General features: G+C 37.6%; 84 protein-coding genes and 1 pseudogene (2 of these 85 only partly in view). 25 read left to right on the top strand and 60 right to left on the bottom strand.

Annotation, left to right across the window (positions count from 1 at the left end; genetic code table 11):
• Positions 1-783 carry the 3' portion of a DUF1501 domain-containing protein gene (locus tag BWI92_RS18775; protein ID WP_095165567.1) on the top strand. The gene continues 780 nt to the left of window position 1, outside the view, so 783 of the gene's 1563 nt are visible here — the last part of the coding sequence; the start codon falls outside the window, past its left edge; the stop codon is at positions 781-783.
• A 440-nt stretch (positions 784-1223) separates the two neighbouring features.
• On the opposite strand, the gene BWI92_RS18780 is transcribed toward BWI92_RS18775, so the two are convergent.
• On the bottom strand, positions 1224-1646 hold the full coding sequence (locus tag BWI92_RS18780) for a phage tail protein (RefSeq protein ID WP_095165569.1): 423 nt from the start codon (positions 1644-1646) through the stop codon (positions 1224-1226).
• A gap of 58 nt (positions 1647-1704) precedes the next feature.
• Complete coding sequence (locus tag BWI92_RS18785; RefSeq protein WP_176464480.1) at positions 1705-1953, bottom strand: phage tail protein; 249 nt, start codon at positions 1951-1953, stop codon at positions 1705-1707.
• A gap of 462 nt (positions 1954-2415) precedes the next feature.
• Here BWI92_RS18785 and BWI92_RS18790 point away from each other — a divergent pair, with 462 nt between their 5' ends.
• A complete protein-coding gene (locus BWI92_RS18790) occupies positions 2416-3960 on the top strand; it encodes a S10 family peptidase (RefSeq protein WP_095165574.1) in 1545 nt (514 codons plus the stop codon).
• A gap of 310 nt (positions 3961-4270) precedes the next feature.
• Here the strand turns inward: BWI92_RS18790 and BWI92_RS18795 are convergent, their stop codons facing one another.
• Positions 4271-4903, bottom strand: a complete 633-nt coding sequence (locus tag BWI92_RS18795; RefSeq protein WP_095165576.1) for an NAD(P)H-dependent oxidoreductase — start codon at positions 4901-4903, stop codon at positions 4271-4273.
• A gap of 107 nt (positions 4904-5010) precedes the next feature.
• Between BWI92_RS18795 and BWI92_RS18800 the strand changes: the two genes are divergently transcribed.
• Positions 5011-5376, top strand: a complete 366-nt coding sequence (locus BWI92_RS18800; protein WP_095165579.1) for a helix-turn-helix domain-containing protein — start codon at positions 5011-5013, stop codon at positions 5374-5376.
• A 63-nt stretch (positions 5377-5439) separates the two neighbouring features.
• Here the strand turns inward: BWI92_RS18800 and BWI92_RS18805 are convergent, their stop codons facing one another.
• From BWI92_RS18805 to BWI92_RS18815, 3 genes are all read right to left on the bottom strand, one after another.
• Positions 5440-6210 (bottom strand): rhamnogalacturonan acetylesterase, encoded by a 771-nt coding sequence (locus BWI92_RS18805; protein WP_095165581.1) that lies wholly within the window; start codon positions 6208-6210, stop codon positions 5440-5442.
• Between the two features lie 220 nt (positions 6211-6430).
• Entirely contained in the window at positions 6431-7555 is a 1125-nt protein-coding gene (locus BWI92_RS18810) for a glycoside hydrolase family 88 protein (protein WP_095165584.1), read from the bottom strand.
• Between the two features lie 129 nt (positions 7556-7684).
• Complete coding sequence (locus tag BWI92_RS18815; protein ID WP_095165586.1) at positions 7685-9061, bottom strand: glycoside hydrolase family 105 protein; 1377 nt, start codon at positions 9059-9061, stop codon at positions 7685-7687.
• A 503-nt stretch (positions 9062-9564) separates the two neighbouring features.
• Between BWI92_RS18815 and BWI92_RS18820 the strand changes: the two genes are divergently transcribed.
• Entirely contained in the window at positions 9565-10605 is a 1041-nt protein-coding gene (locus BWI92_RS18820) for a GntR family transcriptional regulator (protein WP_095165587.1), read from the top strand.
• A 71-nt stretch (positions 10606-10676) separates the two neighbouring features.
• Here the strand turns inward: BWI92_RS18820 and BWI92_RS18825 are convergent, their stop codons facing one another.
• The 11 genes from BWI92_RS18825 to BWI92_RS18875 all read right to left on the bottom strand — a co-directional run bounded on the left by BWI92_RS18825 (position 10677) and on the right by BWI92_RS18875 (position 22196).
• A complete protein-coding gene (locus tag BWI92_RS18825; RefSeq protein WP_176464481.1) occupies positions 10677-11618 on the bottom strand; it encodes a phosphatase PAP2 family protein in 942 nt (313 codons plus the stop codon).
• A complete protein-coding gene (locus BWI92_RS18830; protein WP_095165589.1) occupies positions 11599-12126 on the bottom strand; it encodes a DUF4833 domain-containing protein in 528 nt (175 codons plus the stop codon). Before BWI92_RS18830 ends, BWI92_RS18825 begins: the two co-directional genes overlap by 20 nt.
• Complete coding sequence (locus BWI92_RS18835) at positions 12113-12820, bottom strand: CDP-alcohol phosphatidyltransferase family protein (protein ID WP_095165591.1); 708 nt, start codon at positions 12818-12820, stop codon at positions 12113-12115. The genes BWI92_RS18830 and BWI92_RS18835 overlap by 14 nt, the downstream gene beginning before the upstream one ends.
• A 32-nt stretch (positions 12821-12852) precedes the next feature.
• On the bottom strand, positions 12853-15354 hold the full coding sequence (locus BWI92_RS18840) for a DUF5686 and carboxypeptidase-like regulatory domain-containing protein (protein ID WP_217903450.1): 2502 nt from the start codon (positions 15352-15354) through the stop codon (positions 12853-12855).
• A gap of 64 nt (positions 15355-15418) precedes the next feature.
• Complete coding sequence (locus tag BWI92_RS18845) at positions 15419-15799, bottom strand: GtrA family protein (protein ID WP_176464482.1); 381 nt, start codon at positions 15797-15799, stop codon at positions 15419-15421.
• A 25-nt stretch (positions 15800-15824) separates the two neighbouring features.
• Positions 15825-16307, bottom strand: coding sequence for a phosphatidylglycerophosphatase A (locus tag BWI92_RS18850; RefSeq protein ID WP_229363314.1), 483 nt, complete (start codon positions 16305-16307; stop codon positions 15825-15827).
• Between the two features lie 120 nt (positions 16308-16427).
• Positions 16428-17759, bottom strand: a complete 1332-nt coding sequence (locus tag BWI92_RS18855) for an inositol-3-phosphate synthase (protein WP_229363322.1) — start codon at positions 17757-17759, stop codon at positions 16428-16430.
• A gap of 357 nt (positions 17760-18116) precedes the next feature.
• Positions 18117-18734: a TetR/AcrR family transcriptional regulator gene (locus tag BWI92_RS18860; RefSeq protein ID WP_095165604.1), complete on the bottom strand. Its 618-nt coding sequence runs from the start codon at positions 18732-18734 to the stop codon at positions 18117-18119.
• A gap of 101 nt (positions 18735-18835) precedes the next feature.
• A complete protein-coding gene (locus BWI92_RS18865; protein ID WP_176464483.1) occupies positions 18836-19588 on the bottom strand; it encodes an ABC transporter ATP-binding protein in 753 nt (250 codons plus the stop codon).
• A 29-nt stretch (positions 19589-19617) separates the two neighbouring features.
• Positions 19618-21324, bottom strand: coding sequence for a hypothetical protein (locus tag BWI92_RS18870; protein WP_095165609.1), 1707 nt, complete (start codon positions 21322-21324; stop codon positions 19618-19620).
• An 83-nt stretch (positions 21325-21407) separates the two neighbouring features.
• Entirely contained in the window at positions 21408-22196 is a 789-nt protein-coding gene (locus BWI92_RS18875) for an ABC transporter ATP-binding protein (RefSeq protein WP_095165612.1), read from the bottom strand.
• Positions 22197-22420: 224 nt separating this feature from the next.
• Here BWI92_RS18875 and BWI92_RS18880 point away from each other — a divergent pair, with 224 nt between their 5' ends.
• Positions 22421-23908 carry a xylulokinase gene (locus BWI92_RS18880; protein WP_095165615.1) on the top strand — a complete coding sequence of 496 codons (1488 nt, stop codon included), beginning with the start codon at positions 22421-22423 and terminating at the stop codon, positions 23906-23908.
• A 427-nt stretch (positions 23909-24335) separates the two neighbouring features.
• Here BWI92_RS18880 and BWI92_RS18885 read toward each other — a convergent pair whose 3' ends face one another.
• Positions 24336-25631 (bottom strand): Gfo/Idh/MocA family protein, encoded by a 1296-nt coding sequence (locus BWI92_RS18885; RefSeq protein WP_095165618.1) that lies wholly within the window; start codon positions 25629-25631, stop codon positions 24336-24338.
• 218 nt (positions 25632-25849) lie between these two features.
• On the opposite strand from BWI92_RS18885, the gene BWI92_RS18890 reads away from it, so the two are divergent.
• The gene (locus BWI92_RS18890; RefSeq protein WP_095165621.1) at positions 25850-28777 is read left to right on the top strand and encodes a PAS domain S-box protein; all 2928 of its coding nucleotides are present in this window, start codon (positions 25850-25852) and stop codon (positions 28775-28777) included.
• 116 nt (positions 28778-28893) lie between these two features.
• On the opposite strand, the gene BWI92_RS18895 is transcribed toward BWI92_RS18890, so the two are convergent.
• A complete protein-coding gene (locus BWI92_RS18895; protein ID WP_095165629.1) occupies positions 28894-29466 on the bottom strand; it encodes a TetR/AcrR family transcriptional regulator in 573 nt (190 codons plus the stop codon).
• Positions 29467-29673: 207 nt separating this feature from the next.
• On the opposite strand from BWI92_RS18895, the gene BWI92_RS18900 reads away from it, so the two are divergent.
• Positions 29674-30201: a ferritin gene (locus BWI92_RS18900; protein WP_095165632.1), complete on the top strand. Its 528-nt coding sequence runs from the start codon at positions 29674-29676 to the stop codon at positions 30199-30201.
• Positions 30202-30267: 66 nt separating this feature from the next.
• Here BWI92_RS18900 and BWI92_RS18905 read toward each other — a convergent pair whose 3' ends face one another.
• The 4 genes from BWI92_RS18905 to BWI92_RS18925 all read right to left on the bottom strand — a co-directional run bounded on the left by BWI92_RS18905 (position 30268) and on the right by BWI92_RS18925 (position 36177).
• Positions 30268-32742 (bottom strand): glycoside hydrolase family 9 protein, encoded by a 2475-nt coding sequence (locus tag BWI92_RS18905; protein ID WP_095165635.1) that lies wholly within the window; start codon positions 32740-32742, stop codon positions 30268-30270.
• Positions 32743-33088: 346 nt separating this feature from the next.
• Positions 33089-33433 (bottom strand): nucleotide pyrophosphohydrolase, encoded by a 345-nt coding sequence (locus BWI92_RS18915; RefSeq protein ID WP_095165640.1) that lies wholly within the window; start codon positions 33431-33433, stop codon positions 33089-33091.
• Between the two features lie 22 nt (positions 33434-33455).
• Positions 33456-34211, bottom strand: coding sequence for a DUF6882 domain-containing protein (locus BWI92_RS18920; protein WP_095165642.1), 756 nt, complete (start codon positions 34209-34211; stop codon positions 33456-33458).
• 436 nt (positions 34212-34647) lie between these two features.
• On the bottom strand, positions 34648-36177 hold the full coding sequence (locus tag BWI92_RS18925; RefSeq protein WP_095165644.1) for a M20/M25/M40 family metallo-hydrolase: 1530 nt from the start codon (positions 36175-36177) through the stop codon (positions 34648-34650).
• Between the two features lie 220 nt (positions 36178-36397).
• Between BWI92_RS18925 and BWI92_RS18930 the strand changes: the two genes are divergently transcribed.
• From BWI92_RS18930 to BWI92_RS18955, 6 genes are all read left to right on the top strand, one after another.
• A complete protein-coding gene (locus tag BWI92_RS18930; protein WP_095165646.1) occupies positions 36398-40525 on the top strand; it encodes a two-component regulator propeller domain-containing protein in 4128 nt (1375 codons plus the stop codon).
• Between the two features lie 183 nt (positions 40526-40708).
• Positions 40709-43843, top strand: coding sequence for a TonB-dependent receptor (locus BWI92_RS18935; RefSeq protein WP_095165649.1), 3135 nt, complete (start codon positions 40709-40711; stop codon positions 43841-43843).
• 18 nt (positions 43844-43861) lie between these two features.
• Positions 43862-45547: a RagB/SusD family nutrient uptake outer membrane protein gene (locus tag BWI92_RS18940; RefSeq protein WP_095165916.1), complete on the top strand. Its 1686-nt coding sequence runs from the start codon at positions 43862-43864 to the stop codon at positions 45545-45547.
• 194 nt (positions 45548-45741) lie between these two features.
• Complete coding sequence (locus BWI92_RS18945; RefSeq protein WP_095165651.1) at positions 45742-46770, top strand: cellulase family glycosylhydrolase; 1029 nt, start codon at positions 45742-45744, stop codon at positions 46768-46770.
• 150 nt (positions 46771-46920) lie between these two features.
• Positions 46921-48465, top strand: a complete 1545-nt coding sequence (locus BWI92_RS18950) for a glycoside hydrolase (protein WP_095165653.1) — start codon at positions 46921-46923, stop codon at positions 48463-48465.
• Positions 48466-48553: 88 nt separating this feature from the next.
• Entirely contained in the window at positions 48554-51895 is a 3342-nt protein-coding gene (locus BWI92_RS18955) for a VCBS repeat-containing protein (protein WP_095165655.1), read from the top strand.
• A gap of 57 nt (positions 51896-51952) precedes the next feature.
• Here BWI92_RS18955 and BWI92_RS18960 read toward each other — a convergent pair whose 3' ends face one another.
• Positions 51953-55015: a glycoside hydrolase family 2 TIM barrel-domain containing protein gene (locus tag BWI92_RS18960; protein ID WP_095165657.1), complete on the bottom strand. Its 3063-nt coding sequence runs from the start codon at positions 55013-55015 to the stop codon at positions 51953-51955.
• A gap of 346 nt (positions 55016-55361) precedes the next feature.
• On the opposite strand from BWI92_RS18960, the gene BWI92_RS18965 reads away from it, so the two are divergent.
• Both BWI92_RS18965 and BWI92_RS18970 read left to right on the top strand, forming a co-directional pair.
• Positions 55362-55706, top strand: coding sequence for a zinc ribbon domain-containing protein YjdM (locus BWI92_RS18965; protein WP_095165659.1), 345 nt, complete (start codon positions 55362-55364; stop codon positions 55704-55706).
• Positions 55707-56079: 373 nt separating this feature from the next.
• Positions 56080-56988 carry a DUF1080 domain-containing protein gene (locus tag BWI92_RS18970; protein WP_095165662.1) on the top strand — a complete coding sequence of 303 codons (909 nt, stop codon included), beginning with the start codon at positions 56080-56082 and terminating at the stop codon, positions 56986-56988.
• 389 nt (positions 56989-57377) lie between these two features.
• On the opposite strand, the gene BWI92_RS18975 is transcribed toward BWI92_RS18970, so the two are convergent.
• The 9 genes from BWI92_RS18975 to BWI92_RS19015 form a co-directional block, all read right to left on the bottom strand.
• On the bottom strand, positions 57378-58814 hold the full coding sequence (locus tag BWI92_RS18975) for an arylsulfatase (RefSeq protein WP_095165664.1): 1437 nt from the start codon (positions 58812-58814) through the stop codon (positions 57378-57380).
• Between the two features lie 136 nt (positions 58815-58950).
• A complete protein-coding gene (locus BWI92_RS18980) occupies positions 58951-59754 on the bottom strand; it encodes a reverse transcriptase family protein (RefSeq protein ID WP_176464484.1) in 804 nt (267 codons plus the stop codon).
• A gap of 11 nt (positions 59755-59765) precedes the next feature.
• Positions 59766-60329 carry a hypothetical protein gene (locus BWI92_RS18985; protein ID WP_095165670.1) on the bottom strand — a complete coding sequence of 188 codons (564 nt, stop codon included), beginning with the start codon at positions 60327-60329 and terminating at the stop codon, positions 59766-59768.
• Between the two features lie 370 nt (positions 60330-60699).
• Positions 60700-62355: an SWIM zinc finger family protein gene (locus tag BWI92_RS18990; protein ID WP_095165672.1), complete on the bottom strand. Its 1656-nt coding sequence runs from the start codon at positions 62353-62355 to the stop codon at positions 60700-60702.
• Between the two features lie 5 nt (positions 62356-62360).
• Positions 62361-65432, bottom strand: coding sequence for a WGR domain-containing protein (locus tag BWI92_RS18995; RefSeq protein ID WP_095165675.1), 3072 nt, complete (start codon positions 65430-65432; stop codon positions 62361-62363).
• Positions 65433-65693: 261 nt separating this feature from the next.
• On the bottom strand, positions 65694-66632 hold the full coding sequence (locus tag BWI92_RS19000) for a carbon-nitrogen hydrolase family protein (RefSeq protein WP_095165678.1): 939 nt from the start codon (positions 66630-66632) through the stop codon (positions 65694-65696).
• A 102-nt stretch (positions 66633-66734) separates the two neighbouring features.
• A complete protein-coding gene (locus BWI92_RS19005; RefSeq protein ID WP_095165680.1) occupies positions 66735-67364 on the bottom strand; it encodes a response regulator transcription factor in 630 nt (209 codons plus the stop codon).
• A gap of 3 nt (positions 67365-67367) precedes the next feature.
• Positions 67368-68720, bottom strand: a complete 1353-nt coding sequence (locus tag BWI92_RS19010; RefSeq protein ID WP_141234839.1) for a hypothetical protein — start codon at positions 68718-68720, stop codon at positions 67368-67370.
• 20 nt (positions 68721-68740) lie between these two features.
• Positions 68741-69214: a hypothetical protein gene (locus BWI92_RS19015; RefSeq protein ID WP_141234840.1), complete on the bottom strand. Its 474-nt coding sequence runs from the start codon at positions 69212-69214 to the stop codon at positions 68741-68743.
• Positions 69215-69726: 512 nt separating this feature from the next.
• Between BWI92_RS19015 and BWI92_RS19020 the strand changes: the two genes are divergently transcribed.
• On the top strand, positions 69727-70503 hold the full coding sequence (locus BWI92_RS19020) for a response regulator transcription factor (protein ID WP_095165687.1): 777 nt from the start codon (positions 69727-69729) through the stop codon (positions 70501-70503).
• Positions 70504-70615: 112 nt separating this feature from the next.
• Here the strand turns inward: BWI92_RS19020 and BWI92_RS19025 are convergent, their stop codons facing one another.
• The 3 genes from BWI92_RS19025 to BWI92_RS19035 form a co-directional block, all read right to left on the bottom strand.
• Positions 70616-71176 (bottom strand): hypothetical protein, encoded by a 561-nt coding sequence (locus BWI92_RS19025; protein ID WP_141234841.1) that lies wholly within the window; start codon positions 71174-71176, stop codon positions 70616-70618.
• A gap of 187 nt (positions 71177-71363) precedes the next feature.
• Positions 71364-73946, bottom strand: coding sequence for an alpha-L-arabinofuranosidase C-terminal domain-containing protein (locus BWI92_RS19030; RefSeq protein WP_095165692.1), 2583 nt, complete (start codon positions 73944-73946; stop codon positions 71364-71366).
• Between the two features lie 33 nt (positions 73947-73979).
• Complete coding sequence (locus BWI92_RS19035; RefSeq protein WP_095165694.1) at positions 73980-74303, bottom strand: hypothetical protein; 324 nt, start codon at positions 74301-74303, stop codon at positions 73980-73982.
• A 419-nt stretch (positions 74304-74722) separates the two neighbouring features.
• Between BWI92_RS19035 and BWI92_RS19040 the strand changes: the two genes are divergently transcribed.
• From BWI92_RS19040 to BWI92_RS19065, 5 genes are all read left to right on the top strand, one after another.
• Entirely contained in the window at positions 74723-75154 is a 432-nt protein-coding gene (locus BWI92_RS19040) for a hypothetical protein (RefSeq protein WP_095165696.1), read from the top strand.
• A 798-nt stretch (positions 75155-75952) separates the two neighbouring features.
• Complete coding sequence (locus BWI92_RS19050) at positions 75953-76654, top strand: hypothetical protein (RefSeq protein WP_095165701.1); 702 nt, start codon at positions 75953-75955, stop codon at positions 76652-76654.
• 550 nt (positions 76655-77204) lie between these two features.
• Positions 77205-78149, top strand: coding sequence for a hypothetical protein (locus tag BWI92_RS19055; protein ID WP_095165704.1), 945 nt, complete (start codon positions 77205-77207; stop codon positions 78147-78149).
• 216 nt (positions 78150-78365) lie between these two features.
• Positions 78366-78920, top strand: coding sequence for a helix-turn-helix domain-containing protein (locus tag BWI92_RS19060; protein ID WP_095165706.1), 555 nt, complete (start codon positions 78366-78368; stop codon positions 78918-78920).
• A gap of 158 nt (positions 78921-79078) precedes the next feature.
• The gene (locus BWI92_RS19065) at positions 79079-80722 is read left to right on the top strand and encodes a GH39 family glycosyl hydrolase (protein WP_229363331.1); all 1644 of its coding nucleotides are present in this window, start codon (positions 79079-79081) and stop codon (positions 80720-80722) included.
• A 93-nt stretch (positions 80723-80815) separates the two neighbouring features.
• Here the strand turns inward: BWI92_RS19065 and BWI92_RS19070 are convergent, their stop codons facing one another.
• A complete protein-coding gene (locus BWI92_RS19070) occupies positions 80816-81652 on the bottom strand; it encodes a DUF6250 domain-containing protein (RefSeq protein ID WP_095165710.1) in 837 nt (278 codons plus the stop codon).
• 147 nt (positions 81653-81799) lie between these two features.
• Between BWI92_RS19070 and BWI92_RS19075 the strand changes: the two genes are divergently transcribed.
• Positions 81800-82372: a hypothetical protein gene (locus BWI92_RS19075; RefSeq protein WP_095165713.1), complete on the top strand. Its 573-nt coding sequence runs from the start codon at positions 81800-81802 to the stop codon at positions 82370-82372.
• A 197-nt stretch (positions 82373-82569) separates the two neighbouring features.
• Here BWI92_RS19075 and BWI92_RS19080 read toward each other — a convergent pair whose 3' ends face one another.
• The 23 genes and pseudogenes from BWI92_RS19080 to BWI92_RS19185 all read right to left on the bottom strand — a co-directional run bounded on the left by BWI92_RS19080 (position 82570) and on the right by BWI92_RS19185 (position 111380).
• Complete coding sequence (locus BWI92_RS19080) at positions 82570-83160, bottom strand: DUF4468 domain-containing protein (RefSeq protein WP_095165715.1); 591 nt, start codon at positions 83158-83160, stop codon at positions 82570-82572.
• 42 nt (positions 83161-83202) lie between these two features.
• The gene (locus tag BWI92_RS19085; protein ID WP_095165717.1) at positions 83203-83787 is read right to left on the bottom strand and encodes a DUF4468 domain-containing protein; all 585 of its coding nucleotides are present in this window, start codon (positions 83785-83787) and stop codon (positions 83203-83205) included.
• Positions 83788-84076: 289 nt separating this feature from the next.
• Positions 84077-86533 carry a TonB-dependent receptor gene (locus tag BWI92_RS19090; protein ID WP_095165719.1) on the bottom strand — a complete coding sequence of 819 codons (2457 nt, stop codon included), beginning with the start codon at positions 86531-86533 and terminating at the stop codon, positions 84077-84079.
• Positions 86534-86773: 240 nt separating this feature from the next.
• A complete protein-coding gene (locus BWI92_RS19095; protein ID WP_095165721.1) occupies positions 86774-89893 on the bottom strand; it encodes an efflux RND transporter permease subunit in 3120 nt (1039 codons plus the stop codon).
• A 138-nt stretch (positions 89894-90031) separates the two neighbouring features.
• The gene (locus tag BWI92_RS19100) at positions 90032-90550 is read right to left on the bottom strand and encodes a magnesium transporter (protein ID WP_095165723.1); all 519 of its coding nucleotides are present in this window, start codon (positions 90548-90550) and stop codon (positions 90032-90034) included.
• 2 nt (positions 90551-90552) lie between these two features.
• Positions 90553-91401, bottom strand: coding sequence for a magnesium transporter (locus tag BWI92_RS19105; RefSeq protein ID WP_095165725.1), 849 nt, complete (start codon positions 91399-91401; stop codon positions 90553-90555).
• 91 nt (positions 91402-91492) lie between these two features.
• On the bottom strand, positions 91493-92566 hold the full coding sequence (locus BWI92_RS19110; RefSeq protein WP_095165727.1) for an efflux RND transporter periplasmic adaptor subunit: 1074 nt from the start codon (positions 92564-92566) through the stop codon (positions 91493-91495).
• The gene (locus BWI92_RS19115) at positions 92566-93816 is read right to left on the bottom strand and encodes a TolC family protein (RefSeq protein WP_229363334.1); all 1251 of its coding nucleotides are present in this window, start codon (positions 93814-93816) and stop codon (positions 92566-92568) included. The genes BWI92_RS19110 and BWI92_RS19115 overlap by 1 nt, the downstream gene beginning before the upstream one ends.
• A 152-nt stretch (positions 93817-93968) precedes the next feature.
• Positions 93969-94838: a HAMP domain-containing sensor histidine kinase gene (locus tag BWI92_RS28320; RefSeq protein ID WP_229363336.1), complete on the bottom strand. Its 870-nt coding sequence runs from the start codon at positions 94836-94838 to the stop codon at positions 93969-93971.
• Positions 94835-95338, bottom strand: a complete 504-nt coding sequence (locus BWI92_RS28325) for a hypothetical protein (RefSeq protein ID WP_229363338.1) — start codon at positions 95336-95338, stop codon at positions 94835-94837. Before BWI92_RS28325 ends, BWI92_RS28320 begins: the two co-directional genes overlap by 4 nt.
• Positions 95335-96018, bottom strand: a complete 684-nt coding sequence (locus BWI92_RS19125; RefSeq protein WP_095165729.1) for a response regulator transcription factor — start codon at positions 96016-96018, stop codon at positions 95335-95337. The genes BWI92_RS28325 and BWI92_RS19125 overlap by 4 nt, the downstream gene beginning before the upstream one ends.
• 434 nt (positions 96019-96452) lie before the next feature.
• Positions 96453-97682 carry a hypothetical protein gene (locus BWI92_RS19130; protein WP_095165731.1) on the bottom strand — a complete coding sequence of 410 codons (1230 nt, stop codon included), beginning with the start codon at positions 97680-97682 and terminating at the stop codon, positions 96453-96455.
• A 150-nt stretch (positions 97683-97832) separates the two neighbouring features.
• Entirely contained in the window at positions 97833-98717 is an 885-nt protein-coding gene (locus BWI92_RS19135) for an alpha/beta hydrolase family protein (RefSeq protein WP_095165733.1), read from the bottom strand.
• A 103-nt stretch (positions 98718-98820) separates the two neighbouring features.
• Complete coding sequence (locus BWI92_RS19140; RefSeq protein WP_229363340.1) at positions 98821-99030, bottom strand: DUF6132 family protein; 210 nt, start codon at positions 99028-99030, stop codon at positions 98821-98823.
• A gap of 290 nt (positions 99031-99320) precedes the next feature.
• Positions 99321-100682: a hypothetical protein gene (locus tag BWI92_RS19145; protein ID WP_095165735.1), complete on the bottom strand. Its 1362-nt coding sequence runs from the start codon at positions 100680-100682 to the stop codon at positions 99321-99323.
• A 260-nt stretch (positions 100683-100942) separates the two neighbouring features.
• The gene (locus BWI92_RS19150; protein ID WP_229363342.1) at positions 100943-101371 is read right to left on the bottom strand and encodes a DsrE family protein; all 429 of its coding nucleotides are present in this window, start codon (positions 101369-101371) and stop codon (positions 100943-100945) included.
• A 66-nt stretch (positions 101372-101437) separates the two neighbouring features.
• A complete protein-coding gene (locus BWI92_RS19155; protein WP_095165737.1) occupies positions 101438-102484 on the bottom strand; it encodes a c-type cytochrome in 1047 nt (348 codons plus the stop codon).
• Between the two features lie 112 nt (positions 102485-102596).
• Positions 102597-103145, bottom strand: a complete 549-nt coding sequence (locus BWI92_RS19160; protein ID WP_095165740.1) for a hypothetical protein — start codon at positions 103143-103145, stop codon at positions 102597-102599.
• An 81-nt stretch (positions 103146-103226) separates the two neighbouring features.
• The gene (locus BWI92_RS19165) at positions 103227-104324 is read right to left on the bottom strand and encodes an efflux RND transporter periplasmic adaptor subunit (protein ID WP_095165742.1); all 1098 of its coding nucleotides are present in this window, start codon (positions 104322-104324) and stop codon (positions 103227-103229) included.
• Between the two features lie 26 nt (positions 104325-104350).
• Positions 104351-107559: pseudogene (locus tag BWI92_RS19170) on the bottom strand (efflux RND transporter permease subunit).
• A gap of 61 nt (positions 107560-107620) precedes the next feature.
• Complete coding sequence (locus BWI92_RS19175; RefSeq protein WP_095165745.1) at positions 107621-109036, bottom strand: TolC family protein; 1416 nt, start codon at positions 109034-109036, stop codon at positions 107621-107623.
• A 302-nt stretch (positions 109037-109338) separates the two neighbouring features.
• Complete coding sequence (locus BWI92_RS19180) at positions 109339-110706, bottom strand: HAMP domain-containing sensor histidine kinase (protein WP_095165749.1); 1368 nt, start codon at positions 110704-110706, stop codon at positions 109339-109341.
• Positions 110703-111380 carry a response regulator transcription factor gene (locus BWI92_RS19185; RefSeq protein ID WP_095165751.1) on the bottom strand — a complete coding sequence of 226 codons (678 nt, stop codon included), beginning with the start codon at positions 111378-111380 and terminating at the stop codon, positions 110703-110705. Before BWI92_RS19185 ends, BWI92_RS19180 begins: the two co-directional genes overlap by 4 nt.
• Positions 111381-111520: 140 nt before the next feature.
• On the opposite strand from BWI92_RS19185, the gene BWI92_RS19190 reads away from it, so the two are divergent.
• The 3 genes from BWI92_RS19190 to BWI92_RS19200 form a co-directional block, all read left to right on the top strand.
• The gene (locus tag BWI92_RS19190; RefSeq protein WP_095165753.1) at positions 111521-112174 is read left to right on the top strand and encodes a VOC family protein; all 654 of its coding nucleotides are present in this window, start codon (positions 111521-111523) and stop codon (positions 112172-112174) included.
• A gap of 51 nt (positions 112175-112225) precedes the next feature.
• Positions 112226-112663, top strand: coding sequence for an RDD family protein (locus BWI92_RS19195; protein ID WP_095165755.1), 438 nt, complete (start codon positions 112226-112228; stop codon positions 112661-112663).
• Between the two features lie 434 nt (positions 112664-113097).
• A protein-coding gene (locus BWI92_RS19200; protein ID WP_095165757.1) for a glycosyl hydrolase crosses the window boundary here: on the top strand, positions 113098-115343 show its 5' portion. The gene runs 583 nt beyond the window's last position; only the first 2246 of its 2829 coding nucleotides appear in the window; its start codon is at positions 113098-113100; the stop codon falls past the right edge of the window.

Raw genomic sequence — 115343 nt, forward strand, 5'->3', positions numbered from 1 at the left:
GCAAACCTCATTGGCGGAGGACTCAAAACGAAGGTGTATTTTGTCAATCTGGGAGGTTTTGATACCCACAGTAATCAGGTAAATACGACCGATACCACCACGGGAACACATGCTAACCTTTGGAAACAAATCTCGGATGCCATCAAGGCATTTACCGATGATTTGAAAGCTATGGGCGTATCCAAAAGAGTCGTAGGAATGACCTATTCTGAATTTGGGAGAAGAATTAAATCAAATGCCAGTGGCGGAACAGACCACGGTGCAGCCGCACCGATGTTCATGTTTGGAGATATGGTAAATCCAATTGTATTGGGCACCACGCCAGATATTGCTGCTTCGGTTCAAACAGGAGATAATGTACTCATGCAATATGATTTCCGATCGGTATATAGTTCGATTCTTGAGCAGTTTTTGTGTATGAATGCTAGTTGGAAAGACGATGTTTTATTTAAAGATAACTTTCAATCTTTACCACTCATTCGACCGCAAGCCTGCGGACTTTCGCCTGTCGTGGATTTAGAATCAACTGGTGAATATATCTACAATTACCCTAATCCTTTCCAACAAAGTACGATTTTGGTCTATACCTCAAGAGGAGGACATAACCTGATTCAAATTTTTGATAATGTAGGAAGACTAATGGACACCCCAGTAGACGGGCTATATCCTGAAGGCACTTACGATATGCCTGTAGATACTTCAAAATGGAAAAATGGCGTCTATTATGCTCGTTTTCAGAATGACTCGTACCAGCAGATTAGGAAATTAATGAAACATGGGTAAGCAGGAGTTCTGAGTTGAGAGTGCTGAATTATGAATTATTAGTATACTGAGGATTTTAAAATTGTTTATTTCGGATATTGGATTTGGGATTTCGGAAGTGTAATCTTTTACATTTCTTAAAAAATTAAAGGTATCAAATATTATTTACGAAATCTGCAATCCCAAGGCTGAAATAGTTTGGATTTTTATTTCAGATATCGGATGTGGGATTTCGGAGGTATAATCTTTTACATTTCTTGAAAAATTAAAGTTAGTTCACTTTATTTCCGAAATCAAAAATCCCCAATCTGCTATAGTTTAGATTCTTGTTGTCCAAGTTTAATAACTGGGAACAGCGAGGGTTTAGAGCGCAAAACGTGTGACATCATTAATTACGGTTAACAAAGCCACACGTTTCACTTAAAACTACTTTATATAATCTAAAAAGTATTAATCAAATGTTACATTGGAAACATTCCCCTTACACAAAATATATATCGTATAGGATTCCCTTTAGGGTCTTTAGGGTTAGGGATATTTGGAATTTTAGGTATTCCGAAAGTTCTCATTCCATCACCTCCGTAAGTGGTACCTATTAAAGCAAAAACGGCGGAATATTCGTTAATACTTAAGAGTCTTCCATCACAAAGTACCCAGTCCTGCGGAACAAAACTTCCAGCAAAGGTTAAAATTTGGCCCAAAAATGGTTCTGCGGCGTACTCGTCATCATTGATGCCGCAGTAATAATGAATAGCTGAGTAATCATCATCATAAACTTTAATGGGGTCTAATTTGGGCACACCATCTTTCCCATTACATTTTTTCCAACTTGAAGGATAGTGACCTCTTCCAGCATATAAGCAAATTTTATTGATCGTGCTCATTTTAATAAAAGTTTTTTAACTAAGTGTGATAACATTGATTATAACTACTTTACATTACCTAATCATGCGTTGGGAATTCTCCATTTACGCAGATAATGTGCATGCATGAGCCAACCTTTGGGAAAACAGGCAGATTAAATTCACGTATCTCATATTGGAGATTTGCACCAAATTGGTTTCCAATAACAGCATACAAAGCTGGGTTTTGGTCAATCTTCAGCGCTCGACCATCGCAAGGCAACCATCCTTCAGGTGCCGTTGTACCATTGTAAAGCATAATAATGCCTATACAGTTTATTTCACGCATAATAAATAATAGTGTGGTGGGGTAAATTGAATGTTGCCCTAATTTACGCATTCAGGCTTTGCGAAAAATCCGATAGGTTTTAAATTTTTACAATGTTAATCGTAGAATTTAATAGATACAAATAAAATATATGCAATTTTACAAAAATTATTTTTCGGTTAAATTTCCATAATTTATAATATCAAACAAAGGTTGACTCCCTACTTATCTGAACATACGTAAAGCGTTATGTTTGATTTCTGAATTGGAGCGAAGGAAGCATTAGAATAGATATCTCTTTCCCTATTTCAGTTTTAACTACTGGAAACAGCGAGAGAAACTTTAAATTATTAGTTATCTAATGGTAGAAAAGATTTGTTTTTTACAATCATTCTAATTCCCACAACCACAAATCCTACTTGTCATTCTGCTAATCTTTTGTATTTTTGTTAGAAACCCATTTTTTCACATTCAACAAACCTTATGAAAAAAACGCTTTACCTCCTGAGTTTTTGCTTGGGGACTTCGCTTTTTGTCCAAGCGCAACAAAAACCTGCTCCGAAAGAAAATGCACCGCTTGCCACTACGGTAGAAGACAAGCCCAACAATGGTAGTCGCACGCTCAATCCTGATTCGTATGTGGTAACTACCAACGAAGTAACTATCAAAGGTCAAAAAGTGCCTTACAAGGCTTTGGCAGGCACAATTCCTGTGTGGAATGATGACGCCAAAATACAAGCCTCTCTATTCTACACGTACTACGAAAGAACCGACGTGAAAGACAAGGCTACTCGTCCTCTGATTATCTCTTTCAATGGTGGCCCCGGCTCTGCCTCGGTTTGGATGCATATTGCGTACACAGGCCCTCGTATTTTGAAGATTGATGATGAAGGTTATCCTGTTCAACCTTATGGCATCAAAGACAACCCTTATTCTATTCTCGACGTTGCTGACATCGTTTTTGTAGACCCTGTCAATACAGGTTTTTCAAGAATTATTGATAAAGACGCTCCAAAATCAAACTTCTTTGGTATTAATGCCGACATCAAGTATTTGGCAGAATGGATTGGCACTTTTGTTAGTCGCAACAATCGTTGGGCTTCTCCAAAGTATTTGATTGGTGAAAGTTATGGTACGACTCGTGTCTCAGGTCTGGCAAACGCCCTTCAAGAATCTCAATGGATGTATTTGAATGGTGTTATTTTGGTGTCGCCAACTGACTTGGGTATCCCTCGTGAAGGGCCAGTGGAAACTAGTTTAAAACTCCCCTATTTTGCTGCTACGGCTTGGCATCATAAGGTTTTAGAACCAAGTCTTCAAAATAAAAAGCTGGAAGATATGCTTCCAGAAGTTGAAAAATTCACGGTCGAGGAATTATTGCCAGCCATTACACAAGGCGGTTTTATTGCGCCAGAAAAGCGTCAGGCAATTGCGAAAAAGTTTGCAAGATATTCAGGGCTAAAGGAAACAGTTGTACTACAAAACAACTTAGACATTTCCTTGGATTTATTCTGGAAAGAACTTCTTCGTGATAAAGGATATACCGTTGGTCGTTTGGACTCACGTTATTTGGGTGTAGACGCACGTGAAGGTGGTGAAAAAGTAGATTACAATGCCGAACTCAATTCGTGGTTGCACTCTTTTACGCCTCCAATCAATATGTATTTGAGAGAGGAACTAAAGTACAAAACAGATTTGAAATACAATATGTTTGGACCAGTTCATCCTTGGGACAGAAGCAATGACCATACGGGGTATGATTTGCGCAAAGCAATGGCAACGAACCCTTATTTGAAGGTATTGGTACAATCAGGCTATTATGATGGCGCTTGTGATTATTTTAACGCTAAATACTCGATGTGGCAAATGGATCCAAGCGGCAAATTCAAAGATCGTCTGTTCTGGGAAGGTTACAAATCGGGACACATGATGTATTTGCGTAAGGAGGATTTAGAAAAATCAAATGAAGACTTACGAATTTTCATCAAAAAATCTCTTCCAAAACCTGGCGAACCAGCCAAGTATTAATGAGTGAATGGTGATTGAGTGAATGAGTGATTATTTTTTAATGTAGAGACGTAATATTTTACGTCTAGCGAAGATTATTCACGAGTTATAGCATAAACTAATTTAGTGATTATGTTAAAATTTGTATGCTAGCAGTAGAGAGGCAATGATTGCGTCTTAAGCCGAGTAAAATCTAACATAGTAGCATCAAAAAAGGGGTCGGAAAATAATTTTCGACCCCTTTTTTGATATTTCAAATTGAGGGTTTGTTTTGACTATTTCTCAGATTTATAAACCTAATCACTCAATCACAACCCACTCATTCACTCAATTATTTAATCTCTACGACTAATTCTTCTTTCGCTTTGCGATATTTTTTCAAGTTCACGTTCCAGTCATTTGGAGCATCGCGGTAGCCTAATGGAAGCAATACAACACTTTTCAAGCCTTGTTCTGCTAAACCTAAGATTTTGTCAACTTCTGGAGGAGTAAATCCTTCGATTGGAGTAGCATCTACGCCAACCTCAGCAGCAGCTGCAATCGCCAAACCAAAAGAGATATACGCTTGTTTAGCGGCGTGTGTTGCGTGCCAGTCTTGACCAAGTGGTTCGTACATACCCCACAAAGTAGATTTGTAAGCATCCATGGTATTCAATGGCAAACCACGTACTTCCATCATTTCGTTAAATACCGCTGTGATTTTTTCCAAAGAATAACCATCCCACGCAGCAAAAACCAACAAATGTGAACATTCTGTGATTACACTTTGATTCCAAGCTACTGGTCTAATTTGTTCAAGGATTTCTTTGTTCGAAATCACAAATACTTTATATGGTTGCAAACCTGATGATGATGGTGCCAATCTTGCAGCTTCTAGGATATAATCCAACTTCTCTTGAGGTACAACCTCTCCGTTCATTTTTTTGGCAGCATAACGCCATTCCAAAGATTCTAATAATGTCATAACGAATAATATTTTCTAAATTTATGTTACAAAACTAGCAATACTTGGTGACAAAAAGTAACTTTGTGTCATAAAGTAATAGTGACATTTAGGTAACCATATGACAAATGACGGAAATTAGCCCGATACACAAATCCACAGCGTGTGGTAAATCGATTCAAGCCATTCACGATGTAATGGATATCATTGGAGGCAAATGGAAAATTTCCATCATTGCCTGCTTGTGTTATGGCAAAATGCGATATTCTGATTTATTGAGAGAAGTAAACGGTATTTCAGGGAAGGTTTTGAGTCGAGAATTGAAGGATTTGGAGGAGAATCTTCTTATTACGAGAACAGTCGTAAACACGCAGCCCATCAGTGTAGAATATGAATTAACGGAATACGGACGTTCGTTGAAAGTTATAACAAGTGTAATAGCCGAATGGGGCTTTGAACACCGAAAAAGGATTTTAGAACAAGAATTAGTATAAAATCAATGGGCTTCCTTCTAGCTAAACAGCATTGAGGAAGCCCTTGAATAAATAATAAATTGTCTATTTCAAAAGTTTTTTCAACTTACATTTTTTCAGTTGTTGTATCTGTTCGCTCACGATTTGAGCGGTTAATTTCGAACCTTCATAATTAGGATGGGTATGGTCTTTTGGAAAAAACTTATCTACCTGCTCTTTTCCTAATTCTTCGTATTTTGATGCTACAACCTCGTTGAGGTCAATAAAGTAAGCCTTATTCTCTTCTGCAATTTGTTTTGCCCAAAGGCCATAAGACTGACCCGCTCTTTCTACTTTTCCATTCTTCCAAACGTTTCTTGGTACAAGCGAACAAACAATTGGCGTGGCACCTTTTTCTTGTGTTTCTTGCACGTACTTACGCATATACCAGCCATACGAATGTACGATTTCGTGCTTTTTGGTCAAAAGGTTATCTATCTCCTCCGATTCGTTACCAATACCTTTGATAGAGCCTCTCGCACGACTTGTATCATTGATAGCACCGCCATCGTTGTGTCCAAACTGCATGATTACATAATCGCCTTTTTTCAATTTTGCCATAATTTTATCCCAACGTCCTTCGGTCAAAAATGTACGGCTACTACGACCACCAATGGCATGATTTTCAACATTTACCTTTACCGTATCAAATTGTTGATTCATAAAACTTCCCCAACCCCACAAACCATCAGAACCAGCCCCAGAGCCATTTCTAACGGTTGAATCACCGATGATATAAATAGTAGGTTTTGTTTTTAACATCGTGAATGAACATGCTAAAACAAAGGCGCAAAGTACCAAAAACTTGTTTTTCATCTGAGTAAAATTTTGAATGACAGAATAGATTTCGAGATAATGTTGATTTTTGAAGAAACCAGTCCCTCTATAAAAAAGGAAGTTCCCCATGCTACCACAAGGAACTTAACCTAAATCTCCCCTAATCAACTGTTTACTTACAAATTACTTGTGTTGTAATCTTCGAAGTAACAAGTGTTTCAATAACGAAGAGTTATCTCATTCACTTATTTACTCATTTTTATTTTTTCATTTTCACGATTTCGCTACCAGCCAATAGGAAACATCCTAAACCATAGTCTTCGAAATCAGGAATTTTATCAATAGCCAATGGTTGACCATCTTTTGGTTCTTTCCCTGTGCCTTGTACCCAACCCAAAAATCCTGAAGGTTGTACACTTTCTGTTGCCAAAGCATTCCAAGCTTTCACCAAAGCTGGTTTATATTGTTTAGCATTCAAATATCCGTGATTGATGCCCCATGCCATTCCGTAGGCAAACAATGATGTTCCTGTAGCTTCTTTACCTCCATAATTGGTTGGGTCATGCAAACTCACATTCCAGAATCCATCTTCTCTCTGAAGTGGCAACAAAGCCTTCATCATGGTTTTGTACATCTGTAAATATTCGTCGCGATGTGGTGCGTTTTTAGGCATAATTTCCAATACTCTCACCAAAGCTGCCACAATCCAACCATTGCCACGAGACCAATAACAATCCTGTCCGTTTGGCTCTTTATAGGGTGGCACAAAGTCTTTGTCTCTCCACCAAAGTCCATCTTCTGGATTAAATAAGCCCTTTCCTCCTTCTATCGTTTTTGAGTGGTTGTACATTTGGTACATTTTCTCGAAATAAGCATTGTCTTTGTACAATACACCCAATTTAGCAAATACTGGCATACCCATTTGAAGTGCATCAATCCATGTCCAATAAGTACAGTTAGGATTTTTTACCAAGCTATCCATATTGGCTTTAATATCACGGATACGCTCTGGCTTTTTATCCATCATATACAAATCAATATAGGTCTGTCCGCAACATTGGTCATCGGCATTGTGTGTCAATAAGCCCGAACGTAATCCCCATTTATGACTTTCGCCCCAAGCTACTGCATAATCGATATAGCGCTGTTGAGGGTCTACTTTATACAAATCCATCAATCCTTCGTAATACACCGCACGGGTCCAGATATTACTTGGACGGGTTTTGTTGGTTACAATAGGCTTGCCAGTATCTGGCCATTTTTGCATAAAATAGTCATTTGCTTTACGCATTGAGGCAATCACTTCGGTTTTGCTCGGTAGTTTCTGAGCCATTGCCGACATACCGCCTAACAACAAGCATAGCATTAATGGTACTTTTTTCATTCGTTCAGAATTTAATTGACAATTGAGTCCTGTTATTAGAAAATTAGAACTGTATATAACAATTTCGGATTTGGGATTTCAGATTTCGGAAATTTGAAATACTGATTTGTAATCCTGAAAAGAATTTGTTTACTTCTTTTTTATCAACAACTGTACAGAGCTATCGTTTATTTCAAACTGGTTTGACTTTAGCAAATTCAACATTTCTGCTCCTGCATAAATCACTGGTCCGTAACCGTGAGCCGCAAACGGGCTGATTGGACGATGATAGTAAAATGCTGGGTCAAATCCCATTCCTGTACCGACGCAAGTACCTTCTACTTGTCCTTGCTCGTTAACTTTGGTACTCACAGCATTCCAAGCCAACATAGTAGCAGGCGTGTAGGCCAATTTGTCTATCCAGCCTTTATTGATGGCTTTGGCGAAACAATACGCATAAATCGCCGTAGCCGATGTTTCTAAGTACGAATCGTTTCTATCTAATAATTGATGCCAAAATCCAGAACCTGACTGATATCTTGTTAAGCCTTTTACATGTGCTTTCAACAAATTCAAGACCTCTTCGCGACCTGGGTAATTTTCTGGTAAAGCTTCCAACACTTCGATTTTGGTCAAAATAGCCCAACCGTTGGCACGTGCCCAGTGGAACTGAGGATGTTCTGACATACCTTCAACCCAGCCGTGCATATAAACACCCTTCTCAGGATTAAACATTCTTTTTGAAAACTGACGAACCTGTTTGATAGCCTCATCAAAATACTTTTTATCGCCAGTCAATTTGCCCATTTGAGCAATCGCAGGAATTCCCATAAACATATCATCCAACCATAAAGTACTTGCTTGTGGGCGATTACGAGCCAAAGTTCCATCACTCAAACGAAACTCTTTATTCATAATGTAATTGATATGGCTGTCGATTAAGGGGCGATAATTATTGGGTGTCCCAGCAACAGACGATTTAATCATAGCAGCACACATGGCACCACAATCATCCAAAGCATGTGGATTTAGCAATCCCTTCAATGGCCCTTTTGTACCCCAATCTTCACTCGCTCCTGTTGACTTTTTAAAGAATGGAACAGCATCGTTGATAAATTTCAAGCGTTTCTCTGTATATTCTTTATAACGCGCATCACCTGTGTATTGCGACGCCAGCATCATAGCCTGATAAGTCACACCCCATTCGTAACTCACCAAACGAAAATCACCTTTTTGTAAAGCCGTATTTTCATCAATTTTTGACAAATCACTCACTACTTCATTTGTCTTCGTATTGATAAAATTTGTAGGAGTCGCTTTTTCTAAATACGCGTGAACTCTTTGCAAGGTTTTTTCAACCTCCTCTGCTTTCACAATTCCATAAGGAACAGGATAGTCAGGCTGAATCAAGTGCAAAGGCGTATTGGAGTCATTAGATTTTGTAACGTTTTTTTGGGCAAAACCTTCTGCACCTGAAAGCAGTAAAAAACCTAATAATGCGACTTTATCAAACGAGTACTTTTTCATAATCGGCTTTGGAAATTTTTGGATAATGTGTTTTACTCTCAGAAGTAAAAATAAAAGAAATTCTACTTGCAAAAATTGTCTTCGATTTGTACAACTTCCTCAAAGATAAATGTCATTTATGGGTTAGCCGTCCTGTGGCGTCCTTGTCGGAATCGAAATTTAATATTATTCGTCAGTAGAATATGGTAAGATATATTAAAAAAATACAAAAATCGTACAATGAAATTAGTCTACTTTGACACTACTAAAACTGGATTTTGCATAAAAAAAATAGGACAAAGGTTGGATTTTGGCAACATGGCAACGTTCCCGACATCGTTTGCATAAATTAATATTGTTGAAAAATTGAATATGAATTATTCAAATCTTAACCTTTGTTTAGAATTAAAATATAAGTTGATGAGATAGGTTTTAGCCTGTCTAAAAAAAGTATAAGTTTTAATGTTAAGTTTTTTTCTAGAATGCCTAGAAAAAACTTTTCAACCTTATTTATCCATAATATAATGATTGCGAAAAAACATAGAATCTGGGATGTAATTAGAGTCGACGATATTTCGGCAACACCGAAATATCTACAGATTGTACATTCGACACTCAAAGGCATTGAGGCAGGTCAAATTACGGTCAATGACCGCTTGCCATCCATCAATGAAGTGAGTTTCGAGTTGGATGTTTCTCGTGATACTGTCGAGAAGTCATATCGACAACTCAAAAGTATGGGTATTCTTGAATCTGTTCCTAGTAAGGGTTACTACATTAAAAACGTGGATTTTGAAAAGCCCATGAAAGTATTGTTGCTTTTCAATAAACTTTCTGCGCACAAAAAAATCATTTTTGATGCTTTTGTAAAAGAATTAGGGCAACAAGTGGCGATTGATTTTTATGTGTACAACAATGATTTTGCTCTTTTCAAAAAGCTCATTACTGCCAAAAAGGATGAAGATTATTCACACTTTGTCATTATTCCATATCTCTTAGATTTCAATGATAAAGTACAAGAGGTAGTTAACATGATCCCTAAAGAAAAATTGATTATTTTGGACAAAATGGTCGCTGGAGTCAATGGCGAATTTGGTGCAGTATACGAAAATTTTGAGAAAGATATTTATATGGCACTTTGCCAAATGCTTGAAAAATTAAGAAACTATACGAGTCTAAAATTAATTTTTCCAAAGCAAAGTTGCTATCCTCAAGAAATCCAGAAAGGATTTTTAAACTTCTGTCAGGATTTTGCTTTTGAGGCTACTATTATTGATAATATCAAAACCGAAACAGTAACAGAAGGGTCGGTTTACATAAACCTAATGGAAGATGATTTGGTAATTCTTATTAAAAAAATCATGAATGATAACCTCGTCATAGGCAAGCAAGTTGGAATTATCTCCTACAACGAAACGCCTCTAAAAGAGATTATCCTCGACGGTATTACTACTATTTCGACAAATTTTAGAGAAATGGGAAAAACCGCTGCCAGATTAGTACTTGAAAAGTCAAAGGATCATGTTGCAAATTTATTTGAGGTGAACCTTCGCAATTCATTATAAATAACGATTGGGAAATAAAAAAAGCCTGAGGTTTCTCAGGCTTTTTTTTATGGGCTATCGAAAGAGCTTGGCTATTTGGCAAACAACTCTTGTACGCGCTTATCCAAAAACTTCTCAAACAAAAATATTCCTATTGAGGCTACTGTAATACCACACAATACATCAATAACATAATGATGACTTGTGTACACGGCTGCGCCCCAGATTCCGAAACAGAATATCACAAAGAAGATATTAAACCAACCTAATCTTGCTTTTAAGCCAAAATATAGGGTCAGTAACGGAAATGCAGAGTGCAGAGAAGGCATCGCAGCAAATACGTTAGAATTACGTACATACATTCCCTTAAAAAGATTTACATCAAGAATTTGATCAAAATATCTTAGACCAGCTTCGCTACCTTGGGTGTGGAAATCGAGGGCAAAGCCATGCTCAGCAACATACCAAGGCGGAGCAGCAGGATAAGAGTAATAGATAATCCAGCCTAGAAAATTCACAAACACAAAACAGTAAGCAAAAGAATAAAATAATGGTCTTTTCTTAAGATAAAAATATAAGGACAGCGCTATAGGAATTGGAACCCAGTTGATATAAAAAATACCAGCTAAAACATCAAAAAATGGAATATGTACCTTTGCAAAATATTCACTTAGTGTGAGTAGTTGTCCTTGGTAGTTTACGCCAAATAGAGCCTTATCCAACTCATAAGGTTGTTGAATATGTACCGTGTTGAACTCATAATTTGGGAATACCCGAAAGGAATCATAAATAGCCCAATACACTACATAAATGGCAAATGATAAGATGATTTCACGACTAAACTTATTGCCAAAGTAGGTAGAAACAAACAATACATACAATATTATATGTTCTGGTAATAAGCCAATGAACTTGATATACCAAAAAAAGAATAAAGGTGTGAATACTACTAGCCCTATGATATTCTTAACTGAGAAGCGTTCAAATCCTGTATCCTCAATGTTTAGCACGCTACTACGGTTTGATTTTTTCATAAACATTTTCTCCTGAATAAAAATCTCTTCCAAATACTTCTACATACAATACTTTTGGACGTAAATTACTCCCTTCGATTTGTACATACACATGGTCGAGTTTTGCTAATTGGTTATTAATCAGTAATGAAGCATAAGGCTTTTTGTTTTTATCAAAGCCCAATCGAAGCTTACGTTTTTTATAAGAAACTACCCATGCCTGAAGTGCGTCTCCCTGTCCTTCAATGGTTTCGGTATCGACACCATAAGCTAATACTCGTTGTATCCACGAAAGTTCTTTTCTTCGCCCATCTTCTTGGTAGCGTAGCCAATACACATCGATAGGATTATCTTCATCAAATCCTCCCTTGGCATTGAGTCGTGCATCATAAACAATCGTATTAACGTTGGAGCTTCGCTGAATATAAAATAGCCTTACTTTTGAGTCAGGAACTTTGGGATAATTAGTGGGTGAAAAACTTGCCAACAGCAAGCCAACAAACAACCATAAGAACCTATTTTGTTTCATTTTTACTTAACTCCTTTTGTGTATATTCTATTCGTTGGATAGCAGTGAAGTTGGACAAGATTGCCACTATGGTTAAAGGAATAGTAAATACTGATATTGACTCAAACCATGGTATTCTTTCGCTTGGACCGTCTATTCTAAAGTCTACTCCAAATAGTGGAGACAACAAGCCACATAATAAAGCAGAGCCTCCAATAATTACAATTCGCTCTGGTCGCTGCATCCAACCAATTTCACATTTAATATTTAATCCTTCGGCTCTTGCACGCGTATAACTTACCATAGATGAACCGATAAGTGCCAAAAAGGCAAAAAAGGAACTAAACAAATAATGATGAGCCACCAAGTAGTAGCATATTCCCAAAAACATAAACATCTCACTGTAACGATCTAAAACCGAATCATAAAATGCGCCAAACTTTGAAGAAGTATTACTCACTCGTGCCAAGCGACCATCAATCATGTCGAATACGCCAGCAAAAAGAATCATGGCTCCTCCCCATCCTACAATGCTCAAATCGCCACGATGGGATGCCTCCGCTCCATAGACAAAGATTCCTGCTGCACCAATATTTAACACCAAACCAGTGGTAGTAATCATATTGGGCGTAATTTTTAAGGCAATTAATAGATTTATAAAGGGATTAATCAATTTGTATATCAATTGTTGCCCTGCTGATTTAAGTGCATACATAGTCTTAAGTGATTTATTAATACTTGTTTAGTCTAAAAATCCATTTTGAAACGACCTCTAATTCCATATTCAGACACCTGCGGATTGTCCAAATAGCTTAGCCTCTTGACTAGGTCTACTCTGAAAAACTTAAGAATATTTCCTATACCAATACTGGCTTCCATATAAGGACCATTACTAAGTGAATGAGTGAGTACTTGGCCCTCCTCATTCGTAGGAAATTTATACAAATCTGGATTGACATTCGGATTATTTTTATCACTAAGGCTACCATATAGAGCCTTGAATGTAATTATTTCACGCAATTTCAACTTCTTTACTAATGGAATTTTGTTAAAGAAAAATCCATTAAAGTAATGATCGACAAACAATCCAGCGTATTGGTCACTCACAAACTCCAAGAAATTCATCAAGTTGTAAGATTCCAATTGATATGAATACGATTGGTTGGCACGATGAATCATCAACAAAGGATATGGCACTTTTCCGAAAATCCTACCACCTTCAGCCGTAACATCCGTAAAACCAATCGGAGATATAAAGAAACGCTTGTTGGCACGCAAAGTGATATTATGAAAATTGTAACCACTGTTCAAAATATTCGCAATGCCCAAAGTATATCTTGCCTGAAAAATTGGATACTTGTTAATAATTGGGATACGATAGTTTTTACCTTGATAAAACTGCTCGTTTGGCGCAAATCTCAAGTTAAATGAGAGTTCAGTCGAAGTCACTGATTTGTCAGTAATGGGAATACCGTCTAGCTTGCCCACTTTTTCGAATGTCAAACTACCAGCAGCTTCCTGACTCAAATTTTTCAATCCTATTTCGTAGCTGATACCCGAACGAGATTCTTTACGGTAATCAACTCGAAGCACTTTATTATAGGTCATTTTGTCGTTTACTCCTCGTTTGAAGGACAACAAAAAGTTATCTTCTTGTACAAACTGTAATTCTTGCCCAGGAATACGCACTTCATCTTGGTAAGACACTCTTAAGTAATTATTAGGAAATTCGTAAATAGAATTTTTTCCTAAATTATAGGTTAGCGCGCCAAAACCTTTCCAACGTTCATCCTTGAATCCGTAAGCCATATAGGTTTCAAAATACAATCGTGGGTTTAGCTTTGCCATAGTACGCCCACCAAGGCGCAAACGTAATCCCTCAACAGGGTTAAAACTATAGAATGTGTTGACAGGACCTATTTCAAATGTTCCAAATTCAGAATAGCCGAATAAAAATAGACCTGCTATTTTCATCGCTCGCTTAAATGCTGGAACTTTCTGAATACTATCTGCCATTTGATAAATATTCGTCTCGACCTTACTAAGCTGTTGATGTCGTGCCTGATTCCAAAAAATCTCATCGCGCCCGTAGGCATTTTCTGTCAGAACATTTTTCTGGATAGGTTTAAAATATTCGTTATCAATCGGATTATTCAATTTATAATTCCGAAAAGAAACGGCTCTTTTGCCTATCACACCACGAGAATTTTCAGTCTTAAAAAGATTAAACTCAATCATGATTTCATCTTTCGCCAACATCAAAAACTTATCAGTAGTTGGTTGAAATTCCTGCTCGATTTCCATCCCCATCACAAAATTGAGGTTGATATTTTTGGGAACTCCCATTTTGATACGGCGTACAGCATAAGACGAATCCATAGCTACATACATAGTACCAACAAAAGCAAAATCAGCTTGATTTCTTGGTGAAAAACCCAAATTGATACATTTTACACCATCATGTTGAAGGGTATCCAAAATGACAAATCGGTAAAAGGTAGGAGAAAGTGGTGATATCGGACTAATAAACTGCTGGGAAAGTAAGCTGATGTTATTGTCATAAATGTTCACATCTTCATACATACGGTTGAGATAGGCACCCATACCATTATTGTCCAAAAATTGCTCTAGACCTACTTTCTTTTCTCCTTTGATATAGGACTTCTCTTCCTTCGGACTTTTTCTAAAATAGACATCCGACACTGTTTCTTTCAAATACAATGGCAACGATACTTTTCCTGTGAGTTTGGCTGTATCGAGGTTATCAAAAATAAATTGAAAGTTTTTAAAGATTTTCTTATTCTTGTAAGCGTCATCGATATTACTCAAATCTAACTGAAGCTTCTCATACTTCTCATACTGATAATACTCTAGTCCTTCTTTTCTGTTATCATCTTTATGATCAATGACCTTTCTGATAAGTGCTACAGCAGGGTTATCTTTATTACGATATTTCTCTTTTTTCCCTTTTACCACCACTTCTGATAAATTTTGTGTAGTGGATGTAAGGCGAATAGAGATTGTTTGAGTCACATCTTTTTTAAAGGGTTTTATCTCATTTCTATAGCCTACAGACGAAAACTGCACTTTACCAGAGCCGTATTCTTTTACTGTGATGGTAAAATTTCCATTTACATCAGATTGTACACCTTGTGATGTACCCAAGATGGTCACGTTGACAAATGGAATAGCTTCATTCGTTTTATTTTCAGAGATTTTACCTTTGATAATAGTCTGTGACTGTGCCATAAAAGCGTATGAGCACAGTAGAAAGAAAAATATATTTTTGAGAAATTTTATTTCTTGAGGGAGATTATAAAGATACCTTTTCATACGTTTTATTCTTAAATACAAACCACTGATTTAGACCGTAGCTGTACACCACAAATACAATTACTCCTACTATTACTCTAACGGTAAGATAATGCCAAGAACCCAATTGCGTCATCAAAGCAACACCGCCTACATTCATAGCGGAATTTCCTGCTGCAACTATAGCATATTTTATACCTTGCCATGTCAAAGATTGCGTATCTTTTGCCTGAAAAACCCATGTTCGGCTTACCCAAAAGCCAACGACAGCCCCAAGGATATTACCTACTAAGGTAGCCCATTCGTCATTAACCTGAAAACCTGAAACAAGTGAATATGAGGCACTAAAGTCAACGCTCGTCGCAATACCCGATGCTGACATAAACTTGAGAAATATCCTGAGATATTTATACATAAAAGTTAAAGAGAAGAAGTACTATTTGTAAGGTTAAATTGGCCCAAATACCAGCGGCTACATCGTCTAGCATAACTCCCCAACCTTTTTCATATTTCTCGAATGAGCGGATATTAAAAGGTTTGAAAATATCATAAATTCTAAATAGAACTAATCCTAATATCAAGTTGGTCCACGAGAAAGGTATCAGGCACAAACTAAGCCATTGTCCCACTACTTCGTCAATCACAATTTTAGAAGAATCTTCGCCCCAAATCAGTTCTGTAACCTCAGATGCTTTACGACCAATAAAGAGAAAAATAATAGTAAGTCCCATTAAAACACCTTGATAGCTCAAGGTATCCGAGGGGAATAGTGCGTTCAATCCAAGAACGCCCAAGCAAGCAAGTATGGCTCCAAACGTACCAGAACCTTTGGGTATATAACCAATCCCAAGCGCTGACGCTATGAAAATATGTAATCGTTGATGATTCATTGGAAAGAGTGCCATTTGCCTTATTACTAAGGAAGAAAGAAAATTGACAGCACTTAGTTTGTGTTTGGTTAAAAGTAAGCTTGATTAAATTAACAAGCTTACTTTTAACTTTTTAGAAAATTACAATTCTACGTCTTCCTCTACATTTTCATAGTAATCCATCCCTAGATTTGTAATCAATTCTTCACCCATTAAATAGCGAAGTGTATTTTCTAATTTTTCCAATTGCTTAAACAAATCGTGGATTGGTTCCAAGCCTGGTAATGTTTGTGGAGCTTTCCAGTAGAATGACAACCATTCTTGAATACCTGACAAGTTTGCACGTTTTGCAACATCAAGGAACAAGGCCAAATCCAATACGATTGGAGCTGCTAAAATAGAGTCACGGCACAAGAAATTGATTTTGATTTGCATCTGGTAGCCCATCCAACCAAAGATATCAATATTGTCCCAACCTTCTTTGTTGTCACCAAGTGGCGGATAGTATTCGATACGAACTTTGTGGTGAATATCACCCCATAATTCAGGATTTTGCTCAGCGTCTAAGATACCATCCAACACATTGCCTTTCGATACTTCTTTGGTTTTGAAGTTCTCTGGCGCATCCAACACCAAGCCATCTCTGTTACCTAAGATATTGGTACTGAACCAACCACGTACACCTAATGCACGAGCACGCAAGCCTGGCGCTACAATGGTTTTCATCAAAGTTTGACCCGTTTTGAAGTCTTTCCCTGCAATAGGTGTGTGCGTAAGGGCAGCTAACTCTTCAAGCGCAGGGATATCCAAACACAAGTTTGGTGCTCCCATTGCAAACGGTACTCCTGACTTGATTGCTGCATACGCATACATCATTGAAGGAGCAATATCTGGGTCGTTGTTTGCCAAACCAGCCTCAAAATTTGCCAATGAAGCGTGTACCTCTTTTGCTTCATGGTAGATTTCGGTAGAACCACACCATACCATTACCAAACGCTCACAATCATTGGCGATTTTGAAGTTTTCGATGTCTGCCATCAACTCTTCAATCAATTCTAACTTGCTTGTTTGAAGCTTAACATTATCTCCTTCCAAGTTTTTTACATAACGCTTATCAAAAACCGCCTTCATTGGTACGATTTTTTCTAAATCTTCACGAATCAACTCCACCATACCACGTTCTAAAACACCTGCTTTAATCGCCGCATCAAACATATTGTCTCCATATACGTCCCATCCTCCGAAAACGATGCTATCTAACGAAGCCAAGGGTACAAAATCTTTAATTTTTGGATTACGCTTTTCTGTTCTTTTACCCAAGCGAATATTTGCTGTTTGAGTAAGAGAACCTGTCGGATGTGCTAATCCTTTTCTAGAAGCAATAACGCCTGCTACAAACGTTGTAGCAACCGCTCCCATTCCTGGCATCAAAATACCAAGTTTTCCTGTAGCAGCCGAAACCGTAGGGTTCATATTCATAATCTATTTGTAATATATGGTGAATTGTTCTTATAAATGCAACTTAGTAAATTCCGAGATACTATCATTAAAGCTATGACAATCTTAACTTATACTTTACTTTAGTGAATGTGCCAAAAAGCGACTAAAAAAACTTTTTTAGAGACAAAAAGACAAAACCCATCGACTGATTTCGTATTTCGGTCTAATTTTTATTAAAAAAATCAGGCTTATGTATAATAGCCTAATTGAATTTAGTGGAAGGATATATGTTGGAAATATAAAAGGAAGAAGAATCTTTAAATAAAACAGTATTTAGAAAAAAAAGTTTCAACTGAATCAGAAATTCTAAAAAATTATTTTTCGGTAGGCTTAAACTGGTGATGAGTTGATGCCTATACCACCAATAAAAGTATCGATTAAGAAATCGATATGACGAATATAATCTTTCTCCATTTCGAATACTTCCATATTCGATAACTCAAATCCTCGCAATGAAGCCACAATTACACGACTGAGCACCTCAATATGCTCCTCTGTTTCGGGACGAAATTCTTCGTTTTCAATACCGAAAATAAGAAACCCTTTCACTAAGGCCAACTCTTCGTGTAAATGTTTTCTTTTCAGATTAAAAATAGCAATAGCATGATCCATAATCTCCTCCTTGAGTACCTGACTAAGATTACACATCTTCTCAAGTTTTTGGAGACGGGTCAACCAATACACCTTCAATTTTTGTCTTGCCGTAACTTCTTTCGAGGCGGCAATTTCGATAGATTCGAACAGCTCTCGAATTTCATTTTCGATAACTGCCTCAAAAATTTCAATTTTACTTGGAAAGTAATAATATAAAGTACTTTTTCCTTTACCTACAAATTTGGCAATATCCTCCATTGTGGTCTTTTTGAGACCATAACGTTGAAACAAAACTTTTGCGGCTTCGATCACCTCTTTGATGATGATTTCGTCTTTTGGAAGTGTGTCAGTCATACGATTCGACCAAATATGTATTTCGGTCCAAAATTATACAAGGGAAATTGATTTGACAATACATTTTTGAATTATTTGGCAAATCAATCGACCAAAATTTATTATTTGTCTAGATATTGATGGTAAAATTCTTTTATTGGAGCTATTGCAGCCTGAACAAATGAGATTATGTAAGGATTTGACGTTTGAGAAAAAATCTCTTTGGGAGTTCCCAACATGAGCAAATCGCCCTTGTGCATCACTCCTATCCTATCAGCAACCAAAAGTGCCTCAATCATGTCGTGCGTCACAAAAAGGCAAGCAATTTCTTCATGCTTGATCAAAGAAACCAGATTTTGTCGTAAATGCTGTTTGTTGATGGAATCTAAATTAGAAAATGGCTCGTCGAGCAAAAGAGCTTGAGGTTCTTCAGCGATGGCTCTTGCAATAGCAGTTCGCTGTTTTTCGCCACCTGATACATCCTTTGGCTTTTTGTCTTTGATGTGCGCAATTCCGCATAAGTCCAGTAATTCAGCTACTCTTTCAAGGCGGTACTCACGAGTATATTTGGTAAGAGATAGGTCAATATTTTCCCAAATCTTGTGTTCGGGTTTTAGTTTGTAGTCTTGAGGAACGAGTTTAATATCTGGTAACTCTCGAATCAGTCTATTGAAATATAGGTCAATTTCCTGATTATCTAACCACATTTTTCCTTCATCAGGACGAATATTTCCCGCAATCATATTCAGTAAAGTAGTCTTTCCAGAACCACTTTCACCTACTATTGCCAAAATTTCTGCGGGAGCTACTTCGAGCGAAATATTGTTTACGACTACTCGTTCATCATATACTTTTGTCAAATTAGTGATTTTCAAAACACCCATGCCTTTGTAGAGGGAAATTATTACGAATGCCTAATTCTTTCCCAAGAAATAAATTTATACTGTTGAAACAAAATGATTGCTATTATAGAAAAGGCTGTGGCAATCACTAAAGTTCCCACCAAGGTCTTTGAAATATAATAATGAATCAAACCAATCATTGGCATGACAAAGATAAGGTTAAAAAATCTTATCCAATTATTCCCTTTTGCATTTGAATTGGATGCCTCTACAGAAAATGGTAGTCTGAAACTTTCTTTAAAAACACTAATGGCGATGTATAATAATGTTACTGAAATATTGAGGTACACATCTTTTAAACAAGCGATACCTTCTTTTAACAACATAATTGTGGTAATCAAAATATAGAGTGGCACAATAAAGCGAATAATAACTGAACGATAAGCCCCTACGAGTAACTCTCCAGGATTTTCGATCGGCATAATCTGATATATCCAAGATGCCTTCCAGTTTTCCGACAAAAAGATTTGTTGCACAATCATACTAAGTGTAAAGGTGGTATAATAAAGAATCATCAATCTGTTTACGTCCACTGTCAAGGTATCGTTGTAATAACGAATGGTAAAGAGAATCAACAAACCTAAAGACGGATAAGCTCGTAGTTTGAACCTTCTATCTCTTGTAATAATAGTCCAAACTAGTTCAAATGAAGATTTTTCAAGAATAGAATGTTTGAATAATTTATGAATCTTATTGAAGAAATCTCTAATCAGGAGTTTGGCCGAAGAGGTGCGTGTATCAACCGTGGCAAAATATTGTATAGAAGTGAGTCGATTGGCAAAAAAAGGGGCTAAATACTTATTAATAAGCACCATTGCCATAATCGGGAACAATACTCCCAGAAAGATAAAATTCAAATGATGCCAGTCTTTGACATGGTACACATAACTGTCGATAATGTGAGCGTACCACGCAGGGGGTGCAAAATAGTGCCATACTTTTATACTCGAAGGCAGAAAAATATCTTTTACCGAAATTTTGGATTGTCCAGAAATAAACTGATAACCTATTGATAAACTGAGCGTAAAGAAAATCTGTACATAAATGATAATATCTTTAAACCGTTCAGGATTAACTAGTTTTGATAGAAAAATATAAAGTCCACTGGAAATAAAGACGGAAATCAAACATAAAAAACTCACGCTAATCAAAAAGAACACTCCTACCATTAATCCCATTTTTAGGGCAAGAACAACTGCTAGCCCAATAGCATTTGCAAACGTTAGGAGACCCAGAAAAATCAGTAAATGTAGTAATCGAGAAATCCAGATTGTTTTGGGGTCGACTGGTCTTGAGAGTAAAGTTGTATTGTCTTGATTATCAAAAAGTACCTCTGCAAAGTCGGCAAGCATATTGAAGCATATCATGAACATCATATAAGTAAAACACATCAACAGCATATTAAATACCGTCTGTTTAACAGAGAATATTACGATAGCATACAGGAAACTAAAAACGGCTTGTATAATAGAAGTTTTCAGAAACGTGCGATGATTGGACTCCTCCTCTATTTCTGACTCAAAAGGAAATGTTTCGTCCTCTTCCGATTTTGGCGCTGATTGTGAAGCTTTAGGGTTTTTGATCCAAAAGCCTCTCGTTTCAATTAATAGTTTTACCTCGAGGATAGCACGAAGTGAGGTGTAATCGACACCGATATTTATAAAAAACCAACGAAATTTATCTAAAAAATATAATATAAATTTAACCATAGTCCAGTTTGTGTAAAAGAAGGATTGCAGAACATCCTGAGCAATTTCGATGTGTTAGCAAATGTAGGAAGCGCCCCAATCATTTACTTCATATCATCCAACACCGAAATAAACAACTCTGCATTATCTTTTATATTTGAAGTGTTTCCTGTTAAATTACTAAAAATAGATTCCAATGAACCTGTGGCATTTTGCTGTAAGTCTTCGAAAGTACCATCAGCGATGATTTCTCCTTGATTGATGACAATAATTCTGTCCGAAATTTTTTCCACTACATCCATTAAATGTGATGAATAAAAGATCGTCTTTCCTTGAAGTTTTAATTTACCTAAAATCTCTTTGACTAGCAAAACAGCGTTGGGGTCTAATCCAGACAAAGGTTCATCTAAAATAATCAAGTCAGGGTTATGCATCATGCCTGCGATCAATTGGATTTTTTGTTTTGAGCCTTTCGAAAATACACTCATACGTCGATCAGCCATATTTCCTAACTCAAATACTTCAAGCATTTTAGGTGAAATATTTGCAATTTTATGATCAGGCATTTTGTGGAGGCGACCCACAAATCTCAAATATTCAAGCGGGGTGAGTTGCTCGTATAGTTGGGCATTTTCTGGAACATAACCAACTTTCTGTTTCACTTCCAATGAGTGCGTTCGGATATCATATCCAAGCACTCGCACCTTGCCCGAAAATCCGGTTATCATCCCAATCAATGTCTTTAGCGTAGTACTTTTCCCTGCTCCGTTTGGTCCGATATATCCAACAATTTGACCATGATTTACCGTTAAATTTAGTCCTTTTAGAACTTGCTTTTCACCGTAATTCATACTCAAATTTTCAATCTCTATCACAGGGCAATCAATATTCATTATTATCAGGGGTTAGAAATTCTTTACTCAATTAAAATTGTGGTTCGTAAAAATTTCACTAAAGTTAAGCTACTTTTTTGTAAAGTATATTTTTCATGAAAAATACCGCAAAACATAGAACAGATTAGAACAGTAATAAAAAAATTTCTATCTTTGTTCAGAAGGATAATTTATATCAATTATCCTGTTTTTTATAAAAAAAGCAATCTTTAATATATTCCTCTATGCTTTTACTAGGAATCGACATCGGTACTTCTTCCATTAAAGCTTCGGTTGTGGATGGCGCAACAGGTCAATTAGTAGCGTCTGCTCAATACCCTGATACCGAAAACACTATCTCCTCACCCTACCCAGATTGGGCAGAGCAAGATCCTGAAATGTGGTGGGATTGCGCAGTAAATGCCATTAAGCGCTGTAACAATTCGGGCAAATACAACCCTAAAGATATTCAAGCCATCGGTATTGCCTACCAAATGCATGGATTGGTCATGGTAGATAGAGACCATCGTGTCCTTCGCCCATCTATTATTTGGTGTGACAGCCGTGCTGTGGAAATTGGGAATAAGGCATTTCAAGAAATTGGTGAGGAAAAATGTTTGTCACATTTACTCAATTCTCCTGGGAATTTTACGGCTTCAAAACTAGCTTGGGTAAAAACCAATGAGCCACGCGTGTATGGTTCTGTGTATAAGATTATGCTTCCGGGTGATTTTATTGCGATGAAACTCACCAATTCAATTACTACCTCCAATTCAGCGCTTTCTGAGGGCATTTTCTGGGATTTTAAAGAAAATACTGTTTCTGAGGATATTCTAAAATATTATGGTTTCCCTAAAACAGTTTTGCCGGAATTAAAGCCTGTATTTTCGAATCATGGGGAGGTGAGTAGTTCTATGGCAGACATGACAGGACTGCAAGCTGGAACTCCTGTATGTTACAAAGCAGGTGACCAACCTAACAATGCTTTATCCTTAAATGTTTTGGAACCCGGTGAAGTTGCTGCCACTGCTGGCACTTCAGGGGTAGTATATTCTGTATCTGACCAAATTAGTTATGACCCACTGTCACGTGTCAACACGTTTGCACACGTCAATCACCAATTAGATGGTCTTAATCGTTTGGGAACATTACTATGTGTAAATGGTACAGGAATCCTGAATCGTTGGATGCGTGATCAGGTGGCTCCACACTGGTCGTATAGCCAAATGAATGATGCGGCATCTGCCATCAAGGCTGGGGCTAATGGTTTGTATATTTTACCTTTTGGCAATGGTGCTGAGCGAGTATTATCAAACAAAACTATTCATTCGACCATAACTGGGCTAAACTTTAATGTGCATACCACTGCCCATATGATTCGTGCGGCGCAAGAGGGTATTGCATTCTCCTTGAAATATGGGGTTGACATTATGGCAGAAACAGGTACAGCTCCTACTGTTATTCGTGCAGGAAAGGCCAATATGTTCTTAAGTGACATATTTACAAAAGCGTTAGTCAATACCATTGGCGTGGCAGTTGAGTTGTATGATACAGACGGTGCAAAAGGTGCAGCTTTGGGCGCTGGTATTGGAAAAGGATTCTTTGCTCAGCCAAAAGAAGCCTTCGAAAATATGAAATCAATAGGAACTGTAGAGCCTGAAAAAGAATTACAAGAACAATATCAATCTGTATATTCTAGCTGGAAAAGCATTTTGGACAAAAAGCTTAAGTGATCGTGCAGAATTAGATTTAATCAATTGGAGATGTAAGATATTGATAATTAAAATTTTACATTCACAATTCACAACTCATAATTCAGCACTAATACTTAAGTAAGTTAGTACTCAAAATAAAGTGTAAGATTGTGCTTTGAGCTTTCAAATATCGGCTTTCGGCGATTGGCTATGGGAAAAATGCATGTCCGTGGTCGTTAAAAACATTTTAACACTCTTTGTAATGTGACTGTTGCCTTGTCACTAAAAGACTAAATCTTATTCTGCACGATTACTTAATAATACTGAAGTGTGAATGTAAATTTTTAATGATCTGATCTTTGCATTCACAAATACTTGAGCAGATAAATAAGCTACTTGGATTTAAGCTTTTCTTCATTTTCACAGGCGTGCGAGGCAACTCACACGCCTGTGAAAATGAAGAAAATTATACCGAAGGATATTCCCAAGGTTTGCGATATTCTCTTCTCAATAATTTGTTAGCTTCTGGGTCATTGAGAATAATTTCTTTCTCACCATCCCAAATAATACGGCGTCCTACCTTGGCAGAAAGCATACCCAACAAGCTCATATTAGTTGATCGGTGTCCTATTTCAATATCACAAAGTGGTAGTTTATGGCTTTTGATAGACGCCAGAAAATTTTGCCATAACTCACGGATATTCTGGTCATCGGGTTTGTTAAGGACTGGATCCTCATGCAAAATTGGTTTGTTTTTATTGGCAGGATAAAAAGTCCAGCCATCTTGCCAACCCATGTGAAAAGTACCTTCTGTGCCGTAAAAGTAACAACCGACGTTGGTGCGCTCGGCTTCGTTGGCTGCAAATAACCTATGCTCCCATGAAACATGAAAGTTTTCAAACTCATAATTTACTAATTGCATATCTGGCGCATCCGTATTGTCTTTGCGAATATGTCGTGCCATGGTTGAGTAAATCTTTCGAGGATATTTTTCTTCCATACACCAAAGAATCTGATCCATCCAATGTATTCCCCAATCGCCAAGTTGTCCATTTGAAAAGTTGAGAAATTGTCTAAATCCTTTCGGATGAATAACCTTGTTGTAGGGAATCAACGGCGCTGGACCGCAATACATATCCCAGTCTAATCCTTGAGGCACTTCCGAATTAGGAACTACCGTACCCGCGCCTCCGCCATAGTGCACAAATGCCCGAATCATACCAATCTGTCCTACTTTTCCTGAACGAATAAAATTCATGCCTGAAATATTATGCGGAGAAACTCGCCTGTGTGTTCCCACCTGCACAATTCGGTCATATTTTCGAGCGGCGTTTACCATAGCACGTCCTTCCATAATGGTATGCCCGATGGGTTTTTCTACATATACATTTGCCCCAATCTCCATCGCAGCAATCGCAATCAGAGGATGCCAATGGTCGGGCGTTGCCACAATCACTATTTCGGGTTTTTCTCGATGAAGCAATTCTCTAAAATCACGATAACGCTTCGGACTGTCGCTACACAAGGAAGAAACCTCTTTTAGCGCATTGTTTAATTGATTTTCATCGACATCACACAAGGCTACCACTTGTGACTCACCTGCTCTGATGGCCTCTCGAAGAATATTCATTCCCCACCAACCTGTACCAATAAGAGCCGTTTTGTATTTGTTAACCTTCGAAGATAATGCAGGCAATAATGGCAAACTCGAGTAGTACAGACTAGCCGAGGAAGAATATTTGATAAAATCTCGTCTTTTCATAGTTTTTGAAGGGTTAAAAACTAAATATACTGATTATCAAGGAATCTATTATGAGTTTTTACAGGTGAATAAAAAGTCATCTGAGATAGTAACATAATTTTTTGACACTCACACGGAAAAATCTTCACTAATTGAAAGTAATTTTACCCAAAACGACGCTTTCTTCCTTAAATTGATGTATATTTGACGTATAGGCTTACTACTTAATCACCGCCAATATGATATTACGAAAAGCCCTTACTTTTAGTGATAATCAAGAAAATATCCTCCAAATAGAGCAAAAACTGAGAAGTATGGAAATAGGTACTTCGGGGACTTTTGCTTTAGCTGACGATATTTTCTCTAAAACACTCATTAAATCCAAGCCTGATTTTATTTTCATAGATGCTTCTTATTTTGAAACATCAGAATTTAATATTTTCTCACAAACAGATCATTTAAGCCATACATTTGGAAACTCTTCTATCATAATTTTGTGTAGAATTATCGACCCCACAATTCAACGAAATTTTCTACAGGCAGGAGCTCAAGATTGCATATTATGGAATGATTTTTTACAAAACGATATAGAGAAAAACTTATTTTTTGCAAAAGAAAGACAGGTTTTGAGAAGTCGCTTCAAGAAAATTGCTAACGATTATAAGCAACTTTTTGATGCTAATCCACTCCCTATGTGGGTATACAATGTGGAAAATGGACAATTTATCAAAGTAAATCAAGCAGCCTGTCAAAAGTATGGATATACGCTAAAGGAGTTTTACCAACTTTCAATTCAAGATTTGGTTGGCAATTCCCCAACAGACAGTCCTCTCATTTCTGATCAGTTTGCTACACATCATACCAAATCTGGACAGCTTATATATGTAGAGCTTACCTCACATCCAACCATATACAAAGGAACTGATGCGGTATTAGTATTAGCTCATGATGTGACTGCAAGGGTAAAGGCGGAACAAGAAAAAAACGTTGCTTCAAAACAACTTTTCTTAATTTTTGAGCACTCTTCCGATGCAATTCTGCTAACCGATAGCGAAGGTAAAATTCTAGAGGTCAATAGCGCCTCCGAGGAGCTTTTTAATGCATCAAAGACATTTCTCCAAAACAAGTCGCTTGCAGAAATTGTAAAACCTGAATTCAACACGCCTTTTGACAGTTTGTGGGAAAAATTTCATGCGATCGGCAAACATGAGGGTAAAATTTCACTAAAATCAACCCATAACGATACCAAAATTGCCTCTTGGCGCGCCTTAGCCAATATTAGGGAAGGCATCCATTTACATATTTTTAATGACGTCACGGAATCTGAACTCAAGGTTAGAGAAAATGAGTTAAACAGTAGAATTCTCTCTTCTATCAAAGATTCCTTTACGCTCAAAGCTACCTTAAACGCTATCAGTAACAATATTAGATTATTTACAGGTTGGGAAAACGTAGAATTTTGGTTACCCGATTCTCAAAATCAATTATTGTTTCTTGCCAGCTCGTCGGCAAACCCTAATAATGCGCAGTTTGTCAACTTTGCTGAAGCTTCTCGCCATAGAACAAGAGGTTTCACCGAAAAAAGTATTTCTAATAATTCATGGATTAGCAAATCGGCCTATTGGTTCAACGACCTGTATCATCATGAAAGTTTTACTCGCCAAGAGCTCTTAGACCCCAATCTTCATTATACCGCCGTTTCGATTCCTATCTTCGAAGCTCCCAATAGTGATCAGATTGTAGGAATCATTATATTGATTACCGACCAAGAAGTTTCTTATGATTCTTACCTGACAGGTATTTTATCCAAGGTTGCAGGCGGCTTAGGAAATCTCATTGAGAAAGTGAAAGCGAGAGAAGAACTTTCAAATTTATTCGATTACTCGGCAGATTTAATTTGTATAGCAGATAAAAATGGTTTTTTAGTAAAAACCAATCCTGCCTTTTCGAATGTACTTGGATTTTCGGTAGAGGAATTGAAGTCGAAAAGATTCACAGATTTAATTCATCCTGATGATTTAGAAACTTCGGCTCAGCAAATTGCAAAACTCTACCAAGGTGAAATCATTCGAGCACACGCCAATCGTTATCAGACCAAAGCTGGCACTTATCGTCATTTTGCTTGGGTGGCCGTTCCAGACCCAAATGGTAAACAAGTATTTGTAATTGGACGAGATGTAACAGAGTTGAAGGCTCAAACAGATTTGATTCTGAAAAATGCCGAGCAAACTCGAAATATGCTCGAAAGTATCACCGATGGATTTATTTCGGTAGATAAATCATGGAATGTAAACTATTGGAATGCTTCTGCTGAACGAATTTTAGGCATTGAGAAAGAGGCCGTTTTGAATCAAAATTGCCTAAGCCTTCTTCAAGAATTATCTCCAGAATTAGCGACAATGTTTGAAGAGGCTAGCAAAAAACATACCTCCTTATTCCTGGAAACATACCTTTCCCAACAAAATATTTGGATAGAATCTACAGCCTATCCTTCAAATGAAGGATTATCCGTGTATATTCGTGACATAACTCTTGCAAAAGAACACAGTCTCGCAATTGCCACTATGCAAAAGAATTTAGAAGCCATTATAAACGCCACCAACGAATTAATTTGGTCGGTTGATAAAGAGTACAATTTGACCATTGCCAACAAAGCTTATTTCGAAATGTTATCAGATCTGGTGGGTAATCCCGTAGATTTAGATACTTCTACCGCACGCGAATCACTTAGTGAAGCCGTCAAAGCAAAATGGCGTGCCTACTATGAGCGTTGTATGCAAGGAGAACCTCACTCAGCGATTGAGGACTTGGCATCCTACCACCCTGCTGGGAAGCGCTTGAGAGCCATCGTGAATTTCAATCCAATTTATGACCATCAAGGTAATGTTACTGGGGTCGCTTGTTTTGCAAAAGATATTTCTGAATTAACTCAGAAAATGGAAACAATCGACCAGCAATCTAATCAGTTGAAGGAGATTGCCTGGTTTCAATCCCATGCTGTAAGACAGCCATTGGCCAAAATACTTGGGATAGTCGACTTTTTGGAAGTAACAGAGGCAGAGTTAGACCAAGAAACAGCACAACTTCTTACAGACCTAAAAGGTTCGGCTCAGGAGTTAGATGATGTGGTGAAAACTATTGTCAAGAAAGCACAGCGAAATGATTAAATAGATAAGTGCTGTTGATAAAATATTTCTCCAAAACAGGTCATCCTATTTAAGAAGTTTAAATAAAATGACGTGTTTTGGAGAAGAAAATTATCGAATGTGCCGCATCACCAATATTAATGAATCGCAATAGCGTCCCACATCATATCGATGCATTCCTCTATCTCTTTGGGGCTCAAGGTATGTAATTGTACAGATAATTCCCCGACTGCTCCGCATAGCATAATTAGGATAAGGGTAGTTGAGCTCTTTTTCAGATAGCCTTCTGCCTGACCTGTTTCTATCAATTCGTAAAGTGGCTTTAAAGCCTTATCCTCCTCAGCAATAATCGTATCATTGTCTCCCTCATTATACGGGGAACGAGCATACTGTTCAAAAAAAATTTGTACCTCTGGATTCGTGGCAACGCGACTCATATAATTGCTCAAAGCTGCCTTAAATCTCTCTTCAAAGGGAACATCCTGCGGCAGATTTTCAAAAGAAAGCTCAGTTTCTTTCTTGACCAAATAAACGTAGAGATTGTCAATAAGATCTTTTTTGTCCTTGAAGTAAATATAAATTGTACCAGTGGCGACCCCAACCTCCTTGGCGAGAAGGCTCATCTTTAATCCAGAAAGACCAATTTTGGAAATCATTGATAATGCTTTTTCCAAAATCAATTTTTCTTTTACATCATCTTTAGTTCTCATAATAGTAATTAAATAAGGTATTGTTTGCAGTGGCTGAAATAATTTTAAATCTATTCTTTCAAAAATGGCTATTAAGAGAGGTAATCGACGAGTATGTACTAAATATAATTAGAATAATTCCAAATTTTATCAAAAATCCCCAAGTTTAAAACTTTTATCCTAATTATGTTATTAATATTGTGATAACTAATTAAGCTACAAAAGGATATGAAAGATTTGATGAGACAGAGAACTTCTTTGAAGGAGGAAATCGAAATTGCTCTAAACGCGCAATGTAAAATGGAAGCAGAAGCTTCGCAAAAGTATTTGGCGATGGCTTCATGGCTCGACCGCAATGGATTCGAAAAATCTGCCGAGTATCTTTATGCTCAAGCAGAAGAGGAACGTGAACACTTTTTAAAGCTTTTTAAATATATTAACGAAGTTGGTGGTACTGCAATAACTCCAACGATTGGAGAAGTTATTCAAGAATATCCTTCCTTCAAAAGTGTATTTGAAGCGGCTCTTCAAAGTGAAATTTCTGTGACAAATGCCATCAATAAAATCGTGGCAAAATGTCGTGAAGAAAATGATTATGCTACTGAACAATTCATGATGTGGTACGTGGTAGAACAAAGAGAAGAAGAGAAAAACGCACGTCGTGCTTTGGAATTATTCGATTTGATTGATGTTGAAAGTGCTACTGGAAAATTTGCTTTGGATAAAGAGATTGGCAAAATTGGCGCAGAAGAATAAGAATTCGAGTTTAATTAAACAAGGGTGCGACTAAAGTCGCACCCTGTTAAGAAAAAAATAAAGATTTTATTTTAGCTTCTCAAACTTATATCCTTTATTCTGCAATTCGGTAATCAGCATTTCTAGTTTATCATAAAATTTATCGGTTCGCTTCTCCCCAACGCCCATATGTGTGAGCAATAAAGCACCATTCAGTCCTGTACTAGACTTGGTTTCAAAATTGAGAATTCTTCTATAGATTTCGTCCGAACTTAGATAGTTTTTAGCGTCGGGAGTTGTATAATCTGCCTGTGAAGAAGTTCCGCTGGTATTATTGATGAGCTTCAAACCCATTTCTGCAGTCCAATCACTGATGCTTTGATTATACCATTCGTAAGCTGGCATAAAATAATTGATTTGAGAGGATGAAACACCCAACTTTTCAATTTCAGATATATTATTTTGTAAATCGTTCATAAAGCTTGTTTTATCCACCAATAAGGAATCACGTTTCTCCCAAGAAGCATATAACAAATGTTTATCTGAATGGGGGCCTATATAATGCTTTTGTTGAACCAATTGCTTAATAGTCATTTGAAAAGATGGATTTCTCAAATAATCCCCTGTCAAAAAGAAATTAGCTTTGATACCTTTTTTCTGCAAAACCTTTAAGACAGTCGAAGCACCTTCGTTAAATTCATGTGCCGTAAAACACAGATATATCTCCTTTTTAGTAGTATCCAAACGTACAATTCCGCCTAGTGATTGAATGTTGTTTATTGCTTGCAATTTACGCCCTTCTTTTTCATAAAAAGAAAGTAAAAATGACAAGCTAGCTGTCCCATCCATTGTTGGCTCATCGGTCGAATAATCGCCAAAATCGTCATGATACACTGCCAATTTTGATTGAAAATCAGCATATTCATCTGGATGGTATAAGGTTATTCCTATCAATTTACTCCAAATAGAACCATAAACTGGGCCATCGACTAAGCCTCCATCAATTTTGTAATTGTATAAATGCGTAAATGCAGAATGTGGATCTGTTGGGGAGAGTTTAGACGTCGGAAACCCACAAATCATACTTGTTCCCCACGGATTACACCCCATCAGCCAGTCACACAGCGCCATTTCCATAGACTGATATTTGGTTGACCCCGTCAATTGTCGAAACAAAATCGCTTGTGTTAAAATACCTGCCACATAATTATTGGAACACCATACAAATGGCACCCCGTTGAGAAATGGTGTATTTTTTCCTCGCTGAAAAACCTTTTCCAAACCTGACTCCATGTAATTAATAAAAGCCTTGTCCTTGGCTTCTTTTGCCATAAAATAATGTCCTAAATTGACAAAAGGATACCACTGGTAATGTCGGGCGGTGTCGGCACCCATCCAAGGTGTGGTGGGTTCTTGATGACCAAATTGTGAAGCTTCTTGCCAGATTTCGGACTTCTGGGTTATTTTGGCTAATTGTGTAGCTGCCAATTCCATATCATCGACCCAGTTGTCTTCCTCATAAAAATACGGCGCACCTCCTGGCGCTGTTTGCGATACGCCAGGTTTTTCTTTGCCAAAAGTGTAAGCGTCTAAGGCTCTTGCTTTCAAGGATTCGGCAAATTGAGGATAATATTTTGTCAAAATTTCACTTCCTAAAGCAAACGTTGAAGCAAATTTTCCAACAGTTGAAGCTACCCCAGTTGTACGATTTTTATGTTTGTAACCTTGAATTTTTCCAGTAATATAATACACTGGGCGAGCTAATCCCTGATTGGTGGCGTATTGTACTTTATCGAGGGTGGGCAATCTCAAACCTTTGTGATCACGGTCGTCGGCTAATTGGTTGTAGTACTCGTGTGGTGCAGGGTTCATTTTCACTAGCCAATCCAAACCCCATTTGGCTTCATCCAAAATATCGGGAATGCCATTTTTACCCACATTTCCCCAAGCGTCATGAAGGTCTTGATACACCTCAGGATTTTGTTGGTAGGCAAATAGCATTTGAAAAGTAGCATTTGCGGAGGTTGTTACATATTGCAAATAATCGGATGCATCATGCCAGCCTCCAGATACATCGAGGTGTGTCGAATCTTTCTTAGGGTCGGGATGATACACAATAAATCCGTCAGCTCGGTGGCATGAATCTTTTAAAAAAGGATTATACCCACTTCGTTGCTGGCGCATATATTTCAAAATAAAATCGGCCGATCCTCTAAAAACCTCTGCATCTATCCGAAAAACTGGCGATTGAGCTTGAGAAGTTTTGATAAAATAAGTCCCTGATTTTTTGAATCTTGAAAAATCTAATCTAGCAGTTGATTGAAAAGGGCCATAAGCTCCTGTTGAAACCAATGTCTTTGATTGAAAAACGACCTTCTGCGTTTTAACCTCTATCAGCTCAAAAGTACTCGGCACTTGTAGGTCTTTACTCACCCAAACCGCCACTTTAGGATAATTGGGCAAATATCCCAACTGATTGATTCGTATCCATTGGTTCGCTTGTCCAAGGATTGTCAAAGAGAGTAAATTAAATAGGAAAATGAAGTGTAATCGTTGTAGCATCTTTTTTCCTCTAATTTATTCAAATTCCAGAACAGGCTACACAGGTTTGTGGGGAAGGTGATGGAATAATTAAAAAATAAAGATTTTGTCATTGTATCAATTTAATACAATAAAATATTTATATTTACTTACATTATTATCCAAAAAACAATTTATAGAAAGAACACAAAGCTTTAAAAGCCCTCAATTCACCAAAGTATCATTTACGATTCAAGCAATTGAAGGTGTCATTACATTATCAGGGAAAAATGTAGATTTAGCAATTGGTGGATATTCATTTACCTCAATTCGGTTAAAACCAACGCTAAAAAATCAGAAAACGGCTAGAAATTTCTAGCCGTTTTTTTTATAACTCATCGTATTTTTTGTTGCTACCCAATGCCTTTTCTATGGGATATTTTTCAGCATTTTTCACAAGCTTTTTCTCAATGATTTCTTTTACATCAAAACCATATTTTTCAGCTAATAAAAATGCCGCGTAAAATACATCCGCCAACTCCTCCTCTATTTTCTCGATTTTAGCTTCTTCAGGATTTTTCCAAAGGAAAACTTCCAGAAGTTCAGACGCTTCAACGTTAAGACACATCGCCAGATTGCGAGCATCGTGAAATTGTGCCCAATCTCTTTCGTCTCTAAATTTGAGGATTTGTTGTATAATTTCTTGAATGTCGGAATGTGAGTTGGTGGTCATCAGTTTTGAAGTTAGTTACAATTTATAATTCTGTGTTCAACGATGTCAGAAAATTATCTTCATTGAAACCAATCTTCATAAATTTCCCCTCGGCCTCAGCCAAAATTTCTTGGTTGGCAATGGTAACTTTGAAGCCTTTAAGATAGAGATATGCTTCTAGGGCATCCACCTGATTAGAGACCTCATATTGCTCCAAAAACTCCCCAATGACTGTTACTTCACGCTCGATTCCTATTTCTTCAAATTCTTCCTTAATTTCCTCTGAGAAGGTTACTGTTAACAGCATTATACCTTGCCCGTAATCTGCCAAGAAAAAGCCATCCTGTCCAAACATACCACAAGCGATGAGTCCCAAATCATACAACTCATTCTGATTTGAATCGTACTGAGGCACTGTAAGGTGAGAAATATCAAAGCGCTCTCCCAACTGTTTCAACAAAAGGGAATTGGCAATAATTTTTGGCGTTTGTTGCAGATGTTGATTTTCCCATGCCCAAAGCCAAGTTCCACTTGATTTTGAAAACGAACCATACACTTGCATCGGAAAAGTATAATCTTCAAACATGATGGTTCCTTTTTCAAGATTAAAGGACCACGGAATACCTTCAGTCAAATCTGCAAAATCTCTTTGTCTGTCAATCGATAAAGGAGCAAAATTGTCAAATAAATCCCAAAATATTAGGTTTTCTGAGTCGGTAGGAAGCGAACTAATTCCCTCTTTTGTTAAGGTACCTTGTGTAAGGACTATTTCATTGATGTGCTTTAATGAATTTTTCATTAGTTATAAATTTAAGAATTAAGGAATACGGTAATGAGTTTGTAGGCAAAATAAAATGCAACTTCTTGGCTTTCGGTTTTCAGCAATGTGCTGTCAGCAAAATATTTCCAACGAATTCAAACGAGCTATTTAGCGTAATGCCTAAAACTTACAGCATATAGTGTATTAATGCAATTTTATTTTGCGTTAATACTTAGGTAATCATGCAGAATAAGATTTAAGTTATTTGTTTAGGTAACAGGCACAAGGTACAGAGTGTTAAAATGTTTCTTATTGCCCACAGCCATGCTTTTTTCCAAAACCCACTGCCGAAAGCCCAAAGCATAATTTTAAATTTTATCCAGCCTATTAGATTATTTGCCCTAAAAATATGCATTTAATTCGCTGAAATAAGCAAATCAAAATATAATTTTCTGCGAAACTTTTAGCGACAATATTACTCCAATCGCATCAGTGCAACGTAGGTTTCGATGCCATTCCAAATGTTTTGAATACGAATATTCTCATTCTCAGCATGTTGGTTATTATCATGATTGGCTATTGGGACTGTAATTGTAGGTGTGCCCAGATACTTTTCAAATAAAAATAAGGGAAGACTACCACCCAAACTAGGCATGAGCACCAACTCATCTGTCGTAGTACTTTGCACAGCGCTAATGACCTTTTGGGCAATTGGCAGGTTCATTTGTGTACGTTGAGCATTGTATCCTTTGCCTAGCGTCACACGAGCGATAAGAGGATATTTGAGTCTTTCTTCGTCGGTGATACTTTCATTTTGAGTAACATAATAGCCTTGTGATTTGATATGATCTATCACTTTTTGTGCTTGTCGTTGGGCATCATTTCCTAAAACTAGTCGCAAGTCCAAGGCTGCTGTGGCAGACGTTGGGATAACATTAGCAGTCATTTTGCCAACATTGGCACTGGAAATACCATTGATATTGAGCGACGGTAAGTTGATCAACTCAGCCAAAGATTTTCCTCCACCTTCTGCTCGGACAAAGCCTAATTCTTGCTTCATTTGCTCATCCACAGCAGGAACTCTAGCCAAAGCTTTTTTCTCCAAATCAGTAAATGGCACTACGTCGTCGTAAAAACCTTTAATCAACACCTTACCATTATCATCTTTCATTGAGGCTAATAATTTTACGAGCAAATTGGCAGGGTTGGGTGCCCAGTTGCCATAGTGTCCAGAATGCAAAGGCCGTTTAGAGGCAAAAACTTTAATTTCCATACCGATATCACCACGAACACCAAAGACCACTTGTTTTTTGCCAGATTGATGCACAGGGCCATCACAAATAATCCAAAGGTCGGAGCTAAGTTTTTCTTTATGTTTTTCCAAAATTTCAGATAAATGAGTAGACCCCGCTTCTTCCTCTCCTTCAAAGAAGAACTTTAAGTTTACACTTGGTTTTATCCCTAATTTATTCAACACTTGATAGGCAGAAAGTATCGAAAAAACACCCGCTTTATCGTCTGAAGCACTTCTTCCATAAATACGCCATTCTGGATTGATTATATCTCCCTGTTTTGGGTCAGGAATAATTTTGCCTCCTTTTTCTAAGGAAGCATCTAAAAATACAGACTTGAAAGGTTCTAATCCCTCCGCCCACTGGTTAGGATTAACTGGCTGACCGTCATAATGCGCATAAAATATTACAGTTTTAGTAGCATTAGGCACGTTTACTTCGCCATAAATAGCGGGAGGAACGCCCTTGGTTTTTGCCTCCAAAAGTGTGGTTTTAATACCTCTATCCTCCATCATTTTGACAATGTAAGCAGCAGTTTTCTGAATACCAACGGTATCATATACCACATTAGGAATGGATAACAGACCTTTAAATTCATTCAATAAGGCAAACTCATTCGCTTTCCTATAATTTCTTACTTGCTCATTGAGTTTTGACTGAGAAAGAATGGCAGTACTTTGAAGTAATAGTAAGGATAGTAATACTTTTTTCATAAGGTAGTTTGTTTGTGTTGATAGTACCTAATATAGGCTTCAAATGTGAGAAACGTGAGAATATCTTGTAAAATATTATGCTGTATATCGCTAACTAACTTACTCGCAAGCTAATAAGCAAAGTCAGTTTATTTTTCACTTTTTCTCAGTTTAGTGCTTTGCTTGAGAATTTCTACTCATCATTGTATCTTTTCGATAAAAACTATTTTACTTTTGTACTATGAAAATATTATGGTACTTGTTTTTGTTCTTTTCCACTAGCTCCATTGCTCAATTTCCTCAAACTCCCAAAGCCTTAAAATATAGTACAAAAGATGGTCTATCTTTCGGAATTGTCAATTCAATTGTACAGGATAATAATGGCTTTATGTGGGTTGCTACCGACGACGGACTAAACCGTTTTGATGGGATTTCATTTCGTATTTTCCGTCATGACTCTGAAGAGAAATTTAGTTTACCAGGTAATTACATCAATACAGTTTTCAAAGATTCTCGTGGTCAACTATGGATTACTTCCAGAAAAGGTCTTCTGAAATTTGATGCCTCGCAGGAGCATTTTTACCCTCAGTCGCTCTACAATGGTCAAAATATGGACGAGGATATTAGCTCGATTTCAGAAGCTAAAAATGGTAATCTATGGATTTCATCTTCCTTACATGGGGTCTTTAATTTTAACCCACAAACAGGCAAAACAATCAATTACCGTATGTCCAATACCAAGGGCATGCGTAGCAATACTATTTTAGTCACACTTGAAGACTCCAAGGGGCTTGTTTGGCTTGGCTCCCATACCAATGGAATCAGTGTTTTCCAACAAAGAAATGCTCAACTTCTGCCCTATCCAATCAAAAATATCGAACTGCTCAATAATTACCGAATCAACAGCATTTTTGAAGACTCCAATCATCAAGTATGGCTAGCTACTTTTGACGGAATATACTTTTTTGACAGAACATCCAATAGTATTACCAAAGTAGGTTTTACAAATTTTTCGAGTAATAACGTATTTCTGTCCCTACTGGAAGACAAACAAAAAAACCTATACATCGGAGTACAGGACGGTGGACTATATCAGATTAAAATACAGCCTAGCTACCCACAACTCAAAGCACTTCCGATACAGGTAGTAAAAGAGCCTCAAGGGGCACTTACTCAACGCTCGGTGCAATGCTTATATGCAGATAAAGACCAAAATATCTGGCTTGGAACTTATGGTGAAGGTATTATGATGCTCAACCATAGTCCGCAACGCTTTTTGCAGTTTCAGAAAAAAATCACGAACCAAAATACCGAAAGCTGGCTTCGCTACTACGGCATGACTGCCGACCATGAGGGAAATTTGTGGCTAGGTACTGATGGAGATGGTATCTATAAAACTACGCCAGAAGGAAAGGTTATCAAGCATTATGTAGCTAGTAAAGCCCAAGGAAGCCTTACCAATAATGCCATACTTAGCGCATTTAAGGATAGTAAAAACAATCTTTGGTTTGGATCTTATGCAGGGGGGCTGTATCGCTATAATCCTACAAGCGACAGTTTTATCAATTACAAACATGTAGCAAACGACCCCAAAAGTATTGGAGCCAACGACGTCAGGGTGATTTTTGAGGATACTCAGAAAAACATCTGGATAGGAACCAATGGCGGAGGTTTTTGCCGATTTAATCCTCAAAATCAAACGTTTACCAACTATAGTAGTAAATCACGAAACTTTGATTCAAACGATGTTAGGGCGATTACTCAAGACCATCGGGGCAATTTACTTATCGGAACCTATGGCGTGGGTCTGATTCAGTTTAATCCCCTTACCCAAAAATCAACACAACTCCTTAAAGATATTTTACCTTCAGGAGTTGTATTGAGTCTAGCCTTTGACGCCAACAACGGGCTATGGGTAGGTACTCAAGAAATAGGGTTGATTCATTATCAATTTAATACCAATAGTTACACGAGATTTACCGAAAAAAATGGTCTGGGTAGCAATACTATTTTGGCGATTAAAGCACTTCCTAACCAGCAAATCTGGATTAGCACAAATGCTGGTATTTCAAAAATTGATGCCAAAACTAAGAAGATTTTTAATTATGACAGAAAGGATGGACTCCAAAACGGACAATTCAATGGTGGATCGGTGTTGTATGAGCCTATCAAAGGCTTTTTATGTTTCGGAGGAACAGAAGGCTGGAATCTTTTTTATCCCAAAAATATTGATGTACTTACTTATCAGCCAAATGTATTGATTACAGGTATACAGCTTTACGGAAAAGATATTGATCAAAGTGGTGTACCTCAACGAGAATTTATTCCCTTTGATAATCAAAATCCTGAAGCATTGGTGGAACTACAGCCTAATCAATCAGTTTTTTCAATTCAATACGGTGCTATTAATTATTCGTATCCCGACGAAAGTTACTTTGCCTATCAACTAGAAGGGCTAGACAATGATTGGAATTATGCTGGTAAACAAAAATCAGCTACTTATCGCTATCTCGAACCAGGTCATTATGTATTTAAAGTAAAGGTCGCCAACAAAGACCGTGTTTGGTCAGACAAAATTGTATCTGTCAATGTCATCATTTTGCCACCTTGGTACAAAACATGGTGGGCATATCTGATTTATTTGGGAATGATAGCGACGGCGATTTACTATTATCAACGCTATCGTCAGAATCAAACTGAACTCAAATATCAAATTCGGGTAGCAAAAATTGAGGCCGATAAAGAAAAAGAGTTAAATGAGAAAAAACTTTCGTTTTTTACCCAAATCTCACATGAGTTCCGAACGCCACTAACGTTAATTATCAACCCTATAAAAGAGTTATTGAAGGATGAAACTCAGGATACCAATAGCTTGCAATTGGTGTATCGAAATGCTAGGAGGCTATTGAGTTTGGTAGATCAACTACTCTTATTTCGTAAAGCCGAAGCTGAGCGGGACCATCTTAAGGTATCTTTATTAAATGTCAAAGAATTGGCTGAGGAGGTCTTTTTGTGCTTCACTTATCAGGCAAAGGAGAAAAATCTCCATTATGATTTTGTTTGTACTGACGAACAATTGGAAATTTATGGTGATAAAGAGAAAATAGAAATTGCACTTTTCAACCTTATTTCTAACGCCATCAAGTTCACTCCGATGGATGGAGCAGTCTCTCTCAGCATTGAAGATACCCCTCGATATGTTAATTTTTATATCAAAGATAATGGCAAAGGTATTGCAACAAACGTTGGCGAAAAGCTATTTGAGATGTTTTATCAAACCAAAAATACCAGTGCAGTAGGCTTTGGCATTGGTCTTTTTTTAACAAAAACATTTATCAAATATCATAAAGGAGACATTTCGTATTCGAGTAAAGCAGGCATAGGAACCACCTTCAAAATCAGCCTACCAAAGGGATATGACCATTTGGACATAGACAATATTGTACTAGATTCAAAACCAGAATCGGCTTTACTGAATGAGTTAAAAGAAGAAAAAATTGAAACAAAAACCTTTCTAAAACTCGACAATCAGGTAAGCGTAGTGGAACTTGTGGGCGAACAAAATACGATGGTGGTGATTGATGACAATGAACAAATCAGGTCCTATCTGAAACAAATTTTTCAACCCCAATTCAAAATTTATGATGCCGAAAATGGGCAGAAAGGATTAGATTTAGTCAATGAGGTATTACCAGACATTGTGATTTGTGATATCATGATGCAAGGGCTCAATGGTATTGAAGTATGTACCGAAATCAAGCAAAATAAGCAACTCAATCATATACCAGTAATACTGTTGACGGCAAGTACCTCCTCTGAAGTAAAGCTCAAAGGAATTGAAGTGGGTGCGGATGACTATATCAGTAAACCCTTCGAAAAAGATATTCTAATTGCGCGAATCAATAGTATTTTGAAGAGCCGTATGGACTTACAACAGTACTTTTTCAACGAAGTAACGTTACAAGCCCATAACCTAAAAATCTCTCCTGAATACAAACAGTTTTTGGATCAATGTATAACAATCGTAGAGCGAAACCTGATGGATTCGGATTTTAATGTGAGTGTATTGGCAACCGAAATCGGGATGAGTTCTTCGAGTCTTTACAATCGTATCAAGTCGATTTGTGCGCAGTCCCCTAATAACTTTATCCGATTTATTAGACTCAGAAAAGCAGCAGAGATTTTAATTTCGACCGACTACACTGTTTCCGAAACAGCGTACCAAGTCGGAATCAATGATAGTAAGTATTTCAGGGAACAATTCAACAAACAATTTGGTATGAATCCCTCCGCTTACATCAAAAAATACCGCAAGCCTTTTCACAATCAGCATACCTTCAACAAGGACGTTTTCCCAAAGAAAAGCTAAAATAGCCACCATTTTTTCATAAAAAAGCCCTAAAATTTACCATTTTAGGGCTTTTTGTTTGATTACCCCCTACCATATAAGGATTTCCCCCCTCTCGAAATAACTCCATAATCCTAGTTTTGCTTTAAATATTTCAATGTCAAAAAGCACAAATTTTCCAATCAAACAATTTTCATTTAAAAGATGAGACAACCTTTATTCTCCCATTTCGGAAAGGACTCAGGAAAAACAGGCATCAAAAACCTGTTTGGTCCTAGTACCAAATTTTTATTATGCCTTATGATGATGCTTTCTACATTGGCAACTTTTGCTCAAGATAGAAAGATTACAGGAACTATCCTTGATGAACAAGGAGCAGCACTTCCGGGTGCGAACATACAAGTAAAAGGAACTAGCAAAGGAGTTTCGGCAGATGCAAATGGTAAATATTCCATCTCTGTTCCAGCTAATGCTTCTACCTTGGTATTTACTTTTATTGGTTATGCTACACAGGAAGTAGAAATCAAAAATCAATCAGTTATTGACCTAAAATTGGTAGCAGATACCAAGTCACTACAGGAAGTAGTAGTGGTAGGTTATGGTACTCAGAAAAAAGTAACCTTGACAGGTTCTGTATCGGATGTAAAAGGTAGCGAAATCGTGAAAAGCCCTCAGCCCAACTTATCCAACTCGTTGGCTGGTCGTTTCTCTGGTTTTATTGCCAACAACCGTGGTGGTGAGCCTGGTTATGACGGTTCGAGCTATACCATTCGTGGTTTGGCATCGACAGGTAACAACGACGTGCTTATCGTTGTGGACGGTATCCCTGGGCAAATCGGTGGTTTGGAACGCCTTGACCCAAATGACATTGAAAGTATTTCGGTATTAAAAGATGCTTCGGCAGCGGTATATGGTAGCCGTGCTGCCAATGGTGTAATTTTGGTAACAACGAAAAGAGGTACAACTGGAAAACCAACTATTTCTTATAGCTTCAACCAAGGTTTTAGTTCACCAACTCGTTTACCAAAATTAGCTGATGCTCCAACGTATGCGACAATTTTGAACGAAATTGATTATTACAATAACCCAGCAGGTGGCATGAATCAGCGCTACTCGGCTGATGAAATTACAAAGTTTGGCAATGGTTCTGACCCATTGAACTACCCAAATACCAACTGGCAGAAAGAGGCTTTGCAAAGTGTAGCTTTACAAAACCAACACAGTTTGACAGTAAATGGCGGTAACGAAAACACACGCTATTTCATGTCGATTGGTATGATTTCACAAGACGGTTTATTGAAGAATGGTGCTACGAAGTATAACCAATACAATTTCCGTTCGAACATTGACGCTAACATCACGAAAGATTTCAAAGTAAGCCTGTCTCTTTCTGGTCGTCAAGAAGATCGTCAGTATCCAATCAGTAGTGCTGGTAATACGTTCCGTTCTATTTACAGAGCTTATCCTACCATTGTGGCAACTTATCCAAATGGACTACCTTCAACAGGTGTAGAAAATAACAACCCTGTTGTATTAGGAACATCTTTGGGAGGTCTTAACAAAAACCCAACGACGGTATTCAATGGTATTTTGAGAGGTAGTTACAACTTGCCTGTAAAAGGGTTGAGCGTAGACGGATTTTTGTCAATTGACAAATCTTATAACTTCTCTAAAGCGTTCAGTATTCCATACATTTTGTACTCGTACAATCGCAATACTAATGCATATGACCAAGTGGTAACAGGAGGTTCGGCTGGTGCGGCAACTTTATCTGAAGCACAAACAAACTCGTCATTACAGATTCAAAACATTAAGTTGAACTACAACTTAGCAACGGGTCGTCATAATGTAAACGCATTTGTAGCATTCGAACAAAGTCAAAACCGCTCGGAAACGTTTGGTGCATCAAGATTAAATTTCCCAACACCATCAACGCCTGAACTTTCGCAAGGTGGTGCTGCGGCTACAGACAAAAACAACTACGGAAGTAGCTACAATTTCACAAGAAGAAGTTATATTTCAAGAGTTGCCTACAACTTTAACGAAAAATATTTGGCAGAGTTACAGATGCGTGTCGATGGTTCGTCAACGTTCCCAGCTGGTAAACAATATGGCTTCTTCCCATCTTTCTCAGCAGGTTGGAGAATTTCTGAAGAGCCTTGGTTCAAAAATAAAGTTACTAGCGTTGATGACTTAAAATTGCGTGCTTCTTATGGTACTTTGGGTAACGACAACGTAGGTCAGTTTCAGTATTACAACAACTACTCATTCAACAATACGTATGTAATTGGTACAGATATTATTCGTCCAGGGATTGACTTGACAAAATTGGCAAACCCAAATATCACTTGGGAAGTAGCTAGAAAATTAGACATCGGTTTGAATGCAACAGTCTTCAAAAAGTTATCTGCTGAAGTGACTTATTTCCAACAAAATCGTTCTGATATCCTTGCGGCTCGTAATGCTTCTATTCCAAATGTTTCGGGTATCGTTAACCCTTATGGTTCAGGCGCTTTAGTTCCAGATCAAAATATTGGAAAAGTAAGCAACTCAGGTATTGAGACTAGCGTAACGTACAACCATTCTGGTGACTTCAGATATATGATTTCTGGAAACTTTACTTATGCTAAGAGTAAAGTCGAATTTGTCGATGAAGCTTCTGGCTTACCAGAATATCAACGTCAAACAGGTCGTCCACTTAACACTTATTTGTTATACAGAACTCTTGGTATTTTCAGAAGTCAAGCAGATTTGGACAAATACCCACATTTGAGTGGTGCTCGCTTGGGTGACTTAATCCTTGAAGACTACAACAAAGACGGCAAAATCACAGCAGATGACCAAGTGCGTTCTGACTACGGAAACATTCCACAAATGACTTTTGGTTTGGTGTTTAACGCAGGTTACAAAAACTTTGATTTCTCATTGGTATTCTCAGGACAAGCACAAGTTAGCCAATATGTATTACCAGAATCAGGGTCAATCGGTAACTTCTATAGCAGTTGGGCAGATAACCGTTGGAGTCCAACTAATCCAAATGGTACTTTCCCACGTGTAGATACTCGTTCTTCTTCATCCGTAAATGGTGGTTTGTATCCAAATACTTTCTGGTTGAACAACGCGTCATTTGTACGTTTGAAAAACCTTGAATTCGGATATACACTTCCAAACAAATTATTGAGTAAACTAAATATCAAACAATTAAGAGTTTATACTAACGCTTTCAACTTGTTGACATTCACAGGCGTGAAAGATTATGACCCAGAAGGAAACAGCTCAAGTGGACAATTCTACCCACAACAACGCATTATGAACCTTGGTGTCAATGTTAAGTTTTAATCTTTAATGTTTATTACAATGAAATCTAGAAAATTTATTGCTATATCTTCTTGTTTGTTTTCAGTATTACTATCAACAGCTTCGTGTAACTCGGATTTGCTTGATGTAGTACCAACAGACCGAGTTTCGGATAGTTCGATTCTTACCGACTCAACCCTTTTTGAATCTTATGTAATCAACCGTTACATGGGCGTACGTTTGACCGATAAAGAAGCAGAAGGAACACCTCCAGGCTTTGGACGTGGTTTTGAATATGCCATGTGGTCATCTGTTACGGATGAGTCTATTTATAACAACGATGATAATACTTGGTTGATTCAAAGAGGTCAATTGGCACCTGAAAACACAGGTATCGCTGGTACTATCTGGGGTAGAAGTTACCGCAGTATCCGTGAAATCAATTATGCTTTAGCCAATGTTCAAAAAGTAAACATGAGCGCAGGCATGAAAACACGCCTAACAGCTGAATTGCGTTTCTTAAGAGCATTCCGTTATCAAGACTTACTTCGTAACTATGGTGATGTAGTATTGATGGGTGACAAAGTATATGAGTTAGGAGAAGATTTCAGTAATTCTGCTATCTATACTCGCTCTTCTATCAAAGATGTTACTGCTTATATCTTGGCTGAACTTGATGCGGCAAGCAAAGACTTACCTGCTGCAAATAATAATTCCAACTGGAGATTAGGTCGTGCTACGAAAGGTGCTGCTTTGGCACTTAAAGCTCGTATTGCTTTGTATGCTGCAAGTCCATTATATAATGCTGGTACGTGGCAAGCAGCAGCTAGCGCAGCCAAAGATGTCATGAATATGGGGATGTATTCATTGTACACTGGTGGCTACGATAAGTTGTTCCTAACAGCTGAAAACAATCCTGAGATTATTTTCGAACGTCTTTATACTCGTGGAGCTCGCCACGTGTGTTTAGAAATCTCAAACGGACCCAATAGCTTTGGTGGTTGGGGTGGTAACGTACCTTTACAAAACTTTGTAGATGCGTACCAAATGAACAACGGTAAGTCTATTGATGATGCTACTTCAGGTTACAATCCACAAGACCCATACAAAAACCGTGACCCTCGTTTTTATATGACAGTTTTGACTAACGATGCAGCCTACAGAGGAAATACTGTACAAACCTTTGTTCCGGGTGGAAAAGATAGTAAAGATGGTCCATCTAACTGGAATACTTCGAAGACTGGTTATTACTTGAAGAAATACATGAACGATGCTTTACCAATCGATAACCCTTGGGATATTGCAGGGACACAACCATGGATTTATTTCCGTTATGCAGAGATTTTATTGAACTACGCTGAAGCACAAAATGAGGCTGCTGGTCCAGATCAATCTGTATATGACGCTGTAAACGCTATTCGTAAAAGAACAGGTGTTGGAATGCCAGCGCTTCCTACGGGCTTGTCACAAGCACAAATGCGTGATGCTATCCGTAAAGAACGTCAAATTGAGTTAGCATTCGAAGAGCACCGTTACTATGATGTCCGTCGTTGGAAAATTGCCAATGTAACAGAAAACGTTCCTGCTTATGGTATGGATGTTACGAGAAATGGTTCTACCTATACTTACACTCGTAAAGAGGCGTTGTCAGGAAGACGTTTTGAAGATAAGCACTATTTCCTACCTATCCCTCGTGCTGAAATCCTTGCTTCTGGTGGCAAATTGACACAGAATGCTGGATATTAATCTAGTTTGAAAATGTGAGGATTTGAAGATTTGAAAATGATTTAAGATCATCGATAATTTTCAAATCCTCTATTTTTTGTAGAATGCTCTAAGCCGCAAGCTGTAGGCGATATGGCAACCAATCTTAGGCAAGGACAACTACTAACTCATCATTCAAAACTCATCACTCACAACTCTCAAAACCTTCTAGTCCTATGAAAAAATTACTTTCTCTTATTCTTACCTCTGCCTTACTTTACTCTTGCTCTAAAGATTCAGTCGATACGCCAGTAATTCCGACAGACCCTGTCGTAAAAAATACAACACCTGTGGGAGTAGATAGCATTGCAGGCGTCAATTGGGCCGATGCTCGAGACAACTTTGTGGATGGTTGGGTTATCCCCTCTGGTCTTGAAGCGGGTGACGAATACGCTACTGTTTTTGCCAAATCAGAAGGTATTTTATCAGGTTTTCAAAACCATATCAAAGGTCTAAATACGATTCGTCTGCCTATTAACCCTCCATCAGTGAATGACGTTTGGTGGTCTCGCTACAAAGGGGCAATCGACAAAGCTATTAGTAAAAAAATACGAGTAGTGCTTTGTTGTTGGGAATCAGCCTCTGCCAAAAATGGCGTAATTGATAACAGTGCCGACTTTTGGCAAATGTGGACCAAGGTAGTACAGGACTATGGCAACAATCCTTATGTATATTTTGAAGTAATCAATGAACCTTATGGCTATTCGCTTCAAACATTGAGCGATGTATATGCTGAGTTTTTGCAAAGATTTCCAACACTTTCTCGCAAACGGATTATCTTGTCGGGCACAGGATATTCGGAGGATGTGACTGGAATCGGAGCAGATACTAGATTTTCTGAATGCTTGTTAGCACTACATAATTATGCTTTCTGGACAAATCGCACCCTGACAGAATGGGAATCTGACTGGAGACGTAGAATGGGCGCTTATGCCAAAAGAACCATCGTTTCAGAATTTGGAGTAGCTATGAGCACTGGTAAAGACTATATCGGCGGTACACAATCGGACAATGAAATCGCCTATATGATTGCATCTTCTAATGTTTTCAGAAACGATAAAGTCGCAAGTATTTATTGGCCAGGCCTGCGTGATGGCGATAGCTATAGCATGTTTTCACGAGAAGGAACAGGCACCTCTATTACCCTAAAAATCATTAATCAATCTGGTATCAATCGCCTCCGCTATGGATGGGGGATTGAATAATGGTGAATGGTGAATCTGTGAATGGTGAATTTATGAATCTTTCTTTTCTTTAAAATATTCAATAGAATCATCTGTGAAAAATCGCAACAATCGCTAATTCACCCCATTTCTAAAATACATTATCTGCTTAGTTACAAATATTTCAGCATTATGTCATCTAATAATACTTTTCAAAATTCATTCAAAAAATGGTTACTAACTGGGGCTTTGGGCTTGGGATTCTCCACTTTTACTCAAGCACAGCAACAACCGATTTTGGTAAAATTAAATCCTCAAAAAACCTTTCAAACCATTGAACATTTCGGTGGTTCGGACGCTTGGGCGGCGCAGTTTGTTGGAAATTGGCCTGATGTCAAAAGAAAAGCTATCGCCAAGCTATTATTTAGCCAAGCGTTAGACAAAAACGGGCAACCCGAAGGTATTGGGCTTTCATTGTGGCGTTTCAATGTTGGCGCTGGTAGCGCAGAGCAAGGTAAAGAAAGTGGTATCAAAGACGAATGGCGCCGAGCGGAGTCTTTTCTCAACAATGATGGTTCGTATAACTGGGAAAAACAGGCTGCTCAAATTTGGTTTTTGCAAGAAGCCAAAAAATATCATGTCGATAAGTTTTTGGCATTCACCAACTCCCCTCCTGTTCAGTTTACCACCAACAAAAAGGCTTTTGCTACCGACGGAAAACCCAATTTAGCCCCTGAGCAATACGACAATTTTGCGCGATTCTTAACAGAAGTTGTTAAAGGTGTAAAACAAAAAACAGGGATTACGTTCGACTATGTGAGCGCGACTAACGAACCACAGTGGGACTGGAGTGATGGCGGTCAGGAAGGAACACCTTTTGACAACGAACATATCGCTGGTATTAACAAAGCGCTCAGCAAAAAGCTTTTGGCAGCCAAATTATCTACCGAGATTTCTATCGCAGAAGCTGGTCAGCTTAATTATCTCTATAGTCCATTCAATAAACCTGCTCGTGGTTCTCAAATTGAAGATTTTTTCCAGAAATCAGGAAAATATTACCTCGGCGAATTACCTAATCTCAACAAATCTATTGGCGGACATAGTTATTTCACCACCTCACCTTACAAAGATGCTAGTCAAATGAGAAAACAACTAGCTAGCACAATCGCCAAAGTTGAAGGGCTACATTATTGGATGACCGAATACTGTATTTTGGGTGATAATGCAGGCGAAATTGAAGGAAATGGCAAGGATTTAGGGATAAATGCAGCACTTTATGTTGCCAAAATAATCCACAATGACCTTGTTAACGGTAATGCCTCGGCTTGGCACTGGTGGACTTCTATTTCTGCTTATAATTACAAAGATGGTTTGGTTTATATTGACAAAAACAAAACTGATGGCAAATACGAGGACAGCAAAATGTTATGGGCATTTGGTAATTTTAGTCGCTTTGTAAGACCAGGCGCACAGCGTATTGAAGCAGATTTGGCACAAGAAGTATCCGAAAAACTATCAGTTTCGGCCTACAAAGATGTGAAAAGAAAACAAACCATTGTGGTGCTTATCAATCATTCAAGCGAAGCGCTTGCCATCAATTTGGATGGTATCAAAGCCAAAAAAACAACTGCATATCAAACGGCTGAAAATGCGAATTTACAGCCTGTCAAAGTCAATAAATTGTCTAATATTAGTATCCCAGCTCGTTCGGTAGTAACATTACTGAGTTCGAACTGAGTTCGAACTCAGTTCATAGGGTATTGATAGCGAAATCCTTTCGCCATCAATACCTTTTTCCATAAGAGAACTTCAATCTTTTATTTTCATGAAAAAACTTTTACCACTTCTTTTTCTTTCTTTTCTTTTTTCCTGCAAAAATTCTTCCAACAGTCCTCTTTTTCGATTAGTCAGCGCCGAAGAATCTGGGGTAAATTTCAACAATCTCGTTGAGGAAAATGAAGAGCTTAATTTGCTCAAATACCAATATATGTACAACGGTGGAGGCGTTGCCGTTGGCGATATCAATGGCGATGGACTGGCTGATGTGTATTTTTCTGGAAATATGGTTGAGAATAAACTCTATCTCAATAAGGGTAAACACGGAAATAGTCCCTTCACATTTGAAGATATTACCGAAAAAGCTGGGGTAAAAGGTCGAAAAAAATGGAAAACGGGTGTGTCAATGGTCGACATCAACGCCGATGGCAAACTAGATATTTATGTTTGTTATTCGGGACCGGGAACTGATGAAGAACGCAAAAATGAGCTCTATATCAATAATGGACTCAGCAATGGCGTGCCCACTTTTACCGAATCAGCCGAAAAATATGGGCTAGATGCTTCAGGAACATATACCACTCAGGTCGCTTTCTTTGATATGGACAAAGATGGCGACCTTGACTGTTTTATGGCTAACCATGCTGATATGTTTTTCAACGCTTTTTTCAATACAGAAAGATTAAGGAATACACGTCATCCCAAATACGGCAACCGATTGTACCGAAACGATGAAGGGTATTTCCATGAAGTAAGCGTTGTAGCAGGCGTTCATGGAAGTGGCTTAAACTTCGGATTAAGTGTTTCGGTGGGTGACCTCAACCAAGACAATTGGCCTGATTTGTATGTAGCCAACGACTATAACGAGCAAGACTTTTTGTATATTAATCAGCAAAATGGCACTTTCAAGGAGGTTCTCAAACAAAGTATGGGGCATATTTCCAAAAACTCGATGGGTACGGGTATTGTGGATTTCAACAACGATGAATTAGCCGACATTGTAAGTTTGGATATGCTTCCAGAATCAAATTACCGACAAAAGCTTCTGAAAGGTCCTGACGAATATGATACCTATCAATTGCTGGTTGACAGTGGTTTTTATCACCAAAATACACGGAATATGCTTCAAATTAATCAGGGCATATCCGATAAAGGGATTCCCGTTTTTAGTGAAGTAGGTCAAATGGCAGGAATCTCCAACACCGACTGGTCATGGAGTCCTTTGGCGGGTGATTTTGACAATGATGGTAGAAAAGACTTGCTTGTAACCAACGGTTTCTTGAGAGATTTCACCAACATGGATTTTTTGAAATATACCTATCAAGAAGAAGTTGATAAAGCTCAAAATGCTGGTCAGCAACTCAATACTTGGCAATTGATTCAACAAATGCCAAGTACCAAAACGAGTAATTATGTCTTCAGAAATATCAGTCAAAATCAGTTTGCTCAGTTTGAAGATGCCACAAAAACTTGGGGTTTAGAAGAACCAACCGTTAGCACTGGCGCAGCTTATGCCGATTTGGACAATGATGGTGATTTGGATTTGATTATTAATAACTCCAATCAGGTGGCTCAAATTTATGAAAATCAACATGCGCCAGAACAATCACATTTTCTCAAAATACAACTAAAGGGCAATGCGCCGAATACTGCTGGCATAGGCGCAAAGCTTGTTGTCAAAACCAAAGACCAAACCCAAATGCAGGAACTTTATCCTGCGCAAGGATTCCAAAGTAGTGTGGAACCTATCTTGCATTTTGGACTCGGACAAAACACAAAAATTGAATCGGTAGAAATTTATTGGAGTTCTGGGAAAAAGAGTATTCTATCAAACCTTTCTGCCAATCAAACTTTGCAGGTAACAGAAACAACTGCAAAAGATGGTTTGTATCAATATCCTCAAACGGCTTCTCTTTTTGAAGATATTACCCAACAATCTCAGCTTTCTTTTGACCACAAAGCCATTCCATACGTCGATTTCAAACATCAAGCTCTTCTACCCTATCAACTCTCAAAAGCAGGGCCATTTACGGCTACCGCAGATGTCAATGGCGATGGTTTAGAAGATGCTTTTATAGGTGGTAATAGTCAGCAAGGAGGTGTTTTGTTGATACAACAAGTCAATGGAACTTTCAAACCTGCACCTTCTCAGCCTTGGCAACAACAAACCGTTTATCAAGATATGGGCATGACATTTTTGGATGCCGATGGCGACCATGACCTTGATTTGTTTATCGCAAGAGGCAGTGCTGCCTTTGGGGCAGTGCCAGAGGCGGCTCAAGATGTCTTATTTATCAATGATGGAAAAGGTAAGTTCAGTGCCACAGTCGATGCTCTTCCCAATCTTCAAAGCAATGGAAGTTGTGTTTCAGCAGGTGATTTTGACAAAGATGGAGATATAGATTTATTTGTGGGTGGACGTTCTCTCCCCAATCGTTATCCAGAAGCTGACCAAAGCTATTTACTCAAAAATGAAAGTAAAGGAAACAATGTCAAATTTGTGTCTGTTCAGGCTGAATCTTTGTCGTCACTAGGTATCGTAACCTCCTCCGTATGGCATGACATCAACCAAGATGGCTGGCTAGACCTAATTGTGGCAGGAGAATTGATGCCTATTACTATTCTGGAAAATCAAAAAGGTAAACTCGTGGATAAAACAGAAGCTTATCATTTAGCAAAAAGTCATGGCATGTGGAGCAAAATTCTGTTGGAAGATATGGATAATGATGGTGATATGGATTTGATTGCTGGCAATGCAGGGCTAAACTCTCAGCTAAAAGCCAATGAACAAGAGCCGCTAACGGTCACTTATGCAGATTTTGACCAAAACGAAACCATTGACCCTATGATTTGCTATTATATTCAAGGCAAAAGCTATCCGATGGCTTCTCTCGACGAAACGGCCATGCAAATGCCGTGGATACGAAAGAAGTTCTTGAAATATCATGATTATGCCCAAGCAGGTCTTTCAGATTTGTTTACTTCAGAACAACTAGAAAAAGCACAAAGTAAATCCGTTTTTACCTTAGCTACCACCTATTTTGAAAATACTGGAAAAGGTATATTCAAAGCTCAAGTATTGACTTCTGTGGCTCAAACTTCATGGGTATCGGGTATTTCCTGCGGTGATTTTAACAAAGATGGGAAAAAAGATATTTTGCTATCTGGCAACTTCAATCCTTGGCGTGTTCAGCTTGGAAAAATGGACGCCTCTCATGGGGTACTGTTATTCGGAGATGGCAAAGGAGCTTTTAAAGCAAGTAAACCTCAACATACAGGTTTGCTTTTTACGGGAGATATTCGAGATATGAAACCCATCCAAATTCGACATAAATCAAGTTTTATTTTTACTCGAAATCAAGATAAGGTAGGAATTGTTCAGTTGAAATAAGTACAAAAAATAGAGGCTAGGAACATCATTCCTAGCCTCGTTATTTAATCCAAATTACTAAAACAAACTAAGGATATAACTATAGGTAAACTTCTTGTCTGTCAAGCGATACTCTTTGTGTGGTAAAGCCCCCCAACTATCATCTCCCCCAAGACCTCTTTGCTTCAAGTCAATCTGCAAAGTATTCTCATCACGAATCTTGATATCAGTCGGATGTTGTTGTTTTTTACTCAAACCTGGGTCTAAGTCTTCAGTTTTGAAAGGAAGTAAGCTAAAGCTAATTGGTTGAACACCTTCAATCATTAAACCATTTCCTTGCTCATTTGCTATCTTAATCCAGCGAGCATCAGTACGATAACCATGTTCTTGCGGACGGATATAATTAGATTCTACGGCTTTAACTACCGTATCTGCATATACACCTAAGAAGGAAGCTAAATTTCTATCTTGGTAGTTTTCCCAAGGACCACGACCGTAATAGTTCAATAACTTGTAATCCTGCTTCAAATTCATTCGCATCCCGAAACGTGGCATCTCTGGAAGGTTTCTATCACCTAAATCTAAATTTGCTGTTACTTTTACCGCACCATCATTCAAAATTTGATAGATAACCGTGTAATTCGCATTGATACCAGTCAATAAGTAATCTACCTGAATACTTAAACCTTCCGCATTTTGCTCACCAATTGTTACTTTTGACACCGATTTATTCGCATGAGCATTTCTCCAAATACCTAAACGATATGGCATATCATTACCGAAATCGTTATCTGTTGGAGCACGCCAGAAAAATGGCTCAGGCAAACCATTGATAGAACTCGAACCATCTAAAGCACTGTATTTCTCCCAGTTACCCCATTGGGTATTGAAAGTACCAGTCACTTTATCTGTCTTGAATGTCAAACGATTGTTAGCTTTCGTAATTTCCAAAGTTCCAGTTCTAGGACGGTTTACTTGGAAATAATAACTGTTTTCAAAACGCAATTGCTCACGAGCTATCTCATGACCTGCCGGAACTAACTCTGTAGCCAATTTAGTGTATGCGTATAATTCTAAAGCGTATTCACCTCTATCCTTTTTAGCTGGCAAGTCAATTTTCACGTCTTGGCTTTGTTTTGGCGCTAAGTTTACGTCAAAATTTCCTTCCGCTACCGCTTTACCATCTTTAGTCAATACCCATTTGAAAGTATAGTTATTTAGATTAGTAAAATCAAAAAGATTTTCTACCTTAATTTCACCAGTCTCAAGATTCTTGGCAGAGAAAATGATACTTTGGTAAGATTTCTTCACCTCAAATAACCCTGGATGCGGCGTGCGGTCTGAAGCAATCACACCATTGGCACAGAAGTTTTCATCATTTTGCAAATAATAGCCACCCAAATCACCTCCATAAGCATAGAACGGACGACCATCTGCTGTTTTAGTCAACATTCCTTGGTCAACCCAGTCCCAAATAAAACCACCTTGCATGTGTTTTGAACCACGAATAATATCCCAATAACGTTGGAAGTTACCACTACTATTTCCCATGGCGTGCGCATATTCACACATGATATACGGACGAGTTTTGGTATTGTCATTGGCATATTTCAACATATCTTCGATACGTGGATACATTGGACAAACAATGTCAGTGTTAGCATTTTCACCAGCTTGCTCTGACTGTACAAAACGAGTATTATCTTTTGATTTTAACCATTTGTACGTTTCATAAAACACAGGACCATTGCCACATTCATTTCCTAATGACCAAATAATCACAGAAGGGTGATTTTTATCTCGTTCGAACATTCGCTCGGTACGATCTTTATGTGCATTTGCCCACAATGGAAGGTATGCAGGGTGTTTTGTCTTATCCCAACTGCCTTGCCACTCAGCACCCATACCATGCGTTTCGAGGTTCACTTCGTCTACCACATACAAGCCATATTGGTCACAAAGCTCATACCAGTATGGGTCATTTGGATAGTGACTTGCACGTACAGCATTGATATTAAATTGCTTCATTAATTGAATATCTCTCAACATCAATTCACGATTAGGTACGTGTCCTTCCACAGGATCGTGCTCGTGACGGTTTACTCCATGCACATAAGTCGGAACGCCATTGATTAATAACTGAGCATTTTTAATTTCTACTTTTCTAAAACCAACTTTGTAGCTTGTTGTGCCTAAAGATTTTCCTTGCGCATCGTTTACCGAAATCACACAGGTGTAAAGATTAGGATATTCAGCACTCCATTTCAATGGATTTTTAATCGTCGTTTTGAAAGACACATTTTGTAAAGTATCCGTCGATTTTGCTACTTTTTGAAGTTGTGACCATACCGTTTTACCAGTTTTGTCCAACAATTCCACATTTACAGAGCCTGCTTCGATGTTGCTTCCTTTAAACTTTCTTAAAGACACATCGGCACTCAACAAACCGTCGGTATATTTGGCATCCAAATCGCCTTTAATGAAGAAATCCCAAAGAGAAGTTTTAGGTAAAGCTGTCAAGAAAACATCACGCTCGATACCTGAAATTCTAAAGAAATCTTGGTCTTCCAAATAACTGCCATCGTGCCAACGGTAAACTTGCACTGCAAGCGTATTTTTACCTTTTTGTAAAAATTGACTAATATTAAATTCAGCAGGAGACTTAGAAACCTTGGTCATTCCCACAAATTTGCCATTGACATAAATACGAGCATAGCCAGTAATAGACCCGAAATGGAGTAAAATCTCACGGTCAGACCAGTTTTCTGGAACTGTAAACGCTTTGCGGTAGGTTCCAACAGGATTGTCTCCACCGATGAAAGGAGGATTTTTGGGAAAAGGATAAACAATATTAGTGTAAATCGCTGTTCCAAATCCTTTGCGCTCCCAGTTAGAAGGAACTGGCAAATCGTTCCATTTACTATCATCCAGATTTGTTTCGAAATAATTACTTGGCGCATCAGAAATTCTGTCAGCGTACACAAATTTCCATGTTCCATTCAAAGATTGATAGAACGGACTTGCTTGAGGTTTTTTGGTTACAGCCGAAGACTTGTCAGCGTACAATACAAAATCAGCGTGGGCTTTCTCCTTTCCAATGTCGATCAAAGAAGGATTTTCCCATGGATTTTGTGCCAGCAAGCTTCCTTGGAGTAATGTTAATAAAAGGGTTAATTTTTTTTCATGTTGTCTAGAATTGTAAACAATGACTGTTAGGGAATAGCAATATTGATTGATTAATAAACAATACTGCAAAAGTACAATCCTACAATTTAGACAAAAGGGGGTAATTTAGTAATATAAGAGGGGTAAAAAAGTATTTAGTCTAACGAATGAAGTTTGGATAGAGGCCAAATTATTCGAGATAGAACATTTTTTACAATTCCCAAGCTATTTCTGTACCTTTGCAAACTCATATTAGTAAGGTATCATTTCAACTGATATCATCTTTGACAATTTTATAAATTTATCATTTAAAACTATTATCATGTCAGAATTTTCACCATGTCCAAAATGTAATTGTGAATACACATATCCTAGCGATAATCTGTTGGTTTGCCCAGAATGTTTCTACGAATGGAATCCGGAGGAAGTTGAAGCCGATGAAGTAAACACCTCAGCCAAAGTTTTAGATTCAAATGGCAATGAGTTACAAGATGGAGATACAGTTGTGGTTATTAAAGACCTTCCAGTAAAAGGTGCACCAAAACCTATCAAGGCAGGAACTAAGGTAAAAAATATCCGTCTAACTGACGGAGATCATAATATTGATTGCAAAATAGACGGCTTTGGCGCAATGGGACTGAAGTCTGAATTTGTGAGAAAAGCTTAATAAGGCATAAAGTAGCAGAGGCACAAAGTGGCAAAGTGATTTTAAAAACCCACGCTATACGTTACTTGTTCAAGACTTAGTCTTGGACTTATTTTTTAAACAGTTTTTAAACTGTAGTAATAACTAGTAAAAGACTTTGTCGGCTACTAGTTATTTTTTGTTCATATCATAATTTATCATCTACTCAGAACTACGACATTGATTAATTTATGAACCTGCGAATAGCTACGAATCGCAAGCTCATAATACTAATTATCATTAAAAAAGGTTCTATTGTATCCATTTAGCTTCCTTCCAAAGAGTATATTTGAGAATGAATCGACTTAATTCACTGTAATAACAGATTTACATTTACCTACTAAACATTCCCCAAATGAAAAGACAACTCTATTTTATTGCTTCTCTCCTACTAATCACCTCATGTGCTTTTTCACAAAACAAAAGCTACAAAAACGCCAACCAAAAAGACTGGGTTCGCCTTTTTAATGGGAAGAACTTTGATGGTTGGGACATCAAAATTACAGGAGAAAAACTGAATGCCAATTATAAAAACACCTTTAGAGTAGAAGATGGGATGATGCGTGTGATGTATGATCAATATGAATCTTTCAATGATAAATTTGGGCATATTTATTACAAAAAACCTTACTCCTATTATGTGATTCGTTTTGAATATCGTTTTCAGGGCGACCAACTCAAAGGTGGTGCATCTTGGAATGTTCGTAACAGCGGTATCATGTTACACTCTCAATCAGCGAAAAGTTTGACCCACAATCAAACCTTCCCTGTTTCATTGGAACTACAGCTATTAGGAGGATTGGGCGGAAATACCACTCGTCATACGGGAAATCTTTGCAGTCCAGGTACGGAGGTATATATGCAGAATAAAATCGTGACTGACCATTGTACAGATTCAGATTCTAAGACTTATCACGGAGATCAATGGGTTAAAGTGGAGGCTATTGTGTTGGGTGATTCCATTGTGCATCATATTATTGAAGGTGATACTGTATTAACTTACGAAAAACCACATATTGGCGGTGGGTTTGTAAGCGCTGATTATAACTGGGAAAAAGCAGGTATTGACCCAAAATCGGCAGAAGCTTGGATTAAAAAAGATGGGATGCTCTTAAAAGAAGGTTATATCGCCATGCAAGCAGAGAGTCATGCAATTGACTTTAAAAATATTGAACTACTTGATTTGAAAGGTTGTATGGATAAGAAAGCAAAAAACTATAAGGCGTATTTCATTAAGGCGGATAATTCGAAGTGTAAGTATTAAAGGAGTGGCAGAGGCAACAGGCACAAAGGCACAAAGTGAGATTATTAAAAGTGGTAGAGGCTACAGGCACTAAGGCACAAAGTGGAAATATTTAAAAAGTGCTAGAGGGAACTGGTAAATAGTGAGATTATTAAAAGTGGTAGAGGCTACAGGCACAAAGAAGAATTATTAAAAGAGGTGGTAAATGGGACGAGACTTCTTTACTTTTTGCTTATTCCCTACACACTTTGTGCCTCTGTGCCTCTGTGCCTGTTCCCTTTACACTCTATGCCTTTGTGCCTCTGTGCCTATTCCCTTTACACTCTGTGCCTTTGTGCCTCTGTGCCTATTCCCTTTACACTCTGTGCCTTTGTGCCTCTGTGCCTGTTCCCTCAACACCTATACCCTAACTACTGATTTCCCAACGGAAACAAAGAAGAACGAGTATGCGATTGCGTCATGAGTTTGCCTAATTCTTGCGCCTTTTCTGGAAATTGTTGTGCTAGATTCTTGGACTCTTCGGGGTCGTTTTCGAGGTCGTAAAGCTCTACTGGAGCATTCGGATTTTCAATTACATTAAATCGAATAGCTTTCCATTTGCCTTGTCGTACCGCCTGTTTGCCACCCTGTTCATGAAATTCCCAATATAAAAAATCATGCTGAGAAGCTTTACCTTTCCCTGTCAGTACATTGGCAAACGAACGACCGTCAATACCTTTTCTAGATTTAGCACCGGCTAATTCAGCAAAAGTGGGCAATAAATCCCAGAACGCACCCATATGATTGCTTTCTGAATTAGGTTTTATTACTCCTTGCCATGAAGCCACAAATGGCTCACGAATGCCTCCTTCATACAAATCTCTTTTGACACCTTTGAATGGACCACTACTCTTAAAAAACTTAGGGTCTGCGCCACCTTCTATGTGTGGACCGTTATCGCTAGAAAAAATAATTAAGGTATTTTTGTCCAATCCCTGTGCTTTAAGTTGAGCAACTACCTGCCCTACATACAAATCCAAACGTGCTACCATCGCTGCAAATGCCGCACGCGGATATTGCTGAGAAGCATAACCGCCACCAGTAGCATTCGGGCCATAATCTTGGCCCTTGTAAGGTTTTTCTTGAAACTTATTTTTGTAGTATTGTAACAAACTGTCATCAGGAGCGATTAGCTCGGCATGAGGTAAAATATAGGGTAAAAACAAGAAAAAAGGCTGTTTTGAGGATTGTTCCTTGATAAAACCAATGGCTTTTTCTTGAATCAAATCTGGTGCATAAATCTTATTTTGAACTAAATTCTCATTCGCCTCCAAAACAACTTTTTGTCCATTATTCCACAAATGATTGGGATAATAACGATGTGCCAAGGTTTGACAATTATATCCATAAAAATAGTCAAAGCCTTGTTTATTCGGGTCACCAACTGAGCCAACAGGGCCTAAGCCCCATTTACCATAAGCAGCAGTAGTATAACCAGCAGTCTTTAAGACTTCGGCCATTGTCACAACAGAATCTGCAATGGGCTCTTGCCCTTCAGGCAAAACACCCTTGTTGCCTCGAATATAAGTATGCCCCGTATGTAAACCCGAAAGCAAGGCCGAACGTGATGGCGCGCATACCGAAGTTCCCGCATAAAACTGATTAAACTTCATTCCAGAGGCCGCCAGTTTATCCAGATTTGGTGTTTTAATTAGCTGTTGCCCATTAAATCCTACATCGCCATAACCTAAATCGTCGGCGATAATGAGGACGATATTGGGTTTTGAGACCGTGGGCGCTACTTGAGCATTAGTTGGTAAAACGTAGGTCAAACCCAAGATACTTGCCCATAAAAATATTTTTCTCATCAGTTTACTAGCTTTATTTAATCCAGAATACTAATATTTTTTAGAAATTTGGTTAAGATAAAGTAGTTTGATCTATTAACTGTTCAGTAGTGTCGGTATAAACTGCTGTCCCAAACTTTTCTTGACACAATAATGGCTAAAAAATCGAATCAATTTTTTTCATAAACCTTATTCCTAATTCGGGCTTTACCATCATAACAAAGCTGGCATAGCCACGCATCGAATTTTCAAGATTAGGGTTTCCATTCCAAGTTTTTCCAGCAGGACCATTCTTTTCTATTTGTTGTAATAAAGCTCTAAACCGATGCAGTTCTTTACGTTCTATTCCTATCTGTCTATTTACAATTAGGCCTGTTACTTCTTGTCGACTGCCTTTTCGCATGATATGAATCTTTTCTGGATGAACCGTAAAGCCTTCCGATTTGACTACTTCCTGAACAGACCAGAGCAACTGTTGAAAATTATCTAAATTATCAGAACCGCATGAAAAACTTAAATCATCTGCATATCTTGTGTAAACAAATCCCCACTTGTTGGCAATTCCTTGTAAACGGCGATCTAGCTTGTAGGCTATTAGGTTAGAAATAGCGGGACTGCATGGTGAGCCTTGTGGTAGTGTTCGTTCGCCAATAGACACAAAATACTTTTTCCCATCAATAGCAACTTGTTCAACCTCGGCTTCGGTACAAAGCAATGCTAACAAAGTAGAAATTTGACCAGAATACCCAAAACTTTGAAAAAGGCCTTTTACTCGGGAAAATGAAATACTTGGGAAGAAGTCCTTTAAATCGAGATTAAGTACTAATTCTTTTCCTACATGTTGCGCTGCGTTCGAAACAATCGAGCGCTGTGGTATAAACCCATGAGATTGATCAGTATGGGGTATATGATAAAGAATATTGTTTAATATCCAAAGTTGAACCGATTTAATTAAGGGCATCGGAGCTGATATTAATCTCTTCCCTCCCATTTTTTGGGAATATAAAATCTCTTGTAATGATTTACCAACGAAACTTTCCTATTGTAGGTCAAAAATCGTAACTGACTCAATTTGAGACTTAAAGCATTTGCCAGAGCCAATGGATTTTCGATATTAGGTAAATTCCATTTTGCCAAAAATTCAAGATTGGGTTCAGTTTCTGATAAACCTGACGATACATCCTCTCCTAGATAGAGCACTTCCGTTTCTTTTCTCTTTTTCCAAGTCTCTGCTCGCGCCAGTCTTTTTTGTTCTTTCCGCTCCTTTGCCTCTTGTCTTTTTTGTTTGGATGCCTTCATGCGTTCTTTAAGCATCTCCTTTCTCAAAGTTTCGGGATTACGGTAACGAGTTTGCTTCCGAACTAAGGTATTCAGTTCAGTTTCTGTCTCCTTTTGCTTTTGCAGAATATCTTCCAGTTCTGGGGAAAGTTCTTCTTTCCAGAACCCAAATCGTTTCATTTCTTCAAGAATAACAGCATCTTTAGTAGACTCTGCCACTCTTTTTCGGATATCTTCTCTTGAAGGTTGATTTGCCATAGGTTTACAAAAAAGAAAGCCCTAACTCTTATGGAGTAGGGCAACAAACAAAGTAGAGTAAAACCTTCGAAGATTCTTCTGACTAAATCAATCAACTCCAAGAGAGCGGTCTGGTAGACGATATTTTAAACTCTCGGAGTTTTCACTGTTAAATATTGTCTACCAGACAAAGCTCTCACAGTGAAGATTGTATTTAGTGATGCATGTAGAGTCAAATTTCATGAACGACGATACATCGTTCTTTCCTTTCGGAAGGCAAGGTCTTATTTACTCTTACTTTGTTGTTGCAATTTACATTTTCTTATTAGTTTTTCTAAAAAAATACGCAAATTAATTTTTGATTTTAATTGGGGAGCATTTCCTTCGCAAACTAGGTTGAAATTAGAGCAGAAGTATTCTCTTCAGCAATTCTCAACGCTAAAATATGTTCACAAGGACCTTTGTATAGTTTATTCCTAATATGAAAATCACAAGTACAAGTTGCCTCCACCAGTTTCTCATCGGCATCTATGATTGCAGTTGGATGCCAAATCTTTTCGCTCCATGTAAATTCTCCTTCCAGCCTTAATCCATTTTCAACATATACTTTTTTGACGGCAATTCTCTGTTGGGTCAACAATTCCCTAGCAAGCCTTTCTCGATCATTCGCAAATCTCAAGGCATCCATCGGCAGAGGCTCTCTTGATAATTCTCTCAATCGATAAACACCTTTTTTTATATCAAAAATTACCTTTCCTGCTTGTGTGTAAAGAGATAATGCACCCAAAACCGTTTTGATATCTAGGTTCAACTCTTTAGCAAGCATTTCTGGCTTGGCCAAAAAGGATTTTTTGAGAACACTGAATACCTTCTCTGCGGTGAAAGTATCTACGTTCGCGCGCGGAGCCATTAAATCAAAATTCCCCACTCGTGACCAATCGTTTGCTGTCCAACCAGACAACCCCAAAGTAAAATTCATATCACCCATTTCTGCAATGAAAAAAGAAGGCAAACCACTCCCAAGCAAATGGACGGTAAACTTCTTTGCTAAAGGAATCAGTCGCTCCAGCACCAATAATCTCCGTCGCCCCCAAACTCTAATGGTTTGAGATTCATTACCTTGGTAGATTGACCTAGCACAAACAATTTCCTTGTTGAAGGGCTCAAATAATATACTAATAGGCTGGTTAGGTCGCAGGATAAAGACCATTGAACGTGGACCACTATTTTCTTTAAATCGTCTCAATAACGAACAAATATTATAGATATCCATTGAGTGCAACTCGAATGAAGTTGCTGGTAAAGTCATGGCAGAAATTACCTGTAAAAAACCTCGAACCCAACTTTCAGGCACCTCTATTTTCTTTTCATGAAAGATCTCTTCGTTGGTCGTTTGAACAGAAAATCCTTTTGGGTCTATCCTAAAATCAGTTTCTTTATAATCTCTAATTTTTTGAAACTCTTGATATAAATCATGCGAATAATCAATATTGGTAGTTCCGCATTGAAACTCGTCTATCTCCTTAAATGTCTCGTAATTAGCTTCTAACTTAGCATACGTTGATTCGTCTTTACTAAAACACTCGAAAAACAAATCCTCAGGATGTATCGTTATAATAGGATCAAGTACAATCCACATATTTCGATCATTTTTGTAAATAAAATCAAAGTACTTCATTCTTGCCTCCCAAAAAGGTTTCATCATTTCATGACGTCTTTTTTGAAGAAGATTCAAATCTCTTTTTAACCATTTAATGCGCTCCTCATTTTCTCGCAAATCCAATTTCGTGGCATATTCGCTCATCCAAGCCATTTCTTGCTCCGCAGCCCATTCTTTGTAAGCTGTTTTATCTTTAGGTTGAAATCTTAAGTCGGAAATAACGACATCATGAAGCGCAGAAATCGCTTCTCTGAACGCCAGTTTTTGTTGGAGTTTACCCACAAAATAAGTAGGTTCTCGGAGTGTGTCTGGAGCAAATGACATAGAGGTCGAGCGCGTTGTACTCGATATTTGGGTATGTCCTCCATACTTATAGTTAAATAGCATAGGTTTTATCTGGTTTCAAACTCAATTGTAGTCATTGGTAACAGCAATGAAGGGTATAGTTTCTCTAAATCCCGCATAATTTGTATGCATTTGGCCTTATCTTCTATCGCCATAGTGGCCGACACATCACTCAAAATATTGGACACCACACATGCAGCTTCTTGTGAACGCATTGCCTCTTGATGGAGGAAATGAAAAACCCTATTTTTGGTATTTCTTCCTTTATTAACTCTCATAAGTACCGAGCGAAAATAATAGTCTAGGTCTCGTAATTTTTCGATATTGTTGGCAGCATATTTTTCAATAAAATTTGAAACTAATAACTGAACATTCAAGCTTGGATGTTGACATAAAAAACTCAAATACATAAGTCCGTTCCCTTCTTCATAAAAGTTTGTAATCAATTCTCTACCAAAAGCTTCAACATCAGGTTTTACTGAATCTACAATTCCTATCAACACCTCTGGAGACCAATCCTCCTCAACAAAGTTTTTCCTCAAAAAGTCTATGGTAAACTGTCTCGTATCATCCCACTTGGATTGTAATAGTTTAATGGTTTCTTCTATTTCCACTTTGGCTAATGAAACTTTCTTGTCAAACCACGACCAAGACCACTGTCTTACCCGCAAGTCGTTATGACTTGCCAGATGTACTACTTGCTTGACCAAAAGTCGATCTTTATCAATTTGCTCAGTAAGAAGTATCCAACCTATCTCTTGAGCAGGAATATAATTCCCGTGTATTAACCTAAGCGAATGTGCTATATTGATTTTACTCAAATAAGGTCTTAGAGAATTGGAAAGTAACCCTTGAACCACGAGATGTTGACCTTCAAAATGCTCCTTCACAAATAGTTTAGGATACAACTCATTGACCATCTCAACAAGGAATACAGGCTTATTCAATAAAGAATTAAGAATACCCTCTCCAAGCTTACGATTACCTTTTACGTCACTACAAATTAATTCTGCTAAAACGGAGGCATTGGGAAGTTGATTTTTAAGAATAATGATTTTTAATGCAAAAAGTTTTACCGCCACAACTGGAGACAATTGGAGGGCATTTAGCTGGTCATCTGAAAGTAGCATTAATTGTTCAACAGCTAAATCTTGTAAGGTTTTATTTCCTTGATTGAGCAGCATGTTACAATCTGCCGAATTGTCTGTTTGATTGGCTAACCACAAAACCGCAAGATCTATTAAGGAATTTAACACGTCTTTATGTAAAGTATGCTCTTGCAGTAGTCCCTTTATCCAATGTCTGATTTCAAAATGATTAGCATAAATCACAGATAAAAGCGAATCACTATCAATTAAAAAATCTGCTAGGTATTGTTGAAAAAATTGCTTCCCTAATTCTTGTCCTTTTGAGGAATTGGCATTTAACAAGCCTATCACTAATGTCTTTTCAAGCTTTACTTGCAATCTTTCACTAATTAAGTCTGTTGCCCAGTTGATGGTTGGTTCAATCTCTGATGATACTAGTCCAACCAAATCGCTCACTGAGAGTTGATTAATAATAGTTTTATATTCTGGATGATCAAGCAATCTTTCCAAAGCAAAGCCGTGTATCAAGTCCACTTCCGACCTCAATAGTAACGCCAAGTATGCATGAGGGAACTTATCCCAATGTTGAGGATAAAGTTCTTCTCTTCCTTTATTAGTTGATTTTAGTGAATTTTGAGGTATAGAATTCGTTGAGTCATGGACGATTGTTGGCTCTTGATTACTATTCCCAAAGATTTTTAAGATTGACTTGAATATACTTCCAATAAAAGTTTCTTTTGTTTGCTGTTGTTTTCGCTGCATCTGAAAGGCTCGATTCTCAATTTTTTTGCTACTGCGAGCCTCAGCAATCATCCAAAAACGATAATAGCGAATCAAACGGGTACCCCCTCCGTGCAAAATAAGGTTCAGTAAAATAGCATCTGCAAATGGTGGCAAATCTTCTAGCTTAATTCTCCAAAACCATTGTTCTAAGAATAATTTATTACTAGGACTAAGATCACGGTTTTGTTTGTCATAGCTTAATAATATGGAGATCGAAAGCTGTATGAAATTCTCGGGATTTTCTTTTCCAAACTCATATATTTGACGGATAACTCTCTGCAGGAAATAGGCTTTTGTTTTATTAGAAAAAACTTTGCTTGTATTTCCAAAACCATCTGCTCTTTCAAATTTATGCGCAAGAATAGCATAAACCTCAAAATCGCTACGAAGCTCTGCTATTTTAAAGAGATATCTGAACTCTTTAAAATTCTTCTTTGAGATACCTACTTTTTTGAGGTGAGGAATGATAAGTTCTCTTATGTATGTTTGGTGGAAACTCAGGTAATAGAGATTTTCAAGGGAAGATGCGAAGATATCAGCATGGCTCGATTGTGACTCAAGAAGCTCTTTTAGTGCAAAAGCATCATGTAGGTTCTCTTGAAGTACTATTGGTAATTTCGAAACAAATTCTTGCTGAAGTGACGTCAATTCGTCACCCTCCAGCATTTGTAGTAAGCCTTCTTTTGCTACTCTTCTCGAATGGAGGGTTGATTTAGGATTTTCTACCACCCTTTTAAAAATTGTGATAGAATTAATGCTTTTTAACCTCACCAAAGTCCACAGTGCAGCATATTGTTGCATTTTATCACCTTTGAATACCAACTGGGATACAAAGGGTTCTGCTTCCATCATTTTCAGCCCGCCTGCCTTCCAAATTACGCGTGAGGTTTTCCAATAAGTTTTAAATACTGAGGTTCCTTTGATAGCACCATCCAAGCGTTGAAGAATAGGATGCTTTTGAAGGTCTGGAGAAAGAGAATCAAGATTGGGTAAAGTAGACAGAAGCTCGGATTCTGAGAGATATCCCTTTTTTCTTTTTTCAGTCTCTAGTTTATTGAATATTAGTTCAGCCGCTGCAAGCGTAATCGGCTTTTCGGTTTTAGTCCCTTCTTTTAAAACAGCGCCCCTTCTTCCGTACTTAAAATTTACGGAAAATAACTCTTCAGTATGTTTGAGTAATTCTATGATATATTCCTTATCCGAATTACCTTCACGAAAAAAGAGGTGCGATTGTTTTACAAGCTTCATAGTGAAAATAGGAGTTATTAATCAGAGAAATACAAAAATAAAAAAAATAGTTATAATTCAAATTACTTTATATATTCAAATGTAAAATATACATAATGTAGTTATTTTTCCTCATTAAGCTACATTATATATTCAAATATACTATTATATTCTTATTAGTTCATGTTTTAGATATATAGGTTTATTTTCAAATCATTACTAGAAATCTTATAGATGATTGATGATTACCCTATTTGTTTGTTAAATGCTTGGTCACTTTAATCACACCATTCTCATCTCAGGCTGTTTATTGACTTTAAATTCAAAAACATCTGGTCTAGCATAGTGTCCTGTTACATCAAAATCTAATTTACTTTTTGCTAGAATGGAAAAATCCAGTTCGGCCACTAATAGCCCCTCCTGATGCCAAAGTGGACCAGCGAGCACCTCTCCCATTGGTGAAATGATTACGCTTCCACCCGCACACATGACTTCGGGTTGGTCATGTAAATCGGCTTGATATTCGGCAGGATAGTCTGATTTTTGGACGTATTGATTGGCTGCTAATACAAAACATCGCCCTTCAAGTGCGATATGTTGCATCGTCGATTGCCACGATTCTCTGGAATCGGCGGTTGGTGCGAGGTATATCTCTACTCCTTTTTGGTACATCGACATTCTCGCCAGTGGCATATAATTTTCCCAGCAAATCAGCCCTCCGATTTTCCCTATGGTAGTTTGAATAGTCGTCAGTGTACTGCCATCGCTTTCTGCCCAAATATACCTTTCTAAACCTGTTGGTTTCAGCTTTCTGTGTTTGCCGACTAGGTTGCCTTTATTGTCAAAATACCACAAGGCACAATGCAAAGAGCCTCCAACATTTTCTCGCTCGGTAACACCCAATCCTACAAAAAGATTAGCCTCCGCGATTGCCTCGCTAATTCTTTGAGTATGTATTGGATTTTCCTCAATACTATTTTCCCAATAATGCAACCATTGTTCACGGCTTTTGTCGGTACGACGACCAATCATAGCATCGTAACTCAAGCCACGAGGATAACAAGGAATAAATGACTCTGGAAAAAGCAACAATTCACAACCTTTTTCCGCGCCTTTTTTTATCCAATCTACGACTAGATTTACTGATTTTTCTATGTCAAATAAAGATGGAGTTGCTTGTATTACCCCTACTTTTACTTTTTTGTGAATCGAATTTTTCATCCTAAATTATCATTCAAAAATGGTACACTTTGTTTATACTTTTGATGACGAGTACCTTCAAATAACGATTATACTTTTAACAATTAACCTGCTTACTAATTTCTATTTTTCCTCCAACTCAATGGTATCCAAAAAGTCATAAAACTCTATCTTTGAACTAAATTTCAATTTTTGATTAATGTTCTTTCTGTGGGTTTCCACAGTGTAATAACTCAAACAAAGTTCTTGGGCAACCTGCTCCGAGGTATAGCCTTTTTTCAAGGCTTTTAGAATTTCTACTTCTCGTTTGGTTAATAGCTTTTTTAATGAAAAAAAATCTCTTTCAACGCTTGTCTTAGGTTCTTGCTTGACCTGAAAAACACTTTCGCCCGTCATGATTTTGTCTAAAGACATCAGGATTTCAGCAGATGGACTTGTTTTTGACAAATAACCTTCAATTTCGAATGCTTTAAATGCCTCTATTTCACGTCGATCGGCGTACATGCTTATCACAACTATCTTAGAACGATGAACTAGGGTTCGAAGCTGCTTTACTAAGGACAAGCCATCCAAAAAAGGCATATTATAATCCACCAAAATAAGTTCAGGCAATAGCGTATTACACAGATTATAGGCTTTCCGACTATCATAAATTTGAGCTAGTATTTCATACTTACCAGATTCCTTTAATATTAAACTTAATCCATCGTTAAACAATGAATGGTCATCTACAATTACAACTTTTGTTTTCATAATTTACATCGTCTCAATAATAGTGGTTGTCCCATTCGAATTGGATTCGATATTGAATTTGAGCTGAGAAATTGTAGCTCGTTTTTTCATATTCAACAAACCAATCCCTTTCCCTTCCAAGCTGGTATCAAAGCCTACACCATCGTCTTCCACCACAAATCGAAATCCTTTTTCTTGTTCAAATATTTGTAAGAATGCTTCTTGTGCCTTCGAATGCCTAATGACATTCAATAAACATTCTTTCAAAATCATATATATATTTTGTTGTGTTAAAGACTCCAGTTGATTGATTTTCCCCTCCGAAAAATCATGGTAGTGCACCTTCACATGAGAAAACTCATTGTATTGATCCACTGTTCTTTCAATTTTTGTGGTTAAAGACAAATTATCATCTTTTACCAGCGTATGGCTCATAAGCCTAATCTCGTTGATGGCTTCCTCCAAAATTTTCCTACTCGTTGAGACATCTATTTTTTCCTTATTCAAATAACCCAACGCAGCGGCAAGGGTATTCCCTACTTGGTCGTGGAGCTGGCGACCAATATTTTCAACTTCGTTTTTACGAATGGTTTCTAAATCATCTTTTAGTATAACCATTTGTGATTCATGAATCTTGCGAAAAATCAAACTTTTTCTTAGTTGTTCAAAAGAAATATAGGAAATCAAAATTATTACGACAAAAGGGGTAAAATAATCGCTATTCAAACTGAGGCTTTCTTGGTTGATTAGAAAATAACTCGCGACACTTTTTATCATCGTTGGTAAAATACCTAATAAACAGGCAATCAAATAATCAATCCTTTTTCCTCTAATAAATAAAAGGGTTGCATGGTAAATTGCCCAAAGTGTATTTAGGAGGGTAAGAGGAAAAAGACTGTTGGTAATGATAAACAAAACTAGATAATAAGGGGGCAGAAAGTGTAAAAGCATTACTGACACATTGAGTACGACCAAAATCTTCGCTCCTAAGGTATATCTTTTTAGATTTATAGGTATTGACTGTACTACTTCGTAGGCAAATGGATGGAAAAATACATTGAGTCCCAACATCCAAAATGAGCCAATGTTCGAGGCATTCAAATTCAAAAAAGTAGGAAAGGGAAAAAGATCGTATAGATACCCAACGGTAAACATATTAGCGTTTGCCACTCCAATCATAACACCTGCATAAATCATCAACTTTTCCGAATAGAAAAAACCTAACAATAGCAGTACAGCACTAAAAATAAAGCAATAAATAACCTGAAATATTGATTTGAGATTCTGACTTATGGCATGTTCAAAAAAGCGTGGTTTTCGATACAAATCTAGGCTAGTGATATGTAATCCATAATTTCGAGTGGAATGTAAAACCACCCTTGCAGTATCATGTGCGGCTATCTCGATAGGAAATGAAAAAAAACGTATGGATTTTTTCTCAGGTATAAGGGTTTATTTCGCTGAAGTTTTTCTGATAAAACAAGCTTATTGTTTTTGAGCAAATAGCATTCTAGTTCGTCTACACGTGTATGCGAGGCCTCCAATACAAGCTCTATTTTTTGAGAAGATCGATTGACTAACTCCAGATACATTAGCGCTTTTTTTTGATCATAGGCCTTTCCTAATTCAATCAATTCGTACTTGTTATTTTTAACAAAATGATAGGCATTCAAATCAAAGTATCGGCTAGTATCCACAGGAAGATACTTTTGAGCAACGTAGATTTGTTGATTAATCATTTGGTGATTAAACTTATCATCTATCGGGATAGGCAACGATGAATCATGTCTAGTTCCCAATGCAACATAAAAGGATACCAGCCATAAAATGCAGATTTGAAATAGAATCAATAACAGTTGGTTTTGTTTCATACTATAAAACTATAGAATCCAGCATCAAAGAACCTGAAAAATACCTGCATTCAGGTATTTTAATGTATTCATTGATATACGAGATTTGCATCACCTAAAAATGAGTGTTTCAAGAGATTTTAGTATCTCAGCTTTTGTAAATACTCATACCCTTTTTCGTTATCTAACACAACATTCATTAACACACCCCTCAATAACACCTGTGCTAAGCATTGTTTTCTCAGGATTCTTAAAACGCAAATTGGATTTACCTCAACTATTTGAATTATCGAATAGTTGTAGGTAGCCTTTTGCCTTACTTTTGCTTAAACTACTTAGTCAATTTATTACTACAAAAATTATTCCGTTAGCTACTTTCGCTACAATTATTAGCTTTTTTTCTTCCCATATGACCGTTTAGTAAGTAACGTAAATTTGCATTTGGGTTCTCAACTTATTTTCTTAATATACCGAAAAGCATTTATGTAGCAAATACTGATTGATAAGTAATATTTTACGCAAATTGATAGAACATGCCTGCCCAACCTACCCATTTTGAACTATTTAAACAGCTTTGGCACTCAGGAAATCTTGAAGAAAAACCTGAAAAAGTCCAGCATTTTATGACCTTTCATCCTCTGTTTCATGAAACACTTCGCATGCAAGGAACCGCCCTCGCCGTACTAGACATCAATACGATGAAATATCCGCTCATCTTGGGGGATGTACAGAAAGTTTGCGGTTGGTCTACCGAATACTTTTACGACGTAGGCGTTCAAGGTTATGTGGAACAGTATCCTGAAGAAGACCAAGCTGGCTTAATCCATATTTCCAGAGAAATTAGCAACTATTCCTCCCAGATTCCAGCCGAAAACATGAATCAGCTACGGGTAATTTATGATTACAGAATGAAAGGAAATGATGGAAAAATCAGGAGAATTTGCCAAGAAAGTATGGCCTTGAGTGTTGATGAGACTGGAAAGATTACCTATTTTGTGGCTTTTGTCTCTGAAATTACCAATGTCAAGAGAGACGGAAAACAACATTTATATCTTTCTGGCGGGAAACAGTCCAAACTTTTTGAAATAGATAGCAAAACCAACGAATGTATCCAATTGGAGTCGCTCAGCCAACGAGAATTAGAAATAGCGCAATTGATGGGACAAGGGTATCTAAGCAAGGAAATCAGTGATAAGCTATTTATCGCCAATAATACAGTCAATACCCACCGACAAAATATGCTTCGTAAAACCAATTTTTATGATGCCAATGAGCTAATCAATTTTCTGAGAGTGTATAGAATTATTTAAGGTATTCTGATAATTGAGTGAATGTGTGATTATTATCAAATATCGAGATCCTATGTCTTCATGCAATAATCACTAAATCTCACAATCACTAATTCACTCAATTAGACATAAGTCATTCTCCGTAAATCAATTTTGCTTTTAGGACAAATTTCTTATTTTGAACTTTTGCCATTTTTTCAGATAGAATGCCACAGTCTAACAAATTGTCGGGGTTTGTTCTACGACCTGTATAAACATTGATGAGCAGTTCTAAGTCTTTACCCGTGACAGAATCTAGGGTACTTTTTTTGACCTTGATATTTTCAAATCTTGCCACTCGCTGTCCCATCAATTCAATTTCTTTTCCAGCAATTCCTCCCTCTGCCCACTCTTGCATGTTGGGCGAATTTGGGTCAATAGGAATACCAGAAAAAGAAGCAGAAACTATTATACTTTCCTTATCCTTTTCGATTTTAGCCTCAGCCTTCGGACTCAACTCAACTTCAATTTCAAAACTAGGTATAACTACTGAGTCGCCTTCTACCCGATAAATACCATCATACACAGGCTTTGGGGCTAGTTTTGCTGCTTTCAAAGAGTCATCTTTACTAACTTCAGTTTTATCCTTGAAATTTGAGCAACTTACAAAGAGAGAGATTAAAGCAAGGCAATAGATTATCGTCGATTTTTTCATAGTATGTGAAGCTTGATTTTTAGCAAAATACTTAAATTCCAAATTCAATGCATCGTCCCCGTTATTTTATTTCGAGACAAATGAGTAAATGACATAAAAACGCCTTTCGCCTTGATAAAGTATCTCAGACAAAAGGCGTATTATATTGTAGTGTTTCGTATAACCTTAAACACTTATTTTAAAACCATTACTTTTTTCTCTTTAAACGAATTATCGTCAACGAATGAGCAGGAAGATTGGTTGAAAAACTTGGAGCAACCGATTGTTTACCTTCCACAGGCAATACTTTGGTATCTTTTAAATTTCCTGCAAGGGTAATTTTAAGTGCTTCTGGGAGATAATCGAATTCCTTCAAATTCAATTTAGTATCAACCGAAGTTGGCAATACATTGACTAATTTAATAATCAAATCTTTGGTTTTGCTATCTTCCACCACAGAGACAGAAACTCGCTTTTGGAGATACGAATCCTTGTCTGACAGTTCGACCTGACTAGCTATATAGCTTTCCCCAGCGTGAACTCCATACAGTTTTTGTACTTCATAATCCACCGTTGTCTTTACCTCGGTATTGTTAAAAAATATCAAATCTGGCTTCCATTGCGTGTGACCTTCTTTTGCCAATAGCGGTGCATACGAAGACATACTTACCACATCGCCATTGCGCTCAAGACTATTTAAATGTAATGCTTCTACCAAGGAAGTATGCAAGTTATTAGCTCTTCCACCGATATGTGCTGCGTATTCGCCCAAATACACTTTAGATTTACTACGGTCATAGTTATCGTAATAATCTTGGTTATTGATAAACCAGCCTGGCGATTGATAATAATGCTCATCTACCATCGGAATATTGATTTCATTCGCTAATTTCCAGCCTTCTACATAATCAGTTCCCTCCGACCACGGTCCAACAGTTCCGATTACTACGATTTCTGGATATTTTGCTTTGATAGCTTTAAAAATCATTCTGAAGCGTTCTTCAAACAAATCCGTAATCAAATCTTCGTTTCCAATGCCAATGTATTTCAAGTTATATGGCTTGATATGACCATTCATGGCACGTACTTTTCCCCATTTGGTAGTCAAATCGCCATTAGCCCATTCTATCAAATCCAAAATATCTTGGATGTAGCTATCCATTTGCTCCATCGGAATACCACCTTGTTGTCCAGCGCCACCCACACTTGAGTTTTGGCAACAAACACCCGCCGCAATCACAGGTAGAGGTTGTGCTCCTATATCCTCACAAAATTGAAAATACTCCCCATAGCCAATCCCCATACTTTGGTGATAGCCCCAAAGATTAAACATCGGTTTGCGCTCCTCTAACTTACCAATCGTATTTTTCCATTTGTAAATATTATCCAAACCATTCCCATGCGCCACACAGCCCCCTGGGAATCTCACAAAACGTGGATGCAAATCAGCAAGCGCTTGTGCAATATCCGCTCTAAGTCCATTACGACGACCTTTGAAGGTATTTTTTGGAAAAAGTGAAATCATATCCAAAGCATATTGTCCAGCGGTTTCTGGAACAATCGACAATTCGGCATTAGCTGTTGACTCCTTGACCAATAAACTAATCTCATATTTTTGCCAAACGTTTCCCTTCACATTTACAGCACCTTCAGCGAAAACTTTGCCCGAGGCATCTTTCAACTGAATCGACAGTTTACTGTTTTTCCCAGTCATATTTTTCGCAAATAAAGAGAGATAATACGTTTCACCAGCCTTCAAGGCAATACCTTCGTAACCTTCGGCCACCAAGGCATCACCTTTTTGTGTGGTAGTCAAAACAGCAAAATGCGAATTGTTATAATGAATTGAACGTATAGAGTCTATAGTAAGCTTAGCTTGACCAGTGGTATGCCAAGCTTTTGTAGCAGTCCACGATTTATCATTTCCTCCTTTTTCTGAAAGTTTATATTCAAAATCTCTATTCTGAATCAATTCGGCATATAAACCGCCATCAGCGGCATAGTTCAAATCCTCAAAAAAGATACCCATCAAAGTTGAACTAATTGATTTTCTTTTCTGAAAATCTACAGTTACCTGTGCAGATAATGGTTTTAAGTTGGCTAGTTTTAGAGTATCCTCATACAAATTCTCACGATACAACTTTTGTCTTTCCTTTTCTGATTCCAAATACTTCAAAAGCTTATTGACAACTGCCGAAGACACTTTATATACCAAACCAGTTTCTGTTTTATCTCCTAGTTTCACCTCCGTTCTAAGATTTAAGCGTGTCGATGTCAACGCTTTTTGTTCTTTTCCATAGCTTCTGAAATCTTTGGTAGAAGTGGTAAAAATTTCCGTTTTATCTCCAACTTTACTCAACCAAGAAATAAGATATTGCTTTGTTTTAGCATCATATTTAAACTCTGGCAGTAAGCAATTTTGACTGCCCGAAAACACAGGATAACTCTGACGTCCCCAAGCGATCAGGTCGACCGAACTTGCATGCGCCAAAGCATTATCCTTTTCATTTACCGAAAAAACACAATGCCAAAGTCCATCTGCACCGAGCCATAAAAATGGACTTAGCATTCTCTTTTGAGCGCCCCAAGTTCCATAATCAGAACCTAATACACCAAAATCATTGCCGATAGTATTCCAAGTGTTTTTGTCGCTACTCCATGCTAATTGCAAGCCTATTTTTCCATCATTTTTTAAAGAACAATAGGAAAAAAGGTAGACAGAATCTTGAGTAATAGTTTGTGCTGAGAGTTGTATTGACAAAAAACAAAACAGCAAAAGTAGTTTTTTCATAAAATTGGTATTCAGTTTAAGGTTAAAACAAGACTATTTGATTGGACTAATTTTATACATCCTAGCGCCATGACGGTTGATTTCAGGAGCAAAAGTACCAGTAAACACACCCACTTTTTTTCCAGACCATAAATCAACGATTTGGCATTTTCCAGTAAACCCAAGCGCTTTCAAATCAATCGAAATCGCTGATTTTTCAGGAACAACAGGCCCCGCAGGATCTTCTGTGAAAACCATGAACTGCATGGTTGCTCCTACATTTTGCATCGAAGCGGCGTTATCAACACCTACCAATTTATGTTGCGCAAAGGTTACGGTCGCCAGTAAAGTCAGCGCAGTGATGAGAGTTTTTTTCATAAGTTTTTTAATACTTTGGGACAAATGTGTCAATCTGACACAAACAAAGACAAAAAAAATGACAGAACTGTTGGGTTCTGTGGGATAGTCGTGCAAATTTAGAAGGAAATATTAAATAATTTAGAGGGAAAAGACAATTTTGTGGTTCAATTATTTCATATTTGGAAATTGAAAAATCAAAAGCATTACCCTCTATGGAGACTTAATGTCGAAATAGTAATATCATTTATTTATTCAACTAAAAAATATCAAATCCTTCGCTAGTGCTGGCTTCCTAGCCAGTACTCACTATTTCAAAGGATTCCAATCCTTTGCTAGTGCTAGCTTCCTAGCCATTGCTTCTGATTTATATGTATTATACGATAAGCAAACCGATACTGTATTGCTAAATGATTTACCCATCAATAACAAGAAAGTTTATGCAAAATAATTTTAGAATTGATTCTATATTTCACCAAGTAGGTTATTCGTTTGATATTCCCTTAGAAATTCATCAAGAGCTCATACGAGAAATAGACTTGAAATTAAAGTCTGGGGAGATTTCTTTGTTTGGGAAAGAGGAGTATTCTCTTTTTGTAATTGTTAATACGGGTAAAGAAGTAAAAGATTTAGCTATCAAGAAATCCTACCAGAGTCAAAAAGAGCGATATTTAGAATATGTAATTTACATTCCTTTTGATGCAGTTACTAAAAATGAAAGTCAAACAATTATGACATTGACATACTTGGAGTATTTAAGCTTAGGTTTAGAAAAAATATTAGCAATTTACAAAGCTGACACAAAGGTAATTGAGGATATTTTTCGAAATACTAAATCTAAAGTTTTGCATTCAGATTCGTTGTATCATTAACCTACTAGAGAAATGGAATAATCGTATGAAAAGCACTAAAAAATCAGAAAGAAAGAATTAGGACTATACCAATTATTGAGGTGAAACGCTCTACCAAGAGTGGTAATAAATGCCATAATTTATCTGCTAACTCTGAAAAAGAATTTATTTTCAGCTCCAATTTTGAGATTGTTTTTAATTATATACGGACTAATATTACTTCGCACATAATTTATGGAGTCGATGCTAATCTCTAGTACTGATCCGGGTATGTATAATGAATCGCCAATAATTTGAAGACTTATATCTTCTGTTTCTTGAGGTAAATATGATGAGTATGCACATGTACCATCTTTATCAGTTCGTAAGAAACTTTCGAAAACTAGTACTCTACTGAGAAAATTTTTACTCTTATCCCCAGCAAAATAAAAACTAAAGTTATTTATTGGTTTTCCTGAAGAATCAACTACTCTAATTTTTAAACTTGTTGAAATTTGGATTTTCTCTTCACAGGATACGATTCCTAGAATAAAGATGGTAAGTAGAATAATTTTAGTAGTTTTCATCATTGAAGGATTAGATGCACAAAGGTGTTAAGCTAATATAAATAAAATTTTCAGGTATTTTTAATTAAACAAATATTTTAATCAATAGAATTTATCTCTCATAAGTACTAGCTTCCTAGTCAGTACTAACCAATTCAAAGGATTACAATGCTTAAACCTAATGCAACATCACTTTTAAAATACGGAACTGATACTTGAAGATTACTATATCGATTAAAACAGTTTCAAAAAAGAGAAAGAACTATCAAAATATATGACAAAGAAAGATTTTTTAAAGGAAATGGATAAGCATTTGGGTGTTTATTTATCAGGTTTTGGCTTCAAAATAAAGCAAGATGGAACTATACAGAAAACTAGTAAAGATATGATTTGGTTGATCCAACTAACGTTTGAGAATTGGGGTACGGTTCACGTCGACAACATATTTACTTCTGTTAAAGTTAAAAGCTTGGAAAAAGCATGTGTAGAAATATATTATCCTTTTTTGAGTGAATCGTTACAAAAAAGTCGATATCAAGGACAAAAGACGTTAGTTGGTCCAATTAAAAAGGTCAATAAAGATATCTTCCAAATTATTCAGGTTAACTCCTTTGCAGTTACATTTAAGGAGTATTTTGAAAATGAATTTCTTCCTTTTTTTCACTCCTACTCTGATGTTCAATCAATAAATCGAAAATACGATGAGATGGACGTCCCATATCAAGATGGTATTGGATATGTTGGGGATTATGATCAAATAGAAATTTACAATGGTTTTAGTACTATTTTCAGCCTAGAAACTCTGGGACGAAGAATATTATTGATGAAGTATAGTAAGGATTCCAGATACGAGGACTACATAAAATGGCTAAAAAATTGTATAGAAGCAGGGCAATTGGATTCAGTGTCCGTGAAAATATATGATAGAGTACTTCCTGAACTAATGAGTTTTCAATGTCCTGAAATTTATAAATAACTAGACTGCCTCTGCTAGTGCTAGCTTCCTAGTCAGCACTTACCAATTCAAGGGATTAGGCATTGATGACAATCATTTCACTGAAGTAAAGTAGACAAACTAAATCAATTAGAGATTTTCAACGCCACCCTAATGACAGCTTGTGCCGCCAAACCTATGGGCGTATATCAGAGAGAGTTTGATTCCTAAGCCTTAGGATTGAGTATAGGTTCAAAGCTATTTTTCTACCCTGAACAGAGATAGCAGGAAGATTATTGAATTTTGGGATTAAATGCGTAATATAACAAGAAAATTCTGAGGGATAACCGTTTTACTTCCACTTTAACGACACCTAGACTGGCACTGGCGACCTAGCCGAGTTTTGCAATATGCAAATCCTAGCGGCTGCTTCCACACTACTTTTTGCTAGAGATGTAGTCAAGGTCAGAAAACAGATGTACAACAATCATCCTTATCAGATGGATTTTAGTTTACTGTATTAAATATTTATCAAAATATGGATTTGGAGAACATTGATGAAGACTTAAATACACAATTACAATTTTGAAAAATGAAAAAACAACAAAAATATTCTATTCTCATTTGGATGTTTGCTCCAGTACTAAGCTGGTACCTTTTTGAAAAGATAATCTACTATGTTTTTTATGGATACCCAAATTTCATAGTCGAGCGATTTCAAAATTTTTCAGATGCAAAAACCAAGCAAGATGTTAGTTTGAATGTTGGAACATTTGGTGATATGTATGGTGCGTTAAACTCGTTTCTCTCTGCTATTGCATCTATCGGAGCTGTTGTTGCAATATTTGTGCAAATTTGGTTATTCTATAAAGACAAAAGAGAGAAGGTAAACGATGAGCATCGAAAATTGATTTATTTGAGGCATAATTTAATTAACCTAGAATTTGAACTCTTAAATATCTGTAAGGACTTTCAAGAAGCTATCTTTGAAGAGTATATCGAGAAAGGGATAGATACAAAATATACATCTATTAACAACTTTGAACCTAATTTACAATCAATTAGGCTCCTTAAACGGATGGATGTAGAAATATACTTTATATTACTTAGATCTATAGATGTTACCGCCTCTGCTAATTATTTGGAGTTATCTGATAACTTGGAAAAACTTGAAAACTATGTAATAAATTTGTCTTCAAATTATGAGGAATATAGAAATAAAATGAGGGAGCTTCGCTTCGAATTCAAATCAGAATTTATCAACTTCTCTTTAAAAGCAAATCTTTCTAGTCAACTCGAAAAGTCTATAATTAATGAAATTAGTGCAAATGAGCTAGAGTTAAAATTAGGCAAATTACAAGAAGATAATAGTTTTAATACGGATGATGAAAATCTGAATGTTATGTTTGATGGCCTATGGCAGAAAGTTTTAAAAATCGAAAGACATTACAATGGTTTCCCTAAAAGATTGTCTTTAAAATTATTAAATGATAGCCTGTTATGTACCCAAAGTATCACTGATAAAATTGTTATATAACCTGCCAACAACGCAGGTTTTTTTATGCCCTCTAGACTGCCAAAATAACCAAGAAAAAAAGTTTCGCTGCTTTCTATTTCAATCCGAGTGAAAAGAAAAAACTAAAATAACACCAGAATAATTTGCATTATTCATAGTCCACCATATACCTTTATATTCAACTAAGTTGAATGTAAATAAACAATATAAACCATTTAGTAAACAAAGTTGAAATTTATGGCATCGGAGGAATCAAATACAATGAATATAGGTGACCGCATTCGGATATTAAGGACAAATCAAAAAAGGACTTTACAAGAAGTAGCGGATGGCAGTGAATTATCGAAAAGTATGATTTCGAAAATTGAGAATAATAAAACGGTTCCTTCGGTGGCGGCGCTGATTAAAATTGCTCATACTTTGGGTACTACTATTTCCAGTTTATTGGAAACAGAAGCCTTTTTAAATGCCATTCTGACGACCAAACAAAAAGCGGAAGATAACCTCAGACAGACCGAAAAGGGATATTTCTTTTATCCTTTCGGACAAGAATATCATCAGAAAAAAATGCAACCGATGTTGTTTGTCGCTCGAAAAGGAGAAGTAAAACCACACCTTTTGCAACATGAAGGTGAGGAATTCATTTATATCATTAGTGGAGAAATGAAGATGACTGTCGGCGAAATAGACTATCACTTAAAAACGGGTGACAGCCTGTATTTCAACTGCTTACAAAAGCATGGCATTATGCCTATATCTGATGAAGTACACTATTTAGATATTTTTGTATAGACTAAGTTCTACTATTTTAAAGCCTTCTATAAATCTCAAAAGCCATATTTTCCAAAATTCTGCACAACCCTATCCTTAAAATACTCACATTTCTAAATCAATAAAATGCACTTGAAAAAACATCTCTATTACTGTCGTTAGCCGTCCAATTGATGGCGATGGCTGCGCCATTATTTGCTCAGGAACAGAATCCTGTCACTATTCAGGTTGATTTGTCCAAGACAAAAGCTCCTATGAAGCCAATATGGGCTTGGTTTGGTTACGACGAACCTAATTATACTTATATGAAAGACGGCAAGAAATTGCTGTCGGAAATCTCACAATTGAGTAAAGTTCCCGTTTATGTAAGAGTACACAGCTTATTGGTAACTGGTGACGGGACGGCTGCTTTGAAGTGGGGTTCAACCAACGCTTATACGGAAGATGCCAATGGAAACCCTATTTACGACTGGACTATCGTTGATAAAATTTTTGATACTTTCATCGAACGTGGGATGAAACCTATCGCTCAAATTGGTTTTATGCCAGAAGCACTCTCGAGCCACCCTACGCCCTATCGTCATTATTGGAAACCAGGAGATAATTACAACGATATTTATACGGGATGGGCGTATCCACCCAAAGATTATAACAAATGGGCTGAATTGGTTTATCAATGGGTAAAACACTCGGTGGCGAAATATGGTCAAAAAGAGGTAGAGAGCTGGTATTGGGAGCTTTGGAACGAACCGAACATTGGTTACTGGAAAGGTACAACCGAAGAGTATATCAAATTGTATGATTACTCGGCAGATGCTGTAAAGCGTGCATTACCGACAGCCAAAATCGGTGGACCAGAAGTAACTGGACCAGATTGGGATAAGTCAGCTACTTTTTTGAGGACTTTTTTGGATCATGTTACTAAAGGCAAAAACTATGTTACAGGCAAAACAGGTTCACCGATTGATTTTATTACCTATCATGCTAAAGGTGCGCCAAAGCTTGTGAACGGACATGTCCAAATGAACATGGGAACACAACTCCGTGATATTGACAAAGGTTTTGAGATTGTGGCCTCCTATCCAACGCTAAAGAAATTACCCATTATCATAGGAGAATCTGACCCCGAAGGCTGTGCAGCTTGTTCAGAAGATTTACATCCACAAAATGCCTATCGTAACGGAACCATGTACTCAAGTTATACGGCGGCATCTTTCGCTAGAAAATACGAATTGGCAGAGGCTAGAGGTGTGAATTTGTTAGGAGCTGTTTCATGGTCATTCGAATTTGAAGACCAAGCATGGTTTCGAGGTTTCAGAGATTTGGCTACCAATGGCGTCGATAAACCTGTGCTAAATGTATTCCGTATGTTTGGCATGATGGAAGGAAATCGTGTGGAAGTAACCCAGAATTTGGCTTATGATTTCAAAAAAGTTAGAGCTCAAAGTGTAAGAGAGGCTGCTGATATTAATGCTTTAGCTTCAAAAGGCACAAACTCTGCGGGAGTAATGGTCTGGAATTATCATGACGATAATATTCCCGCTCCAGATGCAGCAGTGGAGATTTCAGTAAAAGGCTTGCCTGCTGGAAAAGTAGCATTATTACATTATCGTATTGACAAAGAAAATAGCAACGCTTACGAAGTTTGGAAAACGATGGGTTCGCCTAAACAACCCACCGCAGAACAAATTGCGAAACTCGAAAAAGCTGGACAATTGCAATTACTTACTTCTCCAGAATGGATAACACCTAAAAATGGAGAGGCTCAAATCAAAATGAAACTACCGAGACAAGGAGTATCGTTTTTACATTTTAAATGGTAAACATAGCTAGTGCTGGATTGGAAACCAGCACTAGCTATTTCTAAGGATTCCAAGCCTTAAATCTGTATCCTTTTACAAACTACATGGGTAAACTCAGTCCAATAACTCATAGATTTTTATATCATCTATCCATTGGCGGGATTTGGTCGAGCGAATCGCAAAATAGCCTCCTCCGAGCGGATTTGGGTCTTTTTGGGTAAAATACAGTTCTCCATTTACCCAAACCGATACCTGTCCTTTCCTTACCTCCAAGACAATTTTATAAACGGTGTTTTCCGTCAACAAATGTGCTTTATCATTTTTTTCCTGCCACAAAACTCGCTCGCCTCTCCCATCGTATTTTCGTAGTCTAGTAGTGGAATTATAATTTCCACCTATGCCGACATAATACAAAGCCAATGAATCATAAGCGGCAAAATTACCATCAGATTTACGCTCGAACTTCGGGTCTTGGCAGCTCCAGAAGAAATTCAAATCTGAAAGTCTGTCGTTGGGTTTGCCTTCTACAACTATACCTCTCGTACATTCTATACGCACATTTTGTGGGAGTTTCTGATTCAGCCAAACCGATATACCGCCTTGGGTATCTACCCATAACTTTTCGTCTTTTATACCGTACGAAGAACCTTTGGCTTTCTCCCATTCGGTAATCCAATTTTCGCCTAATTCTTTTCTGGAAAAATCATCTTGAAAAACTAGTTTTTGCTTTAAACTTGGTTGTTGTTTCTTATATTTTTTTCCAGTTTGAAGCTTTGGAGGCTTGGGTTCGAATTTAGATTTTTGATAGTAATTCGTTAAAACGCTATTAGCTCGAACAACGTAACTATCCTTCAGATTGTGAGGGTTGGTAGATGTAAAATTCCATTTTGTATGAGCTATTGAACAAAATGATAAGCCAAGAAATATGAATGTTCCGATAAAGGTATTCATGATAGAGATGGTTATGATCAAACAAATGTAGGATACTTTTGTGAAGATTCCGTCCTGTGATAGAAAGCACTTTGTTAAATTGATTATCTCTAAAAGTAAAAAATCTAGATTTGCCTTTGAAAAGGATAATCTTTAAAAACGCTGTCAATGTCCTACTCTTTTAAACTTTTCTTCATACTAATTCTGCCTTCATTTTGGGGATGTGCTCAAGGTTCGACTGCTCAAACTTCCTTAGAAAAATGGCATCAAAAAGCACAATTAGCCTATCCTGATTCGGAGAAAGGTCAGTTCGTATTTCAATTACATGCTGTGATGGAAAACTTTGAGTCGTCGGAGCAATGGGTTGGAAGAACCTTATATGATTTGATGAACAAAAACAATTATCGTAGTCTCGAGACCTCTTGGGTGACCGTAGTCAGGTTAGATTCTACTGCTAATATCGAACAAATCATTTATAGCGAAAACTGCCCCGAAGAATACAAAAAATCATTTGAAACACTGCTAAATCAAAGCTTTGAGTATTTGCAATTCAACAAAAATCTAAACTGGCAAAAACTATTTGGTCGGAAACAATTACTTTTTGAAACCACCATCAAATGGTATTACGCTGGCGGAGCAGTCATTGAGCATGCTTCTAGTGATGCTATAGCGTCTTTCAAAACATCTTTCCTTTCATCAAAAGAGACCATTGTTATGCCTTTATTTTCGAAAGAAATGTGAAACTTTCTTTATTCATCAAAAAAGCGCACGAAAACAATTTTCGAACGCTTTCTTAATTCTCCTATGCTATGTTTTACTCCGCGCTAGACGCAATCATTGCGTCTCTACTGCTAGAATACAAATTTGAACAAAATCACTCATTCACGCAATCACTCAATATAGGACACCCCATGTTTGATAACTAGTTTATCGCAAATTTACCAATCACTACTTTCGATCTCTTTGGAGGTATTTCCTTCCTTCACAGCTATCTCAAAATTATCAACTAGGCTAGTGGCCTTTGTGAAGAAACTGTAAAATGCATTACCCCAATAGACGTATTTGCCGCCCTTTGGATTGATAGGAACTTCTTCACTTACTCTGGAATGAGCCCAAGTATTAAAGACACCATCTGTTGAGATATTTTTGGGATATTGATATTCGGTCAGGGTCACTAAAATCTTCGCTTTCCCATCTTTTACCTCAATTTTGATAACATGCCAACCTCTACAACTATTATTTAGATTATCAAATACTCCTCTAGCAACGACCAGTCCTTGCGATTTGTCATTGTTGACTATTTTGATATTTCCGTCGATATAATGGTAGGCAAAGAAATTGAGTGCACGATTATAGATTTCTTCCTTGCTAAGAGACTGAGCTTCTATTATTCGTTGAATAGTGACATTTTTTCTATCGTCGAGCACCCATTTTCCTTGAATACTGACGAGCTTCTCATCGACATTTTGACTCAATACTGCAAATTTGGAGCAGATAAGAAGTGCGGAAACCAGAATTACGTTTTTCATAGGTTTGGGGATATAATTAAAGGATAGAATATCGATAAACTTTTACCAAGCCTTACTCTTTTCGTTCACGACTCTTGTAAGTGTTCGTTCAAAATTTCCTAACAAATCCAACGATTTCAGAACTGCGGCAAGAAAAGCCTGTTCTTGCGACCTCTTTTTAAATTTATCTTGATTGATTGGGTACTCCGTTGCTATTGGAAGAAACTCTGTTTTTGAAAAGTAGTCAGGTCTAAAATAGTAGGGTTTCTCAAATGAAGTCAAGGTAAAAGACACCTTCACCTTATCACTTCTGGATTCAACGGCGATGGTGTGCCAAACGCTCATCGTTGAGAAAATTAATTGATAGTTTGCATTAACAATAAATTTTCCTTTGGTACTATCAGCATACAAGATTTTAAAGTTTGAAGCAGCATAATTTTTGGATACCAAATCCATAACGACTTCGTAAACATCTGATTTGGTTGCATTGGGTGGTAAATTAAACACTTTTGAAATTACAGGATTCTGATTTTCATCAACCATCCAATAATCACGAGACTTAGCATAATCAAGTTCTTGACTTTGTGCTTTGAATGCAATGAAAGAAGTCAAAATGAAGAGGATTTGTAGAAAATAGGTACGTTTCATAGGTATGTATTTAGGTTTGTGTAAATATTAAATATAGAACGTTTAATACAAGTTTTATTTTAGCCTTTAACAAATTTTTAACAAAAACATGAATCATCCTGAATTTTAGAATAGGTAATAGCCTTCAAGTTTTCATCAAAAAAGCGGTCAGAAAATATTGTCCGACCGCTTTTTGATTCTATGATACTAGATTTTCTTTAAGACGCAATCATTGAGTCTCTACCGTAAGAATACAAATTTTAATCTGATCACTCAAGCTAAAATTAATTATGATTAACCTATCCCCAATTTATAAATTATAGGTTACAGTCATCAAAAAGTTTCTTGGTGCGCCCGGAAACGCCCTTAAATAATCATACCCTCCTACCCAGTGGGTCTTGTTTGTGAGGTTGTTCAAATTCAACTGAAGTCTCACTTTTTTTAGATTATAATAAATTCCAGCATTCCATAATTGATAGGCTGGAAAAACCTGTGGTTGAGATCCAGCGTCAAAAATAGACCCATAGCGGTCTGCCACATAATTAGTCCCCAGACCCAAGCCCAAGCCAGATAAACTTCCTTTATGAATGGTATATTTTGTCCACAAGTTTCCTTGATGTCGTGGTGCATTTGGCTTTTGTCGACCAATATCTGATTCAGTTGTACTGCTTGTAATTTTCGCATCATTAAAGGCATAATTTGCCGTAATTGTCCAATAAGGAGCAATGTATCCTACCACATCGAGTTCGACACCCTTCGAAATTTCCTCCCCCATTTGAATCATTTTATCTGGATTACCTGCCTCTCCAGCGTTATATAATTGCCCTTTAACCAATAGATGATAAATAGCCGTTGAAACAACTAATCGCTTATCAAGCCACTCGGATTTTGCCCCAACTTCATAAAGACGGCTAATCAATGGATCAAACGGACCACCAGCCAGCGGATTACTAATTACCGAAGCAGTTTGTGGCTGATAACCATTCACATAAGTCCCGTACAAATTAATATGTTGATTGGCGCTATATACTAATCCTAATCTTGGTAAAAATGCTTGCTGAGTTACTTCTTTGGCACTAGTGGTATTATAACCAACCACATCAGTAAAATAATCCTGACGTAGCCCTAGTAATGCTTGAAACTTTCCCAATTGAATTTGATCTTGTAAATAAACGCCTTGTGTTCTTAAAAACTCAGGATCGTAGTTTACAACCGTATAGAAATACTTTGACATATCTCTGAAAACATAAGGATTACTCGCAGTCAAGTCAAAATGAGGGACATTCGGTACAGGATTACCACTAGCATCCAATAAATACCTAGTAGATTGAGCAGGGTTATAGGTATTAATGGCAGCAGTATTGGCAGCATTTCTGTAGCCCCTAGCTTGTAGTTGTGAACCACCTGGCATTAGTTCTTGTTGGGCATAATCGTATCCCAGTAAAAGTTTATGTTTTAATCGTCCTGTTTCTAGGTCATAATTAAAGTATCCAGTAAAGTTATCAGCGTTATACGTTCTTTTACGAATAAATACCTGCATTTCAACTTGAGAGGGAATAACAGTACCCTTACCGTCTTTTGCATAGGTATTGGCAGAACGGTGTTCAAGCAAATCTTCATTGTAATTGCTATGCATATATGAAGCATTGAACACTAATTTATGGGTAATCTTTTGAGAAAAACCAAGGGTAAAATTGTAAGTTTCTTCTTTCAGATAATCATTTACACTATTCAATGAAGTCTTAATCGAAGTTGAATATAAATCGCCGTTGCCTAAGGCTGATTGTCCTCTGTCAAGTCTTCCCTCAGAGGTTTGAATGACTAAATCAGCATTGATTCGGGTATTTTTACTTGGCAAAAAAGATAAACTTGGCGCAATAATCAGGTTTTTGTCATACTGCATATTCCTAAAAGAACCTGAATTTTCATAGCCTAAATTAATTCGATATAGCACCGTTTTATCTTGTGTCAAGGGCCCTGTAAAATCTGCTAGGGCTCTTAAGGTATTAAAACTCCCAAAGGTCGTAGAGATAGATTGAGCTTTTTCATCCAATGGCTTTTTGGTAACTCTATTAATCGTTCCGCCAGCAGAGGCGTTTCCAAACAAGGCCGAGGCAGGCCCTTTGATTACCTCTACCCTTTCTATATGAGGTATTAGTTGTTGTTTCCAAAAACTCGTAAAGGCTCTTTGACCATTGACCAAAATCGAAGAGTTTTGACCGCCTTGAATTCTATGTCCGCGTACTGTTAGGTCATTGTAGAATGAAAATTGGGTGACTCCACTCATGTTTTTTACAACATCATTTAAACGAAAAGCCGCCTGATCTAGAATCAGTTCCTTCGTGACATAGCTGATACTTTGCGGAACATCCTTCAAGGCCGTTGCAGTTTTGGTACCGACAAAGGAAACCGAGTTTTTATATTCTGTTTCCTTGCGACCTACCACTTCTATCGTTTGTAATTGTGCCGAAGTTTCTGTGAGTTCAATATCTAAGTTGGGATTTTGATTTTCTATAGCAACATCCTTAAACAGTGGTTCAAAACCCACGAAAGTGAATTTGAGGGTATAACGTCCCGTTGAGACTCCCTCTATTTGAAACCTTCCTTCTGGGTCAGTTGATACCCCTTTAGTGGTTTTGAGAATAGAAACAGACGCTCCCGCAATAGGTTCGTTTTGTGAGTTATGAACAAATCCCGCTATTTTTTGAGAGAATGCATGCTGTGAAAGCAATAGAAAAATGAGTAGTAAAGAGTAGTGATTTTTCATTTTTATTAAGTCTAATTATAAATAACAGCTCAAATTTGACCAAAATAAAAACGAATAGCAATATTATTTAGAATTATTCTAAATAATATTGCTATGATTCAATTAAATCTAAGATGTAGACAAAAAAACCTCAAATGACGATAGAAAACGCCATCTGAGGTTTTAAATGGAAATTAAAATATAGTTGAAAGAGATTTATTTTAAGTTTTCAATGGCTTTATTGAGAAATCACATTCCTAATTAGTTAGATGAACCAGCCTTTTTTTGTTTTACCCAATAAAACAACGGAGGAATTAAAATTGGGGTAAAAATAAGCGTACTGATGAGTCCACCAATAATTACTGTTGCCAATGGTCGTTGTACATCTGAGCCAATTCCCGTGGATACTGCCGCAGGAATTAGACCCAAGATGGCTAAAACAAGGATGGAAAGTATGGCTCTCAATTGCTCTTTAGCAACGTTATTAATCGTGTCTTGACTTACCTCTAGGGCGTGTATGGCTCGGTTGAGCGCAGAGACTAATATGACTCCTGCCATTACTGAGATACCAAAAATTGATACAAAACCCACACCACCCGATACATTAAAGTAATAACCACGCAATAACAAAGCTGAAATCCCTCCTGCTAAAGCAAACAAAATACATGACATGGTCAATAAAGTATCCTGTAAATTGTGATACAACATAAACAACAATCCAAATACCAACACAATCGTCAATGGAATCGTAAAGGCTAATTGTTTACCTGCACGCTCAAGGTTTTCGTACTGACCACCATATATCACCTCATATCCTTTTGGTACGTTTACTCCTTTTTCAATTTTATCTTTTAATTCTTTTACAAAACCACCTTGGTCACGTCCACGAATGTTGGTTCTAACAGTAATCATTCGTTTGTTGTTATATCGGTAAATATTGGTCTGACCTGCTACAAAACGAATATCGGCCAACTCACTCATAGGAATCAAAGCCCCCGACGATGAACTCACCAACAACTTCTTGATTTCGTCGATATTGTTGCGGTATTGAGGAAGGTAACGTACCAAAATATCGTAGCGCTTGGTTCCATCATAAAGTACAGAAACGTATTTTCCACCAATTGCTGCCTCTATCATATTTTGGACATCAGATACATTGATGCCATATCGGGCTGTTTGTTCTCGATTGATATTGATGGCGAGTTGCTCTTGTGAGCCTTCTTGCTCAATATTCACCCCTTTGCTACCTTTCATGTTTTTGACAATTTCAGCAATTTGCTCTGACTTTCCTCGCATCAACGATAAATCATCACCAACAACAGATACTGCTAAATCGGCTGCAGAACCTGTCACGATTTCCATTACTTGGTCAATGATTGGCTGACCAGAAGTGAATTTTACACTTGGCAAAGCTCTTTCCAAATCGGCTGTCACCAACTGAACCAATTCTTTTTTAGAAACCATATCCGTCCAAAGTTTGTAATCTTTTAAACCTACTAAAATCTCGTTACGGTTGGCAGGGAATGGATCCGTACCATCGTCATTGCGCCCCGTTTGTGTAATCACAAAGGAGATTTGTGGATATTTAGCAATAATCGAACGAATCGTTGGCGCATATTTAGCATTCTCTTGAATGGTAATTCCAGCAGGGAAATTGCCTCTTAGGAAAATCGAACCCTCATCCAATTCTGGCAAAAACTCAGAGCCTAGAAAACCACCCAAACCAATCAAGGCAATAACAACTATAAAGCCAGCAATCACAGTTTGCTTATAAAAACGTCCAATACCATGAAGGAGTTTTGCATATACTTTATCAAAAAAGGCCAATACAAAATTGTGATGTTCTTTGATTTCATGATTTTCATTAATGACTTTCTGGAAAATAAAGGAAGTCAACACAGGAATCACTGTCAAAGCAAACACCATTGAACCAATTACGGCAAACGACAGCGTCAACGCCATTGGGCTAAACAGTTTCCCTTCCACACGGGTCATCATCAAAATCGGCATATAGGCAAAAATGATGATACTTACCGAGAAAAATATCTCCTTTGAAACCTCATTCGCCGACTGGATAGTCAAAGCGACAATACCTTTTTTCTTCTCTTCGTGTGTCGCCTTTTGGTAGTTCCTAATCAGGTGCTCGACCATCACTACAGCCCCATCCACAATAATCCCAAAGTCGATTGCTCCTAATGATAATAAATTGGCAGGAATACCAGTCAATCGCATAATTATAAAGGCAAACAGTAAAGAAAATGGAATTGTAACGGCTACCACTAAGGCACTTCTAAAATTGCCAAGGAAGAAAATCAAAATAACAATTACAATACTGATTCCTTCAAAGAGTGTTTTACCTACTGTATGCAATGAGCTATCAATCAAGAAACTACGGTCATACAAAGGACGAATTTTGACACCTGCGGGTAATTCTTTTTCTTGTAATTCTGTCAATTTTTCTCGTAAATCCTTCAAAGACTCACTAGGGTTTTCGTAGCGACGCAACAAAATAATACCTTCTACCCCACTATTAACAGCTACTTTTTCAGCAGGAATATTGTAACCCAAAATACCACTTGGCGGTGGCGGCGCTATCTCTACCGAAGCCACATCTCTGATATAAATAGGCACCCCATTTTCAGACTTCAAAACAATATTTTCAATGTCCTTTTCGGTCTTGATAGTACCAAGTCCACGTACAGCAAAACCTTGCCCCCCACGCTCGAGGATATTACCTCCTGAGTTTTGATTATTTTTTGAAACCGCCTCCTCAATATCAGAAATACAGAGTTTGTACTTACGAAGGTTATCAGGGTTGGTCAAAATATGAAACTGCTTGAGAGGTCCACCAAACGTTACTACGTCAGCAACACCTTTAGTTTGTAACAAATAAGGCTTAATGACCCAATCTTGTAAATCTCTCAATTGTGTGGGCGAATAGGTGGCAGGCGCTTCAACCACATATCTAAAAATTTCTCCTACTGCCGTTGAAAGTGGTGCTAGTTCTGGTTGAACACCATCAGGTAATCCAACTGTAGCTAAACGCTCCATTACCTGTTGACGAGCAAAGTAATCATCCGTTCCATCTTGGAAGGTCAATTGTACTACCGACAAACCAAAAATCGTACGACTACGACGATCCAATACATTGGGCGTGTTTTGTAAAGCACGCTCTATTGGTACGGTTACTTGTTGCTCAACTTCTTCGGTTGCTCGTCCTTCGTATTTTGCGACAATAATTACGTTGGTATCAGCAATATCTGGATATGCTTCGATTTTGAGTTGAGTAAAACACCAATAGCCGACAAGCATCACCAAAATACCAATGCCCGTTACCACCCAGCGGTTATTTAATGAAAATATGATTAACTTTTTTACCATCTTGGAATATAGAATTTCGGAAGTTTATTCAATTGAATTCAATAACTAATAATTAGGGCTGTAGGCTTCAAGCACTAGGCAAAATGTTTATGGCATCTCATTTGCTTATTGCTTAAAGCTTATCCCCTAACGCAAACATCATAGTATTGCACCTTTTAGAATGATGGAAGCGATTGAGAAATATATGACTAAACCTGTGACATCAACCAGTGTTGCGACAAATGGTGCCGATGAAGTGGCTGGGTCAAGTTTAAGTTTTTTCAAGAACATAGGAATCAATGAGCCTGTCAATGTTCCCCAAAGCACAATACCAATCAGAGAGAGAAAGATAGTCCATCCTACCAAAATCCAATGCTGACCGTAATCAAAAATGCCCATATTTTGCCACAATACGATTCGAATAAAACCGATAGCGCCAAGCACTAAGCCAAGGGTCAAACCAGAAAGTAGTTCGCGGCGAGCCACGTACCACCAATCTTTCAAGCTGATTTCTTTTAAGGCCATCGCTCTAATAATCAAAGTGGCTGCTTGAGAGCCACTATTGCCTCCACTCGAAATAATGAGCGGAACAAAAAGCGCTAAAACCACAGCTTTGGCAATCTCTGCTTCGAAATGCCCCATTGCAGAAGCGGTAAGCATTTCGCCCAAAAACAACACAATTAACCAGCCAGCTCTTTTTTAATCAAATCCCAAAAAGGTGTGCGCACATAAGGATAATCCAACTCTTCCAAACCACCTATTTTCTGAATATCCTTGGTATTTTCGCGTTCGGCTACGTCCAAAATATCATCAATCGTAACCACTCCCATCAGTACATTTTGTTCGTTTACGACTGGCAATGTTACTCTGTCGTACTCCTTAAACATACTTACTGCACTTTCTTGGTTTTCATGAATAGTCAAACTTGGACAAAAATGGTCTAAAAGTTCACCTATCCGTTGGTCTGGCTCATTGAATACCAACCGACGGATTGGTACGTCATCTATCAGTTTATTCTTTTCATCTACCACAAAAATCACATCGGCTGTTTCATTATCCGTATAATTCTGGCGGATATAATCGATGGCTTCTGATACACTTTTATTTTGCTGAATAGTTACCGCGTTGGTATTCATAATACGCGCAACGCTGTCTTTGGGATAGCCTAACAAATTATGCGTTAGTTCCTTTTGACTTTGATTGAGCAAATTGATATAGCGAGTTTGTTCCCAATCTTTCAACGATGACAAAAACATCATTCTATCATCCGAGTTGAGTTTGCTAAGAAGATGACTTGCTTTATTGCTCGAAAAGTTTTCTAACAGATCTTGTTGTAAGACAGTATCGAGATACGCAAAAACATTGACTTGACTTTCCTCATCAAATGCTAAATATGCCTTCAGTGCATTTTCAAAAGGTAGAGTTTCAAACAACTGCGCTACTTTTGATGGGTGCACATAATTTTTATGACCTCTCTTAAACAATAAGTCTGAAAAGTCATTTTTCAAGATTTTTTCTCTAAAAGTCATACGTGGTACTGAGGAGAAAAATCAAATTATACCTTTTATAAAACCCCGTTCTACAAGCTTTTAACTTAAACATTCAAGCTAAGAGCCACCTCTAATATCCAAATGACAATCCCTTTAACTGAATGGCACCTGTATTTACTACTTGCTCATTGTTTTGCAAACCACTAAAAATGATTACACGATCGCCAATTTGTTGACCTGTATGCACCTCTCTACGTTCGAAGCTTTTGTTGTCTTTTTTCACAAAAACAAAGTTTTTACCTTGAACCGTAATCAACGCATTTTTGTCGACACTGATAAAATTGCCCTCGCTAATCCCAAACGAAACCAAGGCAAACATTCCTGAGCGGAATTTAGCTTGTTTGTTATTAATCAAGATTCGCACTTTCGTCATGTGACTGGTATTATCCATTACATCCGCAATACCATTGACGATACCTACATGATTTCCTTCAGGATAAGCCGTAAATCTAATCTGGCATTTAGCGCCTTTATGGATTTTAAGAATCTGGTTTTCAGAAACATCTGCGATAATCCAACCATTTCCTACTGGCGAATCTATCAGTGTTTCTGGGTCAAAACCTGCCACTTTCAGATTGGTACTATGCTCAATAATCAAACTGCGTTCAGCAATCAAATCCGCTTCGGCACTGGCTTTTTCTGATTGTGCGATTGACTTTTCACTTTCTGCCAACAACTTATCGGTACGAGCATCCGAAACATCCTTACCTGTTGCCGAACCATGCGCTTTCAAGTCTTCAAAACGCTCAATTTCAATTTGCTTTTGTTTGATAATAGCGTCTTTCTGAGCAATAACCGATTGCTTTTGTAATACCACTGCTTTGCGTTGAGCAATAGCAGACTGGTGATTCAAGAGTTCGGTATAATCTGATGTTAAATCAGGATTGCTAAATAACACCACTTTATCTGCCACTACGGTTGCCACTACTTGCGCAGGCGCTGTTAAGTCTGCCGAGATAAGCGAACTTGCTACTGTTTCTGTTTTAAAAAAAGTAGCACTTTGCTTATCTGGAATCGAAATGGTCACACCATCTTTCGATACCGATGGCGACTGAATATTGTTGTTGGTATTTTTGGTTTCCTTTTTGCAGCTCCAAAGTGAAAGCGAAACGAGCGATACTATGATAAATAAGATTCTTTTCATTACTGTGCCAATTTGTTGATTAAACCTGTAACACTTAATAGCTGAATTTGGCTTTGGTGATATTTATGCAAAAGATTGGTATACTGTTGCTGCGTTTCAAGCCAACTTCTTTGCGCTTCCAAAAAGTCGATAATGGTGGTACCTCCAATCGAATAAGAATAGCGAACATTTTTCAAGATTTGATCTGCTTGTTCAGTAATCAAGGCATAACTTTTTAAGTTATTTTGATTCGTCTCACGTTGCAAACTGGCATTTTGTACTTCTGTTCGTATTGTATTTTGGACCGCTTCAATTTGTGTAAGCGCTTGTTCTCTTTGCACTTTTGCCTTCTTGATTTCGCCTTGATTTCTATCAAAAAACGGCAATTCTACCGTAGCATAAATCCCGAAATAGGGCAATGTATTTTGTGGGTTATAAATAAACCCTGCCTCTGTTCGAGGAAAAGCCAAGGATTGTTGCAATTTGATATTCGACTCCATCGCACCTTTTCTTGTCTGGTAATATTGTAAGTCGGTTCTGCTAGCATATGCATCTGCCAACAAGGAATCCACTTTCAGAAAGCTATCCACTCCAAGGTCAGCACTAATCGAAATAGACACATTTTCTTTGGCACCAATCATCAATTGCAATTCGTTCAGTTGCTGTCTTAACTCCTGATTCAGTTCAGATATTTGAATTTTATACTGCTTGGCAATCAATTGAGTACGATACAGCTCAGTTTCAGTAATAATTTGTTTTTTGAAACGATAGCTATTAATCGTTACCAAAGTATCTATATTATTGACAGCCGTTTTTAATAAATCGATTTGTTTTCTGGTATTCCAAGCCTCCACCCATTTAAAAGCCACATCTGTATAAAGTCCTCGTTGAAACTCGGCATATTCTTTTTCAGCCAATTTCACATTTTGATTAGCATAGTCGATGCGATTTTTACGTTGCCCGCTCAACTGAAACTCTTTGGTCAACTGCCACCAAGTTTGCATACTTTCACCTGTGAGCAACTTTGGGTTGTTCGTCAGTTGTGAAGGCGTCAATGCCTGTAAAGACTGATTATTTAGGATGGGATTGGGACGTAATTTGGCCGAGACAATATCGGCTTTAGATACATCAACCCCTAAAGCTCCCACTTTCATGTAGGGGTTTTGTTCGGTAGCAGTTTTGAGGGCTTGTGTTAGGCTAATCACATTTTGCGCGTAACCTTTGCCAACTACCAACGATAGTAAAAGGACTATTTTTATTCTCTTCATCATTGCATTGAGGGTCATCATATAGCGACACAAAACTATATTTTACCTACAAGAAAGACTGTTAGAGCACCAATAGAAAAAAATTAGAAAATTATTAGAAAAGTACGATAAAATAGAAGATTTAAAAGGTATACCATCAAAAGGTGTAGATGAAATCAATGGCTATATGGTAGATGAACAAGAAATGTTGTTCCCTGAGTTTTTATGGACTTTACCTGAATGGTTCCTCCGTGCAGTTCTACAATGCGTTTGGTGAGTGATAAACCTATGCCATTTCCATCGGCATGGCTTTTGTTTTCTCCTCTAAAAAAGGGAGTAAAAAGTCTTTCTTGATCTTTTTCAGAAATCCCTATTCCATGATCTTCAAAAGAAACCAAAATACCATTTTTGTCAAAAAAGATAGCTACCAACATTTGTTTTTCGGGGGAAAACTTACAACCATTTTCCATCAAATTCACAAAAGCTGTCTTGAGAAGATATTCATTGGCATTGACCGAAATTTGCTCATCATCTTCAAAATCCTCCTCAAAATGAATATCAATTTTATAGTCTGGGTTTGATTTTTGAATCAATAAACAAGCATCCAATATCAGCTCATCGATTCTAACAAGACGAAACGATATTTCGGAAGGATCATAGCTGGCTTTGGCAAAATCGAGGAGGCTATTAGACAAACGCACCATTTTTCTAGCATCGTTGAGGGCATTATGAATAGCCAATTTATACTCGGTATTTGTGCGTTCCTTGTCGCTCGTTAATTCCAATTCGGCGACGATGGCTGCTAAAGGAGTACGTAGCTCGTGAGAGATATTAGAGACGAAGCTTTTTTGTGCGTCAAAAGAATTTTCCAAACGATTCAGCATCTGATTGAAAGTTTCTGCCAACTCTGTCAGTTCATCCTTATCTGGCGTAGTCACCAAACGAAGATCCAGATTTGTACCCGAAATTTGTTTGGCTTTATCGGTCATTTCTCTGATAGGATCAAGCACATGAAGCGCAAAGAAATAAGCGATGATGTAAATCATGATGATAGAAAGTACAAAAAAAGCGATCGTGCTTTCAAAAAGCGTCTGTAATTTGCTATATCCGAATTGGTCATAGGCTGCGGCAGTAACCAAGTATTTATTCCCCTCGTAATTATATTTGATGCCGATAATATCCCAATTATTTTTTGTAAACGCACTTGTCCATTGCTAAAAACCGTATGCATCATTTCCTTGGTTTCCTTCACAAAATCAAGTTCTGAGGCATCGTGATAGACCAAATGAAAGGTAGAATCATATATCGCTACCTCAACCTCACTAATCGTTTGGCGGTTATTTTTATAAATCCGTTGGAGGGTTTTAGCACTTACTTGGGCATCAAAAAAGAGATTTGCTTTGGTGACAGCTTCCTTTTTGAGTCTGGTAAAAAACTGGACTTCTCTATCTCTTTTGGCAGAAAGGTATATCAAGCTCGCAAAAGCGAACAAAATAATGACTGACAAAAAGATAAACAAAAGGCTAATTTTAGTCCGAATTTTCATAAGTCTGATTTAAGGATAAAGCCCATTCCTGATTTAGTATGAATCAATTTTTTCTCAAAACCTTTATCAATTTTTTTCCTGAGATAATTAAAATAAACATCGATAAAATTTGTTCCAGTGTCAAAATGGGTATCCCAAACTTTCTCCGCAATTTCGGTTCTGGAAAGCACTCTTTCTGGATTTTGTAGCAAATATTCTAGCAACTTAAATTCTTTCGGCGTTAGGTTTATGTCTATTTCTCCCCTTTTCACCGTTTTGTTCTGAAGATTCAGTTCTAGGTCATCGTATTTGAGAAGATTGCTGAAAGTCTGTGATGTTTTACTTTGGCGTTTGAGAAGCACACGAATACGTGCCATAAGCTCTCTTATTTCGAAAGGCTTTACTAAATAATCATCAGCGCCCGCATCAAAACCTTCGAGTTTGTCGTCGGTTGTGCCCAAAGCTGTGAGCATGATAATAGGAATTTCGAGGTTTGCCTCTCGTAAATGCTTACACAATTCGAGACCATCCATTTTGGGCAAAATAATATCCGTAATAATCAACTCATAAGGGTGCTGAAGGGCTAATTTTTTCCCCATAACACCGTCGTAAGCCACTGTAGCCGAAAAACCTTGCTCCTCCAAACCTCGCTTGATTAGCTCCGAAACTCTTAAATCGTCTTCAATTACTAGAATATCCATCATGTTTAATACCTTTTATTTGACTACGAAAGTAAGGAGAAACGCTTGAATACCCGTTGAGTTGATTAACTTTTTAGATAAACAAGCGATTTTTACGCTAAGTTATAAGTTAATAGTTTATAAGATTGTGCTTAAAGCTTTCAGGTAACGGCTTTCGGCAGTAGGCTTTGGGAAAATGCATGTCTGTGGTCATTAAAATATTTTAACACTCCTTGCCTTGTGCCTAAAATTAAGATTTAGCCAACTTTGAGTATAAAATATTGACAATCATAAGCTTTTACTCTCACTATTCACTACTAGTAGTGTATGAAGGTTTTGTATTGTCTTTAAAATAAAATTGATGTAGTGGCAACTCTTGCAGTTGCCGCTACATCAAAAAATGCTAATCGTAAGAACTCTTTTGAACAAAAGAAAATCCTTCGTATTATTTTCCTCTATCGTTTTGAAAGGAACATTGCTAAATCAAGCTGAAAAGTGCTGGTTTGAAAGCTTATAGCAGCTCCTATTAGTCTGGTATCAAACTGAGGCATTTGTAAATATTTTGCTTTAGCTTCTACATGCAGATCATACTTGGAAGTCATTTTCCATCTGCTATCTATCCCAATATTGAAACCATAAAAAACATTCAAATTGGGCTTTCCATCTTCCCTGTATAATTGTGGTTTATAAATTACATCTGGAGCCACATAACGTGGAATTGTAGTGTAAGCGGTAATTTTGCCCCCCATTGGAACAAAAAAAGATGGTCCCATAAATATCTTCAACTGATGTTTGGTATGATTTAAGTCACTTAGTGCATACTTAAATTTGGTGTCTATACCAATCCCAGAAATATCGAATTTCCCTACGTTGTTATACTGATATTTTTCATCCATGCTGGTGTAGGGCACCCCTAATTTATAGGGTATTTCGCCATAGACTTTTGACCAAAAAACATCGACGCCAAATGAGGTTCTACTTCTCCCTTCAAATTCAGCATTGATTCCAAATTGTGGTTGTGCGTTGATATCAAAATGTAACACATCGGTTTTGTAGGAGTATGTGAGACTATGTGCACTTGTTGCAATCCCCAAATAGGGAGAAACAGAAACCTTTAATTTCTGACCTGACAAAGGATAAACTTTGGGATAGTATTTTGGGTAAATCTCTTCATTGTAGGTGGTAACCAATTGTGCAAGATATTCCTCTTTGTATTTTACCTTCTGATAACTCGCAGATCTCAATTTGGGTGTGTAAGAAAAATCAGGGAAAAAGACGAGCAAATATCCTCGAAGTTTATCTTTTGGAATCAACGTAACTTCTTTGCCTTTGGAATAAAAAAACAACTGTAGTTTTCTACTGAAAAACAGTGACACAGGCGCAATTACACTCGCCTCTAGTAGAATTGGATTTTCTTTATACTCTTTGACTACAAATAGGTACTTCCCTTCAGTTTTGACAGAATCGATTTGCGAAATGGGTAAGGTTGTAAATTGCTCGTTCTCTTTCATAATAGATACTTTCGTATAGTGATCGGTAAACTTGATAGCTCCCTTAATGGGTGCTTCTCGGTTCTTGACATATACAACTCCGTCGGCGCGAATGCCATATTGACCAAAACTGGTTTTAACCGAAAATAAGAGCAGTAGAAGAATGAGGAATGATAGGCTGGTGTTTGTTCTCATGGTAGATGTTGGGTAGAAATTATTAAAATAGGAATTAGCAAACGTATTTTGAGAAAATGAAGGTAGTAGAATATTTTCAAAAGGGCAACTATATCTGATTATTAGGCAAACCGCCTCAAAAGCAAATCTTTAAGGCGGTTATAGGTTTTTCTACTCTACCGTTACACCATTTGTTTTTAAAACTTTATGAAAAAACAATACATGATATGGTAAAGAATTTTGCCAGTACTCCCAAGTATGCGCACCTGGGCGCTCAGTGTAATCGTGAGGTGTTCCGTTATAGACTAAACGTCGATGCAATTCACGATTTACTTCTATCAAAAAATCATCTACACCACAATCAATCGTCACTGGAAGATTATTGGCTTTAATCATTTCTGCCATATTCACCACTGAGTTTTTGAAAAACACATCCTGACTTACATCCGAAGTACCCAGCAATTTCTGAAATCTATCTTTAAGGGATTGGGCAAAAGCCTCATTGATTTTGAATTTGGTATAATTCATATCCAACGCACCACTCATGGATCCTGCTGCGGCAAACAAGTCGGGGTGGCGAGTCGACAAATACATAGCACCATGACCGCCCATCGATAAGCCCGTGATAACTCTTCCTTTTTTATCTTTAACCGTTCGGTAAGTGTTATCAATTTTCTGAATCACCTCTTTGGCAATATAGGTTTCAAATTTGTTTGTGGCATCGTAAGGACTATCTAAATACCAACCAAAAGTTTCGCCTTCGGGCATTACGATAATCATATTGTATTGGTCTGCCAAATTTTTGACAAGCATCTTATCAGGCGTAGAGGTTAGCCAGTCCCTAAAATGTCCGCCTCCACCATGAAGCAAATAAAGCACAGGATAAGAAGCTTTGTTTTTGGCGTAGGAATTGGGCAATACCACGGCCGCCTTGTAGGTTTTGTTCATGACAGCGCTTGGTACATCCAAACTATCAACGGTCGAAGCGAAAGATATTGACGTAAGCAGTGAAAACACGCCTACTAGCACAAGTTTAAGTTTTTGGGATAATAACATAATGAATAGAATAATTGTGAAAAGAAGGTATTTTTGTACAATTTAAGGACAAATCATAAAAATACCTCTTTCTCAATTTGGCTCACACTAATTTTGTGGTTTTTTATTTCTTTTTCAAAATATCAGTTATGATTCCAGAAATCGTAAAACCGAGTATTGCACCATACGGCACCATCGTTTGCCACTGCGATTTGAGCGGACAAGTTCCTGTCAAACAACCTACTTCTGACCAATAAAAATATCCTCCAATGGCACCGATTAAGGCGCCAAATACTTTCCATTTGTTAGGTAAAAATCTCATTTTATTTTCCATGTCTTTTATTAATTGAGAGTTGTGAATTACGAATTGTGAATTAGTGCTGTACGAAGGTTTAGTGTTGTCTTTAAAATAAAATTGATGTAGTGGCAACTCTTGCAGTTGCCACATTCGGAGTGACAACCGCAAGGATTGCCGCTACGTTAAAATACAAATAATAAGAATGCGTCCAATCAAAACAAAATCCTCCCTGAAGACCTACTTTAAACTTAAAATTCTTATTATCAGACATTTAAAAATCATTTCCCAAATCTTCAAATTTTCAAATCTTCAAATTCTCAAATTTGTTACCATTTGTAATTAACCACCAAATTCAACTGGCTCATATCCACTTTGTTTTGGACATATTTGAGATTGTCATAGACCAAGCCCTGATTTGCTTTGTATATGCCGAGCGCTTGCAGTGTTAATCCTTTCCAATTTCCCTCAAAACTATATTGCAGATTGAGCATTGTATGCAAATAATCTGGAACACCATATTTATTTAGTCGGGTATCCCTTACGTCTGGCATTTTGTAATAACCATAAGCTGCCTCAAGTTTCAAGTTTTTAGAAAAAGTATAGGCATATTTGGCGGAATATGCCCACACATCTCCCGAACCTTCATTTCGCTCTCTAGGAATAAAAGTGTAAAACTGCTCCACGCCCCATTCACGAGGCATCTGAAAGCGTCCTTGTGCAGTAATACGTCCAAAATTGAGAGAACCTTCCCATTTTTTATCTTTCAATCCTAATCTGATATTAATAATAATGGGCTTATTTTCTTTGGTAAAATACACCTGACTAGCTACCTCGCTCCCGCCATTGCCAAGCTGTCTCTGTGTTGCTAGCAAACCGCCCAACATTAGCTGTTGGTTGTTCCAAATAGATTTGCGGTATTCTGTTTTGAGATAGGCAGTATGAAAAACATTTTCGACTAAAATATCACTCGCCAAGATTTGCCATTTGGAATTTGGTTTAAATATCACCTCAGCAATACCGATACCGTTGGTGGTGGTATGACTCGCATATTGCGATTTGGTACCATCTGGATTTAATCCTACAGGATAAATCCCAAAGGAATTTGCCACCGAAACCCATTTTACGGCCGACCTGGGGTTCAGTCCTGTGATTGCTTCAAGACCAATGTGCCACTTACTACTAGGAAAATATTTAAGGGAAAGCCCTTGCACCAAGGTTGGACTCATTCGTCCGTCTTGGGCGTTTAAGAAGATATTTTGGGGAACATAATTACCGATTAATGCTTGGATTTTTTTGGAACGATATTGCAAATTGAGTTCCTGCAAACGCAAGAGCATATCTTTATTGGTTGGATTAGTAAAATCAAACATTCCCCACTCATAACGATTTAACTGAAGGGTTTTGGAGTCAGGAATTGAAAAATTAGGGGAATATATTTGTTGCGTCAAACTCCCTGACATAGTCAATCGAAAACCCTTGAAAGATAAGGTTTGATAGCCCAAAGTAATACCCGCAGCGCCTGCTGAGTAATCGCTGAGGTCTGACTTATTCCAAGTCGAAATGGACATCAATCTTACCTGACCCGTGATATTTCCTTTAGTCAATGCTCCGACAAAACTACTATCCGTTTGTGCCTGTAAGACCAAGGGAAAAATTAAAATAAAAACTATTTGAAAAATATTTCGCATACATCCGAGTGATTAAGTATGCTCAAAATTATCAAACAGAAAAATGGCAAAAAGTGATATTTGTTACAGAAGAAATTTTGAGAGAAATTGGATTTAGTGATATGTCTATATTTAGAGATTTTTTCAGAAAACCTTCCATTTCATAAGCTCCGTAGGTGCGACAGAAAACAAGATAGTTTGCTTTCTGTCGCACCTACGGAGCTATTATTAAAAAACAGAGACCTATTCTCGAAATTCCGAAATCAGAAATCCGCAATAACTTAAAACCCTGCCTTTATGTACGACCAACCCTCCTCTTGTTTGAGTGCTAATTCAATTAGTGCAACTGGAACGTATTGGGCGGTAGGAAGAATTTGGTCTTTAGTTATTTTTTGCGATTTCATAGTATTTTCACAAACTGCAAAAACAACGCCTTTTTGGGTTAATGCTTCTATTTGACTTGTAAGAACATTGCCTTCTTTTTTCATAAAGCCAATCCCTTTATTGTGTACCACTACCTCTAACTTGGCAGTTGGCCAAACTTCCAAAACGTTGTTCAATTGCTTAGTTAAAGCTCGATATGCCGCTGTGTCGGGCGTTGCTAGATGAAATACGATAGCGTGTTCTTTCATTTTTTTAGGTTTTTGTGAAAATGAGGGAAGACTTGCCACACACCAGAAAGCCAATACCCAGAAAAGTGTTTTTTTCATTGAAATAGAGTTATTTGCGTTTGAAACTTTTGAGACTAGATTATTGACTAAAGCTATGAAAATTAGCTAATTTCTTTTCTTCTTCCAGTCTTTAATTGCTTTGAAAGGACCGTATTTATGTTGTAGTTCGGAAAAAGGGTCACTGTAAGGACCAAAAGGATGGTCAAATGGTTTATCCGCAATTTTAGGCCAATCATGACTCAAATCTTTATGCGGTCTGATTTGTGAATTGATATATGCTGCTACGTCCCAAGCCTCCTCGTCACTCAATTGCGTATTTTGGTAGGTAACGCCCAAGGGCATATTGTATTTGACATACCCTGCCAAATTGGACATACGATACAACCCAGCTCCATCATTATAACTATTTTTACCCCAAAGCGGCGGATAGGTAAATTTCTTCCCTCCTTCTGCCAACACACCTTGTCCATCTGCCTGATGACAACTTTGGCATTTTTGGGTGTAAATTTCCGCTCCTTTTGTTGGGTCTGCTGCACGCTGGAGTAGTTTTAGTTTGAAAATACCTGTCCCCTTTGGCGTATGTTTTTTCTCTACGTCGGAGCCTATCCAGTCCATATATGCGACGATAGCCCGCATTTCTTTACTGGTCGAATCTAAGGGTTTTCCATTCAAGCTTCTCTCAAAACAATCATTAATTCGCTTCTCCTTTGATTCTAGTCTCCCTGAGCGAGCACGAAATTTGGGATAGGTAGATGCCACAGCAAAATAGTTATTTCCCCATGCTTTTGTACCTGCATTCAAATGGCAATTTTGACAATTCATTCCATTAGAAATATGAGATACTGTGCCGTTGGGACCTAAATATTCAGCAGTATTGGCAATCAAATCCTTTCCATAATTAATCAAATCTCGTTGATCTTTGTTAAGTCTAGCCAATCGCCAATCGGCGGGTGCTTCCAACAAGTGTGTAAAATTAGAATCAGGAAGCTGGAATTTTTTTACCAAAAGTGAGTCTGGTGAATTTGCACTATAGGATGGTTTTTCATTGATGATTAAACCTAAAACTGTAAAAACCAAAACAACTAGAACCGAGACCAGTCCTAGCATCATTTTGGTAGAAAAACCCAAAGATTTGTCTATATTTTCTTGCATAACTTTAAACTAAATGAGTGAATTTAGAATTATCCTATTTAATCAATCAATATGATTCAAAGTTAGACGAGTAAAATATTGAATTCTGTAACATCTGTCACAAACCTAGAAACTACTGGCAATCTTCCAGCCAATGTTCTATCATGAAGCTCTTATCTTTTTTGGAATACGCAGCAATAGGCTTGGTCCAAGAGAGCTTTTCAAGTTGTTCTAACATACAACTTTTATCATGAAAAACCATTTTTAGATTTTGTCTTGACATCCATAAGATGGGAGAATCAGGCGTCTCGCTAAAAAAATACAGCGTATTATTGGCATCGCCCACATAGTTATCTTGAGAATAAACCACTAGTTTTCCGAGTTGCTCAACTTTATAAAAGCTACCTTCAAAAAAACGATATACGTCTTTATCCTCCTCCTGATAACCCCAAAAATGGTGTATATCATAAATTTTAGTTTGACCATCTTTGATATGTACTTCTATCGCCCCTTTACTCGCTTTCCAGTCCACCGAACGGATATCCTGCGTGGCAATATTTGGCAGGGTAATGTCTTTACTATTACCTAAAATTCTTGAAATATGATTGCCTTTGGGTTGTTTTCCAGCTTTAGCCTGAAAGGTCAACAGGCTTAAAAGCAAAAGTGAAATAATGGTTCTCATAGTTTTGTTTCATTAAATTGTTGGTACGTATTTTGGAGCACTGGTCGTTTTACTAAATAGATTATTCGACCAGTGCTTTTCTTATAATTTCGTTTTTACAGCTACGCCATTCGGTATTTCGTCAGATGCCGTTTTGAGCACTGTATCGCCAGACTTGATATCACCAAAAATTTCTACTTTACCCTCTGCTTCTATGCCTTTTTTTACTTCAACCCATGAAGCTATTCCGTTTTCTACCTTTACCACAAAGCATTTTTCTAAGGTAGTGGCTACTGCCGAACTAGGTACGGTAAGGCTAGTCGTATTGCGCTGAAAAGGTAAAGTCACTTGTGTATAGGTACCCGATACCAACTGTAATTGAGGATTCTGAACATCAATTTCGATGAGTTCAGAGCGAGTTTGTTTGCTAACGTTATGAGATATACGACTTACTTTTCCTGCAAACTTCTTATCTGGTAGATTCATTACAGAAAAAGAGATAGGCTGATTCAATCGAATCGCACTGATATATCTTTCAGGAACTGGAATTCTTAAACGAAGTCTATTTTCTTGTTTGATTTTAAAAATAGCAACAGCACTTTTATCATTTGGCCCCACAAAAGCCCCAGGCGACAAACGACGTTCGGCAACTACTCCATCAAATGGCGCTTTGATAGATAGATATTCGGTCATCACTTGAATGGATTGATAAACAGCTTTTGTTCCTAACCAAGTCAAACTATCCGACACAATCTTTGAATGTGCAATATCCAAATCATTAGGCGAAACCGTCCCAGGGGTTTGATTGGCTTTTTGCAATCTTTTATACACCGATTTACTCGTATTGAGTTGTGACTCAGCCGAACGCATTTTGGCAGTTGCTTCTGCCAATTGCAGACTTAGTTCAGGCGCGTCGAGAACCGCTAGTACTTGCCCAGTGCTCACACGGTCGCCAATATCAACATTAATTCTTTTGATGTATCCATTCACTTTAGGGAAAAGGTCAGTTTCAAAGTAACTTTCTAATTCGCCTGGAATTTGTAATTCTTGACTAGGCTTTGCACTTTCTACCTTGATAGCAGGGTATATCACTTGCTCCTCGGTATTAGAACTGATAGGTTCTGATTTGGATTGAGTACAAGAATCCAATAAAATTTGGCTTGTCAAAGCCGCCAATATGATAAGATGTGAGAGTTTCATAACGTTCAATATTTTGAATCTGAATATTAGTTTTTATCCTCAGGATTTAAAGAAGGAGATGCAAGTGAGCTATTTTTCTGAACGGCCGCAAATACGACAGGCAATACCAACAAGGCAGCAAACGTTGAGGCCACCAATCCACCAATCACCGCACGACCCAGTGGTGCACTTTGCTCACCCGATTCGCTCATACCACTTGCCATCGGAATCATCCCTACGACCATGGCAATAGAGGTCATCAAAATCGGACGCAAACGAACTGCACCAGCTACCTTAGCAGCTTGATAGGAATCTTTGTAGGTCAGTCGAAGAGTTTCGGCATTAGTTACCAATAACAATGCATTCGCAACTGATACCCCCACTGACATAATAATACCCATATAGGATTGCAGATTGAGAGTACTTCCTGTTGCCAAAAGAATCAAAATCGAGCCAGCTAACACGGCAGGAATTGTCACTAATACCACACCTGACACTTTAAATGACTGGTAATTAGCCGCTAGCAACAGGAAAATCACCACAATAGCCAGTGCCAAACCCGAGCTTAAACTTTGAAGGGTTTCCTCCAAAAGTTTCGCCATACCTTTCAATTCTACGACCGTTCCTTTAGGTGTTTCTCCTGCCTGAGCAATGGCACGATTGACATCAACAGTAGCCGTTCCCAAGTCAACCTGATGGATATTTGCCGAAACTGTCACGATACGGCGAGGTCCTACACGGTCATATTCCCCAGGAATAGTTGTTGACGTAATGGTAGCGACATCTCCTAATGTTGGTCGTAATTGTCCCGAAATCAGTGGAATATTTTCCATATCCTGTACCGATGACATTTCGTATTCAGGTAAGGCAACTTGAACTTGGTAGGCATAGCCTTTCTTTTCGTCTAACCAAAAGTTTTTGGCAGTAAAACGACTCGAAGAGGTGGCTGCGACAACCGATTTGGAAACCATGTCGGCGGTTAATCCAAACTGCGCCAAACGAACTCTGTCTATTTTAATATCAAAACTCGGATAGTTCAATGGTTGATTAATACGAATATCGCGGAGGTACGGAATTTTCTTTAATACAGCTATCAGTTGATTAGCATACTTTTGCCCATCCTTCAAATCCTTTCCTCCTATTCTTACCTCAATTGGCGTTAATGAACCTTGACTCATAATTTTATCCGTTAAATCAATAGGCTCAAAAGACACATTTACACCCGATAATTGCTCACGCACCTTTTTACGAATTTCATCTTTTAGGTTATCCAATGAAGTCATTTCATATTCCTTTGCAATATTGACTTGAAGCGTCGCCTCATGCGGACCTGCATTGAATACATACAAGGAACTTGTTCCATAACTAGACGGCGTCATACCTACAAATGCCGAAGAAATCTCTATATTCTTGTCTTGAACAATGCTTTTAATGATGCCTATGACCTGTTTTACGACTAATTCGGTACGTTCAATGCGTTTACCTTGTTCTCCTATAATTCTTACCTGAAATTGGTGAGAGTGGTTGAGTTTTGGCATCATATCTTTTCCAATTTTCATAAAACCAACCACCACAACACCAATCGTCACAACAAGATAGCCGAGAATTAAAGCCTTTTTCTGATTCATCAAACTTTCTAAGAGTCGTAGATAACCCAGTTTGAACTTCTCAAATCCTGAGATTTTTTCTGGATGTTTTTCTTCATACTCTTCCATAGCCTCTTCGTGTGGGCTGTCCAAATCGTTCAAGATTTTTTTCTCATGTTTTGCTGGATGTTCATGTCCTTTTAGCCACCAGTTTGCCAATACTGGCACAAGAGTTTGAGAAAAATAAAAGAAGCAATCATCGAAAAGCCTACCGCCAGCGACAAAGGCATAAACATCCCTTTGGGAACGCCCGTCATCAATAATGCAGGGGCAAAAACAGCCAAAATACAAAGCGTAATCAAGACCAAAGGAAAAGAAACTTCACGAGTGGCATCCAAAATAGCCCAAGCTTTGGACTTGCCCATTTCCAAATGTTGGTGGATATTTTCGATTACTACAGTCGCTTGGTCAACCAAGATACCAATAGCCAAAGCAAGTCCTGACAAAGTCATAATATTGATGGTTTCTCCTACCAAATTCAGGGCTAAAATGGCCACCAACAACGAAGTAGGAATAGTAATGATTACCACAAGCGAACTTCTTAAATCACCCAAGAAAAGTAATACCACCAAGCCCGTCAGCAAGGCTCCAATCAAACCTTCTGTACCTAAACTTTCCACGGCATTGGTCACATATACCGACTGGTCAAAGACATATTTTAGCTCTACATAGTCAGGTAAAAGCGATTGCATTTCTGGCATTTTTGCCTTCAACGCTTTCACAACACTCATCGTTGAAGCATCCGACGTTTTGGTGAGCGGAATATAAACCGAGCGCTTTCCATCCACCAAAGCATATCCAACTGTCACATCGGCGGCATCTTCAACCGAGGCTACATCTCGCAAGAATACCGTAGTACCCGTTAATCGTTTGATAGGTACATTCAAAAAATCCTCCACATGTTTCATCACCGAGTTGATTGGCGTCATATAAGTATAGTCGCCCACACGCACATTCCCAGCAGGAGAAATTTGGTTATTTTTAACCACCGACTGCACAATTTCATCAGGTGTTAACTGATAACTACGCATTGCTTCTGGGTCTACACGAACAACAACTGTCCGTTCATTTCCACCAAAAGGTGATGGCGAAGACGCCCCAGGAATTTGTGAAAACAAGGGTCGAATTTTAGTAGAAGCCAAATCTTGCAATTCATTCAAATCCGCTTTTTTACTACTAAAAACTAATTGTCCTACAGGCAAATTGGTCGCATCAAATCGTACAACTGTGGGAGGAACAGTCCCTGGAGGCATATAGTTTAAGGAGCGGTTCACGTTATTGGCAACCTCTCCCGCGGCCTGCGCCATGTTTACATTTTCGTAAAAAGTTAGCTTTACAATACATAAGCCTTGAACATTTCGAACCTCTATATCTTTTACCCCTGATACATACAACATCTGGTTTTGATAACGAGTAGAGATGAAGCCTTCCAATTGGGCTGGCGTCATTCCGCCGTAAGGTTGGGCAATGTAAATGGTTGGCAAATTCAGTTTTGGAAAAATATCAATGGGTATTTTGAATAAAGCCAAAATCGAAAATATCGTTAGCCCAAGTATTGCCACAATGACCGTAATGGGTTTCGATAAGGCTCCTGTGAGTAATTTGTCCATATGTTATCATCATTGAGTTGATAGGTGATTGAAATTATCAAAACCCTATCGCTCGAATTCTTTAGTTAAATTGATTGAGAAAAACATTAAGTTCGCCTTTTGAGACATACTGGTGTAACACAGCTCTCCACACATTATTTCGAGCCACAGCTTCGTCTATTTCAGCACGGTTCAAAATCATTTGACTTTGGGTCACCTCCAGAATAGTACCCAAACCAGCTTGGTATCGTGACTGAGCCTGCGCATAAGCAGCTTTGGCAGAGGTCAGTTGAAGGGGAATTTGCTCAAAAATTTCTTTCGCTTTTTGGTATTCAATCGCCGATTGGACTATTTCTGATTGAAGTTTGATAGTTGCTTCGTCCTTCTCTTTTTGATAAACCTGACGAAAGGAGTTTTGGGCTGTAGCTTCTTTTTTGATTCTGAAAATGTCAGAAATATTCCAGACTGTAGTCAGACCTAACATATAGTTATAGGCCCTAAAACCCAGGCCCGAGAGTGATTGGTTGTACACATAATTGCCATCGGCTCCCAAGTGGTCTTCAATCCCCGAACCCTTTGCCCATACCGCCCCACGAGCCATAATGGCAGGTAAATACGATTTTTGAATACTGTTAATTTTTAGTGTTGAGGCGTTTACACGTGCTTCGAAAAATCGTAGAATCGGATGATTGCTAAGATTGTCAGAAGAATTATTGGCTAACGCAAAAGGCTGATTTCCATCCAATTTGCCATCAAGTAACTGATATTGGTTTTGTGGTAAACCTAATAATTCTGCCAGTCTTACTTTTTGTTGCTCTGCTAGTTTTTGACTTTCTATTAATAAGATTTTTGCTTTGGCAATATCTGCAACAGCCAAAGAAGTATCTACCCCTGCCCTCAATCCTGCAATCGCATTGGCTTTGATGGTTTGGTAAAAAGCTTGTGCTCGTTCCAGATTTTTCTGTTGAATTTTGGTAGCTTCTTGAAAAACCAAACTCAAAATATAGGCATCTGAAACTTTTGATTTATGCACATAGATTTCTTTTTCGTAATCCAACTTGGCTTGTTGGATACTGGCATTAGCCACTCTTAAATCGGCTTCTTTTTTACCAAATGTTGCGAGTTTGTAGCTAGTTAAAATGGTTGTAAAACTGCTAAATACAGGCTCTGACGTGAAGCCATCGATATTGGTAGTCCCCGAAGACGGAATAGCAGCACCCTCATTAGAAAAATACGTTCCTCTTACCTGATTAGAGCTGGCAAACAAAGTTTGCGCCTGAAATACCACCGAAGGCATCGTATAATTCAACTTTTTGGCTTCGGCATCACGTTCGCTTGCGTCTATCGCCAACATTTTGGCACGTATGGTCGGGTAATTGGTTGTTGCCGTTTCGACTGCTTGCTGAATACTTAAATTGCTAGGACTATTTTGAGAATATCCTGTCGTACAGCACATTAGCATACCTATTCCCCAATAGACAAATACTCTTTTATCCATAATCTCTGATTGGTTTATGAATCAAAGGTATGTGCCACAACTAAGAGCCTTCTGAGAGAGACATTAAAAAGAGATTAAAGAAATGGGGGAAATTGACGGATGTTGAGATGAAGAATGTTACGAAGGAATTATTGTTGGCGATAGAGAATTTGGTTAGAGACGTAAAATATTACGTCTCTACAGGATTTCATTTTTAATGACTTGAAATTTCAAACAAACTCTAGTTATTACTTCAGTTTAAAACTGTTAAAAAATAAGTCCAAGACTAAGTCTTGAACTAGTAATTTAACGATTAACCTCCTTCAGGCTATAGGCAGTACGATACAAACACAAGTGCCTTGGTTGATTTCTGATTGAATATCGAATTTACCTTTATGGAGTTCGATAATTTTTTTGACTAAAGTCAACCCAATACCAGAGCCTTGAATATGGGTACTATTTTTACCACGCATCATTGGCAAAAATACATTTTGAATATCTTCTCTAGAAATACCGATACCTTGGTCTCTAAATTCGATTTTTATAAAAGTATCATCCTTAGAAAGAGTAACCTCGATGGGCTTTTTATTGGAGTATTTACAAGCATTATCCAACACATTTATAAGCGCTGAACGAAGCAAATGCAGCATTCCATTGACCAGTTCTCCCTCCTCAGACTCAGTAAAGCTATCATCTATCTTAAAATTGAGGAATTGCTTCGGATATTTCTGATTAATCACATCAATCGTATCCATAACTAATTCGAGGATATTTATTGAATGCATGAATATCGGTGAAGAAATAGATTCCACTTCAGTCAAATACAATAAATTATTTGACAAATCGATGGCTCTATTTACCTGTAAAAGTGCTTCTTGAATACTATTTTTCTGTGCCTCTTCACTTTGGTCGTAAGCTAATGAGGTTTGTAATACGCCTTTGGTAATGGTCAATGGTGTTCGTAATTCGTGTGAAGCGTAGGAGATAAAGCGCTTTTGATTTTCGCCCAGTTTTTGAATTTTTTCCAATAATTGATTAATCGCATCCGCTAAAACAGAAGCTTCATTCTGCTCATTTTCGAAGTTTTTAATACGAAAACCAAAGTCCGAAATAGCCGCTTCACCCAATTGTGCATTGAGTCGATCGAAAGGTTGCATTGCTCTTTTTGAAAAAAAATACCCTGTCAAACTAATGATAATCAGCGCTAGGAGATTACCAATAAAGATAGAATATCGCAAAGTATCACTCATGTTATGCCCATGCAAGTCATAGGCCGTAACGATAACAACGAATACCCTCCCGTTCTGCCAGTAAGATATTCCCAGACCCTCTTTTGGATAGCCCAAGCGTGTATTATGGTAGGTAAAATATACTTTTTTTTCTGCCCTAATTTGATTCAGAAGGCTTGTTTCGGGGAAATAATCATGGTTGGCATCAGAGGTATATACTATCTTGTTTTTGTCATCGTATACGGCTTCATATTGCTCACTTAGTGGAAAGAAAAATTCCTTTTTGAAGCGACTTAAACTTTTGACAAAACGTTTTGTGGCCTCCGTTCTTGAATTCAAGCGGTCGTGCATCAAATTTTCTCTGTAGCTTTCATAAGAGAAATATACATACAAAGAAAAAAGGATAAGAATAGCCGATACCACAAATAGAAAGGCAATGATAATGCGTTGTTTAATTGTCATTCTTCTCGTAAGGAATAGCCTCTCCCAATGATGGTATGAAGCAGTTTGTGATCAAAATCTTTATCTAACTTCCTTCTCAGATACGTAATGTACACATCTATGACATTGGTATTTGTATCAAAATTTAAGTCCCAGACCTTTTCTAAAATATCTACCCTACTTACGACTTTTCCTTTATTGAGTAGCAGATATTCCAGCAAATCGTATTCTCGTTTGGTGAGTTCAATTTTTTTACCTGAACGAGTTACTTCTTGTGTGTCAAGATTCAGTTTTAAGTCTGCAATTTCCAGAATTTTGCTTGGTTTAGCGCCAAACATATTCCGACGACCAAGTGCCTTCACTCTCAATAACAACTCTTTAAATTCAAAGGGTTTAGCCAAATAATCATCAGCACCAGCGTTGAAACCTATTTCTTTATCTTCGATGGTACTCAATGCGGTTAGCATCATTACGGGGGTAGATGCCCAATTATTTTTGATGAATTTACAAAGCTCAAAGCCATTGATACTGGGCAAATTGACATCCAAAATTACCACATCATAAGGTTTTTGGGACAAAATCCTTTGACCAATCAATCCGTCGTAGGCTATCTCTAAATTGATGTTTTCGCTAGAAAAACCTTTCTGAATAAAGCCCGCCAGTTTGGGGTCGTCTTCTACTAATAGTACTTGCATAAATTTAATTGAGTGTATTTATTGAGAAATTCTTACACGAAAGAAGGTCGAAATTAAAAAACCTTTGTTGAGTTCTTGGAACGATTTACCCGCTAAAAGGTTTAAAAGAAATACATAACCTCCTAAAACTTTTTCAAAAAATGGACATTATTTCAATTGAACTTCTCACTAAAAACCTTACAAAAACTACAGAATTCTATAGAGAAACCCTTGGTTTTGAGGTAGTCACAAAAAGCCAACAAGAAGTAACCTTCAAGGTGGGGACATCATTATTACGCTTTACAGAAAATCTAGCTTTGGAGACAAAGTATCACTTTGCCTTCAATATTCCATCCAATCAGGTTGAATCCGCTTTGGAGTGGTTAAACAAAAAAGTGGATATTATTCTGGATGCGGATAAGCAATCTATTACTCAATTTGAAGATTGGAACGCACAAGCAATCTATTTTTATGATAATAATGGAAATATTCTAGAATTTATAGCCCGTCACGACCTTAAGGATAATAGTTCAGAAGACTTTTCAAGAAACTTAATTCGTTGTATCAGCGAAATTGGATTGGTTGGCGATGAACCTCTGAAGTTGGCAGAGCAACTGATACAGCAATATGGATTAAATTATTTTGAAAAAGGGCCTATTCTTTCAGACTTTACCGCCTTGGGCAATCACAATGGTTTATTAATTTTGTCTAAAACAGAAAGAAATTGGTACCCTACTCAACATCCTGCTCAAGTCAACTCGGTTTCGATTCAATTCATTTCAAATGGTAAAGTGCACACGCTTCATTTTAATTGATCGTTACAAGCCACTTGTTGACTAACATTCAAAGGCATTTATTACATAACCATGCAAAAAACTAAACTTCTTCTTTTACGATCATTAGCCCGATTAATTGACTTGATATTTCTTAATTATTGCTTTGGACGCTTTTATGACTTGCTCAACAGAGATGTCCTCCTCCCGCATGATGGATTATTTACGGGTTTACAAGAAATGATTTTGTTTATTCCATTTTGTGTACTTTATGAGCTTTTTTTCGAATATCTCTCCTTTGGTTTTACCGTCGGAAAATTCATCTGTGGACTTAGAGTAAGACTGCTCAACGGTAAAATGATTGAACCCAAACACGCCTTTTTTAGGTGGCTTGGTGTGATATTCGACTTTTATTTAACTCTTGGATTAGGCGCCATTATTTCTGCTATTTATTCTAAAAAAGCCCAACGCATTGGCGACCGATTTGCAGGAACAACTGTTACGATGGGCAACTATAAGTTTTGGAAATAATCCCAAATTGAGTGAATGAGTGATTATATAAAAATTTTTATTCTATCAGTAGAGACGCGACAATTGCGCCTTAAACCATTCATTTCTAACAGAATAGCATCAAAAAAGCGGTCGAAAATTGTTTTCCGACCGCTTTTTTGATGAAACTTGAAGTATAATCCCAATTCTCAAACTTGGGATAACTAAACGCTTATCTGAAAACATCAATCAGTTAAAAGGAATGTTTACTAACAACTTCAGATAACCTATATACAAATATCGTATTCTTTCTTAGTTCACACCTTCTCAATTCTGCTATAAAATATCTCCCTCACTACTTTCATTAGAAATACCCATGCTTATGCTTTTAGTTTAACGGGGTCAAACAGTATATGTATTTTCTAGTACATATACTGCTTGTCCGTACAAAACCTGATTTATAAAACAATAAACTTATGCTTAAAAAAACACTAATCTTACCTCTTCTGGGGCTTGGTATCATGAGCCACGCCCAAACTCAATGGCCTGCTATCACTCCTGAAACCAAACCTTGGACACGTTGGTGGTGGAATGGTAGTCAAGTTACGCCCAAAGGATTAACAGCCGCCTTAGAAAAATACAAACAAGTCGGACTTGGAGGCACTGAGGTTACGGTTATTTATGGCGTCCAAAATCAAGAAAAGGAATTCATCAATTATCTCTCGCCTGATTGGGTGAAGGTGTTTGAACATACGCTTTCAGAAAGCAAACGTCTGGGAATGGGTATCGATTTGGCAAATGCCTCAGGCTGGCCTTTTGGTGGTCCTTGGGTAAGTCTTGATGATGCTTGTAAATATGTTGCCGAAAAATCTTGGACCTTGAAGGAGGGACAAACTTTATCCGAATCGGTCACATACATCCAAAAGCCTCTGCTTCAGGCAGGAAATAAGTCTCTCAATCTCAAAGACCTAAAAGAACCTTATTATCTCAACCCCAACCTACAGAAAGATTTTGTCGAGCAAATCCGCTTTGAGCACCCAATTCCGCTACAGGTTTTGATGGCTTATTCTGATAAAAATGAGATTTTGAATTTGACCGATAAAGTTGATAAAAATGGGCATTTGAACTGGACTGCTCCTAAAGGTGAGTGGAAGTTGTTGGCCTTATTTATGGGATTGCACGGCAAACAAGTCGAGCGTGCGGGTCCTGGTGGCGAAGGTGAAGTGATTGACCATTTTTCGACCAAAGCTATCCAAAACTATCTTGCTTATTTTGACAAAGCGTTCAAAAATGCCAATATTAGCTATCTACGTGGTTATTTCAACGATTCTTATGAGGTCGACGATGCCAAAGGCGAAAGCGATTGGACGCCTGATATGTTTAATGAATTTCAAAAACGTAGAGGCTATGATTTAAGGAATTTTCTCCCAGCACTTTTCGGAAAAGATACCCCAGAAAAAAATGCTCGTATTCTCTGTGATTATCGTGAAACGATCTCTGACTTAATCTTGGAAAAGTACATGGGTGTATGGAGTTCTTGGTCACATAAAAACAAGAAGATTATCCGTAACCAAAGTCATGGTGCACCTGCCAATATTTTGGATTTGTACGTAGCAGCCGACATTCCTGAGGCAGAAGGAATGGAAGTGCCAAGACTCAAATTTGCGAGTTCTGCTGCTAATTTGACAGGTAAAAAGCTCGTTGCCTCCGAAACTGCAACTTGGCTCAACGAGCATTTTGTTTCGAATTTAGCAGATGTCAAAAAGGCAATTGATTTGATGTTTTTGGGTGGTATCAACCATATTTTTTATCATGGGACAGCCTATTCTCCCGAAAATGAACCTTGGCCGGGCAGATTATTTTATGCGGCTACAGAGTTTACACCAGCCAATCCTTGGTGGAAAGATTTCGCCTCTATCAACCAATATGTGACTCGTGTGCAGTCGTTTTTACAAAAATCTACTGCCGACAATGATGTGCTTTTTTACTTTCCAATTTCAGATAGTTGGTCAAAACCAAGCAAATCGCTCTTGCGTCATTATGATGGTTTGGGCAAAGAATTAGGCTTACCAGAACTCTCTCATTTAGCGGACGAATTGCTTGAAAAAGGCTATAACTACGATTTTATTTCTGACAGTCAAGTACAAAAGCTAATCGTTTCTGGTGGAAAAATTCAGTCGGCAAATGCAAACTATAAGGTAATTCTGGTGCCAAAATGCACTTACATACCTTTGGCAACTATGCAAAAATTGAACGCCTTGGCAAAAGCAGGCGCCAAGGTTTTGTTTATCGACGCACTACCCGAATCGGTAGCTGGTTGGGGAAATCTGGAGGAAAAACAAAAGGCTTATTCACAAATCAAAAATAGTATTCACTTACAACCTACCAACGAGTCGATTCAAAGTGCCAAAGTAGGCTTAGGACAAATCAGTGTAGGAAAATCCTTTGAAAAACTCTTGGCTTTCAATGGTGTTAAAGAGGAAGCCTTAGCTCAACAGGGTTTGTCTTTTATTCGTAAAAAAATGGGAGCTGAAACGGTCTATTTCATTTGGAATAAGAACTCAACTGGTTTTTCAGGATGGGTAAATCTACAAAGAAAAGGCATAAGTTCGGCTATTTTCAACCCTATGACTGGCGAGTCAGGCATAGGAAAAGTACAAAATACAGGCTCGGAAACCTCGGTATTTATCTCGCTCCAACCTAATGAATCACTCATCGTAAA

This window comes from Flectobacillus sp. BAB-3569 (assembly GCF_002270355.1).
Lineage (GTDB): Bacteria > Bacteroidota > Bacteroidia > Cytophagales > Spirosomataceae > Flectobacillus > Flectobacillus roseus.

Excerpts from the sequence above, each read along its gene's own strand:
- BWI92_RS19015 (WP_141234840.1), bottom strand. The coding sequence starts at position 69,214 with ATGAAACAAAACCAACTGTTATTGATTCTATTTCAAATCTGCATTTTA.
- BWI92_RS18900 (WP_095165632.1), top strand. The coding sequence starts at position 29,674 with ATGAAAGATTTGATGAGACAGAGAACTTCTTTGAAGGAGGAAATCGAA.
- BWI92_RS18840 (WP_217903450.1), bottom strand. The coding sequence starts at position 15,354 with ATGGCACAGTCACAGACTATTATCAAAGGTAAAATCTCTGAAAATAAA.
- BWI92_RS18805 (WP_095165581.1), bottom strand. The coding sequence starts at position 6,210 with ATGAAAAACAAGTTTTTGGTACTTTGCGCCTTTGTTTTAGCATGTTCA.
- BWI92_RS28325 (WP_229363338.1), bottom strand. The coding sequence starts at position 95,338 with ATGAAAATTCGGACTAAAATTAGCCTTTTGTTTATCTTTTTGTCAGTC.
- BWI92_RS18880 (WP_095165615.1), top strand. The coding sequence starts at position 22,421 with ATGCTTTTACTAGGAATCGACATCGGTACTTCTTCCATTAAAGCTTCG.
- BWI92_RS19005 (WP_095165680.1), bottom strand. The coding sequence starts at position 67,364 with ATGAAAACAAAAGTTGTAATTGTAGATGACCATTCATTGTTTAACGAT.
- BWI92_RS19140 (WP_229363340.1), bottom strand. The coding sequence starts at position 99,030 with ATGGAAAATAAAATGAGATTTTTACCTAACAAATGGAAAGTATTTGGC.
- BWI92_RS19095 (WP_095165721.1), bottom strand. The coding sequence starts at position 89,893 with ATGGTAAAAAAGTTAATCATATTTTCATTAAATAACCGCTGGGTGGTA.
- BWI92_RS18785 (WP_176464480.1), bottom strand. The coding sequence starts at position 1,953 with ATGCGTGAAATAAACTGTATAGGCATTATTATGCTTTACAATGGTACA.
- BWI92_RS19080 (WP_095165715.1), bottom strand. The coding sequence starts at position 83,160 with ATGAAAAACGTAATTCTGGTTTCCGCACTTCTTATCTGCTCCAAATTT.
- BWI92_RS19030 (WP_095165692.1), bottom strand. The coding sequence starts at position 73,946 with ATGAAAAAACTACTTTTGCTGTTTTGTTTTTTGTCAATACAACTCTCA.
- BWI92_RS19060 (WP_095165706.1), top strand. The coding sequence starts at position 78,366 with ATGGCATCGGAGGAATCAAATACAATGAATATAGGTGACCGCATTCGG.
- BWI92_RS18825 (WP_176464481.1), bottom strand. The coding sequence starts at position 11,618 with ATGAAAAAATCAAACCGTAGTAGCGTGCTAAACATTGAGGATACAGGA.
- BWI92_RS18975 (WP_095165664.1), bottom strand. The coding sequence starts at position 58,814 with ATGAGAAAAATATTTTTATGGGCAAGTATCTTGGGTTTGACCTACGTT.
- BWI92_RS19110 (WP_095165727.1), bottom strand. The coding sequence starts at position 92,566 with ATGAAAAGAATCTTATTTATCATAGTATCGCTCGTTTCGCTTTCACTT.
- BWI92_RS19175 (WP_095165745.1), bottom strand. The coding sequence starts at position 109,036 with ATGGATAAAAGAGTATTTGTCTATTGGGGAATAGGTATGCTAATGTGC.
- BWI92_RS19115 (WP_229363334.1), bottom strand. The coding sequence starts at position 93,816 with ATGATGAAGAGAATAAAAATAGTCCTTTTACTATCGTTGGTAGTTGGC.
- BWI92_RS19155 (WP_095165737.1), bottom strand. The coding sequence starts at position 102,484 with ATGCAAGAAAATATAGACAAATCTTTGGGTTTTTCTACCAAAATGATG.
- BWI92_RS18830 (WP_095165589.1), bottom strand. The coding sequence starts at position 12,126 with ATGAAACAAAATAGGTTCTTATGGTTGTTTGTTGGCTTGCTGTTGGCA.
- BWI92_RS18855 (WP_229363322.1), bottom strand. The coding sequence starts at position 17,759 with ATGAACCCTACGGTTTCGGCTGCTACAGGAAAACTTGGTATTTTGATG.
- BWI92_RS18905 (WP_095165635.1), bottom strand. The coding sequence starts at position 32,742 with ATGCTACAACGATTACACTTCATTTTCCTATTTAATTTACTCTCTTTG.
- BWI92_RS18930 (WP_095165646.1), top strand. The coding sequence starts at position 36,398 with ATGAAAATATTATGGTACTTGTTTTTGTTCTTTTCCACTAGCTCCATT.
- BWI92_RS19130 (WP_095165731.1), bottom strand. The coding sequence starts at position 97,682 with ATGAGAACAAACACCAGCCTATCATTCCTCATTCTTCTACTGCTCTTA.
- BWI92_RS18815 (WP_095165586.1), bottom strand. The coding sequence starts at position 9,061 with ATGAAAAAGTACTCGTTTGATAAAGTCGCATTATTAGGTTTTTTACTG.
- BWI92_RS18810 (WP_095165584.1), bottom strand. The coding sequence starts at position 7,555 with ATGAAAAAAGTACCATTAATGCTATGCTTGTTGTTAGGCGGTATGTCG.
- BWI92_RS18780 (WP_095165569.1), bottom strand. The coding sequence starts at position 1,646 with ATGAGCACGATCAATAAAATTTGCTTATATGCTGGAAGAGGTCACTAT.
- BWI92_RS18870 (WP_095165609.1), bottom strand. The coding sequence starts at position 21,324 with ATGGTTAAATTTATATTATATTTTTTAGATAAATTTCGTTGGTTTTTT.
- BWI92_RS19195 (WP_095165755.1), top strand. The coding sequence starts at position 112,226 with ATGCAAAAAACTAAACTTCTTCTTTTACGATCATTAGCCCGATTAATT.
- BWI92_RS18790 (WP_095165574.1), top strand. The coding sequence starts at position 2,416 with ATGAAAAAAACGCTTTACCTCCTGAGTTTTTGCTTGGGGACTTCGCTT.
- BWI92_RS18850 (WP_229363314.1), bottom strand. The coding sequence starts at position 16,307 with ATGAATCATCAACGATTACATATTTTCATAGCGTCAGCGCTTGGGATT.
- BWI92_RS19150 (WP_229363342.1), bottom strand. The coding sequence starts at position 101,371 with ATGAAAAAAACACTTTTCTGGGTATTGGCTTTCTGGTGTGTGGCAAGT.
- BWI92_RS18920 (WP_095165642.1), bottom strand. The coding sequence starts at position 34,211 with ATGAAAAATTCATTAAAGCACATCAATGAAATAGTCCTTACACAAGGT.
- BWI92_RS19135 (WP_095165733.1), bottom strand. The coding sequence starts at position 98,717 with ATGTTATTATCCCAAAAACTTAAACTTGTGCTAGTAGGCGTGTTTTCA.
- BWI92_RS19160 (WP_095165740.1), bottom strand. The coding sequence starts at position 103,145 with ATGAGAACCATTATTTCACTTTTGCTTTTAAGCCTGTTGACCTTTCAG.
- BWI92_RS18925 (WP_095165644.1), bottom strand. The coding sequence starts at position 36,177 with ATGAAAAAAGTATTACTATCCTTACTATTACTTCAAAGTACTGCCATT.
- BWI92_RS19125 (WP_095165729.1), bottom strand. The coding sequence starts at position 96,018 with ATGGATATTCTAGTAATTGAAGACGATTTAAGAGTTTCGGAGCTAATC.
- BWI92_RS18980 (WP_176464484.1), bottom strand. The coding sequence starts at position 59,754 with ATGCCCTTAATTAAATCGGTTCAACTTTGGATATTAAACAATATTCTT.
- BWI92_RS19085 (WP_095165717.1), bottom strand. The coding sequence starts at position 83,787 with ATGAAACGTACCTATTTTCTACAAATCCTCTTCATTTTGACTTCTTTC.
- BWI92_RS19055 (WP_095165704.1), top strand. The coding sequence starts at position 77,205 with ATGAAAAAACAACAAAAATATTCTATTCTCATTTGGATGTTTGCTCCA.
- BWI92_RS18990 (WP_095165672.1), bottom strand. The coding sequence starts at position 62,355 with ATGCTATTTAACTATAAGTATGGAGGACATACCCAAATATCGAGTACA.
- BWI92_RS19090 (WP_095165719.1), bottom strand. The coding sequence starts at position 86,533 with ATGAAAAATCACTACTCTTTACTACTCATTTTTCTATTGCTTTCACAG.
- BWI92_RS18915 (WP_095165640.1), bottom strand. The coding sequence starts at position 33,433 with ATGACCACCAACTCACATTCCGACATTCAAGAAATTATACAACAAATC.
- BWI92_RS19020 (WP_095165687.1), top strand. The coding sequence starts at position 69,727 with ATGCCTGCCCAACCTACCCATTTTGAACTATTTAAACAGCTTTGGCAC.
- BWI92_RS18875 (WP_095165612.1), bottom strand. The coding sequence starts at position 22,196 with ATGAATATTGATTGCCCTGTGATAGAGATTGAAAATTTGAGTATGAAT.
- BWI92_RS18860 (WP_095165604.1), bottom strand. The coding sequence starts at position 18,734 with ATGACTGACACACTTCCAAAAGACGAAATCATCATCAAAGAGGTGATC.
- BWI92_RS19040 (WP_095165696.1), top strand. The coding sequence starts at position 74,723 with ATGCAAAATAATTTTAGAATTGATTCTATATTTCACCAAGTAGGTTAT.
- BWI92_RS19180 (WP_095165749.1), bottom strand. The coding sequence starts at position 110,706 with ATGACAATTAAACAACGCATTATCATTGCCTTTCTATTTGTGGTATCG.
- BWI92_RS18800 (WP_095165579.1), top strand. The coding sequence starts at position 5,011 with ATGACGGAAATTAGCCCGATACACAAATCCACAGCGTGTGGTAAATCG.
- BWI92_RS18950 (WP_095165653.1), top strand. The coding sequence starts at position 46,921 with ATGTCATCTAATAATACTTTTCAAAATTCATTCAAAAAATGGTTACTA.
- BWI92_RS19185 (WP_095165751.1), bottom strand. The coding sequence starts at position 111,380 with ATGCAAGTACTATTAGTAGAAGACGACCCCAAACTGGCGGGCTTTATT.
- BWI92_RS18895 (WP_095165629.1), bottom strand. The coding sequence starts at position 29,466 with ATGAGAACTAAAGATGATGTAAAAGAAAAATTGATTTTGGAAAAAGCA.
- BWI92_RS19190 (WP_095165753.1), top strand. The coding sequence starts at position 111,521 with ATGGACATTATTTCAATTGAACTTCTCACTAAAAACCTTACAAAAACT.
- BWI92_RS19035 (WP_095165694.1), bottom strand. The coding sequence starts at position 74,303 with ATGAAAAAAACTCTCATCACTGCGCTGACTTTACTGGCGACCGTAACC.
- BWI92_RS18955 (WP_095165655.1), top strand. The coding sequence starts at position 48,554 with ATGAAAAAACTTTTACCACTTCTTTTTCTTTCTTTTCTTTTTTCCTGC.
- BWI92_RS28320 (WP_229363336.1), bottom strand. The coding sequence starts at position 94,838 with ATGATTTACATCATCGCTTATTTCTTTGCGCTTCATGTGCTTGATCCT.
- BWI92_RS19050 (WP_095165701.1), top strand. The coding sequence starts at position 75,953 with ATGACAAAGAAAGATTTTTTAAAGGAAATGGATAAGCATTTGGGTGTT.
- BWI92_RS19165 (WP_095165742.1), bottom strand. The coding sequence starts at position 104,324 with ATGAAACTCTCACATCTTATCATATTGGCGGCTTTGACAAGCCAAATT.
- BWI92_RS18970 (WP_095165662.1), top strand. The coding sequence starts at position 56,080 with ATGAAAAGACAACTCTATTTTATTGCTTCTCTCCTACTAATCACCTCA.
- BWI92_RS19065 (WP_229363331.1), top strand. The coding sequence starts at position 79,079 with ATGGCTGCGCCATTATTTGCTCAGGAACAGAATCCTGTCACTATTCAG.
- BWI92_RS19000 (WP_095165678.1), bottom strand. The coding sequence starts at position 66,632 with ATGAAAAATTCGATTCACAAAAAAGTAAAAGTAGGGGTAATACAAGCA.
- BWI92_RS18835 (WP_095165591.1), bottom strand. The coding sequence starts at position 12,820 with ATGTATGCACTTAAATCAGCAGGGCAACAATTGATATACAAATTGATT.
- BWI92_RS18965 (WP_095165659.1), top strand. The coding sequence starts at position 55,362 with ATGTCAGAATTTTCACCATGTCCAAAATGTAATTGTGAATACACATAT.
- BWI92_RS19025 (WP_141234841.1), bottom strand. The coding sequence starts at position 71,176 with ATGAAAAAATCGACGATAATCTATTGCCTTGCTTTAATCTCTCTCTTT.
- BWI92_RS19145 (WP_095165735.1), bottom strand. The coding sequence starts at position 100,682 with ATGCGAAATATTTTTCAAATAGTTTTTATTTTAATTTTTCCCTTGGTC.
- BWI92_RS18890 (WP_095165621.1), top strand. The coding sequence starts at position 25,850 with ATGATATTACGAAAAGCCCTTACTTTTAGTGATAATCAAGAAAATATC.
- BWI92_RS19070 (WP_095165710.1), bottom strand. The coding sequence starts at position 81,652 with ATGAATACCTTTATCGGAACATTCATATTTCTTGGCTTATCATTTTGT.
- BWI92_RS18940 (WP_095165916.1), top strand. The coding sequence starts at position 43,862 with ATGAAATCTAGAAAATTTATTGCTATATCTTCTTGTTTGTTTTCAGTA.
- BWI92_RS19075 (WP_095165713.1), top strand. The coding sequence starts at position 81,800 with ATGTCCTACTCTTTTAAACTTTTCTTCATACTAATTCTGCCTTCATTT.
- BWI92_RS18820 (WP_095165587.1), top strand. The coding sequence starts at position 9,565 with ATGATTGCGAAAAAACATAGAATCTGGGATGTAATTAGAGTCGACGAT.
- BWI92_RS18935 (WP_095165649.1), top strand. The coding sequence starts at position 40,709 with ATGAGACAACCTTTATTCTCCCATTTCGGAAAGGACTCAGGAAAAACA.
- BWI92_RS18985 (WP_095165670.1), bottom strand. The coding sequence starts at position 60,329 with ATGGCAAATCAACCTTCAAGAGAAGATATCCGAAAAAGAGTGGCAGAG.
- BWI92_RS18885 (WP_095165618.1), bottom strand. The coding sequence starts at position 25,631 with ATGAAAAGACGAGATTTTATCAAATATTCTTCCTCGGCTAGTCTGTAC.
- BWI92_RS18845 (WP_176464482.1), bottom strand. The coding sequence starts at position 15,799 with ATGTCAGCATCGGGTATTGCGACGAGCGTTGACTTTAGTGCCTCATAT.
- BWI92_RS18995 (WP_095165675.1), bottom strand. The coding sequence starts at position 65,432 with ATGAAGCTTGTAAAACAATCGCACCTCTTTTTTCGTGAAGGTAATTCG.
- BWI92_RS18945 (WP_095165651.1), top strand. The coding sequence starts at position 45,742 with ATGAAAAAATTACTTTCTCTTATTCTTACCTCTGCCTTACTTTACTCT.
- BWI92_RS18795 (WP_095165576.1), bottom strand. The coding sequence starts at position 4,903 with ATGACATTATTAGAATCTTTGGAATGGCGTTATGCTGCCAAAAAAATG.
- BWI92_RS19105 (WP_095165725.1), bottom strand. The coding sequence starts at position 91,401 with ATGACTTTTAGAGAAAAAATCTTGAAAAATGACTTTTCAGACTTATTG.